This is a genomic window from Pseudomonas sp. BR20 (assembly GCF_050780135.1).
Classification (GTDB): Bacteria; Pseudomonadota; Gammaproteobacteria; order Pseudomonadales; family Pseudomonadaceae; genus Aquipseudomonas.
This window is the reverse complement of record NZ_CP172012.1, coordinates 2,943,609-3,056,126: the sequence shown is the minus strand read 5'-3', so window position 1 is coordinate 3,056,126 and position 112,518 is coordinate 2,943,609. Positions and strand designations below refer to the sequence as shown.

Genomic DNA, 112,518 nt, shown 5'->3' with positions numbered 1-112,518 from the left:
CCGCAAAAACCTGGTCGCTGCTCAGCGTTGGCATGGGTGTCAAGGGCGCGTGCTGACCCTGGTTGGCCATCCACAGCACAGCAGTCACCAGCGCCAAGGTCGCGCCAAGCTTGAGTGCCGGGAACGAGGCAGGCTCGCGTGAGTCCCACTCGCCGTTGCCAGCCGCGGTCGCTTTGGCCGGCGGGCTCTTCGGCGCATGGCGCTGACGTTCGATCAGTGCCTGCATCACCCCTTCCCGCTCCGGACTGACGGGTTCCAGTGCCCCGCCGAGAATCTCGCGCACATCGGTGACCCGCAGCGGCGGCACTGGGTCCAGTACCGGTGCATGGCAGTCGAAGGTATCCAACAGTGTGCAGGCGCTGATATCCAGCCACTGCCCAGGCGCCAGCAACTGCGCATCGCGCAACTGCAAGGCCTGCACCTGGCTGCCACGCACCAGCCACAGGTCGGCAGCCGGCAAGGCCCGCAGCTCCTGCGGGTCGAGCAGCGCGGAGGACAAACCACGGCCCTGGCGCACCAGCGGCCAACCGACCAGGGTTTCGCACAACACCGATTCAGGCCGCGCGAACTGCAACACATCGCCGTCGGCAAAGCGGTAGGCACGGGCGCCGGGCTGCCAATATTCGAGGATCAAGCCGGCGCGCTCGTGCAAATCCAAGCGGTCGCTGGAAAACCACAGCCCATCAATGTGTTGATGCCCCGTCAGCAGCGGGCGCCTGATCAGCATTCCGTCCTGTTCAAGCATGCTCACGCTCATGGGTTAACAACGCGACCTGGTTACACAGCACTTGCAGGCGCATGGCACGCTCGGGCACCGAATACACCAACAGTTCACGGGCACTGGTGATAACGGCGACCAGGCCACTCATAGGGCAGAACGTTGCCCGCGCAATCGCTGCCGAGGTGGTGAACAGCACACGCTGCTGCCCTTCGATATACAAACCGACGGTGTGCTGGTTCGGGCCCAGCAGTACCAGCGCGTGCAGTTCCTGGGGGCCAACCTCATGGTGCAGGCCGATGGCCTTCCAGCCGGGGGCCAGGTCGATCTGGGCTTTTTTCGAGGGGAAGCTGTCGTGGGTGACCACGCGCCAACGTTGGCTGCCAAGATTATCGGTCAGCAGTGCACAGCCGCCAAAGTACTGCCGCCAATAGGCGGTGCCTGCAAACAGCACCTGGCTCACGCCATTGGCCGCACCCACCGCGTAACCACCGGACCTCAGCCCATCGCCCGTAGCCGCATACACGACGACTTGCCCGCCTTCACTGCGGGCGTAGGCCAGGGCCAAGGTGTCGACCTGGGCCAGGCCTATGACATTGTCGGTGATCTCGCAGCCACCACGCCCCGGTGCGCGGAGCACCGCGCCTTGCCAGCAGGCGAGCCGGCCCTTGCTGTCCAGCAGGTAGAGCCGTTCGCTTTTCTGACTGCGCAACCACACCGAGGGCAGGAACGTCGCGGTGCCTGGAGGAAGGTGCAGTCGTTCGGCGGGCGGTTTGTCGATCGGGGCAATGCCGGGTATGTTCCAGAAGCTCAAGGTGTTGTCACTGCTGAGCACCGCGCCCAGGCTGCGGTAGTGAAAGCTCATGCTCAACGCGCGTTGGTGGCCGGACCACAGGCGCCGACGCACCTCAAGGGATTTTTTCTGGTTCCTCGACGGCAGCTTGATCACCACCATTCCGGTTTCATCCAGCATGCGCAGGGCGACATGGCTGCCGGCGCCTGAGATCACCGGCGGCAAGGTCAGGACCACGCGCGGCACCACACCGGTCTTGGTGGCGGGCGGTGCCTTGACCTCGTGATCGAACTGCCCTTTGAGCAATTGCACCGCGTGCTGCGCCTGCGGCATCGGCAGCAACACCCGTCGCGTCTGGCCTGCCTGCAACTCAAACGACAGGCTACGCCCATCCAGGCTGCGCTTGACCTGGACCCGGTGACTGCAATGCCTGGCGTCGGCGACCGGCAAGCGTTGCCCGACCATCCAGCATTCACCCGCAGGACGATCCTGCGCGGCCATCCAGTCGCGCCAGGCATGCCAGTGGCTGTCGCTCACCCCTTCATAGGTGCGGGCGTTAAGCAGACGCTTGATCTGCGCCGCCGAATCCAGTTCATGCAACACCGGCGGGCCTTGCAGCAGCCCCCAACGCAGCTCGGCGCCCGCCTCTTCGGCACGCCGCGCCAACAGCATCAGCAATGCGATATGCACCAGGCGTGCGGCCCCCAACTGCAGGGGACCGGCGTCGAACAGCACCACCATCAGGCGGTTGGCCTCACGGGCACGGTACTGGGGCGCGAGGAACATATGCTCGCCCCCGACCGCGCGGCGGAGAAACTCATCGGGTACCTCCTCTGCCAGCAACCATTCGCTGGAGAGCAGACGCTCATAGGGGCCACGGCGTTGCAGGTCGCCCAGACCATCAGGCTCCGGCACACCGCCTTGTTGCCTGCCGCGCAGTGGGCCGAGCAGCGGGTTGAGGCGGCCCAGCAGATCGGCGAACACCGGCAGATGCTCGGGCGCAAACCATTCCAGCCACTGCCGCCAGGGTTGCAGGGCATCAGGCAGTTGCATCGGGCATCCCCCAATGGGCAGCGATTCGCCGCAAATGATCGGGGCTGACGGGCAGCAAGCGATCCAGCGGCACCACGGCCTGCGGTTCACGCCACAGCAATAACGGCGAACGTTTGAAACGTGCCGCCAGGGCCTGGCCCAGTACATCTACCGCAGCTGTCGGCTCCCAGCTGGTGGGCAACCACAGCCCTGGTGCGACATCTCCCGGTGCGGCGTAGGCCACCCCGTCGACCCAGGGCAGGTCAACACCGGCGCCGGTAACCACCAGCACGTCACCGCTGGCCGTGGCTTGCAGTCGCGCAGCCTGTTCGTCCGGCAGCTGTAACAAGCGCGCGTGCAGAAACCGAGCAGCGTCACCCCAGGCGACAGCGGCCTGCGGCTCGGTCGGTACCTGCCGTGGGCGCCAGGTCCAACGCTGCAACGCTGCACTCATGGCGTGGGCGTCAGCAGTCGAGCCAATTGCCCGCGTACCTGTCGCAACGGCTCAGGCAGGGTCTGGCTGTTGAAGTTGGCGTCAATCTCGCGCAGCAGGCCTTCCAGCGCCGGGCTCGCCGGTGGCTCGGTGCGTGCCAGGTAATCTTCGGCGGTTTCCAACAGGCGATTGAGTCGTGACATCGGCTGCAAGGTGGCTTCCTCCACCGCACTGAACAAGTGACGGTTGCTGGAGGCGGCAAACAGGTCGCGCAGCACTTCACGACCGTGTTGCTGGCTTTCCTGGGTCGGCAGCACGTACAGCAGCGGCCACAGGTCCGCATCGCTGGCTTCCAGACGCCCGCTCAGCAAGGCAGCCGCTGCGATCAGTCGTTGAGACTTGACGATACGCCGGTCCGATAACTGAATGCCGGCTTCACGCAGGCGGCGGATAGCCTGGGCCAGTAACGGACGTACGGGGTTTAGATCGACGCTTTTCAGCGCATGGCCAAGGGTGTCCAACTGGGTCAAACCGAGCAAATGCTGCACCGGCCGCTGTTCCGACTGCCAACCACCCGCGAGCATGGCCTCCAACTGGTTATCCGGCACCGACTCGACAAACAGGTGCAACAGGAAACGATCGCCGAACGCCGCCAGCGCTTCGTCGTCCGGCAGGCCGTTGGCAGCACCGACACACACGCGCAGCGGGCATTGGATCTGGGTGTGTCCACGGCGAAAGCGGCGCTCGTTAAGCACGCCCAGCAGGGTGTTGAGGATGGCGGTCGAACCGAGGAAGACCTCATCGAGAAAGACGATATCGGCTTCCGGCAGCATGCCACTGACGTCGGTTTCGACAGTGCCTTCGCGCAGTTTCTTCAAGTCCACCGCACCGAACAATTCCGAGGGTTCGGTAAAGCGCCCCAGCAGGTACTCGAAATAACGCCCGCCCATGGACTGCGCCACACGCCGCACCACGGCACTCTTGGCGGTGCCAGGTGGCCCGATGACCAGGATGTGCTCCTGGGCCACGGCGGCCAATACAATCAGCTCGGCCAGTTGCTCGCGCCCGACCAGGCCTTCGGTGGCCGCACGCACGGCATGGCGAATTTGCGCGGCAGCGCTGTGCAACTGAGCAATCATGGGTGTCTTCCCTGAAACCAAAGCAAGGAATCTTGCCTGAGGCTAAGGTATTAGCAAAGCGTTGTTACATAAACCCAAGAGGAGTCAGCCCCGATGCAACTTGAGGGATCCTGCCACTGCGGCGCCGTGACGTTCAGCCTCACCAGCGCCCACCCGTACCCTTACCAGCGTTGCTATTGCTCGATCTGCCGCAAGACCCAAGGCGGTGGCGGTTATGCGATCAACCTGGCCGGGGATGCCAACAGCTTGCAGGTGCGTGGGCGCAAACAGATTTCGATCTACCACGCCCGGCTCAAGCCGGAGGGCGCCAGCCGTGCGCATGCGAGTAGCGCCGAGCGGCATTTCTGTTCGCAGTGCGGGAGTGCGCTATGGCTGTTCAGCCCGGAGTGGCCGGAACTGATCCACCCGTTTGCCTCGGCCATCGACACGCCGTTGCCAGTGCCACCGGCGCATACGCACCTGATGCTGGGCTCGAAGGCGCCGTGGGTCGAAGTCAGCGTGCGCAAGGGCGACCTGCAGTTTGATGAATACCCCGAAGAATCCATCGCGCAGTGGCATGAACGCCATGGGCTCAGCCGTTAACAGTCTTTGACAGTTTCCCGACAAAGCTCGCAAAGATTGTTGGACAGCCCTTCCCTAGCATTCGAGCATCCAAACAGCCATTCGGGTGCTCCTCATGTTTCGCAGATTGCGCGGTATTCCGCTGCTGGGTTGCCTGCTGGGCGCGCTCGGTTGCCATGGACAGCCGCCGGCGCCACCGCCCATTCAAAAGGGTGACTACGGCGCGATCATCCGTTACCTGCAAGCCCGCATTCCCCGGGCAATCGCCCAAGAGCAGGTAGCCGGCCTGTCGATTGCCCTGGTCAATGGCCAGGAGCTGATCTGGGCCCACGGCTTCGGCCTAGCCGACAAGGCCCGTGGTGTGCCGGTCACGCCCAACACGGCGTTCCGTGCCGGTGGCATTTCCACGCTGCTCACCGCCACGGCCGCGTTGCAACTGGTGGAACAACAACGGCTGGCACTGGACGCGCCGATCCAGCACACCCTGCGCGAGTTTTACGTGCGCTCGCGCTTTCATGACGATCAGGCCGCCGCCGACCGCGCTATCACCCTGCGTCGTTTACTCAGCCACCAGTCCGGCCTGCCCAGCGAACACCTGCGCGATCTGCGCAGCACCTACGCCATGGGGCAGATGCCGATGCGCGTGTCGGGGGTTTGGCTGAGCAGCCCGCCAGGTTCGCAGGTGGCGTATTCCAACCTCGGTTATGCCCTGGTGGGCGCGGCCATCGAGCGCAGCAGCGGCAAGCGCTTTGAAGCCCAGTTGCAGAACAGCCTGCTCAAGCCGCTGGAAATGAACCAGTCGAGTTTTGTCGGCACCGCTAACCTGCAGGCATTCCGCGCCCTGGGCTATGCGGACGGCGTTGCCAGCACCGATGCCCAGGTGCGCGACCTCGCCGCTGCGGGCCTGTGGGCCAGCCCCAAAGACCTCGGGCATTACGTGCAAATGCTCTTCGCCCAAGGCGTCTACAAAGGCAACCGCGTGCTGGGCAGCGCTTCGATTGACGCGATGTTCACCCAGCAAAACACCGGCAATGCGTTGGACTTCGATTGCCAGATGGGCCTGGGCTGGTTCCTCGCGCCGTGCGGTGACGAGCCCGTCGCTCCCGGTGTACGTACCTACCAGCACAGCGGTGGCGGCGATGATTTTGCCGCGCAGTTGAGCCTGCTGCCCGACCAGCAACTGGCCGTGATCATCATGGCCAATGACAGCAACGCCGAAGACCTGGTTGCCCGCCTGGCCACCGACACCCTGCGCCTGATGCTCCAGGCGCAAACCGGCGACGCGGTCTGCGCCGATGACTGCCAGGCCCCCAGCCATGGCCTGAAACTGCGCCACGTGCCGGCCGCCATCGACCGCAAGCGCCTGGCCGGGTTCTACGCGACCGCCTGGGGCGTGTTCCGGATCAAGGATGACGAGAATCGGTTGGCGGGCGAGTTGGCTGGTTTCAACTTCGAGTTGTTGCGCGACGATGACGGCGGGTTGCGGGCGCAGAAAAAATTCCTCGGCTTCTGGCTCAAGGACCTCGGCGAACTGGGCCGCGTGCAACTGGACGTGATCACCGTGCAAGGCCGTCAGATGCTCACCGCCCGCAGCCACGGCCAGCGCATGGCTATCGGTGAGCGCATCGAGCCGCCGCCCTTGCCCTCGGCCTGGGCCGACACCGTCGGCACCTATCAAGTGCTCAACACCCATGAGCCGGACGCCCCATTAAGCGGCATCAGCGTGCGCCTGGAAGATGGCTTCCTGGTGATCCGCGGCCAACTGCACGACGAGCCGCTGACCGATTACATCCTGCTGCCCATCGACAACGCCCATGCCGTCCTCGCCGGCAACGGCTACGGCCTGGGCGATACGGTGAGCCGCCAGGTCAACGGTCTCAGCGCTTCGGGCTACGCCTTCAAACGCACGCAATCCCCTCATAAACCCTTGGCCTTCTAACCCCATATGGAACCCTTTATGTGCTCAACCCCCCTGTACCTGTCGCTCTCCTCACTCTGCCTGCTGGCCGCTGCCGACCGCGCAATTGCCGAAGACTGGCAATACAGCCTCAAGGCCGGCATGGCCAACGTGCCCCGCTACAGCGGCAGCGATGAACGCATGACCGCGCCGGTGCTGGGCGGCAAAGTCGTCAGCCCCTGGGGGATCTTCCTCGACACCGACAAAGGCCTGGGCTGGGGCTATGAAGGCAACGCCTTGAGCTTCAGCACCTATATCGGTGCCAGCCATTCACGCAAGGACAAGAATCAAAGCCTGCACGCCGGCTCGAAGCGGCTCAAGGGCATGGGCGAGATCAAGGCCCGCCCGCAAGTGGGGGTGAGTGCCGGCTATAACCTGGGGGGTGTGATTGTCGGCGCAACCCTGGAGCACGCACTCAAGGAAGATGACCACAAGGACAGCGGCAAGGCGTTCACCCACCTGGAGCTGAGCCTGGGCACCACGCTCTACGACGGCCGCTACGGATCGGTCGATGCCAGCCTCAACAGTCACTTTGGTGACCGCAATTACCTGCAGACCTGGTACGGCGTGACCACCGGCCAGGCCGCGCAAAGTCGCTTCAAGGCCTACAAGGCCGGTGCGGGCAATATCAGCAATGGCATGAACCTGGTGTGGAGCCTGCCGATCAGCGAGCACACCCAGTTCTCGACCCTGCTGGATGTGCAATACCTGGCGGATGACGCGGGCAAGAGCCCGATTGTGGAGCGGCGCTTGCAGACCTCGTTGATGGGGGTGTTGGAATACACCTTTTGACCGGGTAAGCCCGTCAGCAAATGTGGGAGGGGGATGGCTCCCTCCCACATTTGCCTCCCACTGTTCTCCGGATACCTATTCGGCATACGCCCACGTCATGCGAAACGACGCCCCGCCCCACTCCGAATCCAACACCTGCACTTGCCCGCCATGCCACTGCGACACCCGCTGCACCAGCGCCAGGCCGAGGCCGAAGCCGCCGGTGCGGCGATCGCGGCTGGCATCCAGGCGTATGAAGGGCTGGAAGATCCTCGCCCGGCCTTCCTCGGGCACGCCGGGGCCGTCGTCACACACGCGCACTTCGTAGCCCTCGCCGAACTTGAACAGCGACACCTCGACCCGACGCTCGGCATAACGGATGGCATTGCGCAGCAGGTTGATCACGGCGCGGGCCATAAAGCGCGGTTCGATCTGGATAACGTCGACCTCGCAGCTACGCAGCGTCAGCTGGATACCAGCCGCCTCCGCCTCCAGCGCGACGCTGCCGATCACGCTGTCGAGCCAGCTGTGAGCCTCGATGCGCTCGCGGGTGACCTGGGTGGCGCCGCGCTCCAGACTGGCGTAGGTGAGCAGTTCGGACACCATCTCCTCCAGCTCGCCGAGGTCGGCGTACATATCGGCGATCAATGCGCCCCGCTCGTGCGGATCGGCCTGTTGCTTGAGCTGGTCGAGCTCGAACGATAACCGTGCAATCGGTGTACGCAGCTCGTGGGACACGGCATTGGTGAGTTCGCGCTGGTTGGCGATCAGGCTTTCGATGCGCTCGGCCATCTGGTTGAAGTGCCCGGCCAGCGCACGCACGGTGGAGCTGCGCTGCAGCAGGATGCGCGAGCCGAGGTCGTTGTCGCCAAAACGTTGCGCGGCCAGGCGGATATGTTCCAGGTCGCGCCAATGCGGGCGCACCCAGAAATACAGGACGATGGCCAGGCACAGCCCGAGAAAACCATAGGCCCACAGGTATAACCACTTGGGCTCTTCCGGCAGCTTGATTTCCAGCAGTTGCGAGCCATCGTCGATGGCCGTGAGAAACTCCATGAAGTCGCCGCGCACTACCAGCAGGCCCTGGTCCAGGAGCTTTCGTTCGCGCTCGGTGAGGGCCTGGGTTTCCTTCTGCACCAGCTTCAGCAGCAACCCATAATGAGGCTGCAACTCGGCCAGCCGGGCCTGGCGCTCATCCCCACGCAGCGGACGCAATTGCTCCACCAGCCCATACGCCGGGCCACGCAGGGCTTCGCGGTTATAGGTCTCGTTGGCTTCGGGGAGCAGCTCGTCGAAGGTGTAGTTGACCAGCCAGATCGCTCCTGCAAGGCCGATCGCCAGAATCACATACAGGCGCAGAAACAGGCGCAGCATCTAGACCTCCCACGCAAACGGATTGAATAGATAACCCTTGCCCCAGATGGTCTTGATGCACACCGGCTCACGGGGGTTGTCATTGAGCTTGCCGCGCAGCTTGCTGATGTACACGTCGACGCTGCGGTTAAGGCCATCGAAGGCGATGCCGCGCATGCGGTTGAGGATGTCGTCGCGGGAAAGAATCTTGCCCGCGCTGCTGGCCAGCAACCACAGCAGTTCGAACTCCATGGTGGTGAGGTCGATCTGCTCGTCCCCCAGGCTGACCACCCGGCAACTGCGGTCAATCGCCAAGCGGCCGAACACGAGGGCGCCGCGCACCGTCGGCTCCGGCGCCTGGCGACGTTGCAGGGCGCGCAGGCGGGCCAGGAGTACCGGCGGCTTGATCGGCTTGATCACATAGTCGTCGGCACCGGACTCCAGGCCGAGGATGTGGTCGAGGTCGTCTTCCTTGGCGGTGAGAATCACAATCGGCGTGTCGGACACGTTGCGAATCTCGCGGCACACGTGCAAGCCGCTCTGACCCGGCAGCATCAGGTCGAGCACGACGATCTTCGGTTTGAACGCCAGGAACGCCGCGAACGCTTCATCGCCGCGGTGCAACACGCGCACCTCAAAACCATGCTGTGACAGAAAATGCGCGATCAGCCCTGCCAGCTTCTCGTCGTCCTCAACGAGCAGGACCTTGCCCAGACCCAGGTTTTCCATAAGTTCTCAGTGTGCAGACGCGGATTGAAGAGCGGGCATTATAGGTGGCAAGCTGGGCAACTAAAGCAACTGGCCAGTTGGCGCCGACGAAGCTTCATGCTTTTAAGAGTTTTTAACAAATAGCCTGCAATCTTTAACGCCATTCACAGGGAGTTGTATGCGCAAGGATTACCTGGCGTTCTTCGTTTCACTGTTTCTGTCGCGGCTGGCGGACCAGATTCTGTTGTTTATCGTGCCGCTGATTGTGTTCCAGACCACCCACAGCGTGTCCTGGGCGGGGCTGGCGTTTTTCGTTGAGTCACTGCCGCGCTATCTGGCGTTCCCGGTGTGCGGGGCGTTGTGCGACAAGTATTCGCCGGTGCGCATCCTGCATATCAGCCAGGTTTACCGGGCGTTGGCCTGTGTGGCGGCGGTGGCCTTGTATGGGATGTTCGACGGTATCTACTGGCTGGTGCTGCTGTCGGCGTTGTGCGGGGTGCTGACGACCCAGGGCATCATGGCCCGCGAAGTGTTGATGCCGTATGTCTTCCAGCAGTACAGCTATGCCAAGACCCTCTCCTACTCGCAGATCGCCGACCAGAGTGGCCTGGTGCTCGGGCCGCTGGTGGCCGCGCTGATGCTGGAGGTGTGGGCCTGGCATTGGGTGGTGCTGGGGGTTGCGGGGTTGTTTGTGCTGGCGGACCTGGCGATGCTGGCCTGGCAGCGTAAAACCACGGCGAGCCTGGAAACCCATCAGCAGCACCGGGATATCTGGCTGCAACCGCTGCGCATCGCCTTCGGGCATATCCGTAACCTGGTGGAGCTGAAGCGGATCATTACCCTGGCGGTCGGCGTGAACCTGATCATCGGCGTGACGCTGGCCACCTCCGCCGCCATGGTCACCGGCCTGTACGCCGCCGACAAGGACACCTATGCCCTGCTCCAGGCGGCCGGCGCGGGGGTGACCATCGCGATTCTGTTTTACCTGGCGCGCGCCACCTTGCCCTTGAAAGTGCTGGGCGGGCTGTCTTATTCGATGATCGGCGCCGGCGCGCTGATCATGGCGATCAGCCCCAACCTGTGGGCGTACACCCTGGGTTTCCTGCTGGTCACTGGCTTCGACAAGATGTTCAACGTCTACCTGCGCAGCACCCGTCAGCGGGTCATTCCGGTGCAGGACTTCGGCAAGACCGTGGGCGTGATCACCTTGCTCAACAACCTGCCCCAGCCGCTGGCCGGCCTGGTGATTGCGCTGCTGGCTGCGCCCTTGGGCACGCAAACGGTGATCCTGCTACTGGTCGGGATCACCGCATTGATCGGCGTGGCCGTGGCTTCAGGCTGGCACGCCACTGTGAAAGCGGAACTCGATGTCGGGTGATTCGATCAGCTCCTGCTCCGCCGCCCTCACCCGCTCGATCACCTGGGCGATGTCCTTGGCGTCGCCATACTGGTAGGCCAGCTTCAGGTAACCCTGGAAGTGCCGCGCCTCGCTTTTCAGCAGGCCGAAATAAAACTTGCCGAGTTCTTCGTCCAAATGCGGCACCAGTGCTTCGAAACGCTCGCAACTGCGTGCTTCGATAAACGCGCCGACCACCAGGGTGTCCACCAGCTTGACCGGCTCGTGGCTGCGTACCACCTTGCGCAAACCCGAGGCATAACGCCCGGCATGCAGCTGGCGCAGTTCGACTTTGCGTTTTTTCATCAGGCGCATGACCTGCTCGTGGTGCACCAGTTCTTCCCGGGCCAGGCGCGACATCATATTGATCAGGTCAACGTGGCCGTGGTACTTGGCGATCAGGCTCAGGGCGGTGCTGGCTGCTTTGAATTCGCAGTTCTTGTGGTCGATCAGCAGGGTGTCCTGGTCGGCCAATGCGGCCTGCACCCAGGCATCGGGGGTGGGGCAACCGAGGAATTCGTGGATTTCGGGCAGGTTCATCGGGCTCACGGGCAAAGGATCACAAAAGGCCGCCGATTATACCGACCGCGCCGCAGACCACCAGCCACCGGCCTTGATGTGCATCAACATGACGTCTGGCGGGCAGCAACTATAGTTGTTCCACGCCCACCCTTTTGGAGATCCGACCATGCAAGCCATTCGCAGCATCCTGGTGGTCATCGAGCCCGAGCATTCGGAAAGCCTGGCCCTCAAGCGCGCCAAGCTGATCGCTGGGGTTACCGGCGCGCACCTGCACTTGCTGGTCTGCGACCGGAAACACGAGCACTCGGCGCTGTTGAGCCTGCTCAAGTCCGGTTTGCAGGAGGACGGTTACAGCGTCAGCACGGAGCAGGCGTGGAACGAAAGCCTGCATGACACCATTATCGACGTGCAGCAGGCTGAAGGCTGCGGGCTGGTGATCAAGCAGCACTTTCCCGACAGCCCGCTGAAAAAAGCGCTGCTGACACCGGCGGACTGGAAGCTGCTGCGCTTCTGCCCGACGCCGGTGTTGCTGGTCAAGACGTCCACGCCTTGGGCGGAGAGAGTGATTCTGGCGGCGATTGATGTGGGCAATACCGATGTCGAGCACCGCTCGCTGCATAATTCGATCATCGATCACGGCTTTGATATCGCCAGCCTGGCGAAGGCGCAGTTGCACGTGATCAGCGCCCACCCATCGCCGATGTTGTCGGCGGCGGACCCGACGTTTCAACTCAAGGAAACCATTGAGGCGCGCTATCGCGAGCAGTGCAAGGCGTTCCAGTCGGAATTCGATGTGGATGACGCACACCTGCATATCGAGGAAGGCCCGGCAGATGTGCTGATTCCCTTCGCGGCGCATAAATGGCAGGCGGCCGTGACCATTATCGGCACCGTGGCGCGCACCGGAATTTCCGGGGCGCTGATCGGCAATACGGCGGAGGTGATACTGGATGCGGTGGAAAGTGATGTGCTGGTGCTCAAGCCGCAGACATTGATGGATCACTTGGAAGAACTGGCGACCAAGGCCTGACGCCGATCCCCCAGACAACCGAGTTCCAATGTGGGAGTGGGCTTGCCCCTCCACATTTGGATGTGTGTTTTCAGTCAGCGAGCGCATCTTTCAGGAAAGCCGGGGCGATATAGCGCTGGTAATGCGCCTCGGACAGGATAAAGAACTCACGGTCGATGGCATCGCGCAGTTCCGGCAAGGCCCAGTCGCGAAACTCCGGCAACAGCACCATGCCGTACGCTTCCAGGTTATTGATCACCCGCGCCCCGCGGGCAATCAGCTGGTACGCCCAGCAGTACTCGGACTGGTGCGGCACGAAACGGATCTTGCGCTGCTCCAGTTGGCCGCGCAGGGTCTTGGGGTCGAAAATCTCGAGCTTGCAGGCCATCACCTGCACCAACAGTTGCTCCAGCCGCAGCCAGACCGCGCGCTTTTCCTCTTCGTTATAACCATTCCACTGGATCACTTCGTGGTGGAAGCGCTTGCAGCCACGGCATACAAGATCGCCGTAAACCGTGGAGCACAGGCCGACGCAGGGGGTCTTGATGGTTTGGTTGGACATGGGCAACAACACGCAAATCAGCGAAACAGTGCGCCATGTTAGCCCTTTGTCTAAGGTTGTTCACCCAGCAAACTTGGTGATGCAACTTACCTTTAGAAATTTTTTGCCGTAGAATCATCCGGCCTTGTAAGGCGCCAATAATCCGCTGGAAGCTGTTTTCAAAGCGTCACGAGCACAGTCGTTCCTTCAGAACGGTGTTGGCGATGGTTATCACCCGGTAGGTAATAGCCAGCGCCAACCCTCATCAGTTCCGTTCTGCAGGCGTAAAACTTTGAAAGCAGCTTCTGTAAGGAATGCCGGCAGCGCTGGCTTTGCGGCCCAAAAAGCCCCCGAGCGCATGCGTGCCGTTCATTTCTGGATGAGCGTCCCGTGGGACCACTGATGAGGGTAATAACTGTGCTTGAAGCCTACCGCAAACATATCGAAGAGCGTGCAGCACTGGGTATCGTTCCCCAGCCGCTTAACGCCGAACAAACCGCAGGCCTGGTCGAGCTGCTGAAGAATCCTCCGGCTGGCGAAGAAGAATTCCTCGTTGACCTGATCACCAACCGCATTCCACCAGGTGTTGACGAAGCTGCCTACGTCAAGGCCGGTTTCCTGTCTGCCCTGGCCAAGGGCGAAGCCACTTCCCCCCTGATCGACAAGAAACGCGCTGTTGAACTGCTCGGCACCATGCAGGGCGGCTATAACATCGTAACTTTGGTCGAGCTGCTGGACGACGCCGAGCTGGCGCCTGTCGCGGCCGCCCAACTCAAGCACACCCTGCTGATGTTCGACGCGTTCCACGACGTCGCCGAAAAAGCCCGCAACGGCAACGAGCACGCCAAAGGCGTGATCCAGTCCTGGGCTGACGGCGAGTGGTTCCGCAACCGCCCGACCCTGGCCGACAAGATCAGCCTGCGCGTGTTCAAGGTCACCGGCGAAACCAACACCGACGACCTGTCCCCTGCCCCGGACGCCTGGTCCCGCCCTGACATCCCGCTGCACGCCCTGGCCATGCTGAAAATGGCACGTGAAGGCATCGTGCCGGACGAGCAAGGCAAGACCGGCCCGATGAAGCAGATCGAAGAAATGCGCGGCCAAGGCTTCCCGATCGCCTACGTCGGTGACGTGGTCGGTACCGGTTCTTCGCGTAAATCCGCTACCAACTCGGTACTGTGGTTCTTCGGCGACGACGTTCCTTACGTGCCGAACAAGCGCGCCGGCGGTTTCTGCTTCGGCAGCAAGATCGCTCCAATCTTCTACAACACCATGGAAGATGCCGGCGCACTGCCAATCGAATTCGACGTGACCAACATGAACATGGGCGACGTGATCGACCTGTACCCTCATGCTGGCAAAGTCTGCAAACACGGCACCGACGAAGTCCTGACCACCTTCGAAATGAAGACCCCGGTCCTGTTGGACGAAGTTCGCGCCGGTGGCCGTATCCCGCTGATCATCGGCCGTGGCCTGACCGACAAGGCTCGCGCCGAGCTGGGCCTGGGCCCTACCGACCTGTTCAAGCTGCCAGAAGCACCGGTCGACACCGGCAAGGGTTTCACCCTGGCCCAGAAAATGGTCGGCAAGGCGTGCGGCCTGCCGGAAGGCAAAGGCGTTCGTCCAGGTACGTACTGCGAACCGAAGATGACCACCGTGGGTTCCCAGGACACCACCGGTCCTATGACCCGTGACGAACTGAAAGACCTGGCGTGCCTGGGCTTCTCGACCGACCTGGTGATGCAGTCCTTCTGCCACACCGCGGCGTATCCAAAGCCGATCGACGTGACCACCCACCACACCCTGCCTGACTTCATCATGACCCGTGGCGGTGTATCGCTGCGTCCAGGCGACGGCATCATCCACAGCTGGCTGAACCGTATGCTGCTGCCGGATACCGTCGGCACCGGTGGTGACTCCCACACCCGTTTCCCGATGGGCATCTCGTTCCCGGCCGGATCCGGTCTGGTCGCGTTCGCCGCAGCCACCGGCGTCATGCCGCTGGACATGCCGGAATCGATCCTGGTGCGCTTCAAAGGCAAAATGAAACCTGGCATCACCCTGCGTGACCTGGTTCATGCCATTCCTTACTACGCGATCCAGGCTGGCCTGCTGACCGTAGAGAAGAAAGGCAAGAAAAACGCCTTCTCCGGCCGCATCCTGGAAATCGAAGGCCTGAACGACCTGACGCTGGAACAGGCTTTCGAGCTCTCCGACGCCTCGGCTGAACGTTCGGCTGCCGGTTGCACCATCAAGCTGTCGAAAGATTCCGTCACCGAGTACCTGAACTCCAACATCACCCTGCTGCGCTGGATGATCGGCGAAGGCTACGGCGATGCACGCACCCTGGAACGTCGCGCCCAAGCGATGGAAGCCTGGGTAGCCAACCCGGAACTGATGGAAGCCGATGCCGACGCGGAATACGCCGAAATCATCGAGATCGACCTGGCCGAAATCAACGAGCCGATCCTCTGCGCACCGAACGACCCGGACGACGCCCGTCTGTTGTCCAGCGTTGCCGGCGAGAAGATCGACGAAGTGTTCATCGGTTCGTGCATGACCAACATCGGTCACTTCCGTGCTGCCGGTAAGCTGCTGGAGCAGGTCAAGGGTCAGCTGCCAACCCGTCTGTGGCTGTCGCCGCCGACCAAGATGGACGCTCACCAACTGACCGAAGAAGGCTACTACGGCATCTACGGCAAGGCTGGCGCGCGCATGGAAATGCCGGGCTGCTCGCTGTGCATGGGTAACCAGGCACGTGTAGAGCCGAACTCGACCGTGGTATCGACGTCGACCCGTAACTTCCCGAACCGTCTGGGTGATGGCGCGAACGTCTATCTGGCTTCGGCTGAGCTGGCGGCCGTCGCTTCCACCCTGGGTCGCCTGCCGACCGTCGAAGAGTACATGGGCTACGCAGCGAAACTGGACACCATGGCCAGTGACGTCTACCGCTACCTGAACTTCGACCAGATCGCCGAGTTCCGCAAAATCGCAGCAAGCGCCAACATCCCGGTCATTCAAGCTTAACGGTGTGTTGATGTGAAAGACGCCGCGTATCGCAAGGTACGCGGCGTTTTTTTATGCCTGGAATACAAACACACTCAGTTGCCCCTCCGTCACTGACCCACCGCTATCGGGGGCAATCCCCACGCGTCACGCTTTGCTCACCTCAAGCGCCAGCTGCACCGCGCCATCGACGCTCAAGCCACTGAGCAGCACATGGGGCGCCAATGCTTCAGGCAACCCCTGCAACACCTCACGGGCCTCATGCCGCACGCGGGCCAGCACCAGGCGCTTGCCCTCCCCGTGTACCTGGGCAAAAAACGCCGCCAGCGCTTCGATGCTGGTGCCGTCGAGGTCCGGTGATTCCTCCAGGCTCAACACCACCGCCTCGACCGGCGACTGACGCATCAGGCGCAAGGCCGCGCCCAGAATGCGCTCGGCATTGGCAAAAAACAGCGCTTCGCTGGGCCGTACGATCAATACCCCCGGCACGGCCAGGGCATCGACATGGTGCTGACGGTCGACAAAGTCATGGCTGCCACCCAGGCGGCCCAGCACTTGAATGTCGGCTGACGACATCTGGCGCAGCATCAACATCACACTGATCGCGACCGCGAGCAGCAAACCATCCAGCACACCCAGCACCAGCACCGCCGTCACCGCACAGATCACCAGCACGCGATCGCGGCGCCACAGGAAATAACGCCCCAGCGGCTGCAAGCTCAGGCCTCGCCCCAGGGCATAGATGACGACCGCCGCCAGCACCGGCTCCGGCGTGAGCGCAACGTAGGGCAGCACCGTCAGCACGATCAGCAATATCACCAGCGCCGCGACAATCCCCGCCAGGCGCGAATAGGCGCCGGCCGCCTCATTGGCCGAGGTCGCCGAATACCCGGCACCGGCCGGCATGCCGTGGAACAGACCGGAGACCAGGTTGGCCGCGCCCAGCGCCAGCAGGTCACGGTTGGATGACACGCGGTCGCCATGCTTGAGCGCGAACGAACTGATAGAGCCGTAGGACTCCGCATACAGGATCATCACCAGCGCAAACGCCAATTCCCCGAGGCGCAGCCAGTCGGCAAACGGCAGTACCGGCAAATGCCCCAGCTCCAGGCGCAGGTCGATCATGCCGATCTGCGCCACGCCATAGGCCTGCAGGTCCAGGTACTGCCCGGCAGCGATGCCGAGCACCACGACCACCAGGCCACCGGGCAGGCGCGGGAAGCGTGCGCACAGCCACAACACCAGCAACGCCAGCGCCGCCACCAGTGCCGCAGGCCAGTTCCAGCGCGGTAGCTGCTCCAGCAACTGCGGCAGAAAACGGATCAGGTTGTTATCGGTCAGGTGCACGCCCACTACACTGGCCAATTGTTTAAGGATGATGGTCAGCGCCAGGCCGAAGGCGAAGCCACGTAACACCGGCTTGGCGATAAACGAGGTGACGCCGCCAAGCTTGAACAGGCCGGCCAACAGGAAAAACACCCCGGTCAGCAACACCAGCCCGAAGGCCAGGGACAGCCTCAGTGCCGGATCATCCCCCGCCAGGCTGGCCGTGGCGGCCGCCAACACCGCTGCCGACGACGAGGTGGCCGAGACAATCGCAAAGCGGCTGGTGCCGAACAGGCCGTAGCACACCAACCCGGCAAACAGCGCGATCACCCCGGCCTGGGGCGGCAGCGCGGCAATACTGGAATAGGCAACGGCCTCCGGCAGCAGCAAACCGGCAATGGATAAGCCGGCCAGCACGTCTTGTATACGGTTCGACGGTACGGCAACGGGTGCATCGGTTTCAGTCTTCAATCGGCCCAACCCATCCTGGCAAAAAGCGTGCGTAAGCTTAGCCCTCATTGCACGGCTGCGGTTGAGCCGCGTCAGCTTTTGCGCAGGCAAAAAAAAGCCGATTCGCGCAGTGCGCGAATCGGCTTGCTGGCGTGAGCCCCGGGGTCAGGACAGCAGCGAGTACATCAATGCAGTAATTGCCACCAGGCCCACTGCGGTAACAAACACGTTGGACGCCTGCCCACGGTACTTGGCCATGGCCGGCACCTTGCGGATCGCGTACATCGGCATCAGGAACAGGATCGACGCAATGATCGGCCCGCCCAGGGTCTCGATCATGCCGAGGATGCTCGGATTCAGGGTGGCCACGATCCAGCACACCACCAGCATGAAGGCGGCGGTCATGCGGTCGAGGGTCTTGGCGGCCGGGCGGCGACCGCTTTTGAGCACCAGGCCCTTGAGGCCTTCGCTGGCACCGATGTAGTGGCCCAGGAACGATTTGGCAATCGCCACGAACGCGATCAACGGCGCGGCAAACGCGATGGTCGGGTTGTTGAAGTGGTTGGCCAGGTACGACAGGATCGACAGGTTCTGCGCTTTCGCTTCAGCCAACTGCGCCGGCGACAGGGTCAGCACGCAGCTGAACACGAAGAACAGCACCATCACCACCATCAACAGGTGCGCGCGGGACAGGATCTGCGAACTGCGTTCATCGGCGTGTTCGCCATACTGGCGCTTCTGGTCGACCGCAAACGCCGAGATGATCGGCGAGTGGTTGAACGAGAACACCATCACCGGAATCGCCAGCCACAGGGTATTGAGCAAGGCCGAAGGCGCGGGGACCACACTCGCGGTGCTGAGGATGCCACCGTTCCAATGCGGGATCAGGTACACCGCAAGGAACAGCAAGGCGACGATAAACGGGTACACCATCATGCTCATGGCCTTGACGATCACCTGCTCACCGCAACGCACCACCGCCAGCAGGCCGAGGATCAGCACAAACGCCAGCAGCGCCCGTGGCGGCGGCATGATGTGCAACTGGTGCTCCATAAAGCTGCTGACCGTGTTGGTCAGGGCGACGCTGTAGATCAGCAGGATCGGGAAGATCGCGAAGAAGTACAGCAGCGTGATCAACGCACCGGCCTTGATGCCGAAATGCTCTTCGACCACATCGGTGATGTCGGAACCGGCACGACCGGAGAGTACGAAACGGGTCAGGCCACGGTGGGCAAAGAACGTCATCGGGAACGCCAGCACCGCCAGGATCACCAAGGGCCAGAAGCCGCCCAGGCCGGCGTTGATCGGCAGGAACAAAGTGCCGGCGCCAATGGCGGTGCCGAACAGGCCAAGCATCCAGGTGGTGTCCTGGCGGCTCCAGCTTGTGAGGGTTGCAGGTGTCGTTGCATAGCGTTCGTCGACGCTATTGGCCTGATCATTCATCCGGTCGGATCTCCGCATTTACACGGCCGGGACGAGTCAGAAAAACCTGACAGGCAGCGCCCCGACCATAGAAGGGGCCGGATTGTCCGGGATTCTCGTGAATAAGCAAAGACTTAGCTGAGGAACGGTTGACCGGTGCAGGCGCTCAGGGGCAGCCATAGCCAAGGGTGCCAGGGTGTTGCCGCCGGCTTCTTGAATGGCTGCCAAGAAGCTTCCACGAGATCGACTTGAGCGGCTGATTTTAATGTTCCTCGTACTTTTTAGAGAAACCTCCTACAGCAAAACCAGATAACTTTCATAGCCAATTAAAATTCAAACCCCCAAGCCATTATAATTGTTACACAACCATACATCGCCATTGAGCACACCAGAACCCCGAACTAACATCACGCCGCCTCAATCGAAAAAAACAACAACATGCTATTTAAATAACAAGGATTCGAACATGCGAAGACTCACTGTTGTTTTTACTGGTTTGTTAATCACGGGCCTACTTTTCTCGTCCGAAAGTTACGCCAATCAAGCGGCATCTGAACCTGACATTCACGCACTGGCCTCCTCGCCCCAATGGCTGACCACCAAGGTTTATATCGAAGGCGAGCCGGACACCGACGTCAAGGCCAACTACCCCGGCGTGGTCGGTATATCGATGTGGGACCCGCAGCGCAATCGCTATGAGTTCTTCTACACCGATACAGGCCGCTCGAAATACGCCGATGGCGGCGGCGGTTATTTCCTCGTCACCGGCGACAAGCAGACCCATATCCTGGTCCCTGACGTTGGCCCGACCAGAACCATTGTCAGAAGGCTCGAAAAACTCGACAGCAGCGAATTCACCTATTCTCGCGAAGTGCCGCGCGACATGGTCAGCACTAACCCACCCGTTCGAATTTATGTGGTGCACGCGCCCTACACCGGCCCCATGAAGACAGTCATGTCGAACTAATTAAACATTAATGTTTAGCGATAATATCGACTAACAAGCGAGGCACCTGACAATGAACATGCGCAAACTCTTAATACCTGCACTGCTGGCCGCAACCCTGTTACCCGGTGTAGCGACTGCACAAACGTCAACAAGCCCTCCGGTAAAAAACGCGGCTGCCACGGCGGACAACGCCGTCATGTTGACCGTGTTTCTTAAACACGATCAATCACGCCCGCTGGGCGAGTTGAAAGAACAACTGGCCAAGCAGGCGTTTCACAAAGTATTCCCGCCTGCCGGGGTGGAAGTGGTCAGTTGGAACATCACCATGGGCATCGGGCAAGTCGTCGTGCTGCGCCTGCCGGCATCGCGGCTGGCAGAAGTCAACCTGGCGATTGAAAACACCGCATGGGGTGTCTACACCACGGAATTCTTCCCCACCTACAATTTCATGCCCATCGCACAAGCAGAGCAGGAAAAGGCACGCCAATGAGCTGTCGGATCAGTCCATAGGGGCTGTACGAAACACCCTACTGTCCGTTGACAGCCGCGCGGGTGACGCAGCATGATCGGGGCCATGAACCTGACTCAGCCATTCCTCACCCGCACCACCACCACGACCGCTCCAGGCGGGTCGTGCGGTTGCCGTGGGTGCTTGAACTAAACACTTCACGGATTCACCCCAAGGCCCCGCCAGCAATGGACGGGGCCTTTTTATTGCTCCGTCGCCTGGCACTCACAAGGAGCAACACCATGGCTGACGCCCTATTGATCATCGATATGCAAACCGGCTTGTACGACGCCCCGGACAAACCTTTCGAACGCGAGCGTGTCCTTGCCACCATCAACCAACTGATCGGGCGGGCCCGAGAAGCGAATAGGCCGATCTTCGTCGCCCGCCATACCGGCCCGGAAGGCTCGCCGATAGCAGCAGGCAGCCCGTATTGGCAACTGTGGCACGGGCTGCACGTAGACGAGGCCCGCGACCGCCTTTTCAATAAAACCCGCCCCAGTTGCTTCCTGGGCACCGACCTGGCGCAGCAACTGCGCGCCGTAGAGGTCCATCAGTTGGTCATCGTCGGGATGAAAACCCAGTTCTGCATCGACACTACCTGCCGGGTGGCGGTAGAACTGGGCTTTTCGGTGGTATTGCCTGAAGACGGCCATACCTGCATGGACACCTCGACCCTGAACGCCAAGGCAATTATCGAGCATCACAACGCGACGCTGGCGGGGGCGTTTGCGCGGCGTGTGAAAGCAGCTGACGTCAACTTCTGACAAGGCGATTGACGACAATTCATTTAAATCAGGAACGTTAATCCCAAACCGCCCCACCCAGATAACGCATCTAACTTTGGAGATTTCACCATGACCACTTCCTCCCTGAACCTGTCCAACGCCGGTCAGTTGGTCGACAGCGTATCGTCCTACATTGCCGCTCAAATCGATCCAAAAGAAAAGCCCAAGCCACCGCAGACAGATACGTTCCCGTTCAACGGCAATGAGTATTCCGCCGCGCCCAAACCTCGCAACACCATGATCCCCACACCGCGAATTGGCTAAAGCGCCGTGACTCATCAGGGTGATGGATCCATGCGATGGGTTCATCGCCCCCTCACCGCGCCTTAAAGCCTCTCACGCCACCGTCACGGGAAATGTCGCATACTCTCTCTTCCATCCTGCCCCTTAGGAAGAGCCGCCTCATGCCCGCAACCGTTCTGGTCCTGGTTGAAACCATCAACGACTACCTGCCGATCATCGAGAGCAACGACTTTCATGTGATTCTGGCGCCAACCCCCTCCGAACGCGCCCAAGCCATCAAGACCCATGGCGGGCAAATCAAGGCCGTGCTCACCCGTGGCCCGCTGGGGCTGTACGCCGAGGAAATCGCCGCCCTGCCGCTGCTGGAGATTATCTGCGTGATCGGCGCCGGCTATGAGCATGTCGACCTGCAGGCCGCCAGCAATCGCGGGATCGTCGTCACCAATGGCGCCGGGGTGAATGCGCCGTCGGTGGCCGACCACGCCATGGCGCTGCTGCTGTCGCTGGTGCGCGGCATTCCCCAGACGGACGCGGCGGTACGCCGCAACGAATGGCCCAAGGTGATGCGCCCTTCCCTGGGCGGCAAGCAACTGGGCATCCTCGGGCTGGGCGCGGTGGGCCTGGAGATCGCCAAGCGCGCAGCCCTCGGCTTTGGCATGCAAGTGAGCTATCACAACCGCCAGCCGCGCGATGACGTGGACTACACGTACTGCGCCACCGCCGTGGAACTGGCGCGCGCCTCGGACTTCCTGATCCTGGCCACGCCCGGCGGCGCCGGCACGCGCCACTTGATCGACCGCCACGCCCTGGACGCCCTCGGCCCGAACGGTTACCTGGTGAATATCGGCCGTGGCAGCGTGGTGGTCACCGACGACCTGGTCGCCGCCCTTGAGCAACGCCGTATCGGTGGCGCCGCGCTCGACGTGTTCGACGATGAACCCAAGGTGCCGGATGCCCTCAAGCGCTTGAGCAATACCGTGCTCACGTCCCATGTGGCCGGGCTGTCACCGGAAGCCGCCCACGATACCGTACAGCGTGTGGCCGACAACCTGGTGGAGTACTTTGCCGGCCGTCCGGTGCTCACCCCGGTCGTCCTGCCCCCGCCCGTAAAATGACCAATCAGGCACGCTGATCACCCTTCAACACGCTAACCTATTAAGCCGCCCCGACCTTGTCGCTGGGCGGTGGTGCGCATTAGATTAGGAAATAGTCCGACGCCTTTAGAATAAGCAGAAGGGATAAGCATGGCGCTTAACGACCAATCGACCCAGATTCGCCCAGGCGAAGAACTTGATGCCAACCTGATCGATCCCTACCTCAAGGCCCATATCCCGGGCCTGAGCGGCACGCCCACGATCAGCCAGTTCCCCGGTGGTGCGTCCAACCTCACCTACCTGCTGGAATACCCGGGCCAGGAGTTCGTGCTGCGTCGCCCACCCTTTGGCCACAAGGCCAAGTCCGCCCACGACATGGGCCGCGAATACCGCATTCTCAATCAGCTCAAGGATGGCTTCCCGTATTGCCCCAAGGCCTACGTACACTGCACCGACGAGTCGGTGATCGGCGCCGAGTTCTATGTGATGGAACGGGTCAACGGCATCATCCTGCGTTCCGACCTGCCCGCCGAACTGGACCTGGATGCCACCCAGACCGAGGCGCTGTGCAAAAGCTTTATCGACAAGTTCGTCGAACTGCACCAGGTCGACTACCGCGCATGCGGCCTGGCCGACCTGGGCAAGCCGGAAGGTTATGTGGCACGCCAGATCGGCGGCTGGAGCGATCGCTACGAGAAAGCCCTGACCCCCGACGCGCCCAAATGGGAGGCCGTACGCGCCTGGCTCAACGACAAAATGCCCGCCGACCATCCCACCTCGAGCATCGTGCACAACGACTACCGCTTCGATAACGTGATCCTCGACCCGCACAACCCGATGCAGATCATCGGCGTGCTGGATTGGGAACTGACCACCCTCGGCGACCCGCTGATGGACCTGGGCAACACCCTCGCCTACTGGATCGAAGCCGGCGACCCGGCACCGGTACAACTGATGCGCCGCCAACCGAGCAATGCCCCCGGCATGCTCACCCGCCGCCAGTTCGTGGATTACTACGCCGAGCGCTCGGGCATCCAGATCGACAATTTCGACTTCTACTACACCTACGGCCTGTTCCGCCTGGCCGGCATCGTGCAGCAGATCTACTACCGCTTCTTCCACGGCCAGACCCAGGACAAACGCTTTGCGCAGTTCATCCAGATGAACAAGCTGCTGGAGCAGATGAGCCTGAATGTCATCGGTAAATCAGCCCTCTAAGGAATCGCTAATGTCCAAGACCCACCTGTTCGACCTCGACGGCAAGATTGCCTTTGTGTCCGGCGCCAGCCGTGGCATCGGTGAAGCCATCGCCAAGTTGCTGGCCCAGCAAGGCGCCCATGTGATCGTCTCCAGCCGCAAGCTCGAAGGCTGCCAGCATGTGGCGGATGCCATCATCGCCGACGGCGGCAAGGCCACGGCAATTGCCTGTCATATCGGCGAGATGGAGCAGATCACCCAAGTGTTCGCCGGGATTCGCGAGCAGTTCGGCCGCCTGGACATCCTGGTCAACAATGCCGCGACCAACCCGCAGTTCTGCAACGTACTGGACACCGACCTCGGCGCCTTCCAGAAGACCGTGGACGTGAACATCCGCGGCTACTTCTTCATGTCGGTGGAAGCCGGCAAGCTGATGCGTGAGAACGGCGGCGGCAGCATCATCAACGTGGCGTCGATCAACGGCATTTCGCCGGGTGTGTTCCAGGGCATCTACTCGGTGACCAAGGCCGCCGTGATCAACATGACCAAGGTGTTCGCCAAGGAATGCGCCGAGTTCGGCATTCGTTGCAACGCCCTGCTGCCGGGCCTGACCGACACCAAGTTCGCCTCGGCGCTGGTGAAGAACGACGCGATCCTGAAAATGGCCCTGGCGCAGATCCCGCTCAAGCGCGTGGCCGACCCGAGCGAGATGGCCGGTGCGGTGCTGTACCTGGCCAGCGACGCGTCGAGCTACACCACCGGTGTGTCGCTGAATGTGGATGGCGGCTTCCTGTCCTGAGTGCGCCTGGGTTTCTACAGATCGATTTACGCGTAACCTTGGCGCAGATCGATCTGTCTCAGGATGAAACATGGAACTCCACATCGTCATCAACGGGCGTAAAGACCTGGCTGCCCAGCTTTATCAGCAGTTGCGTGAAGCCATCGCCACCGGGCGTCTCTCGGCGGGTGCGCAACTGCCACCCAGCCGCCTGCTGGCCGAGCAATTAGGTGTATCGCGCAAGACCGTGTCCGACACCTACGCCACGTTGACCTACGAAGGCCTGTTGGTGGGCAAGATTGGCCGTGGCACCTTCGTCAACGCGTGGGCGCCACAGCCGAATCGTGTGCAGACCGCCACCGACGTGGCCTGCGCCGCCAACCTGGCGAAGTGGCAATCGCTGCCCTCACCCATGCGCCATCCCACCCGCGACAGCACGTTGCGCTACGAATTTATCGGCGGCGCAACCAGCCGCAACCAGTTCCCCCAGGATGAATGGCGGCGCTGCACCCAGGACGCGCTGCGGCGCATCGCCCAGAACAGTGGGTTCTACAGCCAGCCCGAAGGGTTGCCGGCACTGCGCAGTGCCATTGCCGGGCATATCGCGTTTTCCCGTGGGGTCAAATGCCGCGACAGCGACATCGTGGTCACCAACGGCGCGCAGCAGGCGTTGGATCTGATCGCCCGTGTGGTGCTGGAACCGGGCAGCATCGTCGCCATGGAAGATCCCGGCTACAGCCCCGCGCGCCAGTTGTTCATGGCGATGGGCGCGCGGGTCATCGGTGTGCCCGTCGATGAGCAAGGCATCCAGGTCGAGCAGGTCCCCGATGGCGCACGGCTGATCTACGTCACGCCCTCCCACCAGTTTCCCCTCGGCATGCCCATGAGCCTGTCACGTCGAGAGGCACTGCTGGCGCGCGCCTTCGAGCTGGGTGCGATCATCATCGAGGACGACTACGACAGCGAGTTCCGCTACGAAGGCCGCCCCACCGATTCCCTGCAAAGCATGGACAGCCGTGGCGTGGTCACTTACGTCGGTACCTTCTCCAAAACCCTGCTGCCCGAGCTGCGTCTGGGCTACGCGGTGCTGCCACCGGCGATTTACGGCGCGGTGCTCAAGGCCAAGCAATTGACCGACCAGCACAGCTCCACGTTGCCGCAATGGGCGCTGGCCAAGTTCATCAGCGAAGGCTATTTGCTCAAGCATATTCGCCGCTGCCACACCGTGTACGCCGGGCGCCGCGAGCGCATTTTGCAGCGCCTGGCGGGCGACCTGTCGCCGTGGTTCGAAGCGGTACCCACCGTGGCCGGGTTCCATATGGCGGCGTTGAGCAAAGTACCGGTGAATATCCCGTTGTTGATGGAACTGGCGCGCCAGGTGGAAGTCGGCCTGTACCCGCTGGATGTGTTCTTCCACGACACGCCGGTGCGCCCAGGCCTGATCATCGGGTTTGGGGCCATCGAGACCCTCGACATCGACCCGGCGCTGGACAAGGTGCGCGATATTCTCCAGCAGATTGGCTAAGGGGTTTTCCGGCGGATTGGTCATTGGTCGCTCGAAAATCCCGGCGTACGGTGGGCAGGTCTCGAACTTCTCGGAAACTTCGCCATGAAACGCCTGCTCGCCACCCCCCTGATGCTCGCCTCGCTCAGCGCCTTTGCCCATGAGCCCGTGTACAACCAGGAATCGATCAAAGTCCTGCAAGAACACGCGCTGACCACTGTGCCCGGCAAGAAAACCCTCATGCTCACCGCCGACTACGCCCCCGGCCAGGCCAGCGTGCCCCATAGCCATACGGGTACGGCCGTGGCCTACGTGCTCGAAGGCGCGATCACTTCGCGGGTCAATGATGAGAAAGCGAAAACCTACAAGGTCGGCGAATCGTTCTACGAGCCGGCCGGCTCGCGGCATTTCGAATCCAGCAATGCCAGCCAGACCCAGCCGGCCAGGTTGCTGGTGGTGATGGTGCTGGATGACAAGGCCGAGGTGCTGACCCCTCTTCCAAAATGATCAACCGAACCACTAATCAGAGGTGTGGGTGGGGTGCTAAATGTGGGAGGGGGCTTGCCCCCGATAGCGGTGAGTCAGCGACTCACGGGCGTTCGAACTGGCGGCGCAGCGCTTCAATCTTTGGGCGGCACGCACACCCTTCAAGGTGATCATTGACCATCCCCATCGCCTGCATCAGCGCATACATCGTGGTCGGCCCGACGAACGTCCAGCCACGTTTCTTCAAGGCCTTGGACAGTCGCACCGAGGCCGGTGAGGTGGGGTTGCCCATCCAGTAAGCCAGGTCCACCACTGCCGGACGCTCCTCGGGGCCGGGTTCGAACGCCCACAACCACTGCGCCAGCGAGCCGGTCTCTTCCACCAGCTCACACGCCCGGCGGGCGTTGTTGATCGTGGAAACGATCTTCGCCCGATTACGCACGATGTCCGGGTCCTGCATGAGCCGCTCGATATCCGCCTCGCCGTACTGCGCCACCCGGCGAAAATCAAACCCTTCGAACGCGGCGCGAAACTGCTCGCGCTTGCGCAGGATGGTGATCCAGGCCATACCGGCCTGAAAACCTTCCAGGCAAATCTTCTCGTACAGCTGAACATCATCCGCCACCGGCACGCCCCACTCGTGGTCGTGATAACGGGGGTATTCCGGCGCAGCCGTGCGCCAGGTGCAGTGGGTCTGCCCGGTTTCGTCGGTGGTCAGTCCTGGTTTATCCATCCATCACCTCATGTGCCAGGCGGCGGATGATAAGCGAAAAAATTTGTGCGCCGCCAACCGCTCAAGCATCAACCTTCGCGACCAACTGGTCAGACCGCAACCTGCCAACCGACGAATTATTACTTGTGATTTCAAAAATACCTGGCCTAGACTGGCCACGCACTGGACTTACCGGTATGACCACAACAATTAAGCCCCGGAACCACCGGGGCACCGAATAGAGATCCCTCCCATGCTCAGATGGTGCTCGCGTTCGATTTTCCTGCAAGTCGTGATTGGCCTGATGCTCGGCATCGTGTGCGGCCTGGCCCTTCCCGAATTCTCCTCGCAACTCAAGCCCCTGGGTGACGGTTTTATCAAGCTGATCAAGATGCTGATCGGCCTGATCGTGTTCTGCGTGGTGGTCAGTGGTATTTCCGGTGCCGGCGACTTGAAGAAGGTCGGGCGCATCGGTCTCAAGTCGGTGATCTACTTTGAAGTGCTCACCACCATCGCCCTGGTGATCGGCCTGATCATGGCCTTCAGCACCGGGATTGGCACCGGCGCCAATATCCATCTGGAACAGCTGTCCTCCGCCGGCCTCAATGAACTGGCCGACAAGGGCCAGCACATCAAGGGCACCAGCCAGTTCCTGATGGACCTGATCCCCAACTCGGTGATCGGCGCCTTTGCCGACAACAATGTGCTGCAAGTGCTGCTGTTTTCGGTGTTGTTCGGCAGCGCGTTGAACCTGGTAGGCGAAGCGGCTTCCGGTATCACTCGGCTGATCAATGAACTGAGCCACGTGATTTTCCGCATCATGGGCATGATCGTGCGCCTGGCGCCCATCGGCGTGTTTGGTGCGATCGCCTTCACCACCAGCACCTACGGGCTGGACTCCCTGCAACACTTGGGGAGCCTGGTGGGCCTGTTCTACCTGACCTGCTTCGCCTTCGTCGCGCTGATCCTCGGCGTAGTGATGCGCGTGTCTGGGCTGCGCATGCTGCCGCTGCTCAAGTACCTGCGTGAAGAGTTGCTGATCGTGATGGGCACCGCCTCCTCCGACGCCGTGCTGCCGCAGGTCATGCGCAAACTCGAACACCTGGGCATTGGCAGCTCCACCGTGGGCCTGGTGATTCCCACCGGGTATTCGTTCAACCTCGACGGTTTCTCGATCTACCTGACCCTGGCCATCGTGTTTATCGCCAACGCCACCGGTACACCGCTGTCGATGACCGACCTGATGACCATCCTGCTGGTGTCGTTGATCACCTCCAAGGGCGCCCATGGGATTCCCGGCTCGGCGCTGGTGATCCTGGCGGCAACGCTCACGGCGATCCCGGCGATTCCGGTGGTCGGTTTGGTGCTGGTATTGGCAGTGGATTGGTTCATGGGCATCGGTCGCGCCTTGACCAACCTGATCGGCAACTGCGTGGCCACCGTGGCCATTGCCCGCTGGGAAAAAGACATCGATATCCAACGCGCCAACAAGGTGCTCGACGGCCAGCAAGGCTATGCCTTCCAGGCCAAGAAGCCGGTAGTGCCGGCGCACCAGGAGTTCTAACGCTGTCTCATGGGCAACACTGGCTAATGTGGGAGGGGGCTTGCCCCCGATGAGGATGGTCAGTTGATCTATCTGTAACTGATCCACCGCCATCGAGGGCAAGCCCCCTCCCACATGACTGTATTAGCAACATTAAGGAAGTATCGACGTGATCAGCACCTCAACCGTCGTCAATTCAGTCGTAGAAAAACTCCGCGCCGCCCTGGCGCGGGGTCAGTGGCGCCGGGGCGAAATGTTGCCCGGCCAGCGCGAACTGGCCGAACAGATGGGCATCAGCCGCCCCAGCCTGCGTGAAGCGGTCATCGTGCTCGAAACCCTCGGCCTGGTGCGCTCCATGCCCGGCAAAGGCGTGGTTGTGCTGGAAACCAGCGTCAGCGAACCGCAATCGAGCGACGCCGTGGCCGACGCCAGTCTCGAAGACATCCTGCAACTGCGCTACACCCTCGAACCCTTTATCGTCGGCCTGGTGGCCCAGTCCATCAGCAGCAAGGAAGTCGGCCAATTGCGCCTGACCCTGATGGACATGCGCGAGGCCCTGGATGCCGGTGACGCCGAAGCCGGCATGAACGCCTACCTCGATTTTCACGAAGAACTGTTCGCGCTCACCTCCAACCCGATCTTCCAGAACGTGGTACAGCAAACCAGCAACGCCCTCAAGCAAAGCGCCCAGGTACTGCGCAACTCCCCCGAGCACCTGGCGGAACGCCTGCAGGAAAATGAAGCGGTGGTCCGCGCCATCCGCAACAAGAACAGCGCCCTGGCCAGCGCCGAGATGCGTCGGCACATCCTCCAGGAAGGCCTGCGCATGGGCATTCACTTGAACATCCCGGACGACCACCTGGGCAGTTGATTTTTTGGAGACCGGCCATGACCGCTCACGCCCTGCAACACGACCCCTTCCTGCCGACCCTGCGCCTGGTGGCCGGTAAAAAGCCTTCGGTGGATGACATCTACCCACGGTTGTTCGACGCGATCCTCGAACAACGCATCGCCCCGTCCAGCCGCTTTACCGAAGAGGGCCTGGGCGAAAGCTTTGGCGTGAGCCGCAGCGTGATCCGGCGGGTGCTGGCCAAGCTGTCCCATCAGCAAGTGGTCATCCTGCGTCCCAACCAGAGGGCCCAGGTGGCGGCGCCGGATGCCCAGCAGGCGCGGCAGATCCTGGAAGCACGGCGCATGACCGAAATCACGGTGGTGCAATTGGCCTGCGCCCAGGCAACATCCGCGCAGATACGCCAGCTGCGCGAGCTGATAGCACGGGAACGCGACTGTATTGAACGCAACCAGCGAGGGCCGGCGATTCGATTGTCAGGGGAGTTTCACCTGCAATTGGCGCAGATGGCGGGCAACGCGCCGTTGGCGCAGTTTCTCAACAGCCTGGTGCCGTTGACGTCGTTGATCATTGCCCAATTCGAAGCAAAAGCCTGCACGTATTGCGCGTGGCAGGAGCATGTGGCGATTGTGGATGCGATTGAACAACGCGACTCAAATACCGCAGTGGCCCTGATGACCCAGCACCTGGATCACCTGGAAAGCAAATTACTCAAACACCACTGACCTTCAGATAAATGAAGATCCAAATGTGGGAGGGGGCTTGCTCCCTCCCACATTGGTTTCACCCAGGCATCAAGCCGGTTGCAGCACCGACTGACCACTCAACGCCAGGTCCAGCAACTCACGGTTGGCCACCGCGTACATGGCGTAGTCCGTGCCGACCGCAGCACGAATTTCCACCATCATTGCGACCCAACGATCAGCCATGTCCTTGTGCTGCTCAAGCCACAGGGCCACGCGGGCTTCCATGTCTTGTGGCGCGTCGGCCATTTGCAGGACGGAAATGGTGATCGCCCGTTGCTGCCAGTCCACATCGTCGCGGAACGCTTCACGAGCCTGGGCCTGCCAGTTGTTGGCCACGGGCAGATCGCTGATCTGCTGCAGGTACCACGGCAGGTCCAGGGCGCTGCCGACGGCGAAGTAGGCCCTGGCCACTTCGGCGGCGTCGTGCCCGGTGACGTCGGCGGCTTCGATGATCGGCAGCAAGGTGTACAGGTGAGTAGTGCCTGCAACCATGCGCGCCAACAACTCCGGTACACCGGCTTCGGTGTAGGCCTGGTAGCGGGTCTGCCAGCCTTCGCGGGTCGGACCTTCCAGCAGTTCGTCGAGCTTGAGGCCCAACGCAGCCAGGTGCGGACCGAAGTGCGCGGTGTCACGGCCGGCGTCCTGCTCGTTGCGACGGCTGCGCAGGAACCAGCGCGTGGCGCGACGGCCCAGGCGCATCAGCTCATCCATCAACTGCAATTGCACGTCAGCGGAGACCTGGTGGTCCAGGGCTTCGATCTGACGGAACCAGTGCGGGAGGTGGAAGATGTCGCGCACGATCACATAAGCGCCGGCCACGTTCGCCGGGCTCATGCCGGTCGACTCCTTGAGTCGCTGAACGAAGGTGATGCCCATGTGGTTGACCAGGTCGTTGGCGATCTGGGTGCTGACGATCTCGCGCTTCAGGCGATGGCGGCGCATGGCCTCGCCGAACTTGGCCACCAGGCTCGGTGGGAACGCAGTCTCCATGTCACGGGTGAGGTATTCGTCATCCGGTACCAGCGACTTGAGCAGCGCTTCCTTGAGGTCGATCTTGCTGTAGGAAATCAGCACCGACAGCTCCGGACGGGTCAGGCCCTTGCCGGTCGCGGCGCGCTCGGTGAGCTGCTCCTCGGTCGGCAGGTACTCGATGGCGCGGTCCAGCTTGCCACGGCCTTCCAGGTCGCTCATCAGGCGCTTGTACTCGGCAGCACGCTCGTAGGCACGTCGTGCAGCCAGGGACAGGGCCTGGGTCTGCTTGTAGTTGTTGCCCAACACCAGGCTGCCGACTTCGTCGGTCATGCTCGCCAGCAACTGGTTGCGTTGCTTGTCGGTCATGTCACCGGCCTGCACCACTTCGTTGAGCAGGATCTTGATGTTCACTTCGTGGTCGGAGCAGTCCACACCACCGGCGTTGTCGATGAAGTCGGTGTTGGAGCCGCCGCCATTGAGGCCGAACTCCACACGACCCAGCTGGGTCATGCCGAGGTTGCCGCCCTCGCCCACTACCTTGCAGCGCAGCTCGTTGCCGTTGACGCGCAGCGCGTCGTTGGCCTTGTCGCCTACATCGGCATGGCTTTCGGTGCTGGCCTTGACGTAGGTGCCGATACCGCCGTTCCACAACAGGTCCACCGGCGCCTTGAGCAAGGCGTTCAGCAGTTCGGTCGGGGTCAGCTTGTCGGCCGAAATGTCGAAGCGTTCCTTCATCTGTGGCGAGATGGCAATGCTCTTCGCGCTGCGCGAGAAGATACCGCCGCCTTCGGACATGATGCTGGTGTCGTAGTCGGTCCAGGCCGAACGCGGCAGCTCGAACATGCGCTGGCGCTCGACGAAGCTGGTGGCCGGGTTCGGGTTCGGGTCGATGAAGATATGCAGGTGGTTGAAGGCCGCGACCAGTTGCAGCTTGTCGGACATGAGCAAGCCATTACCGAACACGTCACCGGCCATATCGCCGACGCCCACCACGGTGATGCTGTCTTCCTGCACGTTGATGCCGCGCTCACGGAAGTGACGCTGCACACCGACCCACGCGCCCTTGGCGGTGATGCCCATTTTCTTGTGGTCGTAACCGGCGGAACCACCGGAGGCGAACGCATCGCCCAGCCAGAAGCCGTAGTCGATGGCGATGCCGTTGGCGATGTCGGAGAAGGTCGCCGTGCCCTTGTCCGCTGCCACCACCAGGTACGGGTCATCGTCGTCATGGCGCACGACGTTGGCCGGCGGCACCAGAGCGCCGTCCTTGAGGTTGTCGGTGATGTCCAACAGGCCGGAAATGAAGATGCGGTAGCAGGCGATGCCCTCGGCCGCGATCTCGTCACGGCTGCCGCCCAGTGGCAGGCGACGCGGCAGGAAGCCGCCCTTGGCGCCTACCGGCACGATCACCGAGTTCTTCACTTGCTGGGCTTTGACCAGGCCGAGCACTTCGGTACGGAAGTCTTCTTCACGGTCGGACCAGCGCAAGCCGCCACGGGCAACGTTGCCAAAGCGCAGGTGCACGCCTTCGACACGCGGCGAGTAGACGAAGATTTCAAACTTCGGCACCGGCTTGGGCAGCTCGGGGATCGCGCGCGGGTCGAACTTGAAGCTGAAGTACGACTTGTTCTGGCCGTTGGCGTCGGTCTGGTAGAAGTTGGTGCGCAGGGTGGCCTTGATCAGGTCCAGGTAGCGACGCAGGATGCGGTCTTCGTTGAGCACCTGGACGTCGTCCAGGGCCGTGAGGATCGCTTGTTCCAGGCGCTGCTGCTTGTCTTCCAGGTCATCGGCGGTGAGCTTGCGCGCCAGGTAGAAGCGGGTCTTGAACAACCGGGTCAATTCGCGGGCGATGTCGGTGTGGTTGTTCAGGGTGCTGGCGATGTAGCCGAGGTCGAAGCCCAGGCGGATCTGCTTCAGGTAACGGGCGTAGGCACGCAGCAGCGCGACGTCGCGCCATGGCAGGCCGGCGGTGAGCACCAGGCGGTTGAACGCATCGTTTTCAGCGTCGCCATGCACGATGTGCACGAACGCGTCCTGCAGGGTGTCGTTGAGCTGCTGGATGTCCAGGTTCACGCCTTCGGCGGCGATGAACGCGAAATCATGGATCCAGAACTCGCGGCCGTTGGCATGGCGCAGGCGGTACGGGAATTCACCCAGCACGCGCAGGCCAAGGTTTTCCAGGATCGGCAGCACGTCGGACAGCGCCAGCGGGGTATCCGCGTGGTAAAGCTTGCAATGCAGCTCACGCTGGCCGGACACCTGGCCCAGCGGCTGATAGAAGCTCATCACCAGCGGGTTGGCTTCGGTGAGGCTGAGCAGGTGCTGCATGTCGACCACGGCCGAATGCGCAGCGAAACGCTCGCGGTAGCCGGCCGGGAAGCCTTTCGGGAAATCCGCCAGCACGTTGGTGCCGTGGGCTTCGCCGAAGCTTTCCACTACCAGGCTGGAGTAGTCGTCCTGCCAACTGCGGCAGGCCTGCACCACTTCTTTTTCCAGTTGCAGCGGGTCGATGTCCAGGCGGTTCTTCGGGTCGACCCGCAGAATCAGCTGCACGCGCGCCAGCACGGATTCGGAGAAGAAGGTCCAGAATTCGCAATCCGAGGCTTTCAGGCGATCCATCAGCACTTGCTGGATCTTCTGGCGCACTTCGGTGGAATAGATGTCACGCGGCACGTAGGCCAGGCAGTAGCAGAAACGACCGTACGGGTCTTTGCGCAGGAACACGCGGATCTTGTTGCGTTCCTGGATCTGCACGATCGACATCACGGTGCTGAACAGCTCGTCGACCGGGGTCTGGAACAGGTCGTCACGGGGCAGCACTTCAACGACCTGGGCAAGCTCCTTGCCCAGGTGCGCCTTGGCCTGGAAGCCCGAACGGCGTTCGATTTCCGCGACTTTGCGGCGGATATAAGGGATGACGCGCACGCTTTCGCCATACACCGAAGAGGTGTAGAGGCCCATGAAGCGGCATTCCTTGATCACCTTGCCGTCGGCATCGATCTGGCGGATCGACACATAGTCCGGGTAAGCCGGGCGGTGGACGCGGCTTGGGTGCGCGGCCTTGGCGAACGACAGCACGGTCGGCTCGCGCAGGTACGACACGGCGTAGTCTTCGATGCGCAGGTCGTCGGCGGTCAGGCCGGCGCGCAGCAGTTTGGTCAGACCGAGGAACGAGCTGGCGTCATATTCGATATGACCGCCTTCCGCCTCGTCACGTACCACAAACTCTTCATAGCCGAGGAAGGTGAAGTGGTTGCCCACCAGCCATTCCAGGAAGTTCTTGATCTCGGCTTTCTCTTCACCGTCGATGCCGAACGGGCTGGCGTCGATACCGTCGAGCAGCTCCTGGACCTTGGCCTTCATCGGTTCGAAATCGGCCACGGCCACGCGCACTTCGCCCAGTACCTGCTCAAGCTCTTTGCTCAGCACGTTGAGTTCGGCAGCGTTGGCACAGCGGTCGATTTCCAGGTACATCAGCGATTCTTGCTGGATGCCTTCGCCCTGGGTGCCCTTGGGCAGGATTTCCAGCAACTCGCCCTTGCTGCCACGGCGCGCGCTGAGCACGGTGGTCTGCAGGGTGTGGATGCTGTAGCCACGGCGGTTCAGCTCGGTGCGTACCGAGTCCACCAGGAATGGCAGGTCGTGGTGCAGCACTTCGACGGCGGTGTGGGTCGATTGCCAGCCATGACGTTCGTAATCGGGGTTGTAGACCCGCACTTGCGGTTGGGTGTGATCAAAGCGCTCAAGCAGGCGCCAGGCAGACAGGGTGCAACCGGCCAGGTCGGAAAGGCGACGCTGGGTCAGTTCATCCAGGGAAATGATGCCGAAGAATTGTTCAGCGAACAGCGCCACTTGTGGCAGTGCCTGTTCACTGATGTGCTGCGCCAGTGCCGCTTGCAGTTGATGCTGGAAGTCGGCCTTGCTGGCTGCGGTGAAGAACGCCATCTGTGGTACTCCGCTTGGGCTTGTTATTGATGGAAGCGTCGCGTGTTATCCCCAGGTGGGGAGACCGTCAGCTCTGTTCGCAGGTAACGAGTTAAGCACCATAAACGAATCAGGGTGACAGGTGGGTGAAGCTGGACAAGACAGTCAGGTCACATACAACGTCCATAAGATGCGCACCTTGCCGGGTGACGGTACGACGGGCAGGTCAGGCGCCTGGCACATGCACATCCGTTGCGCAGCTTAACGAGTGTGGGAAGCCAGCTGCTTGCGATGCTGCGACATATTCGGTCATCGGTACGCAGGGTTGGGGTTGCGACTTGGGCAACCCGGAATTCCCGGTAGAAAAACCGGCTATCTCCCCCGCCACGAGTACCGAAAATGACTGGTATTGCCCGTCAGGTCATGCGTTGGGTCTGACACAGGAAGCAGCACAAAATTCGCCGCAATGGCACAATTGCCTACGCAACGCCCTACCCCAGACAGGATTCCCCATGCTGCAACTGAAAACCGACGCCCTGATGGCCACCCCGTGCGACGACGAAGAAGACAACATGGCCATGCTCTGCTGCCACGGCAAGAACGGCGAGATGTTCATGCTCACCCGTTACCCGGACGAAGATGAGGTTGAACTGACCTGGGACTACGAGCCTTCGACCCTGGACGGCTTGAAAGTCACCCTGGGGGACACAACCCTGCGGGTCGAACTGGCCGCAGGCGATGCCGATGCCCTGGGTGGCAAGGATCATCTGGAGATCAGCCACGCCACAGCGCCGGCTGACATGGCAGAAGTGGAACAAACTCTGCAGAACATTCTCAAGGGCACCGGCACCTACATTCGCGCCTGACTCCCGCCCGCCCACGCGTTTGCAGTCACGACCGACGCCCTTGACCGTTGGTCGGTACTGTTATTTCTAACAGTACCCGCATCGGTGTTTTGAGCCTTAGCTCATCAAAGCAACGGTGACTGCACGGGTGCCACAATGAAATCCACCAGCAAACTCCTGGCTATCGGCCTCTTGGCTGCGGCTTCATCAGCGCTGGCGGCGCCGGCGCCCTCCCCTGACTATTCACACTTGATCCTGCTGCTCAAAGACGACGGATCCAGGTCGCGAACCCTTCAAGACCGTAGCGATCCGTCCAGCACCTTCCAGTACCACGTGCCCAACATCAAACCCCTGGTGGCGCCCGCCAAAGCGCGGACGCTGGAGGAGGTAGACGCCCTGCGCCGGCATCGACTGGACCGCTACTACATCATCGATACCCGCCACTTGACCCAGCAGCAGGCAGAAACACTGGCCCTGCAACTCAAACAAGACCCCGCCATAGAGGCCGTCGACTTTGAACCAAGGGTGGAGGGCATGCACGAGGACCAGGCCGACCCTATCGCCGAAAGTCCGCGCAACAGCATTCCCGACTACACCGCACGCCAAAACTACCTGTTTGGCCGGCAAGCGGTGCGGCCCTACAAGATCGGCGGCGTGAATGCCGTGCAAGCCTGGAAGGTTCCCGGTGGCAAGGGCGAGAACATGCGGGTGATCTCTTCGGAAATCGATCATTGGTCCTACGACCACGTGGACTTGCCCAAACCTTTCCTGGAAGTCGATGCCGGGGCCATCACCGGTTTCCACGACACGGCCAGCGTGGGCACCATCGGTTCCAGGGAAAATGGATTCGGTACCACCGGCATCGTGCCCCTGGTACAGCTGGGCTATTCACAATATGGCACCAGCCGCCTGATGCAAACGGCCGAACTGCTGAGCCCCGGCGATGTGGTGCAATTGGGCGTGCATATCAATTACACGCCCTTTCCAGCAGTAGGTTGCAGCCAGAACTGCTACATGCCCATGGAATACAACAGCACGGTACGCGACATCATCACCTATATGACGATGGAAAAAGGTGTGCATGTAGTACTGGCTGCGGCCAACGGCAATATCAATCTGGATCACCCTTACTTCAACGGTTATTTCGATCGTAATACCTTCGACTCCGGCAGCATTTATGCTGGCGCCGTCGAGCCCACGTCTGGCCTGAGAGCCAGTTTTTCCCAATACGGCAGACGCGTCGATCTGTTCAGTTGGGGCGGCTCCGTCACCACGACGACCTGGAGCACCGCCAATCCGACCACCGGCTACACCCATTCCTACAGTGGCACCTCCTCAGCGAACCCGATCATTGCCGCCACTGTCGCGTCTTTACAGGGTGTCGCGAGGGCTCATGACCTGGGCAACATCCCACCGAAAGCACTGCGTAGCATCCTGGTTGCCACGGGGTACCCGCAGTTCAACGGCAATCGGACCGAGATCGGCGTGCAGCCTGACCTGGACGCGGCCATCAAGAAGCTGCTCGACGATGGCGCCGGCCAACCACCCACAGGCCGGCTGGCCATCCCCGACGAAGCCAAATCGGGAGAGACCTTCAACAGCCATGTCTATGCTGAATCACCCACTCAAAAACCGCTGACTTACCGCTGGAACGCCAACGGCTTTACCCCGCCCTACGGGGATGGGCCGACCTTGACCTTGACCGCCCCGGTCGTGACCGTCGATACCCTCACCTCGATTTCCGTGGCGGTGTCCGACGGCGCGCGCACCCTCAATCTGACCGAAAACATGACCATCAAGGCCCCTGACGCGCCTCCGGTCGGCGACTGCGCCGCCGCTTGGGTCGCGAGCAAGGTGTATGCCTCAGCCGGCGAAAAAGTCTCCTACAGCGGTTACAACTACCAAGTGGCGCACTGGACGCAAAACAATCGCCCCGACTTGAATTTTGTCGAGTCCGGTGCCGCCAAGCCGTGGCTACGCCTGGGCACCTGCGGCAGCGGACTGCCAGTCGCCAGGATAACCGGGCCATCCACGGTTGAAGCCGGCAAAGCCATGCTGCTGTCGGGGGCGTCCTCCACAGGTCAAGGCTTGCGCTTTGCCTGGGCAGCCAATGGCTTTAACCCGGCCTCATCGACGCAGTCGTCCAGCAGCTTCATTGCACCCAATACTGCCGGAGCGCGCAGCGTCACATTGACTGTGACGGATGAACACAGCCGGACGGCAACCGCCAGCCACAACCTCACGGTGATCGCCGGCACCCCGGCCAACCGCCCACCCGTGGGCAGCCTGCAAGGCAGCGATACGGTGGACTCGGGCAAGGCCGTGACCTTCACCGCCAATACCAGCGACCCGGACGGTGACGCGATGACCTACGCCTGGACGCGTCCGGGCGGTTTCACCGGCACCATCGGCAATACCCGCAGCGTCACCCTCACCGCCCCTGCCGTCACCGGCGATACCCGCGCCACAGTCGGCGTCGCCGTGAGTGACGGACGCGGCGGGGTGCTGCGGCTGGACAAACCGCTCACCGTCAAGGCGCCGCCGTCAGGCAGTTGCGGCGATATTGCGGCGTGGTCGGCCACCAAGGTGTATTCGACCTACGCAGAGTCGGTGTCGTACAACGGCATGATCTACAAGCAGAACTTCTACAGCCTCAACAAGCCACCGGATGCCAACTCTGCCGCCTACGGCAAGGAATGGCAGCTCGGGGTGCCCTGCCCTTGAAGCAAGGGCGGTGAGCGGGCATGCCTGCTCACCGCCATTTGTGCCTCTCACACAATTTTCCTACAAGTTTTGCTAAAAATACCCCGCGCGCCGTTAGTCGCCACCCCCTGCCATGCATTAAAGTAGGCGCCCCAGGCTGTCGTTTGTTACATGACGCACAGGCTCATCTCTCCAGGAACCGTCATCGATGGAACATCGTGAAGCGCTGCTCGCGCTGCGAACCTTTCTTTCTACGCAGATTCTCGGCCAGGAAAAACTCATCGATCGCCTGCTGATCGCCCTGCTTGCCGACGGTCATATGCTGGTCGAAGGCGCACCGGGCCTGGCCAAGACCAAGGCGATCAAAGAGCTGGCCGAAGGCATCGAAGCGCAGTTCCATCGTATCCAGTTCACCCCCGACCTGTTGCCCGCCGACATCACCGGCACCGAGATCTATCGCCCGGAAACCGGCAGTTTCGTATTCCAGCAAGGGCCGATCTTCCACAACCTGGTGCTGGCGGACGAAATCAACCGCGCCCCGGCCAAGGTGCAATCAGCCCTGCTGGAGGCCATGGCCGAGCGCCAGGTCAGCGTCGGGCGCAGTACCTACGACCTGTCTCCGCTGTTTCTGGTGATGGCCACGCAGAACCCCATCGAGCAGGAAGGCACCTACCCGCTGCCCGAAGCCCAGCTCGACCGTTTCCTGATGCACGTCAAGATCGGCTTCCCCGACGCAGCCGTCGAACGGCGCATCCTGCAACAGGCGCGTGGCGAAGCCCTCAACGGTGAAACCAAGCCCGAGCGCCGGGTCAGCCAGCAGGCGATCTTCGCCGCGCGCAAGGAAATCCTCGGCCTGTACATGGCCGATGCGGTGGAGGAATACCTGGTGCAACTGGTCATGGCCACGCGCACCCCGGCCAAATTCGATCCCGAGATGGCCGAGTGGATCGCCTACGGCGCCAGCCCGCGTGGCTCCATCGCTCTGGATCGCTGCGCACGCGCCCATGCCTGGCTGGCCGGCCGCGACTTTGTCAGCCCGGAGGATATCCAGGCGGTGCTGTTCGACGTGCTGCGCCATCGCATCATCCTGTCGTTCGAAGCCGAAGCGGCCGGGATTGACCAGGACCGTGTGGTGCAACGCATTCTCGACGTCGTTGCCGTCGCTTGAAGTCGATGAACGCCAGCGATGGGGTGCGCGTCACGCTCAGCGAGCTGATCGAGATGCGCCACCGCGTGCGCGAAGTGCAGCTGTTCTCCACGCCAAGCCAGCGCAGCCCGCTGATCGGCCTGCACCACTCCAAGTTGCGCGGGCGCGGCGTCGACTTCGACCAGGTGCGCGTGTACCAGGCTGGCGACGATGTGCGCACCATCGACTGGCGCGTGACGGCGCGCACCCAGGAGCCGCACACCAAGCTGTTCCACGAAGAGCGCGAACGGCCGATCTTCATTATGGTGGAGCAAAGCTGCCGGCTGTTTTTCGGCTCGGGGCAGATGTTCAAGTCAGTACTCGCCGCTCAAGCCGCAAGCCTGATCGGCTGGGCGGCCCTGGGCCACAACGACCGCGTCGGCGGGCTGGTGTTCGGCGACAACGAGCACTACGAAATCAAGCCGCGACGCAGCAAGCAGAGCCTGCTGCAATTGCTCAACCGTTTGGTGCGCGTCAACCAGAGCCTGGACACCGAAAGCCGCCCGGAGGCCGACGCCCTGGGCATGGCCCTGCGCCGTGGCCGCGAAGTGCTGCGCCCCGGCAGCCTGGTGATTGTGATCTGCGACGAGCGCGCCCTCACCGAAGGTGCCGAGCAACAATTGAGCCTGCTGTCACGCCATTGCGACTTGCTGCTGTTGCCGATCTCCGACCCGCTGGACCACGCCCTGCCCGCCGCCGGGCTGCTGCGCTTTGCCGAACGGGGCGCGCAGCTGGAACTGGACACCCTGAACTTCGACTTGCGCCAGGCCTACAAGGCCCAGGCCGAAGCGCGCATCGCCCGCTGGGAACTGCTCGCGCAGAAACTGCGAATCCTGCTGATGCCCCTGAGCACCCAGAGCGAAATGGTCGAACAACTGCGCGAATACCTCAACCCGCAACGCCCGGTTAAAAAGCAATGAGCAGCCTCGACCAACTGCAACCGCTGATCGCCCCGCCGCCCATTGGCTTCTGGCCCCCTGCGCCGGGCTGGTGGTTGCTGTTGCTGATGATCCCGCTGCTGGGCTGGGGCCTATGGTCGCTGCGCCGTTTGCTGCCGACTCGACGCCCCATGACCCGCGCCGAACAACCGCTGGACCCTTTGCGCATCGCCGCGCTGGCCGAGCTGGCATTGATGCCCAAGCCCTACGACGGCGCCCCCGCCGGGGCCTGGCTGCAACAGCTCAACGGCTTGCTCAAGCGCCTGTGCCGCAACGACTACCCCTATAGCCAAAGCCATACCCTCAACGGCCGCAAATGGCTGGCATTCCTCGACAACCGCTGCCCGGCCGCCGGCCTCACGCGCTGGATGGTATTGGTCGAAGGCGCCTATAAACCCGAATGCAAGCTCGACGACAAAGCTATCGCCGGCCTGACCCAAGCCGTCGATACCTGGATTCGCAAACATGTTTGAGTTCGCCTGGCCGTGGATCTTCGCCCTGTTGCCGCTCCCCTGGTTGATGCGTTTTATCCTCCCGGCGGCCGACAGCGGCGAGCCGGCGCTGAAAGTCAGCTACCTCGGCGACCTCGAAAGCCTTGCGGGCCGCCGTGCACGGGTCAACCTGCCGGGCTGGCGCCAACAGGCGCCCTTCGTGGTGCTGTGGCTGCTGCTGTTGACCGCCGCTGCGCGCCCGGAATGGCTCGGCGAACCGCTGCCGATTGCCGCCAGCGGCCGCGACTTGCTGGTGGCGGTGGACGTGTCCGGCTCCATGGACTTTCCCGATATGCACTGGCAGGGCGAAGACGTGAGTCGCCTGAACCTGGTCAAGCATCTGCTCGGCGACTTCCTTGAAGGCCGCGAAGGCGACCGCGTGGGCCTGATCCTGTTCGGCAGCCAGGCCTACCTGCAAGCGCCACTGACCTTCGACCGGCGCACCGTGCGCACCTGGCTGGATGAAGCGCGCATCGGCATCGCCGGCAAGAACACCGCCATTGGCGATGCCATAGGCCTGGCGCTGAAACGCCTGCGCCAGCGGCCTGCGCAAAGCCGCGTACTGGTGCTGGTCACCGATGGCGCCAACAACGCCGGGCAGATCGACCCGCTGACCGCCGCGCGCCTGGCGGCCGAAGAAGGGGTGAAGATCTACCCCATCGGCATCGGCGCCGACCCTGAACAAACCGGTTCCCTGGGTATCCTGGGCGTCAACCCGAGCCTGGATCTCGACGAGCCGGCACTCAAGGCCATCGCTGAAGCCACCGCAGGCCAATACTTCCGTGCCCGCGATGGCCAAGAGCTGGAAGCGATCAAGCAAACACTGGACAAGCTTGAGCCCGTCGAACAGCAACCCACCCAGGCACGCCCGGCGCAGGCGCTGTACAGCGGACCGTTGGCCCTGGCGCTGATCCTCAGCATGTTGCTGGTGATCCAGGAACGCTGGCCGAACAACGCACTGCAACGCGCGTACAACAAACTGTCGAGCAAGGGGATCTTCCTGCAACAGCATCCGGAATGGCGCCAGCGTCTTAAACGCCTGCGTTTGCGGAGGCGTCGATGATCGCCCTGTGGCCGCACTGGTTCCGCCCCTGGTGGCTGTTGCTGCTGCCGTTGCTCGGCTGGTTGCTGTGGCAACTGTGGCACCGGCAGAAGCGCGCCGGACGCTGGCAAATGATCCTGCCGCCGGCCTTTCACGCCGTGCTGCTCAGCGGCGGCAACGGGCGCGAAAGCAAGTCGCCGTGGGTGTTGCTGGGCCTCGCTTGGCTGCTGGCCGGGCTGGCGTTGCTGGGTCCCAGTTGGCAACGGGTTGAACAAACCAGCCAGAAACCCTCCGACCCATTGGTAGTGCTGCTTGAGCTGACCCCGGAAATGCTCGCCACCGACAGCCCGCCCAACCGCCTCGAACAGGCACGGCGCAAGCTCTTCGACTTGTTGCAGGCGCGCAGCGACGCGCAAACCGCCATCGTCGTGTATGCCGGTAGCGCCCACACCCTCGTGCCGCTGTCGGACGACCTGGCCACCAGCCGCAACCTGCTCGACGCCCTGCGCCCCTCGATCATGCCGGAGTCCGGCCACCGCGCCGACCTCGCCGTGGAGAAAGCCCTGGACCTGCTCAAGCACGGCGGCCTGGGTCAGGGTCGCCTGCTGCTGGTCGGCTCCTCGTTGTCAAAACAGGAACGCCAGGGCATTCGCCTGCTGCTGCAAGGCAACCAGGCGCCGAGCCTGTCGATCCTGGGCATCGGCAGCCGTGAAGGCACACCGGTGACGCAGGAAAGCGGCGAATTCCTCAAGGACGAGCAAGGCGCGATCCTGGTACCCCGCCTCGACAGCCCGACGCTCAAGGCCTTCGCCAGCGAAATGGGCGGCCGTTACCGCGCCGCACGCCTGGACGATAAAGACCTGCGCCAGCTCGGCGTGCTGGACCCGCCCCAAGCCCTGCGCAACGATGGCCAGTTGCTGCACCTCGACACCTGGGCCGACCAGGGTTACTGGCTGCTGCTGCCGCTGTTGCTGCTGGCCGCCTGCGCCGGGCGGCGCGGCTGGTTGTTCTTTTTACCACTGCTGCTCCTGGGCGCGCCGCAACCCAGCTATGCCTTTGAATTCCAGGATTTGTGGCTGCGTGCGGACCAGCAAGGCCAATACCTGCTCAAGAAGAAACGTCCCGCCGAGGCCGCAGAACACTTCCAGGACCCGCAGTGGCAAGGCGTCGCCCTGTATGAGGCCGGCAACTATGCCGAGGCCATCAAGCGGTTCGCCGAGGGCAATGACGCCTATTCCCACTACAATCGCGGCAACGCCCTGGCCAGGTCCGGTGAACTCGAAGCTGCCATCGACGCCTACGAACAAGCCCTGGAAGCCCAGCCCGACCTGCAACCGGCGCTGAAAAACAAGGCCCTGGTAGAAGCCCTGATCCAGGAACAGGCAGAACCCGAGCCTGAGAAGCCTGCAAAAAACGAGGATGACGAAACCACCCAACCCGGCCAAACTGCGCAACCGGGCGCCACTGGGCAAAATGCCACAGGTGGCGAGCAGTCGTCCCAAGGCCAGGGCCAGGGCGAAGCCGGCAGCGGCGATACCCAGGCCGGCACCCCGCCGCACGCCGGCGGCAACGACGTGCCGGGCAGCGAGTTGGGCGATGAGCAAACCACCACCCCGCCGCTGCGTCCCACCGACGCCAACCTCGACGGTGAACACCGCCAGGCTCTGGAGCAATGGCTGCAGGAGATCCCGGACAACCCCGGCGAACTGCTGCGACGCAAATTCTGGTACGAAAAGCAACAGCATCAGGACAAGACTCGATGAGCCGCCGCACCACCCTTCTGCTTCTGCTCGCGTTGTCGGCAGGCCACGCCCAGGCGGCCAGCCTGGTCGCCAGCGTCGACCGCAACCGCCTCAATTCCGGGGAAACGGTGGAACTGACGGTGGAATCCACCGATGTCACCCAGTTCGGCAAGCCCGACCTGTCGCCCCTGGATGCGCAGTTCGAAGTCAGCGGCACACGCCAGCTCAACCAACTTACGACGTTGGGTGGCGATAACCATGCGACCACACGCTGGATCATTACCCTGCTGCCCAAGGAAAACGGCACGGTGGTGATTCCGCCGTTGCAAGTGGGCGAATACACGACCCAGCCGATCAGCCTGCAAGTGCTGGAAACCACCAGCCAGGACACCAACGCCGAGCTGGCGCCGGTGTTTGTCGAAGCCAACCTCGACCAGACCAGCGTCTATGTGCAGGCCCAGGCATTGTTGACCGTGCGCGTGTACCACTCGGTGTCGCTGTACGACGACAGCAGCTTGACGCCGTTGCAGATCCCCGATGCTCGTGTCGAGCAGTTGGGCGAGTCGCGCACCTACGAAAAGGTCATCAACAGCATCCGCCATGGCGTGATCGAAACCCGCTACGCGATCTACCCGCAACACAGCGGCACCCTGGAGATTCCCTCGCAGACGTTCAGCGCCACCCTGGTGGAGTCACGTCCGCCCCAGGAAAATACGCTGCAAGGCACCAAGCCCGGCAAACTGATCCACGTGAGTTCGGCGGCGCTGCCACTGGTGGTCAAGCCCAAGCCGGCGCTGTACCCCGTCGACGCCCCTTGGTTGCCGGCCCGCAGCCTCACCTTGAATGAGAGCTGGAACCCGGAGCCTGAGCATGTACAAGTCGGCGACTCCCTGACCCGCAGCCTGACCGTCAAGGCCGAGGGCCTGTCCAGCGCCCAACTGCCGGCCTTGCCCAGCACCGACATCAACGGCCTGCGTCGCTACCCGGACCAGCCGGTGCTCGCTAACCAGACCAATGACCGTGGCCTGATCGGCAGTCGCGAAGACCGCGAGGCCCTGGTGCCCAACCGTGTCGGCGCCCTGGAAATGCCCGCCGTCGAGGTGGTGTGGTGGAACACCCACGAGGACCATCTGGAACGCACCAGCCTGCCGGCCCGCACCCTGCAAGTGGCCAACAACCCGAGCCTGGCGGTGGACACGCCGGCCACCCCGACCATCATCACCGCGCCGGACGACAGCCGCCTGTGGTTGTGGCAACTCAGTACACTGATCCTGGCCTGCACCACCCTGCTGGGCTTCGGCCTGTGGTGGCGTGCCCGCTGGCAACCGGCGGTACTGCGCGCTGCGCAAACCGGCCCGAGCCCACGCACCTTGCTCGACGACCTCAAGCGCGCCACCCAGGCCAACGACCCCCAGGCCACGCGCCAGGCGCTGGATGCCTGGGCGCGGCAACAGCCGGAAACCCTGGCGGATATGGCGGCGCGGTTTGTGCCGTTGTCGGATGCGTTGGACGGCCTCAATGGCGCGCTGTACAGCGAGAGCGGTCAATACTGGCTGGGCGAAGAGCTGTGGCGCGCGGTCAAAGCCATCCCGATGGCCGAGCGCGAGCAGGACCCGGCGACGGACACCACCAGCTTGCCGCCGCTGTATCCCAAGTAACCCCCGCTGCATCCCTGACACGCCACAGATCAAAATGTGGGAGGGACGGTGCGACGATTCGACAAACCCGCTCGCCACAGGGAGATTTATTGCCGAAGGGGTGTTCGACGATGGATCGCCCGCTAACCATCATCTCAGGATGGGCCAGCCTTCGCTGCTCCATCCGCTCAAAAGCGGCTTCATGAGCATGGCGCGTAAGATAGCGACGGTTCGTTTTGATGCAGCGGCAACAAAATCGTCCGCGACCTGCTGCGCAGCGCAGCTGTGACGGCAGCCCCCAGCGGCAATGACCACCCTATGGCCCGCGCCACCGAGCATTTGAACCCTCGCCGACCGAGCGCTGGACTGCCTGCACACCGCATAACCCCTCTGGGAGGGGCTTGCCCACATTGGATAATGAGTGCCAGTTCAAGCGGTCTGCTTTTCTACCCATTTGCCGTAGGCATCAATAAATGCCTGCAGGAACGGCCTGGTCTTTTCCGACACCTTGCCGGCATCGTCGAACACGCTGCCCGCACCGCCCAGGTAGGCTTCAGGCTGCTGCATGCACGGCACATCGAGGAACACCAGGGACTGACGCAGATGGTGGTTGGCACCAAAACCGCCAATGGCGCCCGGCGATACGCTGATGATCGCCCCCGGCTTGCCGCTCCAGGCGCTTTGACCATAAGGGCGCGAGCCTACGTCAATCGCATTCTTCAACGGTGCGGGTACGGAGCGGTTGTACTCCGGTGTCACAAACAACACCGCGTCGGATGAACGTACTTGCTGACGGAAAGTACTGTAGGCTGCGGGCGGTGATGCCCCGTCGATGTCCTCGTTGTAGAGCGGCAAATCGCCAATTTCCACAATGTTCAACTTCAGGTTGGCAGGTGCCAGTTCGGCCAATGCCAGGGCGACCTTGCGGTTGATCGAGTCTTTTCTCAAGCTGCCAACCAGAACGGCAATTGTGTAGACCTTGCTCATTGGGGTTTCCCGACGTGTGACTAAAGGAGCTTGTAGTTATAGAGGCTTCGCGGCGGGTGCACCAGAAGGTTTTGATAGTCCTCCAGACGTTTGTCGCGCCAGTCGATGCGTAGGAACCGTCTGAAAACATCAGCGAATAGTATTTTTTTTCAATAGGTAAACTCCCTCTCTTTATGACGGTCTACACAACCGCATATCGAGTGTTTATCTCCAGAGGTTCTAAACAGATGGCAGCAGTATTAGTCGGACAGTTTCATGCCAGAGACGCAGAAGGACGCGTGTATTCGGTGCATGAGTTCCAGGAATCCAACCCGGCGCAAGGCGACCTGGCTGGCTCGGCACCCACCACCACCTACAAGCTGGCCATTGGCGACCGTGTAGAAAAACTGGAAGGCGATGAGTTCAAACTGATCCAGTCGGGGACCATTATCGTCCGCGAATCGCAAACCGTCCTCGCCTCATAAGATTGATCGCCCAGGCGTTCCTGCTCAGTCCTGGCCATTGACGGCATTGACTGGGCCGGGCGGTCACGGGCTGCGAATCTCCGTCACTTCAAGCCCTGACTCACCGTCCACTTGCTTGAGCGTCACCATCAACCTGCCCCGCTCGCCTTCCACCTCGTACATCAAGCGTTTATAACCCGGTGCATTGTAGCCAGGGTACGCCACCACCTGCTTGACCAGCGTCATACCCAGCACCGTGCCTATGTGCTCGACTACCTGTTCCTGAGAAAGGATAAACGCTTCGAGTTCGAGGTTTTCCGGGGTTGATTCATCGTGATTGCTGAAGAGATAAGCAGCCACACAGCCTACGGTCACCAGGACCAGCAGTTGCTTGACCGTTACCCCGAGAAATGTCGAGGGCAGAGGCATATGAGACCAGACCTGTTTTTGTTGTATGTGCCGGTAACCGGCATTGGTCGTTGATGATCAGACGAGCCATTCTAGTGAGGTCCTGGCTGAACGCCAGCGACATACACGACCCACACCGTCTTTTTTGCGCACGATGGCCTGCGCCATTGAATCCCCTCCGCGCTGCACATAGACTCCGGCCATGCGTTTACGTCATCTCGAAGTGATTCAGGCCATCCTGCAGACCGGACACCTCGGCACCGCCGCCGAATGGTTGCAACTCCCTGTGGGCGATGTCGACGCGGCCCTCAAGGAGGCCGAGCAACAATTGGGTTTCATGCTGTTTGCCAGTGTGCGCGGGCGTTTGCAGGCGACACGGGAAACCCTGGAGCTGCAGGCAGAAATCGCCCACGTGTACGAAGCCCTGGAACCGGTGCAACGCCTGGCCAGCCGCTTGAAACACCATCACGCCCCCACCTTGCGCGCCTTGTGCACGCCGCCACTGGCCAATCAACTGCTGCCCCAGAGCATTGCGCTGCTGCGCCGACGCTTTCAGGACACACCGTGCAACCTGTCGAGCCAGCCAACCCGGGAAATCGTGCGCAGCCTGCTGCTGCACGAGGCCGACGTGGGCCTGAGCCTGCATGACCCGGAACACCCGCAAATCCACGGCACGGTGCTGGCCCAGGGCAAATTGCAATTGCTGGCGCCCCACGGCTGGCTCAAGCCCAAGCAGAAGTACATTGCGCTGCAAGACCTGGCCGGACAGTCGATGATCGGGCTCGAAGGACACGACCCGCTCAGCCGCCTGCTGGACGCCAAGCTGCAAGCGCTGCGCCCGCTGCCGGTGGTGCAGACGCGGGTGCAGACCTACCAGATGATGCGCAGCATGGTGGAAGCCGGCGAAGGCCTGGCGATTGTCGACCCGTTCACCGCGTTTGGCGCGCGCGAGGCGGGTCTGGATGCGTGCCCGGTGTCACCGCCGATCATGGTCAGCCTGTATGCGCTGACACTCAAGGATGGCGTGACCTCACCTGCGCTGAATGCGCTGCTGGAGATTGTCACGCAAAAGGCCCAAGGCCTGCTGGCGAGTTAAAACCGCTCGGCGTCGGTCTTGAACAACCGATACCAGAAAATCGCCACTTCACGGGTTTGCGGGTCGATGCCGCGATAACGCAGGTGGTCGATTCCGCCCATCACATAGCCGCAACGCTCATACAGACGGCAGGCGCCCAGGTTGTTGTTCTGGGTTTCCAGCATCATGCCCGGCAGGTTTTTCTTGCGGCTCCAGAACTGCGCCACATCCAGCAGCGACTTGGCCACCCCATGCCGACGGGCAGGCAAGGCCACCGCCAGTTCGTCAACGTGAGCGAAGCCATTCCAATTGGTACTGACCACGATATGCCCGACCGCACGATCATCCAGGTACGCCATGAAGATCGCACTGTCCGGCGCATCGCGGAAACTGGCGAACTCTTCCGGGTCGATGCCATAACACTTGCGGTACGGCACGATGCGCTCCACCGGCCATTGATCGACTCGTTTGCCCATCTCCGGCACGCCATAGGCGTTGACCTCAAAGCTGAAATCATTGCCCCACACGTAGGCATCAAAGCCTTCGTCGGCGACCCGCACACTGAGCCCTGGATACTTCGGGTTCATTACAGCTTGCATAAACATCCTTAACCCTTGATGCAATCGACGGTGTAACAACGACCACTGCCGTCATCTTCGTGTTGTAACCCGTGAACATCGGCAACAAAACCGGGAAAACTGCTATCGAACGTCCGGGCAAACGCCAGGTAGTCAATGATCGACCGGGTCGACTCGGTAAAGCGCTCGCCCGGCATGATCAACGGAATGCCCGGCGGATAAGGCACCAGCATCACGGCTGCAATGCGTCCTGGCAAGGCATCAATGGAGACTGCCTCCACTTCGCCCCTTACCAATTGGTCATAGGCGTCGGCCGGTTTCATCGCGATTTCCGGCAACACCGTGTACATGCGCTTGAGGTGCTTGGCGGTGGCGTTGGTGCGGTAACAGCTGTGCAATTGGTCGCACAAGTCGCGCAAACCCAAGCCCTGATAACGGGCCGGGCCCTGGGCAAACACCGATGGCAAACAACTGGCGAGGCTGACATTCGCGTCGTAACTGCGCTTGAACTCCAGCAACTCGGTGAGCAAGGTACTCCATTTGCCCTTGGTGATGCCCATGGAAAACAACACGAGGAACGAATACAGCCCGGTCTTTTCCACCACTAGCCCACGCTCCCAGAGGAATTTGCTGACCACGGCGGCGGGAATCCCGCAATCGCTCAAGGCGCCGCCGGCAGTGAGGCCGGGCATTACCAGGGTCACTTTGATCGGGTCCAGCAGCACGTAGTCTTCGGCTACATCACCGAAGCCGTGCCAGTCATCCTGCGGTTGCAGCAGCCAATCCGCCGTGGCGACGCGGTCGATGCCCGCCACCGACGGCGGCTGCCAGATGGAGAACCACCAGTCTTCGGCGGCAATGTGTTGGCGCAGGTTGGCCAGGGCGCGGCGAAAACTCAGGGCCTCGTCGAACATTTCCTGCAGCAGCGAGCGCCCGGCCGGGCCTTCCATCATCGCCGAGGCCACGTCCAACGAGGCGATGATGCTGTACTGCGGCGAGGTGGAGATATGCATCATGAAGGCTTCGTTGAAACGGTCACGGTCCAGTTGGCGGGCGCCGCCGTCCTGTACATGGATCATCGAAGCCTGGCTGAACGCCGCCAGCAGCTTATGGGTGGAGTGAGTGGTGAACACCAGTGGGCTGTCCGGGGTGCGCGAGGTGCCCATGCCGTAGCGCCCGGCAAAGAACTCGTGGAAGGCCGCGTAGGCGTACCAGGCTTCGTCGAAGTGCAGCACCTCGACACTGTTGCCCAATTGCTGCTTGATCAGCTCGGCGTTGTAGCACAGGCCGTCGTAGGTGGAGTTGGTGACCACGGCCAGCTTTACCTTGGGTGGCCGGCCACGGGTCAAGGGGCTGGCGTCGATCTTGGCGCGGATCGATTCGGGGCTGAATTCGCTCAGGGGAATCGGACCGATGATGCCCAGCTCGTTGCGTTCCGGGCACAGGTACAGCGGGATGGCACCGGTCATGATGATCGAGTGCAACACCGACTTGTGGCAGTTGCGGTCCACCAGCACCAGGTCATCGCGCCCGACCATGGAATGCCAGACGATCTTGTTGGCGGTGGACGTGCCATTGATCACGAAGAAGGTATGGTCAGCCCCGAAGTTACGCGCCGCACGGGCCTCGGCTTCGGCCAGGGGCCCGGTGTGATCGAGCAGCGAACCCAGTTCGGGCACTGAGACCGACAAGTCCGAGCGCAGGGTGTTTTCTCCGAAGAACTGATGAAACGCCTGCCCTACCGGGCTTTTACGATAGGCCACGCCACCGCCGTGTCCGGGGGTGTGCCAGGAATAGTTGGAGTCTGCCGTGTGTTGCACGAGGGCCTTGAAGAATGGCGGCAGCAGACCATCCAGGTAAGTGCGGGCAGCACGGGCCACTTGGCGGGCGAGAAACGGCACGGTGTCTTCGAACAGGTAGAGAATGCCACGCAGTTGGTTGAGTTCACTCATGGCATCGGCCGGCGCGTTCTCCAAGGTGACCTGCTCGCCCAGGGCAAAGATCGGCAGGTTCGGCGCCCGCAGGCGGGCCAGGCGAATCAGCTCGACCATATTTTGCAGCAGGTGGGTGTTCTCACCGGCGCCTTCGGCGGCAATCAGCATGCACGCCAGGCCGTGATGGGTCGAGGCCACCAGCCGGCCTTCGGCGTAGTCCACGGCAGAAAAGATACTGAAGCCCTCTTGTTCCAACTCTCGGGCGATGCCGCGAACCCGGTCACCGGCAACAGTGTCGGCCTTGATGTCGCGGTGCACGATAAGCACGGGAAACTTCAGGTCTTTGTACATGAGTGCTTGTCGTCCTGAGGGCTATGCACTCAAGGGTAGAAGCTCGGGGACGATGACGCGAATGAAGATTTTGAAAGCAATGGAGACCGCCCCCTCCACATTTTTGATCGCGTACAGCCAGGGCTATTGTTGTGTTAGTTGGGTCCACAACGCCGGCGCACCCGCCGACTTGGCAATAGCCTCCAACCGCGCCGCATGCTCGGCCAGATCCTGCTCGCTGGCACGGATGATGGTGGAGGGCTTGCGATCCGCCGGCAGGCGACGGATTTCCGAAGGGCGGTTGCCCGAGCCTTCCGCCGAGCCGGCCCCATCGGAGGCGTTTCCCGCCAGTGACAAGCTGGTCTGCCCGCCAGTCATGGTCAGGTAAACGTCGGCGAGAATCTCGGAGTCGAGCAAGGCGCCGTGGAGTTCACGGCCGGAGTTGTCGACGCCATAACGTTTGCACAAGGCATCGAGGCTGTTGCGCTGGCCCGGGTGACGCTCACGGGCCATCATCAAGGTGTCGAGGATCGAGCAGTGCTGGGAAATGTCCGCGCGATCCATCTGCCCCATCAGGGCAAATTCGTTATTGATGAAGCCGACGTCGAACGCCGCGTTATGGATGATCAACTGGGCGCCGTTGATGAACTCGAAGAACTCATCGGCCACTTCGGCGAAACGCGGCTTGCCCTTGAGGAACTCGTCGGTGATGCCGTGGACGCCGATGGCGCCTTCGTCACTGTCGCGGTCCGGTTGCAGGTAGACGTGGAAGTGACGACCGGTGAGGCGCCGCCCCATGAGTTCGACACAGCCGATTTCAATGATCCGGTGGCCGTCAGTCACCGGCATGCCGGTGGTTTCGGTATCGAGTACAACAGATCGGATGGCCATCAGGGTTCAGCTCTCAACGGTGTGGTGTGCAGTGTGGTGTGAGTCAAGGGGCGCGATGTTAACACGTCAGCCAACATCAGCTCTGCTTGTAGCCCCGCACTTCGTCCACACCTCTATTGGCAAGCTGATCGGCGCGCTCGTTCCCCGGATGGCCGATGTGCCCGCGCACCCATTTCCAGGTGATGTCATGGCGGTTGCATTGCTCATCGAGCAATTGCCATAGGTCGGCATTCTTGACCGGCTCCTTGGCCGCGGTCTTCCAGCCGCGCTTCTTCCAGTTGACCATCCACTCGTTGATGCCTTTCATCACGTATTGCGAGTCGGTGACCAGCAGCACGTTGCAGCGGCGCTTGAGTTCTTCCAGGCCGCGAATGGCGCCCATCAGTTCCATGCGGTTGTTGGTGGTGTTGGCTTCGCCGCCCCACAACTCCTTCTCTACGCCCTTGCACACCAGCAAGGCGCCCCAGCCGCCGGGGCCGGGGTTGCCCTTGCAGGCGCCATCGGTGAAGAGTTCTACGCTATCGGTCATCGGTTACATCCATCAAAACAGGCAGGTCTGAAATCAAAAAGTTCTACGGTTCGCTTTGCTTGCGGTTGACCTTGGCCATCGGCATCGGCACCAGTTTGCCCATGGGCTGGCGCAGCACCTGGCGCACCGGCCGCAGGCCGACCACGATCTTGCGCGCCACCAATAAATAGAAGCCGCCCCCCGACAATTGCCAGGCCCCTGCGCGGCGTTCCCAACCGGCCAGACGGCCTTGCCACTTGGCCGAGGCAAGCGGCGGACGATAGCACCCGAAGCGGCGTTTCTCCAGTGCGAAGCCCAGCAGGTTCAGCCAGTCCCCGACCCGTGAGGGCGAGATGCAGCGCGCCTGGCGCAGGCCATCATGGGCGAACACATGCCGCAGCCCCCAACTGCTCCAAGGGTTGATGCCGACAATCAGCAAATGGCCACCAGGGCGCACACTGCTCGCCGCTTCACGCAACAGACCGTGGGGCGACAGGCAGAAATCCAGGCCATGCTGCAACACCACCACATCGGCGGCGTGCTCGCTCAACGGCCAGGCCTGCTCCTCGCAGACAATCTCCACCCCCGGCAACGGCGCGCCCAGGCGCACATTGCGTTGCACCTGGGGTGCGGCGGGCGGGGTCTGGGCCGACGGGCCGTAATGCACCAGGTAGCCGCCAAAGAAACGGCCCAACTCGTCTTCGAGCATGCGCCGTTCTTCATCCAGCAGAAATTGCCCGATGGGCCCGGACAGCCATTCACGGGCTGCGCCGATCAGGGCCAGCCACTCAGGATCGGCCTGGGCGAACGCTTTATCAGTCATTGCATTCTCCAACTCGCCTAGACGTTCTAAGATGCACCAATGTGTTCAGCTTGGCGAATCGAAGAATGATACAGATCAGTGCCCTGCCCGCCTTCACCGACAACTACATCTGGTTGTTGCAGGACCAGCAAACCCAACGTTGCGCCGTGGTCGATCCCGGCGATGCCGCGCCGGTACTGGCCTGGCTCAAGCAAAACCCGACGTGGACCCTCAGCGACATCCTGATTACCCACCATCACCACGATCATGTCGGGGGTGTCGAGCAACTCAAGCGTGTGACCGACGCCAAGGTGTACGGTCCGGCCAACGAGACGATCCCGGCGCGGGACATCGCCCTGCAGGATAACGACCGCATCAGCGTGCTGGGCTGGGACTTCGACGTCTATGCCGTGCCCGGCCACACCCTGGGCCATATCGCCTTCTACCACCAGGGCGTGCTGTTCTGTGGCGACACCCTGTTCGCCGCCGGCTGTGGCCGCCTGTTCGAGGGCACGCCGGAGCAGATGCACACCTCCCTCGAGCGCCTGGCCGCCCTGCCCGCCGACACCCTGGTGTACTGCACCCACGAATACACACAAAGTAACCTCAAGTTTGCCCAGGCGGTGGAACCGCAGAATGCCGACATCTCCGAACGGGTGGAAAACGTCCGTCAACTGCGGGCCCGGGGCGAGATAACGCTGCCTTCCAACCTGGCCCTGGAAAAGCGTACCAACCCCTTCCTGCGTACCTCTGAAACATCTGTTAAACAAAAAGCGGACGAACGGAATGGCCGTGACAACCGCTCTGGGGCCGAGGTGTTTGCTAGCTTGAGGGCGTGGAAAGATAAGTTCTAAGACGATGCAATCTGATACGTAATTTCTGAATGGTTGACCGAAACCAAAGTGCTTTCTAGAATCGCCCGACATTTTTGCCCGGAACTTACTTCCAGCCAATGTCGTCATCTATTCGTAAATCCAACCATTCAGACGCATTGACCCGCCTGGCTCAAGCTGTGGCGGTGGCTGTGTCCGCCACGCTGGCGGGCTGCCAATCGACCAATTTCGCCGCACAATCCACCGTGCAACCCAAGCCCAACCTTGCCGCCAAGATCAAACAGAAACCCGTCATCTGGCTTTCAGAGAAACCTGCTCCAGAAGTGCCCCAGGACGTCTGGGAACGCATGCGCCGGGGCTTTCAATTGCAGGACAACGTGGGTGTCAACCCGCGCATCGAGCAACAACGCCTGTGGTTCGCCAGCAACCCGTCCTTCCTGGAGAACGCCGGTGAACGCGGCAGCCTCTACATTCATTACATCGTCGAACGCCTTGAAGAACGCAACATGCCCCTGGAGCTGGCGCTGCTGCCAGTGATCGAAAGTGCCTACAACCCGATGGCCTATTCGCGCAGCGATGCCGTCGGCCTGTGGCAGTTCATCCCCTCCACCGGGCGCTACTTCAACCTGCGCCAGACCCGCGCCTACGACGGCCGCCGCGATATCACCGCCTCCACCACCGCCGCCCTCGACTACCTGACCCGTCTGCACGATATGTTCAACGGCGACTGGTTGCTGGCCCTGGCCGCCTATAACGCCGGCGAAGGCACGGTGAGCCGGGCCATCGAGCGCAACGAGAAGCTCGGCCTGCCCACCGACTACTGGAACCTGCCCCTGCCCCAGGAAACCAAGGACTATGTGCCCAAGTTCCTGGCGCTGTCCCAAGTGGTACTGGCACCCGAGGCTTATGGCGTCAACCTGAACCCGATTGCCAACACGCCGTACTTCGAAGTGGTTGAAGTCAAGCAAAGCATGGACCTGTCCCGGGTTGCCGCGCTGGCCGAGATCGACGAAGACGAACTGTTCCAGCTCAACCCCGCCCTCAAGCAACGCACCACCCTGGATGGCCCGCAGCATCTGCTGGTCCCCAGCTCCAAGGCGCAATTGCTCACCAGCACTCTTTCGACGATGAAGCCGGAAGAATTGCTGGCGATGCGCCCGAAAAAACAGGTGTTCGACGAAGTTGAGACCGCACGGGTGGCCGGGCGTACTCGCAGCTACAAGGTGCGCAATGGCGACAATCTCACGCTGATCGCCAAGGCGAACAAGGTCGATGTGCACGACCTGCAGCGCTGGAACAAGCTCAACGGCCAGGCACTCAAGGTCGGCCAGACCCTGGTGATGCAGGACACCCGCAAGCTGGTGGCCAAGGCCGACAGCAAGAAGCCGGTGCAGTACAAGGTCAAGAAGGGCGATTCGCTGTACATCGTCGCCAAGCGCTTCAACGTCGAGATGCAGCATCTCAAGCGTTGGAACCCGCGTACTGGCCAGGCGCTGAAGCCGGGGCAGATGCTGGTGGTTTCCGGGCCGCGCTAAGGTTTTAAGAACACGGTAGAACCAATGTGGGAGGGGGCTCGCCCCCGATAGCAGTGTGTCAGTCAGCCTATGTACCTACTGATACACAGCCATCGGGGGCAAGCCCCCTCCCACATTGGATCTCCAGTGTTCCCAACCGGCTTTTTCCAACCGGAACAAGCTGTTACTGTACCGATCATAAAGCCCAAGCCGCCTGGATCGGATCCCTGACTTGAAGCGTCCCCTCCTTCTACTAATAAGTCTGGCCTTGAGCTTTGGTGCGAACGCGACGATAACCGAGAGCCACGGTTATACGCAGTTCGGCACGCTCAAGTACCCGGCCAAATTCACCCACTTCGATTGGGTAAACCCTGCAGCGCCGAAAGGCGGGACCTTGCGGGTCATGGCATTTGGCACCTTCGATACCCTCAACCCCTATACGTTCAAGGGCTCAAGCCCGGTTTCCACCCCCAACTTCCTGCAATACGGCGTCAATGAGCTGAACGAGCCGTTGATGGTCGGCACCGGTCAGTACGCGCCGTCCGGCGATGAACCGACCTCCAGCTATGGGCTGATTGCCCAGTCGGTGGAATACAGCGAGGACCGCAGTTGGGTGGTGTTCAACCTGCGCCCGGAAGCGCGCTTTCACGATGGCAAGCCGATCACCGCGTATGACGTGGCGTTTTCCTATCGCACCCTGCTGACCGAAGGCCACCCGCAGTACCGCACCAACCTGCAGGAAGTGGCGCGGGTGGACATCCTCAACCGTCATCGCATCCGCTTTGTGTTCAAGCGCGCCGGCAACCCGTTGCTGATCCTGCGCCTGGGCGAGTTGCCGGTATTGCCCCAACACTATTGGAAGAACCGCGACTTCAAGGCGACCACCTTCGAACCGCCCCTGGGCAGCGGGCCGTACCGCATCAGCAAGGTCACCCCTGGACGCCAGTTGGTGTTTGAACGGGTCAAGGATTACTGGGGCAAAGACTTGCCGGTCAACCAGGGCTTCTATAACTACGACAAGGTCGAGGTGGAGTTCTACCGCGACAGCGACGTAGCCTTCGAAGCGTTCAAGGCCGGTGAGTTCGACATTTACATCGAGCACCAGGCCAAGAACTGGGCCAATGGCTACAACTTCCCAGCGATCAACCGTGGCGAGGTGATCAAGGCGCAGATCGCCCACCAGATCCCGACCCAGAGCCAGGGCCTGTTCATGAACACGCGCCGGCCAACCTTCAGTCAGACCAAGGTGCGTGAAGCCCTGGGGCTGATGTTCGACTTCGAGTGGACCAACCGCACCCTGTTCAGCAGCGCCTACAAACGCACGCTCAGCTACTACCCCAACAGCGAATTCGCCGCTACCGGTGTTCCAACCGGCCATGAATGGCTGATGCTCTCCCCCTACCGCGAACAGCTGCCGCCCAACCTGTTTACCCAAGCCTTCAGCCTGCCCCAGACCGATGGGCGCGGCATCCCCCGTGAAACCCTGCGCCGTGCCCTGGCGCTGCTGGGCGAAGCCGGGTGGAAGTTGTCGGGCCAACGCCTGCTCAACAAGGACGGGCAACCGCTGCGCTTCGAGATCCTGCTGGTCAACCCGAACCTGGAGCGCATCCTGCAGCCCTATGTCGAGAACCTGATCAGCATCGGCATCGACGCACGCCTGCGCACCGTCGACCGCGCCCAGTACAAGCAACGCCTGGATCAATTCGACTTCGACATGATCCTGATCACCCTCAACCAGACCTTGAGCCCCGGCCTGGAGCAGTGGCAATACTTCCACTCCAGTCAGGCCGCGATCAAGGGCAGCAAGAACTATGCGGGCATCGCCAACCCCATTGTCGATCACCTGCTGGAACAACTCCTGGCGGCCCAGACCCGCGAAGAACAACTGGCTGCCGGCCGCGCCCTGGACCGGGTGCTGCTGTGGCAGCACTACAGCATTCCCAACTGGTACCTCAACTATCATCGCCTGGCGTACCGCAACCGGTTCGCCTTCGTCGCCACGCCGCCCTACAGCCTGGGCCTGAGCGCGTGGTGGCTGAAAGCTTCGGAGAAAGCCCAATGATGTATTTGCGCAACGTACTGCTCGGCAGCCTGTTGCTGTGCACCACAGCCCATGCCGCCCCGCAACACGCACTGACGCTCTACAACGAGCCGCCGAAATACCCCGCCGACTTCAAGCACTTCGACTACGTCAACCCGGATGCACCCAAGGGCGGCACTTTCCGCGAGTCGAGCATGGGCGGCTTCGACAGCCTCAACCCGTTTATCAGCAAGGGCGTGCCCGCCGACAACGTCAGCCTGATCTACGACACCCTGGCCATGCAGAGCCTGGACGAACCCATCACCGAGTACGGCCTGGTCGCCGGCAAGATCGAAAAAGCCCCGGACAACAGCTGGGTGCGTTTCTACCTGCGCCCCGAAGCGCGTTTCCACGACGGCCACCCGATCCGTGCCGAAGACGTGGTGTTCACCTTCCAGGAACTGATCAAGGAAGGCTCGCCGATCTACCGCACCTACTACGCCGATGTCGATGAAGTGATCGCCGAAGCCCCCCTGCGGGTGCTGTTCAAGTTCAAGCGCACCAACAACCGCGAATTGCCGCTGATCCTCGGGCAACTGCCGGTGCTGCCCAAGCATTGGTGGGCCACGCGGGACTTTGCCAAGGGCAACCTGGAAGTGCCCCTGGGCAGCGGGCCGTACAAGGTGGCCGAGGTCAAGGCCGGGCGCATGATCCGCTACGAGCGGGTCAAGGACTACTGGGCCAAGGACCTGCCGATCACCAAGGGTTTCTACAATTTCGATAACCGCATCACCGACTACTACCGCGACAGCACCGTGTCCCTGGAAGCCTTGAAGGCCGGGCAGTTCGACTACTGGCTGGAATTCAGCGCCAAGAACTGGGCCAACGCCTACAACATTCCGGCCGTGACCGAGGGCCGGTTGATCAAGGAAGAAATTCCCAACGGCAACCCCACCGGCATGCAAGGTTTTGTGTTCAATACACGCAAGCCGATGTTCCAGGACGTGCGTGTGCGCAAGGCCATCAGCCTGTTGCTGGACTTCGAATGGAGCAACAAACAGCTGTTCAACGGCGCCTACACCCGCACCCGCAGTTACTTCGAAAACTCCGAAATGGCCGCCACTGGCCTGCCCGGCCCGGATGAACTGAAAATCCTCGAACCCCTGCGCGACAAAATCCCGGCCGAAGTCTTCACCCAGGCCTTCGAGCCGGCCAGAACCGACGCCAGCGGCATGATCCGCGCCCAGCAACGCGAGGCCTACCAACTGCTGCAGGAGGCCGGCTGGCGCATCGTTGACGACAAGATGGTCGACACCACGGGCAAACCGGTGACCATCGAGTTCCTGCTGGCACAGACCGAGTTCGAGCGCATCCTGCTGCCCTTCAAGCGCAACCTGGCGGACCTGGGCATCGACCTGGTGATCCGCCGGGTGGACGTCTCGCAGTTCGTCAACCGTGTCCGCTCCCGGGACTTCGACATGATGGTGGGCAGCTTCCCGCAGTCCACTTCGCCGGGTAACGAACAACGGGAGTTCTGGAAGTCTTCCAGCGCCGACAAACCTGGCAGCCGCAACTACATGGGCCTCAAGGACCCGGCAGTCGACCAACTGGTGGAAGAACTGATCGACGCCGACTCGCGCAAAAGCCTGATCGCCCATGCCAGGGCCCTGGACCGTGTACTGCAGTTCGGCTACTACGTGATCCCAAATTGGCACATCAAGACCTTCCGCGTGGCGTACTGGGACCACCTCGGCCATCCGAAAACCCCGCCACGCTATGACGTGGGCACCGCCACCTGGTGGGCAAAACCCAACGTAAAACCTGCCGTCACCTCAGACGCGAACACAAACACGAGCGCCGATGCGGCGAGCGGAGGCGATTAAATGCTGGCCTATATTGTTCGCCGCCTGTTGCTGATCATCCCGACGCTGTTCGGGATCCTGCTGATCAACTTCATCATCATCCAGGCCGCCCCCGGTGGCCCGGTGGAGCAGATGATCGCCAAGCTCGAAGGCTTTGAAGGCGCCACCAGCCGTATTGCCGGTGGCGGCGCCGAAGTCTCGGTGGCCGGTTCCAGCAGCTATCGTGGCGCCCAGGGCCTGGACCCGGCGCTGATCAAGGAAATCGAAAAGATGTACGGCTTCGACAAATCGGCGCCGGAACGCTTGTGGATCATGGTCAAGAACTACGCCCGGCTGGATTTCGGCGACAGTTTCTTCCGTGACGCCAAGGTCATCGACCTGATCAAGGAAAAGATGCCGGTATCGATCTCCCTGGGGTTATGGAGCACGCTGATCATGTACCTGGTGTCGATCCCACTGGGGATCGCCAAGGCCACGCGACATGGCAGCCATTTCGATGTGTGGACCAGTTCGGCAATCATCGTCGGTTATGCGATCCCGGCGTTCCTGTTTGCGATCCTGCTGATCGTGGTGTTTGCCGGCGGCAGTTATTTTGACTGGTTCCCTTTGCGCGGGCTCACGTCCAACAACTTCGATGAGTTGAGCTGGGGCGGCAAGGTGCTCGATTACTTCTGGCACCTGGCGTTGCCCATCACCGCGCTGGTGATCGGCAACTTCGCGACCATGACGCTGCTGACAAAGAACAGCTTTCTCGACGAGATCAACAAGCAGTATGTAATCACCGCCAAGGCCAAGGGCCTGACCAACCACCGCGTGCTCTACGGCCATGTGTTCCGTAACGCGATGCTGCTGGTGATCGCCGGGTTCCCGTCGGCGTTCATCGGGATTTTCTTCACCGGCTCGTTGCTGGTGGAAGTGATCTTCTCCCTCGACGGCCTGGGCCTGATGAGCTTTGAAGCGGCGATCAACCGCGACTACCCGGTGGTGTTCGGCACACTGTTCATTTTCACCCTGCTGGGGCTGGTGGTGAAACTGATCGGCGACCTCACCTACACCCTGGTCGATCCGCGTATCGACTTCGCCAGCCGGGAGCATTGAGATGAACCTGTCCCCCCTCAATCGCCGCCGGTTCGAGCGGTTCAAGGCCAACAAGCGTGGCTGGTGGTCGCTGTGGCTGTTCCTGATCCTGTTCGGCCTGAGCCTGGGCGCGGAGTTGATCGCCAACGACAAGCCACTGGCGGTGCACTACGACGGCGACTGGTATTTCCCGGCGCTCAAGCGCTACCCGGAAACCACCTTCGGCGGCGAGTTCCCGCTGGAAGCCAACTACAAAAGCCCGTATATCCAGGAACTGCTCAAGGCCAAGGACGCCTGGACCTTGTGGGCGCCGATCCCGTTCAGCTACCAGAGCATCAATTACGACCTGAAGGTACCGGCCCCCGCGCCGCCTTCGAGCGTCAATCTGCTGGGCACCGACGACCAGGGCCGCGATGTGCTGGCGCGGGTGATCTACGGCTTCCGAGTGTCGGTGCTGTTTGCCCTGACGTTGACCGTGCTCAGCTCGATCATCGGCGTGATCGCCGGGGCCTTGCAGGGCTTCTATGGCGGTTGGGTCGACCTGGCCGGACAGCGCTTCCTGGAAATCTGGTCCGGCTTGCCGGTGCTGTACCTGCTGATCATCCTCGCCAGCTTCGTGCAACCGAACTTCTGGTGGCTGCTGGGGATCATGCTGCTGTTTTCCTGGATGAGCCTGGTGGACGTGGTGCGCGCCGAGTTCCTGCGCGGGCGTAACCTCGAATACGTGCGTGCGGCCCGGGCACTGGGGATGCAGAACGGCGCGATCATGTTCCGCCACATCCTGCCCAATGCCATGGTCTCGACCATGACCTTCATGCCGTTCATCCTCACCGGCGCCATCGGCACCCTGACCGCCCTGGATTTCCTCGGCTTTGGCCTGCCGGCCGGTTCGCCCTCGCTGGGGGAACTGGTGGCCCAGGGCAAATCCAACCTGCAGGCACCTTGGCTGGGCATGAGCGCGTTCGCCGTGCTGGCGATCATGTTGAGCTTGCTGGTGTTTATCGGCGAGTCCGCTCGCGATGCCTTTGACCCGAGGAAATGAGATGAATCAGGACAATCTGATCGAAATCCGCGACCTCTCCGTCGAGTTCGTCACGGGCGAGCATCACCACCGCGTGGTCAACAACGTCAGCTTCGATATCAAGCGCGGCGAAACCCTGGCCCTGGTCGGCGAAAGCGGCTCCGGTAAATCGGTGACCGCCCACTCGATCCTGCGCCTGCTGCCCTACCCGCTGGCCCGGCACCCGTCCGGCACCATCACCTATTCCGGGCAAGACCTGCTGACGCTCAAGGAAAAGACCCTGCGGCATATTCGCGGTAACCGCATCGCGATGATCTTCCAGGAGCCAATGACGTCGTTGAACCCGCTGCACTGCATCGAGAAGCAGATCAACGAAGTGCTCGGCCTGCACAAGGGCCTGACCGGCAAGGTCGCGACCCGGCGCACCTTGGAGTTGCTGGAACTGGTGGGCATCCCCGAGCCGCACAAACGGCTCAAGGCCCTGCCCCACGAACTGTCGGGCGGCCAGCGCCAGCGGGTGATGATCGCCATGGCCCTGGCCAATGAGCCGGAGTTGTTGATCGCGGATGAGCCGACCACGGCCCTCGACGTCACCGTGCAGTTGAAGATCCTGGAGTTGCTCAAGGAGTTGCAGGCACGCCTGGGCATGGCCTTGCTGCTGATCAGCCATGACCTGAACCTGGTGCGACGCATTGCTCACCGCGTCTGCGTGATGCAACAAGGTTGCATCGTCGAGCAGGCCGAGTGCGAGACGCTGTTCCAGTCGCCCCAGCATCCATACACCCAGGAACTGCTGGCCGCGGAACCCAGTGGTGGACCGGCCACCAACGAAGTCGGGCCGCCGTTGCTGGAAGTTGACGATTTGAAAGTCTGGTTCCCGATCAAGAAAGGCTTCTTGCGCAACACCGTCGATTACGTCAAAGCGGTGGATGGGATCAACTTCAGCCTGCCCCAGGGCCAGACCCTGGGCATCGTCGGCGAAAGCGGCTCGGGCAAATCCACCCTGGGCCTGGCGATCCTGCGCTTGATTGCCAGCAAGGGCGGGATTCGTTTCGAAGGCCAGCAGCTGGACACGCTGACCCAGCAACAGGTGCGCCCGTTGCGCCGGGAAATGCAGGTGGTGTTCCAGGACCCGTTCGGCAGCCTGAGCCCACGCATGTGCGTCAGCGAGATCGTCGGCGAAGGCCTGCGCATTCACAAGATGGGCACGCCAGCCGAGCAGGAAGCAGCGATTATCGCAGCGCTCAAGGAGGTCGGCCTGGACCCTGAATCCCGTCATCGCTACCCCCATGAGTTCTCCGGCGGCCAACGCCAACGTATCGCCATCGCCCGTGCGTTGGTGCTCAAGCCACGCCTGATCCTGCTGGACGAACCGACCTCGGCGCTCGACCGCACGGTACAACGTCAGGTCGTGGAATTGCTGCGCAGCCTGCAGACCAAGTACAACCTGACCTACCTGTTTATCAGCCATGACCTGGCGGTGGTGAAGGCGCTGAGTCACCAACTGATGGTGGTCAAGCAGGGGCAGGTGGTGGAACAGGGCGATGCGCGGACGATCTTTGCCGATCCTCAGCATGCGTATACACGCCAACTGCTGGAAGCTGCCTTTCTGGTGCCGTGCCCAGAGCCCCTCTGAGCGATCTGCACGCCCACGTCCCGCGTGGGTGTGCCGCACAATCGGATCACTGCGTGCCCCCCTGCCAAGCCAACGGCTACACAAACGCCAGGGTCTGTGCAACGATCCGTTACTGATCTTGATTGCCCTGGAGTCGTGCCCATGACGCTGACCGCCCCCTGCCCCGCCGCGCCGCGCTTCTGGCGCGACGAGCGCCTGCCGTTCATCGAAGCGCGCACCATCGCCGACGGGCGCAAGGTCACTTATACCCGTCACGCCCATGAGCATTTTTCCATCGGCGCGATCACCACTGGGCGCAGCTATTACCATTACGGCGCCGATACATTCCAGATCAGCGCCGGCACCGTGGTACTGATGAACCCGGGCGATGTGCATGCGTGCAACCCTATCCACGACCAGCCATGGTCCTATCATATGCTCTACCTCGACACGCCCTGGCTGACCGAATTGCAGTACCAATTGGGTTTCAGCACCGACCAGGGTTATCGCGCTTTCAATACGCCGCATACCCGTGACCCGCTGCTGTACAGCGGCTTGCTGGCGTTGTACCGGATGCTGGTGAATGAGCAGGCCGAGCTCCTGCAAAAGCAAAGCGCGTTGGTGAGTTACTTCAGCGAAGTCCAGCAGCGCCTGAACCCGTCACCCACACCGATGCGCGAGGTCAACCAAAAGCTGGAGCGGGCCGCCGAGTACATCCGTGTGCACTGCACCGAGGCGTTGAAACTCGAAGATATCTGCCTGGCGGCCGAACTGTCGCCGTCGTACCTGATCCGCGCCTTCAAGCAGTACTACGGGCTGACGCCCCATGCGTTCCTGGTCAACCAGCGCATCCAGTTTGCCCGCACCCGGCTGCGCAATGGCGAGTTGATCGCCGATGTGGCCCTCGCTGCGGGATTTGCCGACCAGGCGCACTTCCAACGCACTTTCAAACAGCATTTTGCCGCCACCCCAGGGCAATACCGCGAGGTGCTCAAGCCATCAGCAAATAACCCACACTGGCCACCAGCAACGCGGCCATTGAGCGGTTGAACAGGCGCACGCCGTGGGGATTGTCCAAGTAGCGGCGCAGAAAGGTCCCGGCATAGGCCCAGCACGCCACCGACAGGTAGCAGATCACCAGGTAGAGGCTGGCAAACAACCAGACCTGCGCCGCGTCGCCGTCGGCCACAAACAAGCCCATCCCCGCCACGCAGGCCAGCCAGGCCTTGGGGTTGAGCCACTGCATGATCGCGCCGTAGAGCATCGACGGGGCGGTCGCGCCGCCCTCCGCGTCAAGCCGGCCGTCATCCACCGCCAGTTTCCAGGCCATGTACAGCAGGAAAGCCACCCCACCCCACTGGATCAGCTGGGTCAGGATGGGCCAGCGCAGCAGCACCTCGTGCAAACCCAGGCCGATCAGTACCAACAGCAAGGTAAAGCCAACGGCGGCACCGAACACATGCTTCTGGCTGGCGACAAAACCGAAGCGCGCGCCTGAACTCAGGGCGACCACATTGACCGGTCCCGGCGTGATGGACGTGGCCAGGGCGAAGGCGGCCATGGAAATGATCAAGCTCATTGCGGTTCCCTTTTTATGATGAGGCGTAAACAGGGCTCCACGGTATAAGGCCCGCGCACAGCGGTATTGAACAAAATCACCCTGGGGCGTGGATCACACCGTCTTCGACGCCACACACCCGCCCATCCTCAGCCGGGATCTCGACCTAGTGCAGTGGCTTGGGCAAAGGTGTGTGGATGCCGGCGTTCAACGCTGCATGGGGATGCGAATTTCGCCATCACGGCATTGAGTTTTCACACTGCGCGGGCAACCGGCGAAGGCCAGGTCTTTAGTCAGGCACACACGCACCTCCGACAGCACCTTGCCTTTGCAGATCACCGCCAGCCCATGGTTGCCCATGCGCGGGTTGCTCTCGCGAAACAGCGCCTCTATCTCGCGGGCCGGCAACGACGGCGGCGTGTTGAACGGTTGCAGTTGCGCAGGGATAGCGACTACGCCCAGCGCCGCATCGGTTTTCTCCAGGTACGCCGACGGTTCCAGCCCGCTGCAGGTGCCGTGCTTGGACCATTCGTGCGTGAGCAGCGCACGCGTCGGGAACAGCGCCGCGCCCTTGTCCATCTCTTCGCGGCTCAACCGTGATTGCGGCGCGCAAGAGGCCGGCCACCCTCCCCGCGCGTATTGCGGCCACAAGCCGTGCAGCACAAAGCCGTAGCCCTTGCCCGAACACTGTTCGTTGTCCGGGTGCGTCAGGCAGAAGGTCGGCGACCATGACAACGACAACACATAAAAATCAAATTCCCCAGGCGTTCCTTGGTTACGCGGGGCTGCCATTGCCGTTGTAGCAAGTGCCAGCCACAGGACCATCCAGTATTTCATTCAGCGATTCCTTGAAACATCATCCAGGCAGATTGGGATTACGTTGCAGCACCTTGTCCAGGATCCGATCGGTCTTCAATGCCTCGATCGCCAGCGACGGGTGCTCGGCTTCGCCGCGAATATGCGCGTTCATGGCAAGTACGTGGTGCCATTGGATATGTGCGTGGCACGGGACTTCCAGCACCTCATGCGTTTCGCCCTCCAGGCGCAGCGGTTGGTCTTCGAACACCGAGAACTGAATACGTCCCCGGCTGCCGATCAACTCCACTCGATCCTCACGGCGATCAGCGACAAAGTTCCAGCAACCCATGCCCAGTGCGCCAGAACTGAATGTCCAGCAGGCCGTCACGGCGTCCTCGGCCGCATAGTGCCCGGCCTGTCGCGCAGTAAAGCCCGAGACCTCGACAATATCCCCGGCCAGGTATTGGAACAGGTCAAAACCGTGGCTGGCCAGGTCGGCAAAGTAGCCGCCACCGGCAATGGCCGGGTCGGTGCGCCAGTTGGCGGCGCTGGCATCTTCGGCGGCCGGCGGCTTGCACAGGGTCCACGTCAGGTGGCGTAACGTGCCGATGCGCCCTTCCTGCAGCCACGCGCGCACTTGCTGGAAGCGCGGCAGAGAGCGCCGGTAGTAGGAAACAAACAGGTGCAGCCCGGCACGTTCGAAGGTGCGCTGCATCAGCGCGCTCTGTTCGGCGTTCAGCGACATCGGCTTCTCGACGCAGCAATGCTTGCCGGCCGCCGCCACCATCAGGCTGTATTCCAGGTGGCTGTCGGGCGGCGTGGCAATGTACACCGCGTCCACTTCGGGGTCGTTGATCAACGCCTGGGCGTTGGTGTAGTAACGGGCAATTCCATGACGTGACGCATAATCGCGCACAGCGTCCTCGCGCCGCCCCATCACGGCCACCAGCGCCGAACCTGGCGCTTTGTAGAAAGCGGGTCCACTCTTCAACTCAGTGACACTGCCACACCCGATCATGCCCCAACGTACGCTGCTCATCTGTTTTCCTCGTCCGTTTTCATCAATCGAGCAGTATCCACATCCCCACCGCAGCGCGCCATAACCACTTAGCATGACAATTGCATTACACTTTTATGACACTCATCCCGCTGCGGGGCACAGACGATGAAAATACGCGCAACGGTCATTTGCGAACACGAGGGGCATATCCTCTTCGTGCGCAAGGCCAGATCAAAATGGGCCTTGCCGGGTGGCAAGGTCGAACGCGACGAGCGCCCGGTCGGTGCGGCCGAACGGGAGCTGGAAGAGGAAACCGGGTTGAACGTGGACGGGTTGCTGTACTTGCAGGAGCTTAAAGCCCGCGACACCGTGCACCATGTGTTTGAAGCCTCGGTGGTGAATATCGCGGATGCACGGCCTTTGAACGAGATTGTCGATTGCCAGTGGCACCCCTATGGCGCCGTGGACGATATGGACACTACCGACGCCACACGTCATATCGTCAAATCCTTTCTACGCCGCCTGTAAATACGCACTCGACCTGCTGTCGATTAATCCTTGTTTACCAAGCCCGCTTTGCAGTCTTTCAAACCAGGCGCTGGGGGCGCTTCGCACCCCAACGGGAGCAAGCTCCCTCGCCACAGGGACAGTGCTCGTCCTTAACCGAACGACTTCAGGTCTCGCAGCTCACGACCGAGGTTTGTTGCCTGCCGACTTTGCCTGCCCGCGCATGTACAAGGCCTCCACCAGCTTCTGCCGTTCATCCTGGGGCAAGGTATTGGCGAACTGCGCCAGGGTGCTGTCCACCAACGCCCGAAGCGCCATATCGGCCTCCCGTGCCTTGGCCAGCTCTGCAACCAGTGCTTCACGGTCCAGGCTCGGCGCTTCCAATTGCTTGATCACCCCCAACCGCGCTTCACGCCCGGCCATGATCAGCGGCTGGCTGTCGTCGCGATTGTGACGCAGCAGTTGGCGCAGCTCCCTGCGTCGCTCCGGCGGCAACTTGACCATCGCCTGGCGCAGGCCATGCGGGTTGACCAACACTTCGGCGGGCGGGGTGTTGGCCATCCAATGGTAGAGGCCACCACCGACGCCGCCGATCAAAAACACGTTGAGCAGTACCGAAACGAGCAACCACGGCTTGAGGGATCTGGCTGTCATTGTTCGGTTTCCTCGGCGTTGACGCTGAAGACGACTTCCGCGTCGCCTTGATCGAAGACGCTGGGCAGCACTTCGGAGGACAACATCGGCAGCGGCACGCTCATGGACGCCACCAGCATCCCGGTGACGATGCCGGCAATGCCCACGCCGACAAGGCCAGCGGGCGATAACCAGTTGGCATAGCGTGACCAGAATGAGCGTGGGGCGGATTGGCGTATCTGCCGGACCAGCGCCGGGTCGGGGAATGCAAGTTGATGGCTGTCCAACTGGCTGTCGAGCCAACGTGCCTGCTGCAAGGCTACGCGGGCATGTAGATTGCCACTGCGGAGCAATGCCTGGGCCGTTGCCTGTTCAGCATTCGGCCAGCGACGCAGGTCCGCCCCATAGACGTCGGCCAGATAAACAAAGCGTTCGGGTGTCATGGTTTTCCCCTTCCTGGGCGGGCAAGCCCGGGTGTGTCGGCAAGTTGGCTGCGCAACTGGCGTCGGGCCCGCGACAGCAGGCTCTCCAGTGCCTCGACGCTGATATTCATCAGGGCCGCGGCGTCGATGTTCGACAGCTCCTGGTAGTACTGCAACACGATGGCTTCGCGCTGGCGTTCGGGCAAGGCCGCCAATGCGGCGGCCATGCGTGCACTGCGGTCCTGGGTCTCCAGCTGCTCTTCAGGCGATGGCGAGCTGTCTGCCACTTCCAACGCCTGCGCGTCGCTTAACGGGCGCTCCTTGCGCCGCCGCAAGCGGTCGTGGCACAGGTTCAGCGCGACCCGGTGCAGCCAGGTGTCGAAACGCGCCTCACCACTGCGCCAGTGGGCGGCCTGGCGCCAGATGCGCAGGAAGCTTTCCTGGGCCACGTCCTTGGCCTCGTCGGCGTCTCCCAGGAGACGACCGGCGAGCGCCAGCAAACGCGGGAGTTTGCGCGTCACCATTTCGTTGACGGCGGCAGGTTCGTTATTGCCGATACGCGCCAGCAGCTCAACGTCCGGATCAGTGTCGTTCAATCGGGCAGTTCTCAGGGCCAAGGGGCAGGGTTCAGCGGATCCAATGCCCCTCGCGCCAGTACCAGTTCGGGCCATGGGCTTCCCAGTGACCCGGCTCCCAGCGCGCGTGACGCATCACGGGCTGCCAGTGGCCCGGCACCCAACCATAACCACGCCCCTCCCAACGCCAGTGGCCAGGATCCCAGGCATAGCCGGGGCGCTGGGCCGGGATCATTTCCACGCGCTGCGGCGGCGGCGCCTGCTGGATAATGATTTCGGTCTGGGCAAAAGTCGGGGTGCTGACAAACGCGGCGAGGGCCAGCGGAGCAAGCAAGGCAAAACGCAATGTGGCCAGGGGTCTCATGGCAACTCCTTCATGCAACACGCGAAAGTGCAGGTTGCTGATGGGTTGAACGGCGCATGCGCAAAAATCCGTCGCGGGCTGCGCAGATTTTTCAGCAGGGGTCGAGACCAGTATTGCTCAGAGGCTGGCGGGGCTTGATGAAATGTTTGAAAGGATTGCGACGGATTTTCGCAGGTCGCCGCGTTGAAGGATTAACCCCGGTCAATCCAAGAGGAAACACAATGTACCGTCGACTTACCCTGCTGGTTGCCGCTTTGCTGATCGTCAGCCTCAGCGGCTGCGTGATCGTGCCGGAGCACCGTCATTGCTGCTGGCGTTACTACGGCGCACTGGATACACCAAGCCATGCTGTCAATAGCTAGCGGGCCGCCACAATGCCCGCCCCTCGACCTCTCGTCTGCTGCCTCGGCAAGCACTTGACTCCCACCGTTGATCACACGACGCTTTGGGCAATTAGCCACCATCCGAGCCGCCCACCATGAGCATTGCCCCTCCGAGCCAGCCAGACAGCGACGTATACCGGACACTGCTGGAGTCAACCAAGGCCATACCCTGGCGTATCGATTGGCAGAGCATGACCTTCAGCTATATCGGCCCGCAGATCGAAGCGCTGCTGGGCTGGACCCCGCAAAGCTGGGTCAGCGTTGACGACTGGGTCTCGCGCATGCACCCGGACGACCGCGAATACGTGGTGAATTTCTGCGTGTCGCAATCCCGTGCCGGGGTGGACCATGAGGCGGATTACCGGGCGCTGACGGTGAACGGCGACTATGTCTGGATTCGCGACGTGGTGCACGTGGTGCGCAAGGACGGCGAAGTCGAGGCGCTGATTGGCTTTATGTTCGACATCAGTGAACGCAAGAAGACCGAAGAACACTTGGTGCGCCTGCAAAAGCAACTCGAGGAATATTCCTATCAGGACGGCCTCACCGGCATCGCCAACCGGCGCATGTTCGACACCATGCTCGAGCGCGAATGGGCCAGCGCCCAGCGCAGCCAGTTGCCGCTGTCGTTGATCATCCTGGATATCGATTTTTTCAAGCAGTACAACGACCACTATGGCCACATCAAGGGCGACGAGTGCCTGCGCCAGGTCGCGCGTACCCTGTCACTGGCCGCCAACCGGCCCCGGGACTTCATCGCACGTATCGGTGGTGAGGAGTTTGTGTGGTTGCTGCCGGAAACCGATGCGGCGTCGGCCAGACAGGTGGCACAGCGCTGCCTGCACCTGATCTGCCAGCAACAGATCGAACATGGCTGTTCAGCGGTATCGAACCTGCTGACCCTGAGCCTGGGCGTGGGTACGCGCATCGTCAAACCCGACAGCTCGATGCTGGGTTTTGTCGAAGATGTCGACAGGCTGCTTTACCAGGCCAAACGCAATGGGCGGATGCGTGCGGAGTATGCAGAAGGTGAAGTTTGACGCAGGGGGTTAAATCCCAGGCAAAAAAAATCCCAAGTAGCTGATGGAAACTTGGGATTTAAAAATGCATAAACCGTGGGAGGTGAACGCCCGGCTATAGTAACGAGTGTGAAAAGCTGTAACAAGAAAATTTTATATCCTTTCGTCGGATTAAAAGCGGTGTAAGTCCTTCAATAACCACATGTTTTTTAAGGTGGCGACGTATATAAATGCCACTTTTTGGTGCAACTACCGTCGATATTTCCACTTATTAAAAAGGGTTATTAGTTAAGGCGGCATGACACTCTTCGACCCGTTCGCTCTCAATTGCTTGCAGGTATCGCGAAGTTCGAGGCCACCGGATGTGGCCACACTGGCGACTCGCTCAATCTGCTGGCAAAGTGCCAAACGCTCGGCCGCTTCTTCGCGCTGGCGATCCGCCTTGGCGTTGAGTTGCACGAAATAGCCCCCCAGCACCACCGCGACGAGCAGCACGCCGACCGCGAGGACGCGCAAGCTGGTGGGCGATGGGTGTTCTGCCGGGCTCATCGGCTTACCCTGCCCTGCTCTTCTGGTAGCGAACGTCGTCACCCTCGACCCGCTCCACCACCGACCAGCCCAAGTGCCGGTAAAAACCGTTGGCGCGGATCTCGTCACGACCGTCTGTGATCAGAAACAGCGTGTCGTGGTGTTCAAACAATGCGGCCTCTGCCACCGCCATCAGTTGCCGGCCCAGGCCCAGATTTTCATGAGAGGGCAGTACGAACATCGCAAATACCCCGCCCTCGGCCAGATCGACCATGGCAAAGGCTGCACGCACACCGTCCACTTCGGCGACCCACGCGCAGGGTGCTTCACGGATGCTGTCGGCCAGCATCTGGGGCGTAATGCCCAGGTCCGCCATCTGCACAACACTCAAATGGTTTTGCACCACCGAAGTGCGGATGGCAAACAACGCGTCGATATCGTCCAGCGTCGCAAGGCGAATAACCGTGTGCATACAAGCCTCCTCTATCAGGAGCGCAATTGTATGCAAATGGAAACATGCGTTTGTCGTGGATTTGTAAGCCGGCGCCGGCGAGTAGGGTTTTACTTGCGTGCCACTTTGTAACGCACGCAATCCTGGTAGAAACTCTGGCGAATCGCTTCGGGCTTGAGCCGTGAACGACTGTCATACGTCTGCTCGGTGATGCCCATGGCCATCATGCGCATCCAGGATTTATTGAACTTGATGGTCTGGATCTTCTGCCGCGCAGCGTACAGCGACACCCCCGACAGCTTGAGCTCCTGGGCCCTGGCGGCCGTGCCGGCGCCCCAACTGCACATGTACTTGTCACCCTCGCGCAGCTCCCGTGCCTGCACGGCAGCCGCGCCGCCGGCCAGGGAGCAGGCGATCAGCATGATTCCAACAGTGCGCATTTGCTTCCCCACCTAACCACCTGAAAATAAAAGCGATTCTGGCGAGAATTTTGTTACAAAGGGGCCATTAAATTGCCTTATCGGCGTGCCATCACCACTGGTAGTTCGCGCTGAAGCCGTGTGGCGCGGTACCGCGTAGGTGGTGATGCCCTCGGCGCTAATGGCCGGGCTTACGCCGATGTCGCTGATGGGGCGTAACGCACGATGTTATTCGACTTGCTGATGCGGTTATCCAGGTAAGCATAGGCCGCCGTGTTGTCGTTGAGGCTGGCCTTGCCTTCCAGCTCAAAACCACGGGATTGCACTTCGCCGTCCTGGCTCTGGCAGCGATCGCTGCCGCACAGGTGGGTGGGGTCCGGGTCGGTGGTGAGGACGTCGGTCTGGCGCAGGTCGAAGATCGCCGCCGTGATGAAGCTGTTGCTGCCCTGCGGCTGATACTTGATGCCGATTTCATACTGCTCGTCTTCGATGCTGCGCCCGGTCGGACGAGCCCCAGGCCGGCACCGAACCCTAGAACGGGCCCTTGGGATACTTCTGGAAATGCCCGAGCAAGGTCAGCGAGGTGTCTTCGTCCGGCCGCCAGGTGAACGCGCTGGACAACGACTGGCGACGGGTTTCGGTGTGTTCGACCTGTCCATCGGCATCGTCAAAAAGCCCCGCCACCCGTTAGGAATACACGCCTTGATCGTCAATCGGCCCGCTCAAATCGACGGCTCGATGGCACACGCAGGCCGTCTAGGTGAGTCGCCGGGGCAAACCGCGGGTGGTCAATTGGTCGAGACGCGAAGCCGTGGCGCCGCGGGTTTCCGGGAGGACTGCGGCGCTGTAGCGCAGGATCTGGGTGAGGCTCTCGGCATTCTGCGCACGCATCTGTTCTTTGGTGACGAGGGAGATCATTAATTTTTTATCAGCTACCGCCCTTATTATATTTAAGAAGGCAAAAATCATTATATGCAACTAACATTAGATTTTTCCGACAACTAATATATCGGAAAAGTTGAATCATTCGAACTATTGGCCGAGTGACCGAAAACATAGGGAAGTGTTATGCCTATCTACTTTACTGCGTTGCGTGAGGACAACTTTGTTTTCTTGCATCCCGACTCAATACTATTTGATCAGGACGTAAACCCCTCACCCCCACGCCACCACCAACAGCCCCACCCCCAACACCAAACACAACGGCGAATAAAACCACGTATCCAACCGCGCAAACCGTGACCCGCCGACCTTCTTGAAAAACCCCACCAACTCCGAATCCCCAATCGCCCTGGCAAACATCAGCAGGGCAATCGCGCTGATGCCCCATTGCAACGCCGCATGGGATACCGCCGAAAAGTACAGCCCGGCCCGCAGGCACACCAGCAGCGCAATGCCTACCAAGCCCATCGCCACCAGAAAGGTACCCAGCGCCGAGGGCTTGAACGCAGGGCGAGGCCCGCTGGCGAACTCGCCGGGCAGTTGGGGGATGGCGGCGAGGCTGCCGAGTTTGCCGCCGGCAGCCCAATACAGGTGCACCATGCTGATGCAAGTAAAAACGCCGACGATCCATCGTGCGATGACAAAACTCATGGCGGGTTCTCCCTGAAAGGTGCGAAACAGGATAGTCGCCCTGAGATTTCCTGCAGGTATTTCGTCGGCGGCTGATAGTAAAGTGCCACCCCATAAAACTCGCCCGTGCCGACCGCTCGCTCATTGCCTGGATGCTCTATTGCTGCGTCCTGTTCAATGTGTTCGCCTGCAGTATCGGCCACGGGCAGAGGGTTCGCTTGAGCTGGCGGTGCAAACCAGATGCTAAAGCGGCAATGCAAACAAAATGTGGAAGGAGCACCGCCCCTCCCACATTTCTGGATCTCCGCTCGGTAAGTAAGCTTCGTGCTTACTTCAAGCTCGCCTCAACCTTCTGCGCCACATCCTCGGTCAACCACGCTTTCCACACCTCTGGATGTTCCTTGAGAAACGCCTGGGCCACCTCCCGGGGCGCGGTGTGGTTCTCGCTCATGGTCGCCAAGGCTTTATTCAGCGGCTCAATCGGCAACTCAACCTTCTCGAAAAACTTGGCAATCTGCGGATGCTCCTTCTGGAACGGCGTGGACACGCCAATACTCAGCTTGGATGCCAACGACCGCGTTGGCTTCGGATCAGGGTTATCCGCATCCGTTAGGGTCTTCCAGGCCTCGGCATCGAACGGTGGTTCTTCCAGCTGGATCAACTTGTAGCGCCCCATCAACGGCGTCGGTGACCAGTAGTAGAACAACACCGGTTTGCCGCGACGGATCGACGAGGCGATTTCGGCATCCAGTGCAGCTCCCGAACCGCTGCGGAAGTTCACGTAGCTGTCATCCAGGCCGTAGGCCTTGAGCTTCTGTTTGTTGACCACTTCCGAGGTCCAGCCGATGGGGCTGTTGAGGAAACGCCCCTTGCCTGGGGATTCCGGGTCCTTGAACACGTCCTTGTAACGCGCCAGGTCCTTCACGCTCTTGAGGTCCGGCGCCAGGGGTTTGATGCCTTTGGCCGGGTCACCCTTGACCACATACTCCGGCACCCACCAACCCTCGGTGGCGCCTTTGACCGTATCGCCCAGGCCCACCACCTTGCCTTCGGCCTCGGCCTTGACCCACACCGGGCTGCGGCCGGCCCACTCTTCACCAATGACCTGGATGTCGTTCTTGGCCAGGGCGGTTTCCAGGGTGATGGTGGTACCGGGCAAGGTGTCGGTGGGCAAATCGTAGCCCTTCTCGACGATGACCCGCAGTATTTCGGTGATCAGGCTGCCGCTTTCCCAGTTCAGATCGGCAAAGTGCACCGGCGCCTGCGCGGCCGAAACTGGCAGCGAAGTCACGGATAAACTCAGGGTCGTCAGCGATGCAGCCAACAGCGTTCTCAATCCTTTCATGCCCTTGCACCTCGCGATGTCGCAGCAAACAACGAACGGCTTTGCTGTCTATGCGCGAAGCCTCTGAATAGTTAAGTCAACTCAACTGTAGTAGAGGTTCCGGGAGATAGGAGATGTTCGCAGTATTTACCGATTATTCACTGGCCTTGAACGTCACCAGCTCACCCTTGCGCCATTTGGCGGCCTTGCCGGTCACGGCCTTGAGGGTTTTGGTCAAGCCTTCCTGCAGTTGTTCATTGGCTGCAAACACCAGCATCACACTGTGGCCTTCCTTGAAGACGATGCCCTGGCCCTCGGTCGAAGACACAAAGGCGTAGTCGCCCAAGCCATACACCGTCAACTTGATATCGCGGAACTTGAGTTCGAACTTGCCACCTTCGCGACTGGGCAATACCGCAGCACGGAAATGGTCACCCACTTTGAGCTCCAGACGGGGCTTGTCATCCACCACCATGGCCGCTTCGGTATCGATTTCGGCGATGTAGATGCCTTCCGGCGTCTGCTCAGTGATGTAAACAAAACGGGATTGAAACTGCTTGACCAACTTTGCGCGCAAATCACCCAGCACGAACAACGCGTGCATATCCAGATTACTGACTGCCAAGGAAACGCCCCCATATGGAAAAAAGCACTGTCCGCCAGAGCGGGCAGCACAAAGAAACGGCCATCTCGGCACGATCACACAACACATTCATTGAAAAACTGAAGAAGACCCCGTTGCTGCGCCCAAAGCCCCGGACGGGCATGCACGATGGGCTTAGCGCAGGGACATCAGGCATCGCAGGAGATCACAGGTTCAATAACCAGAGAATACCGGTCGACCCGCTTCAGAGAATAACACTATAAAAAACGCAGTTTCCGACAGCTCATACAAACAAAAACATCTCGGCGCGGAACCAGACACGGGCTGCCGACGACAATACTAAAACAGCAACACGGGTCAACACCACCTGTAACGCTGCTGGTAGGTCAACAAGATCGATCGACAGGAGCTGACCATGCAACGACGCCCATACGACGCTACGTCTTCCCGCACTCGCTCATCATGTCAGGACGAACGACAATACTACTGCTTGCGCAGTCCCAACGGGTACCCCAATCCCGTTCTTTACCAAGTTGTACCCGCCGGAAGAAACTTCTTCCATATCCGCGAAGTTACCAGTGGCAGAATCAAAGGCTTTCGCAGCGACCACATCGAGGCCTGTGAACTGGCCAAGCGGCTGGAAGCCTCACTGCACGACGGGATCGTTTCGTCACCCGGATGACTTTACTGCGCCGCAGCCCTTCAACAACTGCCATACTGGCCTGTCCATTGGAATTTGCCCCCGCACGGGCCAGGTTTCATCAGTGCAGTTGGTTACCTCGAAGGGAAGGCTTACGTGACGGAATTTGATATTGGCGAATTTTTCATCCATGGCGACGCAAGGGAAGTAGACGGTGAGTTTCAAGCAGTGATCGTGATGCGCGCCAAGCCACCGTTGACTACCGTCACTACGCACCAGGTCGAAAAAGACCGTTGGTTCAAGACCCTCGATACCGCCGCCAGCGCCGGAAAAGAATCCGCGCAGGCACTCAAGGCTGCAGTGGATTCAGGGGCACTGACCTCCTGACAATCCGATCGAACTCTACCGCGCCACAAGCCTCCCATGCATAACGATCCTGAAACCCGCACGGAGACTGACATGGACGCGCCAATACCTACACTCGAAACGTTATTTGAACAACTGGGCCTGGACTCAACACCCGAAGCGATCGATGCCTTCATCGTCGCGCACCCGCTGAGTGACGACGTGAAGTTGATCGACGCGCCCTTCTGGACGCCGCAACAGGCTCAGTTCCTCAAGGAAGAACTGCGTGAAGACGCCGATTGGGCCATGGCGGTGGATGAGCTGAACCAGCGCCTGCATCAACCGCAGTAATCCACTCAATGCCGGCTGCCTGACCGAAACGGGCGCAATAGCGCTTGCCAGGCAGCCTGTATTTCCCCGCTGCTTCCCGACTGGCGAAGCACAGGCAGCAACAATCCCTAGCGCACAGCCTTCGCCCCCTCCGGCTTATACCCCAGGCGCAAGCCACCCCAATGCCGCCCCCGGACCATGATCGGCACCGACAAGTCGTGCATCAACTCGCCGGTATCGCGGGTGTAGGTCTGCAATAACACCGCTTGCTGGTGGCTGCCGCAGCGGATCCCGGTGCGGTCATCGAACTTGCGCTTGGTGCGGTTCTGCACCGCGTCGACCTGGGCATCACCGGTCAGCGCCTGGGAAAACGCCTTGTTGTGCGTCGGCACATACCCCTGGGGCGTGCAGGCAATGGCAAACACCAAGCCTTCATGGCGTGGCAACAGCGCTTCCTGGATGGCCGGCAGCACCTGATCGGTGTAGCCATCGAACCGGCTGTGGTACTTGCTCGGGCTGGTGTTGGGGATCAAGGTGTAGCTGCGGTCGAACAAATCATCCAGGCTGATGCGGTTCTGCTGTACATCGGCTTCGAATTGCGCGGCAATCCGGCTCGCGCCTTCGCACGCCAGGTCGTAGATGCGCTGGTGATAGTCATCCAGCCCGACTTCCGCCAGGCGCTCACTGATCGTTTCGGCCTGCCCTTCCATCTGCACAGCGGCCTCGGCCAACTGGCGGGTTTGCTGGTCGCTGACGATAAGGTCGCTGCGCATTTGCTCCACGGCGTGGAAGAGGCTGTCGAGTTGAACGCGGTTGTTGTCGGTGCCCTGGGCGATTTCATTGACCTGGCCTTCCACACCCGCCGCCAGGCCGGCAATGTTCTCCAGGTGCTCGCCGGCGTGCTCCACCTGCTCGACACCGGTGTGCAAGTCTGCCGAGAGCTGGCGAATCTGCTCAACCACCTGGGCAGTGCGTTGCTGGATATCCGCCACCATCACCCCGACTTCATCGGTGGCCGTGGCAGTGCGGCCCGCCAGCCCACGCACTTCATCCGCCACCACGGCGAACCCGCGACCGTGCTCACCGGCCCGCGCCGCTTCAATCGCGGCGTTGAGCGCCAGCAGGTTGGTCTGGCTGGCGATGGACTGAATCACCAAGGTCACCCGCTGGATTTCTTCACTGCGTTGGCTCAGGGCTTCAATCAACTCTCGACTGGCATTGGCACGCTGGCTGAGCTGATGCATACGAATGATCGACTGGGCCAGCACTTCACGGCCTTCAGTGCTGCGTTGATGGGCCTGGCTGGCCGCCTGCAGGGCCTCGCGACTGAGTTGAGAGGTGACCTTTTCGGTACTGATCATCACCTCGGCACTGCTGACGATCTGCTTGGCCGCGCCCAATTGCGATTGCACACGAGCCGCCAGTTGCTTGACCGAGTAGGCTACGCCGGCAGCGGAAAGTGCGTTATGGCTGGTGGTATAGGACAGATCACGGGTCAGCTCACCAATAGCATCGGTAGTGTCGGGCGGTGCCGTGCGGGATGTGCGGTTCATAAGGCTTGGCAGCCAGATCACCAGCAAGGCAATGGGTAGGCAGAGATATATCGGCAGGCTGGCAAACGCCAGGCCCAGCAGTACCAGCACCATTGCGGCGCTCTGCAAGAGCGGCATCAACCAGCCGGGCAACCCACGCACCACCGGTTGCGGTAGCACTGCTGCGCCCATCAGAGATCCGTCTCCAGCCATCTTCGTCACCCCACCGCTTGTCATTATTGTCCCTGCATTAAACGCCACTATCGAGCCATTATCCATGGGCCTTTAGTGGGGTAGCTTGCAGCAGATCAATAGACGAGGGCGTAACGGGTCTTTCTCCGGGGGACCGCGCAGGCGATCCCCCAGCTTCAGCGCATCAGGCTTGGCGCTGGTGCTTGTCGATCTGCTCGTGACGCTCTTGCGCTTCGATGCAGTATTTGGTGGTAGGACTGATCAGCAGGCGTTTGAGGCCAATAGGTTCACCGCTGTCATCGCACCAGCCGAAGGAGTCTTCCTTGATGCGTTCCAGTGCACGCTCAAGCTGCGGCAGCATGCGCTGGTCGCGGTCGATGGCGTTGACCAGCCAGGTGCGCTCTTCTTCAACGGAAGCGGCGTCGGCCGGGTCGGCCGGGGTGTCCAGGCTTTCAATGGCGATGCGGTTCTGCTCAATGCGCTCGTGGTGCTCCACCTTCATGTCTTGCAGCAACTTCTCGAAAAAAGCGTGCTGTTCGGCATTCATGTAGTCATCCGCCGGCATGGCCAGCAACTTTTCCTTTGTCATTGATTTCTCTATAAAAAATACGTGCATTAAGGCGAATAAGGGAGCGTTCCGGTCGACCTCTGCAGGTCTCGGAAAGGCGCCATCCATTCCAAGCGCCACCCGGCACTCAATTTACGAGGGGCGGCAGTCTAAGGCCGACTTGAGGGCACAGCAACTGAAATGACAGGCATTTTTACCGATATAACCCCCAAAGGCACCAGGACGGGCTTGGCGAATGGTCATCGGAGTGCGTTTATAGCAAGAAATTCAGTGTTGTGGAGCTATATAGAAGACAAACGGTTGAAACAGACTGTTGATGATTAAATGTGGGAGGGGCGGTGCGACGATTCGACTTGCCTCCTCCCACATTTTGTACTGCGTCAGCGTTTAAGCTTGCGCTTATTGCGATATTGGTCGATCACCACCGCCACCACGATGATCAGGCCCTTGATGATGTCCTGGATATACGCATCCACGCCGACAAAGGTAAACCCGCTGGCCATCACCCCGAGGATCAGCGCGCCGATCACAGTACCGGTGATACGCCCTACCCCGCCCGCCAGGCTGGTGCCGCCGATCACCGCGGCGGCAATCGCATCCAGCTCATACGACATGCCCATGCCCGCCTGCCCGGTGGCAGCGCGTGCCGAGGCCACCACACCCGCCAGACCTGCCAGGAGGCCGGCAATGCTGTAGACGATGATCAGGTGCCGCTTGACGTTGATCCCCGACGTCCGCGCCGCCTGCATATTGCCGCCGATGGCGTAGGTGTACTTGCCGTACTTGGTGTAGCGCAGGGCGATATGGAAAATCACCGCCACCACCAGGAAGATGATCACCGGCATCGCGCCATGGCCGATAGCCGTGTACGAATCCGAGAGCATGCTCACCGGCTGGCCTTCGGTGTAGTAGCGCGCCAGCCCACGGGCCGAGACCATCATGCCCAGGGTCGCGATAAACGGCGGAATACCCGTGACGGCGATAATGCTGCCGTTGATCGCCCCCGCCAGCAGCCCCACACCCAAGCCCATCGCCACCGGAATCCACACCGGCAAGTCCGTCAGCGAAGGAAACACCGCCCGGGAAAAGTCGGAGGTTTGCGCCAAACTGGCGGCGATCATCGCCGACAGCGCCAGCACCGACCCCGACGACAGGTCGATCCCCGTGGTGATGATCACCTGCGTCACCCCGATCGCCAGCAGGCCGATGATCGACACTTGCAGGATCATCAGCACCAGGCGCTGGGAGTTCATCAGGAAGCTCTGGTCCCGTACGATCCAGCCAAACAGCTCAAACACCAGGCCGATGCCGATCAGCACCAGGAAGATGCTCAGCTCGGTGGGCAAGCGCCGACGGTGCTTGACCGGTGCCGTGGCAGGCTTGTTGTCTGTTATTGCGTTCATAGCCAATCACCTTCTTATTCTATGGCACGGGCCAACCGCAGGCCCGCGCGGCTGTTCGTCAGTGGACCGCGGTCATACCGGAGGCCAGCTGCATGACTTTTTCCTGGGTCGCATCCGCACGGTCCAGGGTGCCCATCAGTTCGCCTTCGTGCATTACCATCACCCGGTCGCTCATGCCCAGCACTTCAGGCAGCTCGGAGGAAATCATGATCACCGCCATGCCTTCGCTGGCGAGGAAGGCGATCAAGCGATAGATCTCGGCCTTGGCCCCCACGTCGATACCCCGGGTCGGCTCATCGAGGATCAGCAAGCGTGGGTTGGTCATCAGCCAGCGCGCCAGCAAGGCTTTCTGCTGGTTGCCGCCGGACAAGGTGTCGATGCACTGCTCCAGGGACGGCGTCTTCACCCGCAGCTTCTTGCACATGTCCTCGCACAGGGCGCGCAGGGCTTTCTGCTGGATAAAACCGTTGCCCGAATAGTGCGGCAGCACGGCCATTTCCATGTTTTCCAGCACCGACAGGCAGGGGAACAGGCCACTGAGCTTGCGGTCCTCGGTCAACAGCGCAAAGCCTTTTTCGATGGCCATGTGCGGGTCGCTGATGCGCACCGCCTCGCCATCCAGGGTGATCTGCCCACCGCTGCTGGGGGTGATGCCGAAAATGGTTTCCGCCACATTGGTGCGCCCCGAGCCCATCAAGCCGGCGATGCCGAGGATCTCACCGGCATGCAGGTCGAACGACACGCCCTGGAACACCCCGTCCAGGCGCAGGTCGCGCACCGACAGCAGCAGTTCGCCGATGGGCGTCTCGCGCACCGGGAACAACTGGCTCAGCTCACGCCCCACCATCATCGAGATCAGGCTGTCGCTGTTCATGCTGTCGGCGCGTTGCAGGCCGATGTACTGGCCGTCGCGGAACACCGCCACTTCATCGGCAATGGCGAACACTTCGTTCATTTTGTGCGTGATGTAGACGATGCCTTTGCCCTGGGCCTTGAGGTCGGCAATGATCGAAAACAGGTGGGCCACTTCCTTGTCGGTAATGGCCGAAGTCGGTTCATCCATGATCAGGATGTCGGAGTCGTAGGACACGGCCTTGGCAATCTCGACCATCTGCCGCTCGGCGATGCTCAGGTTACCCACGTGTTCCTCGGGGTCCAGGTTGATGCGCAGGCGCGCCAGCAACTCGGCGGTGCAGCGGTGCATTTCGCGGTGGTTGACCATGTGCAGGCTGTTGAGCTGCTCACGGCCGATCCAGATATTCTCGGCGATGCTCATGTGCGGCATCAGGTTGAGTTCCTGGTGGATCATCGCGATCCCGGCCTTCTGCGCCGCGAGCGGCGTGTCAAACACGATGGGCTTGCCGCGCAGGCGGATTTCACCGGCGTCAGGCTGGTAGATGCCGGCGATGATTTTCATCAAGGTCGACTTGCCCGCACCGTTCTCGCCCATCAGTGCCAGCACCGTGCCGGGGCGCACACGCAGTTGTACATCGGCCAGGGCCACGACGCCGGGAAAGCCTTTGCTGATGTTGACGATTTCCAACAGGTAAGGTTCGTCCAGCGGCAACGGCTGGATACCGGGAGTCTGCGAGACAGCGGCTTGAGCGAGCATAAGACGGTACTCCATCAGCAGGGCGGGCACGACCGCCCTGCCGGTTCATTGTTGTTATGTCAGGGCTACTTGAACTTGGCGACGTTTTCCGGGGTGATCAGCTGGAACGGGATGATCACGTTCTGCTCGACCGGCTCGTTCCTGGCCATCTTGCGCGCCGCTTCCACCGAGCCCACTGCCTGGCCCTTGGCATCCTGGAACGCGGAGGCGGCCATGTCACCCTTGGTGATCGCATTCAAGCCGTCCGGCGTACCGTCGACCCCCGCGATCAGCACACTGCCCTTTTCCTTGCCGGCCGATTTCAGTGCCATGGACGCGCCGATCGCCATCTCATCGTTGTTGGCCAACACCGCATTGAACTCGCGGCCTTGGGTCAGCCAATCGTTGACCAGGGTCATGCCCTTGTCCCGCAGCCAGATACCGGTCTGTTCCTGTTCGATCTTGATGTCCGGGTACTTGGCCAACACTTCCTTCACGCCCTTGGTGCGGTTGGTGGTGGAGTTGTTCGCCAGGTCGCCCAGCAGGATCACGATCTTGCCCTTGCCGCCGAGTTTCTCAGCGATGTACTGCATTTGCAGCTTGCCGGCCTCGACGTCATCGGAGGTCACGGCCACGACGTCCTTGGGCAAGTCCTTCTGGTCGGGACGGCGGTTGACGAACACCAGCGGGATGCCCGCCTTGGTCGCGGCATTGATGATGTTCTTGGTGGAAGCAGTGTCGACTGGGTTGACGATGATGGCGTCGACTTTCTGGCTGATAAAGTTCTCGACCTGGCTCAGTTGCTTGACCACATCGGCGCGGGCGTCTTCGAACTGCAGCTGCACGCCGTCGCCCTTGGGATAGGACTTGGCTTGCTTGTCCATGTCTTCGCGCAGGTAAGTGAGGAAGGTGTCATCGAACGCGGACATGCTCACGCCGACCTTGATGTCGGCGGCGCTGGCAAAACCGCTGGCCAGCATCATGGATAAAGCCAGCGCGGTAAAACGGATCGGGGTCTTCATGAACGGTCTGTCTCCACTTTCTTGTTGGTTTTTTGGACGTTGCGTTTATCAGAGCTCGGCGGGCAGTCGTACGACCGGTGCGCCTGGAATGCAGCAGACCAGCGCGCCTTTGTTTTCGACGCACAGCATATTAAGGAAGGAGAAGTAGAACGGCCGGGCGCGCGGCAGGCCGCGGGGCGTGTGGGCAGGGCGTAAAACTCGCAGTACAGCGTTGAAGATTTTCATCTGACGGTACCTGGTTGTTTTTGATCTTGTTTTTGTTGAGTCGCCCGAATCGAGTCCGAACGTACTTTATGCAACCTGGAAAAGACTTTATTGGAAAATAATTTCCATATCAACCTGTTTTAGAATTTTATTCTATTTTTGTTGAAACCACCTGCTGGCGCTCGGCGCTGAGACGTGCAGCGTCCAATATACGGGTGGTTTCCAGCGCGTCATACGCATCCACGGGCAACGGGCCCTGCCCTTGCACCGCCGCTTGCAACTGGCGATAGAACTCGGTCCAGCAACCCTTCTCCGACGGCACTCGCTCACGTTCCGGGCCTTGCTCGAACCAGCCCCAGCGGCGATGTTCTTCTGCACCCCAGTGTTCGCCTTCGGTTTTCGGCGACTTGCCGGCCATCAGCGCTTCTTCCTGGCCATCCAGTCCGTCCACGGTGTAGCAACCCAAGGTGCCACTGACGCGAAAACGCGGAGCCTGGCTGTTCTGCAAGGCGTTGCCCCACAAATGGGAAACCACCCCGTTGGCGTGGGTCAGGGAGACGAAGAAACCATGGTCGAGGTTCGGGTATTCAGGGCTGAACTGTAACTGCGCAAAGACCCGGTCCACCGGGCCGAACAGCTGCAGCGCCTGGTCCACCAGGTGGCTGCCCAGGTCCCGCAACCAGCCGCCGCCGCTGGCATTGCCCAAGGCTTGCGGGCTGTAGCGCTCGACGCGGGATTCGAAGCGGGTGATCTCACCCAAGGCGCCGGCGTCGATCAATTTGCGCAGGGTCAGGTAGTCCGAGTCCCAGCGCCGGTTCTGGTAGACGCTGAGTAACACCTCATGGCGCTCGGCGGCAGTGATCAGCGCCTGGGCCTGTTCGGCGTTGGCGGCAAAGGGTTTGTCGCTCACCACCGCCACACCGTGTTCGATGGCTTCCAGCACCAGCGCCGGGCGGCCCTTGAGGGTGGTGGAAATGACCAGGGCATCGACACCGGCTTCGACGATCTGGCCGATGCTGTCAAAGGCCTGGACGCCGGGGTGGTCGGTTGCCAGTTGCTGGCGACGTTCGGGTGAGCGGGTGACGACACCGACAAACGTAGCGCCGGGCAGAGTCGCAATCAGCGGCGCATGAAAGAAGCGCCCTCCGTGGCCATAGCCGACAAGTCCGATTCGCATGATCAACTCCTGAATTGAATTGGAAACCAATCAACTGTGGGAGGGGGCTTGCCCCCGATAGCGGTGGGTCAGATAACAACTGGTTGACTGACACACTGCCATCGGGGGCAAGCACCCTCCCACATTTTTAACAGAGTTCCTTCAGTGATTTAGCCGTAGAAGTGCGGACGATCCGGCAAGCTCACCTTCACAATCTGCTCACTGCCCTGCGCTTCAATACACGCATCCGCCGCCACCGCCGCCGCAAACCCATCCCACGCCGACGGCCCACCGACCTGCCCGGCGCGCACGCTATCAATGAAAGCCTGCAACTCCACGTCATAGGCGCCGATAAAACGGTCCTTCCAATCCATCAGGATCGCATTCGACAGCTTGGCCCCACTGCGCAACTGCACCTGGGACGGTTCCGGCAATTTGGCGATGCCGGTCTCCCCCACCACTTCGCACTGGATGTCGTAGCCGTACTGGCAGTTCACAAACACTTCCACATCGATACGGGTGCCCTTGGCGGTTTCCAGCAGCACGATCTGAGGGTCACGCAGATGGGCCAGGGCCTTGCTGGTCTTGCGCGGGAACACCACCTGCACCGACACGTAGTCGTCGTTGAGCAGCCAGCGCAGGACATCCAGTTCGTGGATCAGGGTGTCGGTGATCGCCATGTCGGTCTTGTAGTTCTCGCCTACCGTCGGGTTGCGGTGCGCGCAGTGCAGCATCAACGGCTCGCCGATCTGGCCGCTGTCGATCACCGCCTTGAGGGCGCGATAACCTTCGTCATACGGGCGCATAAAGCCGACTTGCACCAGGCGCTTGCCGTAGGCCACTTCGGCGTCGACGATCTTGCGGCAGCCTTCGGCCGTCACCGCCAGGGGCTTCTCACAGAACACCGGTTTGCCGGCGGCGATGGCGGCGAGCACGAATTCCTCGTGGCTCGGGCCCCAGGACGTGACCAGAATCGCCTCGACCTGCGGCGAGTGGATCAGCGCATGGCCGTCCGGGTACACCTCGGCGTCCAGCTTCAACTCCGCGACCACCTTGGCGGCCTGCTCAAGGTTGATGTCAGTCACCGCCACCACCTGGCTGTTGAGCAGGGTCTGGCTGCAACGACGAATATGATCGCGGCCGATGGCGCCGGTACCGATTACACCAAGCTTCAAAGACATACAAACGCTCCTCTTGTTATTAGTACTGCCGGGCCTTGGCCAGGTGTTCATTGAGTTTTTTCGCGGCGGCGTTGGTACGTTCGCTGGTGGACACCTGCGCCACCCCCACCCGCCACCACGAGAGGTAGCCGTGGACCATGGTCTTGGGCAGGACCTTGATGTCGATCAGGGTCGAGACGCTTTGCGTGCGCGCATCGGCCAGGGCCGCTTCCAGCTGTTCCACGCTGCTGACCTTGTAGGTCTTGCAGCCGTAAGCCGCGGCGCTCATGGCGAAATCCACCGGCACCAGGCCACCGTCGAGCTTGCCGCTCTCGGGGTTGCGGTAACGGAACTCGGTGCCGAAGCTGTCCATGCCATTGCCGATCTGCAAATTGTTGATGCAGCCGAAGGCCATGTTGTCGAGCAGCACCACGTTGATCTTGCGGCGCTCCTGGATCGAGGTGGCCAGCTCCGAGTGCAGCATCATGTAGGAACCATCGCCGACCAGGGCATAGACCTCCTTGGTCGGCTCGGCGAGCTTCACGCCGAGGGCGGCGTTGATCTCATAGCCCATGCACGAATAGCCGTACTCGACGTGGTAGGTGTTGACGCCCTTGCTGCGCCAGGCACGCTGCAAGTCGCCGGGCAGGCTGCCGGCCGCAGCGACGATGATCGCGTCGTCGGCCAGGCGCTCGTTGAGCACGCCGAGCACCCGGCTCTGGGTCAGGCACGAGCCGGTCAGTTCGATAAATTCACGCAGCACGGCGCGGTCGAGGTGGTCGTCGACTTCCGGCACAAAATCATCGCCGTGGTATTCGACCTGATGGACACGGTCCACTTCGGCGTCCAGTTGCGCCTTGGCGTCGGCGATCTGCTCGCCCCAGCCGGAACGGTAATCACCGAGGGCATCGGCCAACGCGTCGAGGGCGACCCTGGCGTCGGCCAGTACCTGCACACCGTCGAGTTTCAAGGCATCGCAGGGGCTGATATTGAGGTTGAGAAACTTCACCTCGGCATGCTTGAACAGCGATTTCGACGAGGTGGTGAAGTCGGTATAGCGGGTGCCGATGCCGATGATCAGGTCGGCCTCGGGCGCCAGCAGGTTGGCGGCCAGGCAGCCGGTTTCACCGATGCCGCCCACATTCAGCGGATGGCTGGAGACCACGGCACTCTTGCCTGCCTGGGTTTCGGCGAAGGGAATATCAAAACGCTCGGCAAAGGCTTGCAGCGCGGCATTCGCACCGGAGTACTTCACGCCACCACCGCAGATGATCAGCGGTTTGCGCTTGCCTCGGAAAGCCGCCAACGCATCGCCGATCATCGCGGCGGTGGCCGGGCGGCGGTCGATACGGTGTACACGTTTTTGCAGGAAGTAGTCCGGGTAATCCCAAGCCTCGCCCTGCACATCCTGTGGCAGCGCCAGGGTCACCGCGCCGGTTTCGGCAGGGTCGGTGAGCACGCGCATGGCGTGAATCGCCGCCGTCATCAGCTGCTCAGGGCGGTTGATACGGTCCCAGTATTTGCTCACGGAACGGAAGGCATCGTTGGTGCTGATGCTCAGGTCGTGGAACTGCTCGATCTGTTGCAGCACAGGGTCGGGCTGGCGGCTGGCGTAGACATCGCCGGGCAGCAACAGCAACGGGATACGGTTGGCGGTGGCGGTCGCCGCCGCGGTGAGCATATTCGCAGCACCTGGGCCGACGGAGGCGGTGCAGGCGTAGATCTTGCGGCGCAGGTGCTGCTTGGCAAAACCGATGGCGGCATGGGCCATGCCCTGCTCGTTACGGCCCTGATGCACCACGAGGTCGCCGCTGTCCTGTTCCAGGGCCTGGCCCAGACCCAGCACATTGCCGTGGCCGAAAATGGTGAACACGCCGGCGACGAACTTGCTCTGCACGCCATCGACTTCGATGTACTGGTTATCCAAAAACTTCACCAGGGCCTGGGCCATGGTCAATCGGGTAGTGGTCATGTCGCGCCCCTTATCGTTTCTGCAGGTGGGCGATGCTTGCCCCCAAGGCCTGCTGGATATCCGCCAGCTCGTGCACGCTTGTCGCAAACGGTTCGAACGACAGGTAGCCGCTGTAACCGCTGCTGAGCAAGGTGTCGATCTGCGCGGCATTGCCGAGGATATCGCCCTCGCCCACCAGCACGCGGTGGCCGTCGCGGATCGAATTGAGCGGCGCCTGGACATCTTCCACGCCGGAGATATGCACCAGCCCGGTCAGTTCCGGGAAGAACTCATGCTCGCTGGCAAGGTGGTGATGGAAGGTGTCGTGCACCAGGCGGAACACATCCAGGCCGCCGATGGACTGGATCGCGTTCACCGCCACGCGCTTGCGGCGCATGGCGCACTCTTCGAAGCCCAGGGGCTCGATAAACCCGAGAATCCCGTACTCGCGCAGGATCGGCGCCAGCTCGCTCAACGCGGTGCGCAAACCGGCGGCGCGCTGGGCTTCGTTGCGGGTGTCGCCGGGTTCATTGAACGGGCACATCACCAAGCCTTGCGCACCGCATTCGCGGGCATAGGTGGCGAGCGCTATCGCCTGGGCGCGGCGCTCGTCATTCCACACATCGAAGGGGTACAGCGCGTTGATCGACAGCACCGTGATGCCCTGAGCGGCGCACAATTCACGCACGCGGCTGGACGGGGTGCCGTATTCGATCTGACGATCCTTGAGGTCGTTGCGAATCTCGATGGCATCGCATTTCAAGGCCACGGCCAGTTGGATGAAATCCGGCAGGGACAGGTTGGGCGCGACCATACGGTTAAGGGCAAAGCGTAGAGGCGACTTCATTGTTGTTGTTCTCCGTCCAACACCGTTTACAGGTCCAGCAGCCAGCTGTGCTGCGGGTCATTGTGGAAATGCCAGGCACGCTTGGGGCCGGCCATCACGTTCAGGTAGTAAGACTCGTAGCCATACGGCACGCTGACCGGGTGATACCCCTTTGGCACCACCACCAGGTCGCTGTTTTCCACGGCCATGGCCTGGTCGATGCTGCGGTCGTCGGTGTACACGCGCTGGAACACAAAGCCCTGGGGCGGGTTGATCTGGTGGTAGTAGGTCTCTTCAAGAAAGCTCTGGTGCGGCAGGTCGTCGGTGTCGTGCTTGTGCGGTGGGTAGCTCGACGAATGCCCGGATGGTGTGCGCACTTCCACCACCAGCAGCGAATGGGCCGGATCGGTGTCCGGCAGGATGTCGCACACGTAGCGGGTGTTGGCGCCTTTGCCGCGTACGCTGCGCTTGCAGTGCTCGGGGCGAATCAGGCGTGGCTCGAAACCCGGCGCACCGGGCGCCGCGCACACGGCAATCTGTACGTCGCTCAACGCGGTGACCTGGGCATCGGTACCCGGCGGCAGATAGGCGGCGAACGGCGACTTGTCCTCGAACACCGACTGGCGATCACCGAGGTTCTGCCAGTTGAAGCCCTCGCCTTCGATAGTCACCCGGCCGCTGAGCAGCACCAGGCACAGCTCTTTATCGCCGGCAGTCACCGGCAATGTTTCGCCAAGGCTCAGGCGGTAGGCGGCAAAGCCTACGTATTCCAGGCGGCCCTCTTCCAGGGCGACCATGGTTTGCCCGCGTTTACTGCTCTTTACCAGCAAGCTCATGGTTTGGTCCTCTCGTTGAGAAGCGCACGCAACGTGTCATAACCCTTTTTTGCATAGACATAGCTGGGCGCCACGGCCGGATCCTGCTCGGCTTCCACCACCAGCCAGCCCGCGTATTTCGCGGCCAGCAGCACATCGAGTAACTCGGCAAAACCGATATCGCCGTCACCAGGCACGGTGAAAGTGCCGTTAACGATGCAATCGGGGAAGCTCCACATCTGGTTGCGCGCCAGTTGCACCACGGCTTTGCGCACGTCCTTGAAATGCACATGGCAGACGCGGTCGATATGCTTGCGCAGCACCTCGATGGGTTCGCCGCCGCCCATGTAGCAGTGACCCGAATCGAACAGCAGGCCGACTTCCGGCCCGGTACGGCGCATCAACTCGTCGATGTCCTGCGGGGATTCGACGTACGCGCCCATATGGTGGTGGTACGCCAGGCGCACGCCCTGGGACAGGGTGAAACGCGCCAGCTCGGTGAGTTTGTCGGCGTAGTCCTGCCAGGCCTGTTCACTGTGGAAACGCGGGCGTTCGATCAGGCGAATGCGCGAGCCCTGGATTGAATCGGCCACCTCGCCGTACACCAACACCGTGGCGCCGTTTTGTTTCAACAGTTCGACGTGGCCGGCGATGGCCTCGATTTCCTCAGCCACCGAGCGACGGGCCAGGCGGCTGGAGTACCAGCCGGAGACCAGCGCCAGGTCATAGGGGCGCAGGACGTCGCCGACGCCCTTGGCGTCCTTGGGGAATTTGCCATTGAGCTCAAAACCTTCGTAGCCGATTTCCTTGCCTTCGCTCAGGGCGGTGCTCAGCGGAGTTTCACCGCCGAGGGCCGGAAGGTCGTCGTTGCTCCAGGAGATCGGGTTGATGCCAATTCGGATTGCGGGCATGGCTGCACCTTTATTATTTTCAGGTATCACTGAGATCTGCTTTATGTGGGAGGGGGCTTGCCCCCGATAGCGATAGTTCAGTTACAGAAGTGTTGTCTGACACTCACCCATCGGGGGCAAGCCCCTCTCACATTGGATTGCATTTCAAATTAAGAACTGGGTTTAGCCTCGGGCACTGCGCCAGGCGTTGATCAACTGCTCAAAGGTCGCCTGGACCTGCTGGATCAACGTCTCATCATCGATCTCCCCCGCCATCCACAAACGGCTCGGTTCCTGGAAGATCGTACGGCCCACGGCAAACCCACGGCAGGTGCTGCTCTGGCTGGCTTGCTGGAAGCCGGCGGCCAGGCATTCGGCCGACGCGTTCAGGCCCAGCAACACCACGCCACGGCAGTACGGGTCGCGTTCCTGGATCAGTTCGTCGAGCTTTGTCCAGTCCTCGGCCGACTGTGCCTCGATTTTCCACCACGCCGGGTAGATACCCAGGTTGTACAGGCGCTTGAGGCTGCGATAGAGCACGTCCGGGTAAGTGGACGGATGGTCCTTGGGCGGGATGACTTCCAGCAGCAGCTCATGGCCGCTGGTCACCGAAGCCTCGTACACCGCCTTGAGCTGCGCTTCCTGTTCCAGGCGCAGCATGGGCTCATCGTCGGGGTGGTATTGCACCAGGCACTTGATGATCTGCTCCTGGGGCCAGGCAATCAGGTTGCTGCCGATCGAGCGACCATGTTCGAACGCCAGTGGCCGCGAGTTCTGCACTTCCACCGGGCGGGCGATCCACCAGCCACGACCGCTGGCGGCATTGAGCGCGTCCTGGCCGAAGCGCTGATCGGCCAACAGGCCCACATCGGCCTCGACGCCCTGCTCGGCGAGCTTTTTCTCCACGCGTTGGATGGCCTGGATAAACAGCTGCTTGATCTCGCTGATGCGGGTCAGGTCCTGGCCGCCGCGTTGCGCCAGATCCACCAGTTGCCAGCGGTGATCGAAGGCAAAGATGAACAGCTGTTTCCAGGCCTTGCGCGGCACGGTGACGCGGTGCAGGCGTTGCAGGGTCGCGTCCTGGTCAGGCCGGGTAATCGGCACCGGGCTGCTGAACAGGTAATCCAGCTCGGCCGGCGTCGGCATGGCCGGCGCACAGGCGTGGCGCGAGACGACGAGACCGCCACAGGCATTGGCCAACTGGCTGCAACGCTCATCGCTGGCGTCATTGATCCAGCCGCTGAGGAAGCCCGACATAAAGGCATCGCCGGCGCCCAGCACATTGAGCACTTCAACCCGCACGCCCGGGTAGATGGCGCCATCTTCCAGCCGCGCCGGAATCGCATCGTGGATCACCGTGCAGCCTTGCGGGCCGAGCTTGACCACCAGGGTCGCCGGGGTCAGTTCACGCACGGTGCGCAAGGCGGTGAGCAGATCTTCGCTGCCGCCGGCGATCAGGAATTCTTCTTCGGTGCCGACGATCAGGTCGAAACGCGGCAGGATTTTCTGCACATGCTGGCTGACATTCTGGTCGGCGACAAAACGGGTTTCGCCGTCAGCCTTACCCGCCAGGCCCCACAACACCGGGCGGTAGTCGATATCCAGCACGCGCTTGACGTTGTGCTTGGCCGCATAGTCCAGGGCCTGGATGCTGGCCTTGTACACGCCGTCGGTGGAGAAATGCGTGCCGGTGATCAGCAAGGCTTTGCTCGAGGCAATAAAGGCCTCGTTGACGTCCTCGGCGCGCAGGGCCATGTCGGCGCAGTTTTCGCGGTAGAACACCAGCGGGAAGGTTTCGCGGTCCTTGAGGCCCAGCAGCACCATGGCGGTGAGGCGTTCCGAGTCGACCTTGATACCACTGACGTCGCAGCCTTCGCGGGCCAGGGATTCCACCAGGAAACGCCCCATATGGTCGTCCCCCACCCGACTCAACATCGCCGACTTGAGCCCCAGCCTGGCAGTGCCGAAAGCGATATTGGCGGAGGAACCGCCGAGGTATTTGGCGAAGCTGGACACGTCCTCAAGCCGCGCACCTACTTGCTGTGCGTAGAGGTCGACGCCCAGGCGCCCGAGGCAAATCAGATCCAATTGACGCCCACTGGCAAAACGAGTCTGGCCCATGCTGGCTCCTGTTATTTTTATCAGCCTGCGTTGTGCCGCCGTCGCGACGGCAAACGCTCTTTGTGGGAGCAGACTAAAACGTCCGGCGGCGGCAATCAATATTTATTCCATAATTATTTTTAGTGGAATATTTTTTCCAATACGTCAGCATAGGGGCACGCCAGCCGCCGTGCATCGTTTCAGCAGGCCACGCGGGCCGTGATGCCGGGGTATTTTTTTGCGCCTACCCTGTAGACTTGCGCCACCCATCAGCGCATCAGAAGAACACGCCAGAAGGATTGCCCATGTCCCGCACCGATCCCGAGACCACCCTGGAAGACACTATCGCCAGCCCTCCGATCAATGCCGAACGTCTGTTGCAGCTGATCACCGACGAATACGAAAGCCTGCCGCGCCAGCTCAAGCGCATCGCCAGTTACATGAGCCAGCAGAGCGACCGGATCATGGTCGACCGCATCAGCGACATCGCCCGCGAATGCGAAGTGCACCCCTCGGCGATCGTGCGGTTTTCCCAGCGATTCGGCTTCAGTGGGTTCAGTGAGATGCAGGCGCTGTTTCGCGAGGCCTACACCCACAAGACCACGCCGGTGCAGAACTACCAGCAGCGCATTCGCAGCATGATCGCCAACAAGTCGCAGAAAGCCAGCGGCGGCGACCTGGCCCGCGAGTGCGTCAACGCGACCCTGTCGGGTATCGAGCGCCTGGGGCTGGAGCTGGATGATGTGGCGTTTGAAAAAGCCGTCGACCTGGTGGTCAACGCCGACAATATCTACGTGGTCGGCGTGCGCCGTTCGTTTGCGGTGGCCGACTACCTGGTCTACAACCTGCAGCACACCAATAAGCGCATCCACCTGATCTCAGGCCTGGGCGGCAGCTATCGCGAGCAGATGCGCAGCGTGCGTGCCAATGACCTGGTGATCGCCATCAGCTTCACGCCCTACGGCAAAGAGACCCAGCACTGCCTGCGGATCGCCCAGCACCATCAGGCCAAGACCCTGATCATCACCGACAGCAACCTGTCGCCCCTGGCCAAGCGGGCCAACGCGGTGCTGTTGGTGAATGAAGGCTCGTCGTTTGCCTTCCGCTCATTGAGCGCCACCTTGTGCCTGTGCCAGGCGCTGTTTATTGCAGTGGCGTATCGGTTGGAGTTGAAGGTGGACGAAATTCACGAGCAGGTCGGGTTTGATGACTGACCAGCAGTAATTGGGCTAGCGCACGCCCGTGAAAGCGGATCTGCGCCAGGGTCAACGCGGTGTAGCCGATGATGACCGCCGGCGGCAGGATCGCCTCGACGCAGAACTTGCCCAGTGGCTGCAACGTCAGCCCGGCTTGCGCGGCACGCGCACAGAATTCGCCTTCCTCCACACCGGTCGGTAACCACAACACAAAATGCAATCCGGCCTGCTGCCCGCTGATCGTACAGTGGGGCCCAAGGCACTCGAGCAACACATCGCGCCGCGCCTGATACGCCTGGCGCGAAGCCCGCAAGTGGCGCACGAAAGCGCCGCTGCCGAGAAACTCCAGCAACCCCAACTGATCACTGGCCCCCACCGAATGCCCGGTGAATTGCAGGGTGCGCAACAACGTCGGGCGCAGTGCCTTGGGCACCACCATGAAGCCGACGCGCAAACCGGGGAACAGGTTTTTGTTGAAGCTGCCGCAGTAGATCACCCGGTCATTGGCATCCAGGGATTTGAGCGCCGCCAGCGGTGCGCTGTGGTAGTTGTATTCGCTGTCGTAGTCGTCTTCCACCACCCAGGCCTCGGCGCGGGCAGCCCAGTCCAGCAGCGCCAGGCGTCGCGACACCGACAGGGTCATGCCCAACGGTGCCTGGTGGGCCGGGGTGACGTAGGCGAGGCGCGCCGTGTCGGGGAGTTGAGCGGTATCGAGCCCCTCGGCCGTGACCGCAATCGCCTGGACCTCTGCACCCGCCAGCCCGAACAAGCGTCGTGCCGGTGGATAGCCAGGGTCTTCGACGCAGGCCGTGTCACCGGGCTTGAGCAGCGTACGCGCGATCAGGTCAAGGGCGTGGCGAATGCCGGTGGTGACGATCACTTCATCCGCCTCACAGTGCATGCCGCGATAGCTGCGCAGGTAGTCGGCGATCTGTGCGCGCAGTTCCGGCAGCCCGGCGGGATGGCCTGCTTCGAGCGCACCCGGCCCCGCCGATAGCAGTCCCCGGGAAATACAGCGTGCCCAGGCCTTCATGTCAAACAGGCTGGCGTCCGGTCGCCGAGCGACAAAAGGCACATGGCTCTGCACCCCGGACTCGGGGCGATCAACCGCCACCTCGCGACGAGGCATCGCGCGGGGTGCAGGTGCCGCAATGAATTGCTCGGGGATCACCGCACACACCCGCGTACCGGAGCCGGCCACGCGCTGTACATAGCCTTCGCTGTGCAGGCGGTCGAACGCCGCCTCCAGCGTGCCACGGGATACCCGCCAGCGTTCGGCGAGGCTGCGGGTGGACGGCAAACGGCTGCCCGCCGGCACCTGTCGGTTCAGGATCGCTGCGCGCAAGGCCTCGTAAGCACCCTGCTGCTTTCCCACCTCCAGGCTGTCGGGACGCGGCAGGTCCAGGGCGGATGGGGTTTTTCCTCGGCTCATAGTGGTCCAATCATGTTCATCATAAGCGGCCCTGAGGATTAAACCACAATGCCGCTAGAGTGCGGGCTCTCCTCCTCGTGAAGACACCGTCCATGACTCAACGCGCCCTCTCCCCGTGGTTCTGGCTGATACTGCTGACCGTGCTGATCGGCCTGCCACGCATCACCCTGGACATGCACCTGCCCGCCCTGCCCGCCATGGCTGATTACTTCCAGACCAGCGACAGCCAGTTGCAGTTGACCCTCACGCTGTACACCTTCGGTTCGGCGATCTCCCTGCTGATCAGCGGCCCGCTGACCGACCGTTTCGGCCGCCGTCCCGTATTGCTGGCGGGACTGTTTCTGTACGTGCTGGCTACCGTGGCCTGCGCCCTGGCCGACAGCATCGGTGTGCTGATCATCGCCCGCCTGTTCCAGGCCCTGGGCGGGTGCTGCACCACGGTGATCGGTCGGGTGATCGTGCGCGACTATTTCGACCGGGATGAACAGGCGCGCCTGCTGGGCCTGATTTCCATGGCCATGGCCGTGTCACCGATGGCCGCTCCGGTGCTTGGCAGCCTGATGCTGCCCTTCATCGACTGGCGCGGCCTGTTTGTGCTGCTCGGCGTGATCGGCGCAGTGCTCTACGTGGTGGTGTATCGCCGCCTGCCCGAAACCCGCCCTGCCGATGTCGCCGCCGCGCCGCCGAGCAACCTGCTGCGCCTCTACGGTCAGTTACTGCGCGACCGCTATTTCCTGCGCTATTCCCTGGCGATCGGCTGCGTGTACAGCACCTATTTCCCGTTTATCAGTGAGTCTTCGGCGCTGCTGCAACGGGGCTTTCATTTGTCTGCCACGGCGTATGCGCTGGTGTTCGCGGCGACGATCAGCGGCTACATGCTCGGCGCGAACCTGTTCCGCAGGCTGGTGCGGCGCTTCGAGCCGGACCGGTTGATCAATGCAGCCATTGGCTTGAACGTGCTGGGCAGCGTGATGCTCGCGGTTGCCACCACCGCCATGCCGGGGGAATGGCTGGCGATCGTGCTGCCGATGCTGGTGATCATGGTGTCAGTGGGGATGGTGATTCCGGCGTGCCAACTGTCGGTGTTGCAGCCGTACGGCGCGATTGCAGGAACCGCGTCGGGGTTGTTCTTCTTTACCCAGATGTTCCTCACTGCCGTGAGCAGTTGGGCCACCGGGCTGCTGTCCGACGGTACGTCGCAGCCGCTGGTGATCATGACCGCCGTCGCCAGCGCACTGTTGGTAGCAACCTGGCTGACACTCCGCAAACCCAAATGTGGGAGGGAACCTGTCCCCTCCCACATCGGGCCGAGCTGAGCCCGGGATCAGTGCATGAAAATTGCGATCAGGATGATGACCGGGATCGGCACGCCGAGGAACCACAGAAGTAATGAGCGCATGGTGTTCTCCTTGAATTAACGAACGTAGGTTTCGGTTTCGACGTACACCACGGCATCGCGGCGACGGCCACCAAAGGTCGCAGCGAAGCTGGCAAAGAAAGCGCCGATCAACAGTGCGACAAAGGTCCACAGCGAGGTATAGGCAGCGACTTTGGCGGCGGTATCAGCGGCTTGCTTGGCTTTGAGCTTGGCGTCTTCGACGGCTTTACGCGCATCGCCGTAGACTTTGTCGATACGCGCTTCGGCATCGGCCTGGCTGAGGTTGGTGCGCTGGCTGATCAACTGGGCCAGGTAGGCACGGTCTTCAGCGGCGAGTTGGCCGTCGTTGCTCAGGGTGCGGGTGAAGATACGTGCAACCACGCCATGGGCAGCGTCATCACTGACTGCGACCGGGCGATCATCACGAAACAGGCTGTCGACGTAGTAGTCAAAGTCGCCGCCGTTGACGCCTTTGGCTGCACTGCCTGCGGCTTGAGTGACACCGCTGGCCGCGCCCGCTGCCACGCTGGCACCGGCTTTCACACCGCCGCTCACGACACTGCTGACCGAACCGACCACCAGCACTGCGGTGATCAGCGTGGCAACCGCCCAGGCCAGGAAACCATGGGCGGTGTCGCGAAAGTACACCTCATCGCCATGCATATTGGCCCACTTCACCCGCAACCGGCCGGCGATATAACCGCCCAGGCCCGAGGCAACGATCTGGGTAAACGCCAGCCAGATAATCGTGGAAATGCCAAGCCCCTTGGCGCTGATACCGCTGTCGGCCCACGGCGACACCGCCGAAAAACCCAGGCCGAAGCCCAGCAATACCAGAATCAGGGATAACGCAGCCGCCGCAGCGGCCCCGGCAAAGATAGCCCCCCAGGAAACCCCGGAGCGCGCGCTCGACTCTTGCAGCATGGATGACGATGTGATCATTGTTGTTGTGCTCCCGGCAGGAAAAATAGTGTTACAAGTCTCAAAAGGGACAGTGCAGGCAGCATGCCAGTCGCGCCAAGAATTAAACTCCTTATATTTCAATACGTTAAGTAAATTGAACTTGCCTGAACCATGCAACTTGCAAGAAATGGCTGTGGCAGGCGGGCGTAATGCATTCCCTGTGGGAGACGGATCGTCCGCGGCGGGTACCCGCCATGAAACTTGTGTCAGTTTTGCCAACATGAAGTTTTATTTAGGAAGCGTTCAGCCATTTCTTGGCAAAATGCCCCCACTTCTAGTGTCAATCGCTCACCAGGTAATCCTATGACCCGTATTTTGACCATCGAGGATGATGCCGTAACGGCCCGCGAGATCGTCGCCGAGCTGAGTAGCCATGGACTGGACGTAGATTGGGTGGACAACGGCCGCGAAGGCCTGGTCCGCGCCGTGAGTGGTGATTACGATCTGATCACCCTCGACCGCATGCTGCCGGAACTCGATGGCCTGGCCATCGTCACCACCCTGCGCACCATCGGGGTATCGACGCCGATCCTGATGATCAGCGCCCTCTCCGACGTCGACGAGCGCGTGCGCGGCCTGCGCGCCGGGGGTGATGACTACCTGACCAAGCCCTTCGCCTCCGACGAAATGGCCGCCCGCGTCGAAGTGCTGCTGCGCCGCAAAAGCACGGTCAAGGAATTCGAGACTGCCCTGCGCGTGGCCGACCTGGAATTGAACCTGATCAGCCGCGAAGCCAGCCGCGCCGAGCAGCCGCTGAGCCTGCTGCCCACCGAATACAAACTGCTAGAATTCCTGATGCGCAACACCGGGCAGATCCTGTCGCGGATGATGATCTTCGAGGAAGTCTGGGGCTATCACTTCGACCCGGGCACCAACCTGATCGACGTGCACATCGGCCGCCTGCGCAAGAAAATCGATCCACCGGGCCTCCCGCCGCTGATCCGCACGGTACGAGGTTCCGGTTATGTCATTGCTGAACCCCTCTAAAGGCTGGCGTTCTTCCAGCAGCCGCTTGCTGGCGCTGTACAGTTCGTTGTTCGTGGCCTGGAGCTGCATCCTCATGGGGGTGCTGTATTACGAGGTGTCGGGTTACCTGGGCGACCTGTCGCGCCATTCCCTGATGCAACGCCAGCATCTGTTCCAACGCTTCGACGGCGAAGAACTGTTGGAAGCGTTGACCACCAGCATGACCTTCGACATGAAGGGCGTGGACGCCTACGGCCTGTTCGATGAGCAGTTCCGTCCCTTGAGCGGACCGATCCGCGCGATTCCGCCCGACCTGCCGCTGGACGGCAAGATCCACGCCCTGGCCAACTGCGTCGACTCCGACGACCCCAAACTGCCCAAGGACAGCTGCGACGCCGTCGCCAGCCACACCGACGACGGCCGCTGGCTGGTGCTGGTGCGCGCCAATGGCTCGCTGTTCGGTGTGACGCGGATCATCTGGCATGCCCTGCTGTGGGCGCTGTCCCTGACCATTATCCCCGGCGCCGCCGGCTGGCATCTGTTACGCCGCCGCCCGCTGCGCCGGATCCGCGGGATCCAGGCCAGCGCCGAAGCCATCGTCGCCGGCGACCTCACCCACCGTTTGCCGCTGTCCAACCGGCGTGACGAACTGGACATGCTCGCCGCCATCGTCAACGCCATGCTCGACCGCATCGAAAAGCTGATGAACGAGGTCAAGGGCGTCTGCGACAACATCGCCCACGACCTGCGCACCCCGCTGACCCGCCTGCGTGCTCAGCTCTACCGCATCCGGCAGGAGGCCGAGCAGGACTCAGGCTACGCGGTGAAACTGGACGACGCCATCGCCGAGACCGACACCTTGATGGCGCGCTTTCGCGGGCTGCTGCGTATCTCCGAGCTGGAAGACCACCAGCGCCGTTCCGGCTTCCTGGTCATGGACCCGCTGCCGCTGCTGCGCGAGTTGCATGATTTCTACCTGCCCCTGGCGGAGGAAGGCGAATTGCAGCTGCGACTCGAAGTCCCCGAGTCCCTGCCATGGATCACCGGCGACCGCGCCCTGTTGTTCGAAGCCCTGGCCAACCTGCTGAGCAACTCCATCAAGTTCTCCCCACCGGGCGGCGAAGTGATCCTGCGCGGGCTCAACGATGCCGGCAGCACGCGCATCGAAGTGCACGACTCCGGACCGGGCATACCGGCAGCCGAGCGCGATGCGGTGTTCCAGCGCTTTTATCGGGTGGATGAAGGCGACCAGCAAGGCGGGTTCGGGTTGGGTTTGTCGATTGTGGCGGCGATCATCAACTTGCATGGGTTCAAGTTGGAAGTCGGCACCAGCGAGCAAGGCGGTGCGCGCCTGATCCTGGAGTGCCGCCAGCAACTGATGCCCGAAGCCTGATCCATCAGCCAGTGAGGTCAAACGGTGGGAGGCGGCAAGTCGAATCGTCGCACCGCCCCTCCCACATTAGTCTTGCATTGCCCGGTAGATCGGATCAGGCCGGGAAGTTCGCGCGCAACGCTTCCAGGCCGCCGCTGTATATACCGGCAAACAGCTCTTCCACCGCCGCCTCCGTCGTACCCGCCGCCGGGGTAAACACACCAGACCACGTCACCTTCGCCGACGACTCAGTCAACGCCTCAACCCGCAACGTTGCCAGGTACGCGCTCACCGGAAATGGCGACTCTTCAATGGTGTAGCTGTAAGTACGCCCGACGTTATCGAAGGTCTGCAAACGCTCGACGATCACACCACCGTCGGCGGTCGTCAGATGGCGCACGCGGCCACCTTCACCGGGCTCGCTCTTGGCGATAAACGCAAGCCAATCCGGCAGGCTGTTGAAGCCGCCGGCCAATTGCCAGACCTGATCGGCCGATACAGGGATTTCAATTACGCAAGAGGCAGTTGCCACGATAAATACTCCACACAATAAAAAAGAATTCAGATCGCCATGCTGTCGACGACACCGCCATCGACCCGCAACGCGGCACCGGTGGTGGCCGAAGACAAGGGTGAAGCAATGTACGCCACCAGGTTCGCCACTTCATCCACATTCGCCGCACGCTGGATGATCGACGTGGGCCGCGCATTGCGTACAAACACGTCGGCCTCATCCCGCGCGCTGCGTCCGGACTGGGCCGTGGCGTCCTTGAGCATCTGCTCCAGGCCGTCGGTAAACGTCGGGCCTGGCAGCACAGCGTTCACCGTCACCCCCGTACCCGCAAGGCGCTTGGCCAGGCCATGGGACACCGCCAGGTTGGCGCTTTTGGTCACGCCGTAATTGATCATGTCCGCCGGTGTCGCCACGCCGGACTCCGATGACAGGAAAATCACTCGGCCCCAACCCTGCCCGACCATGCCCGGCACGTAATGCCGCGCCAGGCGCACGCCGGAGATCACATTGACCTCATAGAAGCGCGTCCACTCGCTGTCCGGGGCGTCGAAGAAATCCACAGCGTTGAAGATGCCCAGGTTGTTGACCAGGATGTCGGCACGAGGTTCGGCGGCGAACAGCTTTTCGGCGCCTTCGGCCGTGCCAAGATCCGCCACCAGCCCGCGCAGGTCCGCGCCCGGCACCGCCTGGCGAATGCTCGCCAGCGCATCGTCGACCTTGCCGGCTTCACGCCCGATCACCACCACGGTGGCGCCGGACTGCGCGAGGGCCTGGCTGATACCCAGGCCGATGCCGGCGGTGCTGCCGGTGACGATGGCTACTTTTCCACTTACATCAATTTTCATCATGAACTCCTGGATTCAACGTGGCAGTGGTGCACGGTCCGAAATCAAGCGGGCATCGCGCAGGGCCTGCCAGAAGGCAGTGGGGATTTTTTCTGGCAATGCCGCGACGTCTTCGGCAATCCGCCCCGGGCGACTGGCTCCCGGAATTACAGCAGCCACGGCGGGATGTGCCAGGGAAAATTGCAATGCCGCCGCTTTTACGCTCACGCCAAATGCCTGGGCAATCGCTCTGATCTGCTCGACCTTGCTGATGATCGCCGGGCTGGCTTGCTGGTATTCGAAGTGCGCGCCACCGGCCAGGACGCCCGAACTGTAAGGGCCACCGACGACGATCTCGACGTTCTGCGCCTGGGCTGCGTCCATCAGCCGTTGCAAGGCGCGCTCATGGTCCAGCAAGGTGTAGCGGCCGGCCAGCAGGAAACCATCGGGTTGCGCCTCGCTCAGGTCCAGGGTCAGCTCACACGGCTCGACGCGGTTCACGCCCAGGCCCCAGGCCTTGATCACACCCTCTTCACGCAGGCGGGTGAGCACTTTGAACGCGCCGGTACGCGCCTGGTTGAAGTATTCCAGCCATTGGTCGCCGTAGAAGTCCTGGGCAATGTCGTGAATCCACACGATGTCCAGGCGATCGGTTTGCAGGCGGTTCAGGCTGTCTTCAATGGAGCGCAGGGTGGCGTCGGCGCTGTAGTCGTTGAGCATCTTGTTCGGGCGACCGTGTTCGAACACGCCGCTTTTCTCGCCAAGGTCGCGGGCGCTGTCTTCAACTTCGTCGAGGATCAGCCGGCCGACCTTGGTGCTCAACACGTAGTCATCGCGGTTATAGGTCGACAGGGCCTGGCCCAGGCGAATTTCCGCGAGACCCGAGCCGTAGAACGGCGCGGTGTCGAAGTAACGCACGCCGTGGTTCCAGGCAGCCGCTACGGTGGCCTGGGCTTCCTCCTCGGGAATGGCGCGGAACATATTGCCCAGTGGCGCGGTGCCAAAGCCCAGTTGGCCGGGCAGTTTGTCTTTCAGGCTCATGATGGATCCTCAATCGGGTTCAGGGTCGCTGTGACCGTTGAGCAGATCCTAGATTGCATAGATCAGACCGTCCAAGACATACTGCGACGAACTTGAGTCCTTGAAGGTCTTACATGATCGATCTACGCCAACTGCGCTACTTCGAAGTGGTCGCCGAAGAAGAACACGTCGGCCGCGCCGCCGAGCGCCTGCACATTTCCCAGTCGCCCCTGAGCCGGCAGATCGCCCAACTCGAAGAGCGCCTGGGCCTGACCCTGTTCGAGCGCAGCCAGCAACGCATCCGCCTGACCCGCGACGGCCAGACTTTTCTCGCCGAAACCAAGGCCCTGCTGACCCACGCCAATCGCCTGGAATCCCTGGGCAAACGCCTGGGTCGGGGTGAAGAAGGCGGCCTGTGCATCGGTTACATCGAGAACGCCATGCATGCCGGCGTATTGCCCAATGCGCTGCGCGTCCTGCGCGATGACCGGCCCGGCGTCCACATCAAGCTCTACAACCTGCCGTCCCTGGAACAGCTCGAAGGGTTGCGCCAACGCAGCCTTGACGTCGCCCTGGTCGGTGAGCCGCCCGCTGTCGATGACCCGGACCTGACCGCGCGGCAAGTGTTGGACGATCCGATGCTGCTGGCCTTGCCCGAGCATCATCCTCTGGCGCATCAACACGAACTGCTGCCCGCCCATCTCGCCGAGCAGCAATGGATCGGCGTGCAACGCAAACCCGGCGCCGGCCCGGCCGATGACTTCGTTGCCGCGTGCATCCGTGCCGGGTTCAACCCGCAGATCCCCATGGAAGCCAGCGAGCCGTTTACCGCACTGGGCCTGGTCGCCTCCGGGCTGGGGGTGGCGATGGTGCAAAAAGGCCTGAGCCGCAATGCACCGCCCGGCGTGGTCCTGCGCGAACTGCCGTGGCTGACCTACACCACACCGCTGTGGGCGGCATGGCACCGGATCAACCTGCGGCCGTTGGTGGAAACCTTTCGCAAGGTACTCACTGAACCTGAGGGCTGATGACTGCAACCGGATGCCGATCAGCTAAACAAACTCCCTCAGGCGGTACCACAACATCCCCAACGCCAGCAGCGGCGAGCGCAACGCCTTGCCGCCGGGAAAGGTCATGTGCGGCACCTGGCTGAACACATCCAGGCCCTGGCTGTGGCCCGCGTGTATGCCTTCGGCCAACAGCCGCGCGCACCAGTGGGTCACGTTAAGCCCATGCCCGGAATAGCCCTGGGCGTAGAACACGTTCGGGTACTGCTTCAAGCGCCCGACCTGGGGAAAACGGTTGGCGGTGATGCCGATCTTGCCGCCCCACTGGAACGCGATGGCGGTGTCGGCCAGTTGCGGAAACACCTTGAGCATCTTCGGTTGCATATAGGCGGCGATGTCTTTGGGATCGCGCCCGGAGTAATGGCAGGCGCCGCCGAACAGCAGGCGGCGGTCGGCGGACAGCCGGTAGTAATCCAGGCCGACTTTCTGGTCACACAGGGCCAGGTTTTGCGGGATCAACGCGTGGGCGACGTCTTCAGGCAGCGGCTCGGTGGCGATGATGTAACTGCCCGCCGGGAGCACCTTGCCGCTCAGGCGCGGTTCCAATTCTTCCAGATGGGCATTGCAGGCCAGTACCAGACTGGCGGCGCGTACCGTGCCGCCAGCGCAACGCACCTGCACCGTGTCACCGTGAACCAGCGCCAGCACCTCGGTGTGTTCAAAGATCCGCACCCCCAGGGACTCGGCCACCTGTGCCTCGCCGAGCACCAGGTTCAGCGGGTGCAAATGCCCGGAGCCCATGTCCACCAAAGCGCCGGCATACTGCGTCGAATCCACCACTTCGCAGATAGCCTGCGGGCCCACCAGACGGGTCTCATGGGCATACCCAAGGCGCGCCAGGCTGTCCTGCTCGCCCTTGAAGGCGGCGAACTGCGCCGGGGTATTGGCCAGCTCGGCAAACCCCCAGCGCAAGTCGCAGTCGATCCGGTGCTCGCGAATGCGCTCGCCCACCAGCGCCACCGAGTCGATACCGGCGCGCTCCAGGTAACGCACGCCCTCCTCGCCCACATACTTGGCGAACCCCGACACATCGTGGCCGATGCCACGAATCAACTGCCCACCGTTGCGCCCACTGGCGCCCCAGCCGATACGCCGGGCCTCCAGCAGGATCACCGAGAGCCCGCGCTGGGCCAGTTCGATAGCGGTATTGACGCCGGTAAAACCACCGCCGATCACACAGACATCGGCGCTCAGGTCGGCGCCCAGTGACGGGCGCTCCGGCATGGCATTCGCGGACGCGAGGTAATAGGAACGCGCGTGGTCACTGGCTTGGATCATTTGTTGGTCTTCACTTTGCTCCAGGCGCGCGTCATCAGGCGCATGGTCGCCGGGGTCGGCGTGGTGGAAATATAGAGTTTGTCGAGCACGGCCTGGGACGGGTACACCTCAGGGTTGTTCACCAGTTCCGGGTCCATGAACGCCTTGGCCGCCGGGTTGGCGTTGGCGTAACCGACCGAGGCGCTGACCTTGGCGATCACTTCAGGGTCGAGCAGGTAATTGATAAAGGCATGGGCCTCTTTCGGGTTACTCGCATCGGCCGGAATGGCCAGCAGGTCGAACCACAGGTTGGAGCCTTCCTTGGGAATCGAGTAAGCGATATTCACGCCGTTCTTGGCTTCCTTGGCGCGGTTGGCCGCTTGGAATACGTCACCTGAATAGCCGAACGCCACGCAGATATCACCGTTGGCCAGGTCTGAAATGTACTTGGAGGAATGGAAGTAGGTGATGTACGGCCGCAGCGTCAACAGCTTGGCCTCGGCCTGCTTGTAGTCCTCGGCATTCTCGCTGCGCGGGTCCTTGCCCATGTAGTTGAGGATCGCCGGGAACAGCTCATCCGCCGAGTCGAGGAAGGCCACGCCGCACTGGTTGAGCTTCTTGATGTTCTCCGGTTCGAACAGCACCGCCCATGAATCGATATGGTCGATGCCCAACACCTGCTTGACCTTGTCGACGTTATAACCGATGCCGTTGGTACCCCATAGGTACGGCACCGAGTGCGCATTGCCCGGGTCGTTTTTCTCCAGCAGCTTGAGCAGCTTGGGGTCGAGGTTCTTGAAGTTGGGCAACTGCGAACGGTCGAGCTTGAGGAACGCGCCGGCCTTTACCTGTCGCGCCAGGAAGTGATTGGACGGCACCACCACGTCATAACCGGTGCGGCCCGCGAGCAACTTGCCCTCCAGGGTTTCGTTGGAGTCGAATACGTCGTAGATCACCTTGATCCCGGTCTTGGCCTGGAAATCCGCCAAGGTGGTCTCACCGATGTAGTCGGTCCAGTTGTAGACGCTCACCGTCGGCGCGGCCTGGCCGGCACTGCTGAACGCGGCCACCAGGGCCAGCGGAAGAAGCTTGTTCACAAGACGCATATCGACACCCCTTTTGGTTTTTTAGACGCTCAACAGCAGCAACACACGCTCCGGCAGACGGGTTGGCTTGCGCCGGCTTGTACTCGCGGCGCATTGAGGTCTATCTTGGGCCAGCCTTCACGGGCCATCTATCCACTTTGCACGCAGCACAACGCACCAATAGAGTGCGCACGGATCACCCATGACACAGGCAACCGCTTTGCGCGTACAGGCCTTCACCACCGGTGACGTCGCCGCCCAATGCAGTGCGACACCCGGTTGGGTGCAGCAGTACCAGCAGATGTCCCCCGGGCATTTTGCCGGGCGCATCCGCTACCTCGACCTGCAAGGTGTCGAGGTCTACGAAGAGAGCATGAACACCCGCGTGGAGCAGCACTTCAACGCACCACCGGGCGCGCTGGCGTTCTGTTTCGATGGCAGCGACAACGCGCTGTACCTGCTCAATGGCGAAAGCCGCAACACCTGGATCACCCCGGAAAACTACCGCGAAGTGGCGGTAGTGTTCGGCCCACAATTCGTGCAGCGCCACGGCCTGGATGTGGACACGCTGGAAGGCCTGTTCATGGCGCCGCTGACCTGTCAGCAAAACGCGCTGTTCAGCCGCTGGCTGAGTGGCACGCTGACGCGCTTGTCCACCTTGACCGACCCGATCAGCCGCGACGCCCTCACCCAGCAATTGCTCGACGACTGCCTGTTCATCCTCGACAACGCCTGCGTGTGCCTGGACCGCAGTTCATTGCAGCGGCGCAGCGAAGAGCGCCAGTTGATGGCACGCATAGGCGAGTGGGCGGCGGATGCGCCGGACGAAACCGTCAATCTGTTGGAACTGGCCCGGATCGCCGGCGTGCCGCTGCGCCAGTTGCAGCAAGGGTTCAAGACCTACACCGGGATGAGCCCGGCGCAGTGGTTGCGCTTGCGCCGGTTGAATGGGGCACGGAGGGAGTTACTGAGCAGTCCCGGAACGACCGTGGCCGAGGTGGCGATGAACTGGTCGTTCTGGCATTTGGGGCGGTTCTCTAACAGCTATCGAGCATTGTTCAAGGAACTACCCAGCGAAACTCTAAAGCACTCACTTTGAAATGCATCTGAAAATGTGGGAGGGGCTTGCCCCCTCCCACATTGGATTGCATTTCAAGGCTGGGATTTTAGGAAGGTTGAGATTAGCTGGTTAACCCGCTCCGCCGCTTCCAACTGCACCATATGCCCCTGCCCCGGCAATACCTCCACCTGGGCCTCCAACCCCTGGGCATGGCCGGCCGGGATGATTGCATCGTCACTGCCCCAGATCACCAGGCTCGGTTGCTCCCCCACTACGCTGCGCAAATCCAGGCGCTGGCGCCCCCCCTCAAACAACTGGGTATTGAGCTGACGAAGCGCCTGGTCCACGCCTTCCAAGCGCTTGAACTTGAGCATGTCCTCCAGCATCTGCCGCGTCACCAGCGTCGGGTCGCTGAACAGTTGCACCAGTTGCGGCTTGAGCGCGTTCCGGTTATTGGCCTCGGTGAACCCTTGCAGGTAATCGCCATTAATATCCGCCCCCAGCCCGGCGCTGGCGATCAGGGTCAGCGAGGCAACGCGCGCCGGAGCCTGACGGGCGACCGTCAGGCTGACCAACCCGCCCATGGAGTGCCCGGCCAGGTGCACGCGGTCGAGCTTGAGGTGATTGAGCAAGGCCAGCACGGCCTGGCTCAGTTCCTCGGCGTCACCCGCTTGCAGATGCTTGCCCGACTCGCCATGCCCTGGCAGGTCCAGGGCGATCACCCGGCGCTCGGCGGCCAGGGCCGGTTGGTTGAACAGCCAGTTGTTCAAGTCGCCGCCAAAGCCATGCACCAGCACCAGCGGCGTACCGCCCTCACCCAGGTCGAGATAGCGCAACAAGCGCCCGCCCACCTCGATCTTCTGCGCACTCGGCCCGGTGGCTTCGGCTTCGGCGCTGCTTGAGACGAACCCGGCGTTGAAGCTTTCGATCACCGCATCGATCTCGGCCTCACTGGCCTCACCTTCCACCACGACCCCCAGCAGCGCGCCCACCGGCAAGGTCTCGTCGCTCAGCGCCAGCACGCGGCGCAACACACCGCTGAACGGCGCCTCGACACTGCTGGAGATCTTGTCGGTCTCGACGTCCAGCACTTCTTCGCCCTTTTCCACCCGGTCGCCGGGCTGCTTGAGCCAGACATCGATGCGACCTTCGGTCATCGACAGCCCCCACTTGGGCATGGTCAAGGTATGGATCATGCGGCGTTCCTCTTGTCGGCGATCTTCAGCACGGCGGCCTCGATCTTCGCGGCGTTGGGGATGTACAGGTCTTCCAGCGCATCGGAAAACGGCACCGGGGTGTGCGGCGCGGTGACCATCTCGATCGGCGCGCGAAGGAACGAGAAGCCCTGCTGGGCCACCAACGCACTGATGTCGGTGGCGATGGAACAACGCGGGTTGGACTCGTCGATCACCACCAGGCGCCCGGTTTTCTCCACGCTCTCAAGGATGCTGTCTTCGTCCAGCGGGCTGGTGGTGCGCAGGTCCAGCACCTCACAGTCGATGCCCTGGCGCGCCAGGTTGGCGGCGGCTTCCAGGGCGATATGTACCATGCGCCCGTAGGTCACCAAGGTCACGTCGCGGCCTTCGCGCACAAAGTTGGCTTCGCCGAACGGCACGGTGTACAGCTCTTCCGGCACCTCACCCTGCAGGCTGTAGAGCATCTTATGTTCGAGGAAGATCACCGGGTCATTGTCGCGAATCGCCTGGATCAGCATGCCCTTGGCGTCATACGGCGTGGCCGGGCACACCACCTTGAGGCCGGGAATGTGCGTCCACATCGACGTCAGCATCTGCGAATGCTGGGCGGCGGCGCGCAGGCCGGCGCCATACATGGCGCGCACCACCAGCGGCGTGGTGGTCTTGCCGCCGAACATGTAGCGAAACTTGGCGGCCTGGTTGAGCAACTGGTCGAGGCAGCAGCCGATAAAGTCGACGAACATCAATTCGCACACCGGGCGCATGCCGCGGGTGGCGGCGCCGACGGCCATGCCGACGTAGCCGACTTCAGACAACGGCGCATCGAGTACCCGGTCTGGAAACTCCGGGTACAGGCCCTTGGTCACGCCGAGCACACCGCCCCAGGCGTCCTGCTCGCCGGGGGAGCCGGTGCCGCCGGAGACGTCCTGGCCAATGATGAACACACTCTGGTCCCGGCGCATTTCCTGGGCCAGGGCTTCGTTGATTGCCTGCTGATAGCTGATTTTGCGAGCCATGAGATTCTCTCCGAGTCTTGTTGTTATTAGCGGTAGGCGACGTAGACATCGCTGAGCAGGTCGGCGGCCTGGGGCTTGGGATCGGACTTGGCCAGGCGCACGGCGTCGTCGATCAACTGCGCGACCTCGCCGTCGATACGTTCGAACTGGGCCGCGTCAAGCCAGCCTTCGGCACTGCAGCGCTGGCGGAACAGTGCGAGGCAGTCGTGGGATTCGCGCAGGTTCTTCACTTCATCCGGGCCACGGTAGGTTTGTGCATCGCCTTCGAAGTGGCCGTAGAAGCGACTCAGCTTGACCTCCACCAAGGTCGGCCCCTCGCCTTTGCGCGCACGCTCCACGGCCACGCCCAGCGCCGCGTGCACGGCGAAGAAGTCATTGCCATCGACGATCACCCCCGGCATGCCAAAGCCCACCGCCCGTTCGGCAATGTCCTTGCACGCCACCGACCAGCCGGAACCGGTGGCCTCGGCATAGCCGTTGTTCTCGGCGACGAACAGGCACGGCAGTTTCATGATCGACGCCAGGTTCATCGCCTCGAACACCGCGCCCTCGTTGGAACCGCCGTCGCCGAAGAACGCCACGGCCACGCCCTGGCTGCCCTTGAGTTTGGAAGCCAGGGCAGCGCCTGCCGCCAACGGCGCACCGGCACCGACAATGCCGTTGGCGCCGAGCATGCCCTTCTCCTGGTCGGCGATGTGCATGGAGCCCCCCTTGCCGCCGCACACGCCGGTTTTCTTGCCGTAGATCTCGGCCATCATGCCGAACACATCCACGCCCTTGGCGATGCAATGGCCGTGGCCACGGTGGTTGGAGGCGATGCAATCTTCATCGTTGAGGTGGGCCATGACCCCCGCGGCGCTGGCTTCCTGGCCGGCATACAGGTGCACGAAACCGGGGATCTCGCCGGTGGCGAATTCCACATGCAGGCGTTCTTCGAAATCACGGATGGTGCGCATCACGGTGTAGGCATGCAGCAATTGATCGGTGGACAGGTGAGTGGACATCTTGTTGTTCTCCAGGTTGTCTCGACACACAAAAGGCTGGCTGCGGCCAGCTGTAAGCGGTTCAGCACAGGCTGTGCCAAGGCGTACAAAAACCTGGCAAAGCCTTGACCCAGAGCAGTGCCGCACGGTTGTGCCGCTGCGCGATGCCAGCGCAGAATGAGACCCGGCATTGCAACGTGCAGGCCGCGTCTCAGGCGAATTGAGACGCTGCGTCTCAGCCTCGGCAGTTGGTCAGGCCAGCCTTGTCCGTCGACGCCCATAAGCGCTTAATGGCGGGCATAACAACAAAGATCGAGAACCGGAGGCCTTATGTTCGCCGCGAACTCCAGGGAACACGTCGACTGTGTCAGTCGCGTGGTCCGCAATGCCGATCGGCTGCCCCAGGCGCCGGTGCCGTCGCTGATTTTCGATTCATGGCGGCGCTCCATGGAGCAACACCACCTCGACCCCGGCTCACTGCAGGGGCCCCGCATCCTCACCGAACCCTTGCTCAAGGAATGCCGCGAGCGCGCCGAACTGTTCATGCGCATCGCCAGCGAAGAAGTCGGGCAACTGCACCACCGGGTGCGCCACGCCGACTACTGCGTGATGCTGACCGACGCCCAGGGCCAGACCATCGACCACCGCGTCGACACCGCCATTCGCAGCGACTGCCGCAAAGCCGGCCTGTACCTCGGCACCTGCTGGTCGGAAGCCGAGGAAGGCACCTGCGGCGTGGCCACGGTGCTGACCAGCAAGGCCGCAGTGACTGTGCACAAGCGCGACCACTTCCGTGCCGCCTTTATCAGCCTGACCTGCTCCGCCGCGCCGATCTTCGACCCCCAGGGCAACCTGCTGGGCGTGATGGACGCCTCGGCGCTCAAATCCCCGGATGATCGGCGCAGCCAGCACCTGGTGCGGCAGATGGTGGCGCAGAGTGCCCAAGCCATCGAGAACGCCTTCTTCATGCACAGCGCCCGCGAGCACTGGGTGCTCCAGGCCCACAGCACGCCGGGCTATGTGGACAGCCAGCCCGACCTGCTGCTGGCCTGGGACCAGGATGGACGCCTGCACGCGCTGAACAGCAAGGCGCGCCAGGCACTGCGTCGGCGTTTCGGCCAGGTGCCGGAGCATATCGGTGAAGTGTTCGACCTGGATGCGTTGCGCTCGGTCACCGATCAATCAACCCAACACCTGCAATGGCTGGGCGAGCCTGGCGTCTTGCACGTACGGGTCAACACCCCGCGACGCAAACCGGCGCGGCCCGTTGCGCACACTCAGGTCGACCCACGGGTGGAAGAACACCTGCGCCTGGCCGTGCGCGTCAAGGACCGCAACCTGCCGGTACTGGTGCAGGGTGAAACCGGTGCAGGAAAGGAAGTTTTCGCCCGCCAACTGCACGAACGCAGCGCCCGGCGAACAGGGCCCTTTGTCGCGGTGAACTGCGCGGCGATCCCCGAGAACCTGATTGAAAGCGAGCTGTTCGGCTACGTGGCCGGGGCCTTTACCGGTGCGTCCAGCAAAGGCATGCCGGGGCTGTTGGTGCAGGCCGATGGCGGCACGTTGTTCCTCGATGAAATCGGCGATATGCCGCTGGCGTTACAGACGCGCCTGTTGCGGGTGATGGCCGAGGGTGAAGTCGCGCCCCTGGGCGGGGCCAAAACCCGCACGGTGGACATCCAGGTGATCTGCGCCAGCCACCGCGACCTGGCCGTGCTGGTAAACGAAGGACGCTTTCGCGAAGACCTGTACTTCCGCCTCGGCTGCGCCCGCTTCTGCCTGCCACCGCTGCGCGAGCGCAGTGACAAACTGGCATTGATCAACCGGCTGGTGGAGCAGCAAGCGCGCGGCAGCGGCGTCTCGGTGGGCATCGGCCAGGCCGCGCTGGAACGGTTGCTGGGCTACGCCTGGCCGGGCAATGTGCGCCAACTGCACCATGCGCTGGCGTATGCCTGTGCGGTGTGTGAAGGCGGGACCATCCAGTTGGCGGACTTGCCGGTGGAAGTGCGCGGCGAACAGGTCGAGGCGCTGACCGAGCACAGCGTCAGCCCGGAGCGGCAGGTGGTGCTGGATGCATTGATCCGGCATCGCTGGAAGCCGTTGCCGACGGCACAGGCGTTGGGCATTTCCCGAGCCACCCTATACCGCCGAGTCAACCAACTGGGCATCGACATGCCCGGCAAGCACTGACACAACGGGGTCAAACATGTGGGAGGGGGCCAGCCCCCGACTCATGACACTGGCCGGTGCTTTTTTCTCAAACCGCGCGGGAACCTCTGCCCACACCGCTTTCGTCACCGTGACTGGCGTTTTGGGAGATTTATCAAAGACCTTGAAAGGGCTGGCTGTAAGAGCGGAACCCTAAGTGGCCGTTACCGCAGCAACGGATATGTA

The 112,518-nt window shown here is 61.8% G+C and carries 103 protein-coding genes and 2 pseudogenes (1 of these 105 cut by a window edge); 49 read left to right on the top strand and 56 right to left on the bottom strand.

Going from position 1 to position 112,518, the window contains the following annotated elements; all coding sequences use genetic code 11:
* The 4 genes in view from ACHPFG_RS14130 to ACHPFG_RS14115 are tightly spaced (each overlapping or abutting the next) and all read right to left on the bottom strand, a layout consistent with a single transcriptional unit that may run on beyond the window.
* On the bottom strand, window positions 1-745 hold the 5' end (the start) of the coding sequence (locus ACHPFG_RS14130) for a bpX6 domain-containing protein (protein ID WP_431703146.1). The gene continues 2,147 nt to the left of window position 1, outside the view; the window shows 745 of its 2,892 coding nt (coding positions 1-745); it begins with the start codon at window positions 743-745; its stop codon lies off the left edge, out of view.
* Window positions 738-2,564: a hypothetical protein gene (locus ACHPFG_RS14125; RefSeq protein ID WP_431703144.1), complete on the bottom strand. Its 1,827-nt coding sequence runs from the start codon at window positions 2,562-2,564 to the stop codon at window positions 738-740. Before ACHPFG_RS14125 ends, ACHPFG_RS14130 begins: the two co-directional genes overlap by 8 nt.
* Window positions 2,551-2,997 carry a hypothetical protein gene (locus ACHPFG_RS14120; RefSeq protein WP_431703143.1) on the bottom strand — a complete coding sequence of 149 codons (447 nt, stop codon included), beginning with the start codon at window positions 2,995-2,997 and terminating at the stop codon, window positions 2,551-2,553. Before ACHPFG_RS14120 ends, ACHPFG_RS14125 begins: the two co-directional genes overlap by 14 nt.
* Window positions 2,994-4,115, bottom strand: a complete 1,122-nt coding sequence (locus ACHPFG_RS14115) for an AAA family ATPase (RefSeq protein WP_431703142.1) — start codon at window positions 4,113-4,115, stop codon at window positions 2,994-2,996. The genes ACHPFG_RS14120 and ACHPFG_RS14115 overlap by 4 nt, the downstream gene beginning before the upstream one ends.
* A 93-nt stretch (window positions 4,116-4,208) precedes the next feature.
* On the opposite strand from ACHPFG_RS14115, the gene ACHPFG_RS14110 reads away from it, so the two are divergent.
* The 3 genes from ACHPFG_RS14110 to ACHPFG_RS14100 all read left to right on the top strand — a co-directional run bounded on the left by ACHPFG_RS14110 (window position 4,209) and on the right by ACHPFG_RS14100 (window position 7,425).
* Window positions 4,209-4,697: a GFA family protein gene (locus ACHPFG_RS14110; protein WP_065928012.1), complete on the top strand. Its 489-nt coding sequence runs from the start codon at window positions 4,209-4,211 to the stop codon at window positions 4,695-4,697.
* A gap of 94 nt (window positions 4,698-4,791) precedes the next feature.
* Window positions 4,792-6,615, top strand: a complete 1,824-nt coding sequence (locus ACHPFG_RS14105; RefSeq protein WP_431703141.1) for a serine hydrolase domain-containing protein — start codon at window positions 4,792-4,794, stop codon at window positions 6,613-6,615.
* A gap of 18 nt (window positions 6,616-6,633) precedes the next feature.
* A complete protein-coding gene (locus tag ACHPFG_RS14100; protein WP_431703140.1) occupies window positions 6,634-7,425 on the top strand; it encodes a MipA/OmpV family protein in 792 nt (263 codons plus the stop codon).
* A 75-nt stretch (window positions 7,426-7,500) separates the two neighbouring features.
* On the opposite strand, the gene ACHPFG_RS14095 is transcribed toward ACHPFG_RS14100, so the two are convergent.
* Window positions 7,501-8,778 carry an ATP-binding protein gene (locus tag ACHPFG_RS14095; protein WP_431703139.1) on the bottom strand — a complete coding sequence of 426 codons (1,278 nt, stop codon included), beginning with the start codon at window positions 8,776-8,778 and terminating at the stop codon, window positions 7,501-7,503.
* On the bottom strand, window positions 8,779-9,486 hold the full coding sequence (locus ACHPFG_RS14090) for a winged helix-turn-helix domain-containing protein (RefSeq protein ID WP_431703138.1): 708 nt from the start codon (window positions 9,484-9,486) through the stop codon (window positions 8,779-8,781).
* Between the two features lie 157 nt (window positions 9,487-9,643).
* Between ACHPFG_RS14090 and ACHPFG_RS14085 the strand changes: the two genes are divergently transcribed.
* Entirely contained in the window at window positions 9,644-10,843 is a 1,200-nt protein-coding gene (locus ACHPFG_RS14085; RefSeq protein ID WP_431703137.1) for an MFS transporter, read from the top strand.
* Here ACHPFG_RS14085 and ACHPFG_RS14080 read toward each other — a convergent pair.
* Window positions 10,799-11,401 carry a tRNA-(ms[2]io[6]A)-hydroxylase gene (locus ACHPFG_RS14080; RefSeq protein ID WP_090403510.1) on the bottom strand — a complete coding sequence of 201 codons (603 nt, stop codon included), beginning with the start codon at window positions 11,399-11,401 and terminating at the stop codon, window positions 10,799-10,801. The two genes, ACHPFG_RS14085 and ACHPFG_RS14080, sit on opposite strands and share 45 nt — an antisense overlap.
* Window positions 11,402-11,549: 148 nt before the next feature.
* Between ACHPFG_RS14080 and ACHPFG_RS14075 the strand changes: the two genes are divergently transcribed.
* Complete coding sequence (locus ACHPFG_RS14075) at window positions 11,550-12,413, top strand: universal stress protein (protein ID WP_431703136.1); 864 nt, start codon at window positions 11,550-11,552, stop codon at window positions 12,411-12,413.
* Between the two features lie 70 nt (window positions 12,414-12,483).
* Here ACHPFG_RS14075 and ACHPFG_RS14070 read toward each other — a convergent pair whose 3' ends face one another.
* Complete coding sequence (locus tag ACHPFG_RS14070; RefSeq protein WP_431703135.1) at window positions 12,484-12,954, bottom strand: DUF1289 domain-containing protein; 471 nt, start codon at window positions 12,952-12,954, stop codon at window positions 12,484-12,486.
* A 396-nt stretch (window positions 12,955-13,350) separates the two neighbouring features.
* Between ACHPFG_RS14070 and acnB the strand changes: the two genes are divergently transcribed.
* Window positions 13,351-15,960, top strand: a complete 2,610-nt coding sequence (acnB, locus tag ACHPFG_RS14065) for a bifunctional aconitate hydratase 2/2-methylisocitrate dehydratase (protein WP_131696636.1) — start codon at window positions 13,351-13,353, stop codon at window positions 15,958-15,960.
* A gap of 126 nt (window positions 15,961-16,086) precedes the next feature.
* On the opposite strand, the gene ACHPFG_RS14060 is transcribed toward acnB, so the two are convergent.
* Entirely contained in the window at window positions 16,087-17,736 is a 1,650-nt protein-coding gene (locus tag ACHPFG_RS14060; RefSeq protein ID WP_431703134.1) for a SulP family inorganic anion transporter, read from the bottom strand.
* A gap of 144 nt (window positions 17,737-17,880) precedes the next feature.
* Entirely contained in the window at window positions 17,881-19,158 is a 1,278-nt protein-coding gene (locus ACHPFG_RS14055) for a serine/threonine transporter (protein ID WP_431703133.1), read from the bottom strand.
* Window positions 19,159-19,603: 445 nt separating this feature from the next.
* Here ACHPFG_RS14055 and ACHPFG_RS14050 point away from each other — a divergent pair, with 445 nt between their 5' ends.
* From ACHPFG_RS14050 to ACHPFG_RS14010, 9 genes are all read left to right on the top strand, one after another.
* The gene (locus ACHPFG_RS14050; RefSeq protein WP_431703132.1) at window positions 19,604-20,104 is read left to right on the top strand and encodes a DUF4822 domain-containing protein; all 501 of its coding nucleotides are present in this window, start codon (window positions 19,604-19,606) and stop codon (window positions 20,102-20,104) included.
* Between the two features lie 52 nt (window positions 20,105-20,156).
* Window positions 20,157-20,576, top strand: coding sequence for a hypothetical protein (locus ACHPFG_RS14045; RefSeq protein ID WP_431703131.1), 420 nt, complete (start codon window positions 20,157-20,159; stop codon window positions 20,574-20,576).
* Between the two features lie 260 nt (window positions 20,577-20,836).
* Window positions 20,837-21,361: a cysteine hydrolase family protein gene (locus ACHPFG_RS14040; protein ID WP_431703130.1), complete on the top strand. Its 525-nt coding sequence runs from the start codon at window positions 20,837-20,839 to the stop codon at window positions 21,359-21,361.
* Between the two features lie 90 nt (window positions 21,362-21,451).
* Window positions 21,452-21,646, top strand: coding sequence for a hypothetical protein (locus ACHPFG_RS14035; protein WP_431703129.1), 195 nt, complete (start codon window positions 21,452-21,454; stop codon window positions 21,644-21,646).
* Window positions 21,647-21,786: 140 nt separating this feature from the next.
* Window positions 21,787-22,740 (top strand): 2-hydroxyacid dehydrogenase, encoded by a 954-nt coding sequence (locus ACHPFG_RS14030; RefSeq protein WP_431703128.1) that lies wholly within the window; start codon window positions 21,787-21,789, stop codon window positions 22,738-22,740.
* 129 nt (window positions 22,741-22,869) lie between these two features.
* A complete protein-coding gene (locus ACHPFG_RS14025) occupies window positions 22,870-23,937 on the top strand; it encodes a phosphotransferase family protein (RefSeq protein ID WP_184742494.1) in 1,068 nt (355 codons plus the stop codon).
* A gap of 10 nt (window positions 23,938-23,947) precedes the next feature.
* Window positions 23,948-24,715 carry an SDR family oxidoreductase gene (locus ACHPFG_RS14020; protein WP_027608558.1) on the top strand — a complete coding sequence of 256 codons (768 nt, stop codon included), beginning with the start codon at window positions 23,948-23,950 and terminating at the stop codon, window positions 24,713-24,715.
* A gap of 70 nt (window positions 24,716-24,785) precedes the next feature.
* Window positions 24,786-26,219 carry a PLP-dependent aminotransferase family protein gene (locus ACHPFG_RS14015; protein WP_167655835.1) on the top strand — a complete coding sequence of 478 codons (1,434 nt, stop codon included), beginning with the start codon at window positions 24,786-24,788 and terminating at the stop codon, window positions 26,217-26,219.
* A gap of 84 nt (window positions 26,220-26,303) precedes the next feature.
* Window positions 26,304-26,705 carry a cupin domain-containing protein gene (locus ACHPFG_RS14010; protein ID WP_431703127.1) on the top strand — a complete coding sequence of 134 codons (402 nt, stop codon included), beginning with the start codon at window positions 26,304-26,306 and terminating at the stop codon, window positions 26,703-26,705.
* An 82-nt stretch (window positions 26,706-26,787) separates the two neighbouring features.
* On the opposite strand, the gene ACHPFG_RS14005 is transcribed toward ACHPFG_RS14010, so the two are convergent.
* On the bottom strand, window positions 26,788-27,417 hold the full coding sequence (locus ACHPFG_RS14005) for a DNA-3-methyladenine glycosylase I (RefSeq protein WP_431703126.1): 630 nt from the start codon (window positions 27,415-27,417) through the stop codon (window positions 26,788-26,790).
* A 217-nt stretch (window positions 27,418-27,634) separates the two neighbouring features.
* Between ACHPFG_RS14005 and ACHPFG_RS14000 the strand changes: the two genes are divergently transcribed.
* The 3 genes from ACHPFG_RS14000 to ACHPFG_RS13990 all read left to right on the top strand — a co-directional run bounded on the left by ACHPFG_RS14000 (window position 27,635) and on the right by ACHPFG_RS13990 (window position 30,514).
* Window positions 27,635-28,960 carry a C4-dicarboxylate transporter DctA gene (locus ACHPFG_RS14000; RefSeq protein ID WP_431703472.1) on the top strand — a complete coding sequence of 442 codons (1,326 nt, stop codon included), beginning with the start codon at window positions 27,635-27,637 and terminating at the stop codon, window positions 28,958-28,960.
* 148 nt (window positions 28,961-29,108) lie between these two features.
* Complete coding sequence (locus tag ACHPFG_RS13995; protein WP_131700587.1) at window positions 29,109-29,810, top strand: FadR/GntR family transcriptional regulator; 702 nt, start codon at window positions 29,109-29,111, stop codon at window positions 29,808-29,810.
* 17 nt (window positions 29,811-29,827) lie between these two features.
* Window positions 29,828-30,514, top strand: a complete 687-nt coding sequence (locus tag ACHPFG_RS13990) for a GntR family transcriptional regulator (RefSeq protein ID WP_431703125.1) — start codon at window positions 29,828-29,830, stop codon at window positions 30,512-30,514.
* 69 nt (window positions 30,515-30,583) lie between these two features.
* Here the strand turns inward: ACHPFG_RS13990 and ACHPFG_RS13985 are convergent, their stop codons facing one another.
* On the bottom strand, window positions 30,584-35,452 hold the full coding sequence (locus ACHPFG_RS13985) for an NAD-glutamate dehydrogenase (protein ID WP_431703124.1): 4,869 nt from the start codon (window positions 35,450-35,452) through the stop codon (window positions 30,584-30,586).
* A gap of 491 nt (window positions 35,453-35,943) precedes the next feature.
* On the opposite strand from ACHPFG_RS13985, the gene ACHPFG_RS13980 reads away from it, so the two are divergent.
* The 8 genes from ACHPFG_RS13980 to ACHPFG_RS13945 all read left to right on the top strand — a co-directional run bounded on the left by ACHPFG_RS13980 (window position 35,944) and on the right by ACHPFG_RS13945 (window position 46,036).
* The gene (locus tag ACHPFG_RS13980) at window positions 35,944-36,297 is read left to right on the top strand and encodes a hypothetical protein (RefSeq protein ID WP_431703122.1); all 354 of its coding nucleotides are present in this window, start codon (window positions 35,944-35,946) and stop codon (window positions 36,295-36,297) included.
* Window positions 36,298-36,432: 135 nt separating this feature from the next.
* Window positions 36,433-39,000, top strand: coding sequence for a S8 family serine peptidase (locus ACHPFG_RS13975; RefSeq protein WP_431703121.1), 2,568 nt, complete (start codon window positions 36,433-36,435; stop codon window positions 38,998-39,000).
* Between the two features lie 187 nt (window positions 39,001-39,187).
* The gene (locus ACHPFG_RS13970) at window positions 39,188-40,147 is read left to right on the top strand and encodes an AAA family ATPase (RefSeq protein WP_003174327.1); all 960 of its coding nucleotides are present in this window, start codon (window positions 39,188-39,190) and stop codon (window positions 40,145-40,147) included.
* Window positions 40,148-40,152: 5 nt separating this feature from the next.
* Window positions 40,153-41,085, top strand: coding sequence for a DUF58 domain-containing protein (locus ACHPFG_RS13965; RefSeq protein WP_131700583.1), 933 nt, complete (start codon window positions 40,153-40,155; stop codon window positions 41,083-41,085).
* Complete coding sequence (locus tag ACHPFG_RS13960; protein ID WP_131700582.1) at window positions 41,082-41,576, top strand: DUF4381 domain-containing protein; 495 nt, start codon at window positions 41,082-41,084, stop codon at window positions 41,574-41,576. Before ACHPFG_RS13965 ends, ACHPFG_RS13960 begins: the two co-directional genes overlap by 4 nt.
* Entirely contained in the window at window positions 41,569-42,657 is a 1,089-nt protein-coding gene (locus ACHPFG_RS13955; RefSeq protein ID WP_131700581.1) for a vWA domain-containing protein, read from the top strand. The genes ACHPFG_RS13960 and ACHPFG_RS13955 overlap by 8 nt, the downstream gene beginning before the upstream one ends.
* A complete protein-coding gene (locus ACHPFG_RS13950) occupies window positions 42,654-44,399 on the top strand; it encodes a tetratricopeptide repeat protein (protein ID WP_431703120.1) in 1,746 nt (581 codons plus the stop codon). Before ACHPFG_RS13955 ends, ACHPFG_RS13950 begins: the two co-directional genes overlap by 4 nt.
* On the top strand, window positions 44,396-46,036 hold the full coding sequence (locus ACHPFG_RS13945; protein ID WP_431703118.1) for a BatD family protein: 1,641 nt from the start codon (window positions 44,396-44,398) through the stop codon (window positions 46,034-46,036). Before ACHPFG_RS13950 ends, ACHPFG_RS13945 begins: the two co-directional genes overlap by 4 nt.
* 408 nt (window positions 46,037-46,444) lie before the next feature.
* Here ACHPFG_RS13945 and ACHPFG_RS13940 read toward each other — a convergent pair whose 3' ends face one another.
* The gene (locus ACHPFG_RS13940; RefSeq protein WP_431703116.1) at window positions 46,445-47,002 is read right to left on the bottom strand and encodes an NADPH-dependent FMN reductase; all 558 of its coding nucleotides are present in this window, start codon (window positions 47,000-47,002) and stop codon (window positions 46,445-46,447) included.
* Between the two features lie 227 nt (window positions 47,003-47,229).
* Between ACHPFG_RS13940 and ACHPFG_RS13935 the strand changes: the two genes are divergently transcribed.
* The gene (locus tag ACHPFG_RS13935) at window positions 47,230-47,466 is read left to right on the top strand and encodes a hypothetical protein (RefSeq protein ID WP_065927911.1); all 237 of its coding nucleotides are present in this window, start codon (window positions 47,230-47,232) and stop codon (window positions 47,464-47,466) included.
* Window positions 47,467-47,529: 63 nt separating this feature from the next.
* Here the strand turns inward: ACHPFG_RS13935 and ACHPFG_RS13930 are convergent, their stop codons facing one another.
* Window positions 47,530-47,874, bottom strand: a complete 345-nt coding sequence (locus ACHPFG_RS13930) for a hypothetical protein (RefSeq protein ID WP_431703114.1) — start codon at window positions 47,872-47,874, stop codon at window positions 47,530-47,532.
* Window positions 47,875-48,055: 181 nt separating this feature from the next.
* Here ACHPFG_RS13930 and ACHPFG_RS13925 point away from each other — a divergent pair, with 181 nt between their 5' ends.
* Window positions 48,056-48,949: a LysR substrate-binding domain-containing protein gene (locus ACHPFG_RS13925; protein WP_431703112.1), complete on the top strand. Its 894-nt coding sequence runs from the start codon at window positions 48,056-48,058 to the stop codon at window positions 48,947-48,949.
* Here the strand turns inward: ACHPFG_RS13925 and ACHPFG_RS13920 are convergent.
* The 5 genes from ACHPFG_RS13920 to ACHPFG_RS13900 form a co-directional block, all read right to left on the bottom strand.
* Window positions 48,946-49,527: a GNAT family N-acetyltransferase gene (locus ACHPFG_RS13920; protein ID WP_431703110.1), complete on the bottom strand. Its 582-nt coding sequence runs from the start codon at window positions 49,525-49,527 to the stop codon at window positions 48,946-48,948. The genes ACHPFG_RS13925 and ACHPFG_RS13920 overlap by 4 nt on opposite strands.
* A gap of 8 nt (window positions 49,528-49,535) precedes the next feature.
* A complete protein-coding gene (locus ACHPFG_RS13915; protein WP_431703108.1) occupies window positions 49,536-51,791 on the bottom strand; it encodes an Orn/Lys/Arg decarboxylase N-terminal domain-containing protein in 2,256 nt (751 codons plus the stop codon).
* 123 nt (window positions 51,792-51,914) lie between these two features.
* Window positions 51,915-52,655: a DNA polymerase III subunit epsilon gene (dnaQ, locus tag ACHPFG_RS13910; protein ID WP_431703471.1), complete on the bottom strand. Its 741-nt coding sequence runs from the start codon at window positions 52,653-52,655 to the stop codon at window positions 51,915-51,917.
* Between the two features lie 82 nt (window positions 52,656-52,737).
* Window positions 52,738-53,190 carry a ribonuclease HI gene (rnhA, locus tag ACHPFG_RS13905; protein ID WP_003173571.1) on the bottom strand — a complete coding sequence of 151 codons (453 nt, stop codon included), beginning with the start codon at window positions 53,188-53,190 and terminating at the stop codon, window positions 52,738-52,740.
* Window positions 53,191-53,233: 43 nt separating this feature from the next.
* Window positions 53,234-53,992: a class I SAM-dependent methyltransferase gene (locus ACHPFG_RS13900; RefSeq protein WP_115486254.1), complete on the bottom strand. Its 759-nt coding sequence runs from the start codon at window positions 53,990-53,992 to the stop codon at window positions 53,234-53,236.
* Window positions 53,993-54,057: 65 nt separating this feature from the next.
* Between ACHPFG_RS13900 and gloB the strand changes: the two genes are divergently transcribed.
* The 8 genes from gloB to ACHPFG_RS13860 all read left to right on the top strand — a co-directional run bounded on the left by gloB (window position 54,058) and on the right by ACHPFG_RS13860 (window position 64,963).
* A complete protein-coding gene (gloB, locus tag ACHPFG_RS13895; RefSeq protein ID WP_431703105.1) occupies window positions 54,058-54,825 on the top strand; it encodes a hydroxyacylglutathione hydrolase in 768 nt (255 codons plus the stop codon).
* Between the two features lie 98 nt (window positions 54,826-54,923).
* On the top strand, window positions 54,924-56,339 hold the full coding sequence (locus tag ACHPFG_RS13890; RefSeq protein ID WP_053134930.1) for a lytic transglycosylase domain-containing protein: 1,416 nt from the start codon (window positions 54,924-54,926) through the stop codon (window positions 56,337-56,339).
* 211 nt (window positions 56,340-56,550) lie between these two features.
* Window positions 56,551-58,380, top strand: coding sequence for an extracellular solute-binding protein (locus ACHPFG_RS13885; protein ID WP_167655456.1), 1,830 nt, complete (start codon window positions 56,551-56,553; stop codon window positions 58,378-58,380).
* Complete coding sequence (locus ACHPFG_RS13880) at window positions 58,377-60,221, top strand: extracellular solute-binding protein (RefSeq protein ID WP_431703102.1); 1,845 nt, start codon at window positions 58,377-58,379, stop codon at window positions 60,219-60,221. Before ACHPFG_RS13885 ends, ACHPFG_RS13880 begins: the two co-directional genes overlap by 4 nt.
* The gene (locus ACHPFG_RS13875; protein ID WP_027606500.1) at window positions 60,222-61,298 is read left to right on the top strand and encodes a microcin C ABC transporter permease YejB; all 1,077 of its coding nucleotides are present in this window, start codon (window positions 60,222-60,224) and stop codon (window positions 61,296-61,298) included.
* Between the two features lies 1 nt (window position 61,299).
* The gene (locus tag ACHPFG_RS13870) at window positions 61,300-62,319 is read left to right on the top strand and encodes an ABC transporter permease (RefSeq protein WP_053134921.1); all 1,020 of its coding nucleotides are present in this window, start codon (window positions 61,300-61,302) and stop codon (window positions 62,317-62,319) included.
* A gap of 1 nt (window position 62,320) precedes the next feature.
* A complete protein-coding gene (locus ACHPFG_RS13865; RefSeq protein ID WP_431703099.1) occupies window positions 62,321-63,934 on the top strand; it encodes an ABC transporter ATP-binding protein in 1,614 nt (537 codons plus the stop codon).
* 141 nt (window positions 63,935-64,075) lie between these two features.
* Window positions 64,076-64,963 (top strand): AraC family transcriptional regulator, encoded by an 888-nt coding sequence (locus ACHPFG_RS13860; protein WP_131700641.1) that lies wholly within the window; start codon window positions 64,076-64,078, stop codon window positions 64,961-64,963.
* Here the strand turns inward: ACHPFG_RS13860 and ACHPFG_RS13855 are convergent.
* The 3 genes from ACHPFG_RS13855 to ACHPFG_RS13845 all read right to left on the bottom strand — a co-directional run bounded on the left by ACHPFG_RS13855 (window position 64,905) and on the right by ACHPFG_RS13845 (window position 67,308).
* Complete coding sequence (locus tag ACHPFG_RS13855; protein ID WP_131700640.1) at window positions 64,905-65,492, bottom strand: LysE family translocator; 588 nt, start codon at window positions 65,490-65,492, stop codon at window positions 64,905-64,907. The two genes, ACHPFG_RS13860 and ACHPFG_RS13855, sit on opposite strands and share 59 nt — an antisense overlap.
* A gap of 186 nt (window positions 65,493-65,678) precedes the next feature.
* Window positions 65,679-66,308 (bottom strand): ribonuclease T2 family protein, encoded by a 630-nt coding sequence (locus ACHPFG_RS13850; protein ID WP_431703096.1) that lies wholly within the window; start codon window positions 66,306-66,308, stop codon window positions 65,679-65,681.
* 19 nt (window positions 66,309-66,327) lie between these two features.
* Complete coding sequence (locus ACHPFG_RS13845) at window positions 66,328-67,308, bottom strand: Gfo/Idh/MocA family protein (protein ID WP_131700637.1); 981 nt, start codon at window positions 67,306-67,308, stop codon at window positions 66,328-66,330.
* A 126-nt stretch (window positions 67,309-67,434) separates the two neighbouring features.
* Here ACHPFG_RS13845 and ACHPFG_RS13840 point away from each other — a divergent pair, with 126 nt between their 5' ends.
* Window positions 67,435-67,797 carry an NUDIX hydrolase gene (locus ACHPFG_RS13840; protein WP_431703094.1) on the top strand — a complete coding sequence of 121 codons (363 nt, stop codon included), beginning with the start codon at window positions 67,435-67,437 and terminating at the stop codon, window positions 67,795-67,797.
* A gap of 159 nt (window positions 67,798-67,956) precedes the next feature.
* Here ACHPFG_RS13840 and ACHPFG_RS13835 read toward each other — a convergent pair whose 3' ends face one another.
* From ACHPFG_RS13835 to ACHPFG_RS13820, 4 genes are read right to left on the bottom strand one after another with little or no spacing between them, the layout of a single operon-like run.
* Entirely contained in the window at window positions 67,957-68,430 is a 474-nt protein-coding gene (locus ACHPFG_RS13835; RefSeq protein ID WP_431703092.1) for a periplasmic heavy metal sensor, read from the bottom strand.
* Window positions 68,427-68,852: a hypothetical protein gene (locus ACHPFG_RS13830; RefSeq protein ID WP_431703090.1), complete on the bottom strand. Its 426-nt coding sequence runs from the start codon at window positions 68,850-68,852 to the stop codon at window positions 68,427-68,429. The genes ACHPFG_RS13835 and ACHPFG_RS13830 overlap by 4 nt, the downstream gene beginning before the upstream one ends.
* The gene (locus ACHPFG_RS13825) at window positions 68,849-69,427 is read right to left on the bottom strand and encodes an RNA polymerase sigma factor (RefSeq protein ID WP_431703088.1); all 579 of its coding nucleotides are present in this window, start codon (window positions 69,425-69,427) and stop codon (window positions 68,849-68,851) included. Before ACHPFG_RS13825 ends, ACHPFG_RS13830 begins: the two co-directional genes overlap by 4 nt.
* Before the next feature lie 31 nt (window positions 69,428-69,458).
* Window positions 69,459-69,770: a YXWGXW repeat-containing protein gene (locus ACHPFG_RS13820; RefSeq protein ID WP_131700632.1), complete on the bottom strand. Its 312-nt coding sequence runs from the start codon at window positions 69,768-69,770 to the stop codon at window positions 69,459-69,461.
* 221 nt (window positions 69,771-69,991) lie between these two features.
* Here ACHPFG_RS13820 and ACHPFG_RS13815 point away from each other — a divergent pair, with 221 nt between their 5' ends.
* Window positions 69,992-70,132: a hypothetical protein gene (locus ACHPFG_RS13815; RefSeq protein ID WP_431703086.1), complete on the top strand. Its 141-nt coding sequence runs from the start codon at window positions 69,992-69,994 to the stop codon at window positions 70,130-70,132.
* A gap of 116 nt (window positions 70,133-70,248) precedes the next feature.
* Window positions 70,249-71,193, top strand: coding sequence for a GGDEF domain-containing protein (locus tag ACHPFG_RS13810; RefSeq protein ID WP_431703084.1), 945 nt, complete (start codon window positions 70,249-70,251; stop codon window positions 71,191-71,193).
* Between the two features lie 267 nt (window positions 71,194-71,460).
* On the opposite strand, the gene ACHPFG_RS13805 is transcribed toward ACHPFG_RS13810, so the two are convergent.
* From ACHPFG_RS13805 to ACHPFG_RS13785, 5 genes and pseudogenes are all read right to left on the bottom strand, one after another.
* Entirely contained in the window at window positions 71,461-71,721 is a 261-nt protein-coding gene (locus tag ACHPFG_RS13805; protein ID WP_431703082.1) for a hypothetical protein, read from the bottom strand.
* Between the two features lie 4 nt (window positions 71,722-71,725).
* Complete coding sequence (locus ACHPFG_RS13800; RefSeq protein ID WP_431703080.1) at window positions 71,726-72,172, bottom strand: GNAT family N-acetyltransferase; 447 nt, start codon at window positions 72,170-72,172, stop codon at window positions 71,726-71,728.
* Window positions 72,173-72,261: 89 nt separating this feature from the next.
* Window positions 72,262-72,591 (bottom strand): hypothetical protein, encoded by a 330-nt coding sequence (locus ACHPFG_RS13795; protein ID WP_026136677.1) that lies wholly within the window; start codon window positions 72,589-72,591, stop codon window positions 72,262-72,264.
* 108 nt (window positions 72,592-72,699) lie between these two features.
* A pseudogene (locus tag ACHPFG_RS13790) lies at window positions 72,700-73,509 on the bottom strand (TonB-dependent receptor domain-containing protein); the annotation flags it as partial.
* 216 nt (window positions 73,510-73,725) lie between these two features.
* Window positions 73,726-74,163, bottom strand: coding sequence for a DUF3995 domain-containing protein (locus tag ACHPFG_RS13785; RefSeq protein ID WP_131700628.1), 438 nt, complete (start codon window positions 74,161-74,163; stop codon window positions 73,726-73,728).
* Window positions 74,164-74,255: 92 nt separating this feature from the next.
* Between ACHPFG_RS13785 and ACHPFG_RS13780 the strand changes: the two are divergent.
* A pseudogene (locus ACHPFG_RS13780) lies at window positions 74,256-74,357 on the top strand (DUF2946 domain-containing protein); the annotation flags it as partial.
* 113 nt (window positions 74,358-74,470) lie between these two features.
* Here ACHPFG_RS13780 and ACHPFG_RS13775 read toward each other — a convergent pair.
* A complete protein-coding gene (locus ACHPFG_RS13775) occupies window positions 74,471-75,487 on the bottom strand; it encodes an ABC transporter substrate-binding protein (RefSeq protein ID WP_431703077.1) in 1,017 nt (338 codons plus the stop codon).
* A 133-nt stretch (window positions 75,488-75,620) separates the two neighbouring features.
* Complete coding sequence (locus tag ACHPFG_RS13770) at window positions 75,621-76,070, bottom strand: hypothetical protein (RefSeq protein WP_177409513.1); 450 nt, start codon at window positions 76,068-76,070, stop codon at window positions 75,621-75,623.
* 796 nt (window positions 76,071-76,866) lie between these two features.
* Here ACHPFG_RS13770 and ACHPFG_RS13765 point away from each other — a divergent pair.
* Together ACHPFG_RS13765 and ACHPFG_RS13760 are read left to right on the top strand one after the other, a co-directional pair.
* Window positions 76,867-77,097 carry a hypothetical protein gene (locus ACHPFG_RS13765; RefSeq protein WP_065927941.1) on the top strand — a complete coding sequence of 77 codons (231 nt, stop codon included), beginning with the start codon at window positions 76,867-76,869 and terminating at the stop codon, window positions 77,095-77,097.
* 72 nt (window positions 77,098-77,169) lie between these two features.
* Window positions 77,170-77,406, top strand: a complete 237-nt coding sequence (locus ACHPFG_RS13760) for a DUF2789 domain-containing protein (RefSeq protein WP_027606523.1) — start codon at window positions 77,170-77,172, stop codon at window positions 77,404-77,406.
* Between the two features lie 107 nt (window positions 77,407-77,513).
* Here the strand turns inward: ACHPFG_RS13760 and ACHPFG_RS13755 are convergent, their stop codons facing one another.
* The 13 genes from ACHPFG_RS13755 to ACHPFG_RS13695 form a co-directional block, all read right to left on the bottom strand.
* Window positions 77,514-78,746 carry a methyl-accepting chemotaxis protein gene (locus ACHPFG_RS13755; protein WP_431703470.1) on the bottom strand — a complete coding sequence of 411 codons (1,233 nt, stop codon included), beginning with the start codon at window positions 78,744-78,746 and terminating at the stop codon, window positions 77,514-77,516.
* 547 nt (window positions 78,747-79,293) lie between these two features.
* Window positions 79,294-79,698, bottom strand: coding sequence for a TraR/DksA family transcriptional regulator (locus ACHPFG_RS13750; protein ID WP_003191666.1), 405 nt, complete (start codon window positions 79,696-79,698; stop codon window positions 79,294-79,296).
* A gap of 359 nt (window positions 79,699-80,057) precedes the next feature.
* The gene (locus ACHPFG_RS13745) at window positions 80,058-81,080 is read right to left on the bottom strand and encodes an ABC transporter permease (RefSeq protein ID WP_024076018.1); all 1,023 of its coding nucleotides are present in this window, start codon (window positions 81,078-81,080) and stop codon (window positions 80,058-80,060) included.
* 58 nt (window positions 81,081-81,138) lie between these two features.
* A complete protein-coding gene (locus ACHPFG_RS13740; RefSeq protein ID WP_431703074.1) occupies window positions 81,139-82,692 on the bottom strand; it encodes a sugar ABC transporter ATP-binding protein in 1,554 nt (517 codons plus the stop codon).
* A 65-nt stretch (window positions 82,693-82,757) separates the two neighbouring features.
* The gene (locus tag ACHPFG_RS13735) at window positions 82,758-83,693 is read right to left on the bottom strand and encodes a sugar ABC transporter substrate-binding protein (protein WP_090405442.1); all 936 of its coding nucleotides are present in this window, start codon (window positions 83,691-83,693) and stop codon (window positions 82,758-82,760) included.
* Between the two features lie 48 nt (window positions 83,694-83,741).
* Window positions 83,742-83,918 (bottom strand): hypothetical protein, encoded by a 177-nt coding sequence (locus ACHPFG_RS13730; RefSeq protein ID WP_431703071.1) that lies wholly within the window; start codon window positions 83,916-83,918, stop codon window positions 83,742-83,744.
* A 127-nt stretch (window positions 83,919-84,045) separates the two neighbouring features.
* Window positions 84,046-85,074 (bottom strand): Gfo/Idh/MocA family protein, encoded by a 1,029-nt coding sequence (locus tag ACHPFG_RS13725; RefSeq protein WP_431703069.1) that lies wholly within the window; start codon window positions 85,072-85,074, stop codon window positions 84,046-84,048.
* A 149-nt stretch (window positions 85,075-85,223) separates the two neighbouring features.
* The gene (locus ACHPFG_RS13720; protein WP_339453145.1) at window positions 85,224-86,234 is read right to left on the bottom strand and encodes a Gfo/Idh/MocA family protein; all 1,011 of its coding nucleotides are present in this window, start codon (window positions 86,232-86,234) and stop codon (window positions 85,224-85,226) included.
* A 19-nt stretch (window positions 86,235-86,253) separates the two neighbouring features.
* Entirely contained in the window at window positions 86,254-88,185 is a 1,932-nt protein-coding gene (gene iolD, locus ACHPFG_RS13715; RefSeq protein WP_145337259.1) for a 3D-(3,5/4)-trihydroxycyclohexane-1,2-dione acylhydrolase (decyclizing), read from the bottom strand.
* Between the two features lie 10 nt (window positions 88,186-88,195).
* Entirely contained in the window at window positions 88,196-89,011 is an 816-nt protein-coding gene (locus tag ACHPFG_RS13710) for a TIM barrel protein (protein WP_431703066.1), read from the bottom strand.
* A gap of 26 nt (window positions 89,012-89,037) precedes the next feature.
* Complete coding sequence (gene iolB, locus ACHPFG_RS13705) at window positions 89,038-89,826, bottom strand: 5-deoxy-glucuronate isomerase (RefSeq protein WP_131700210.1); 789 nt, start codon at window positions 89,824-89,826, stop codon at window positions 89,038-89,040.
* Window positions 89,823-90,716: a myo-inosose-2 dehydratase gene (iolE, locus tag ACHPFG_RS13700; RefSeq protein ID WP_431703064.1), complete on the bottom strand. Its 894-nt coding sequence runs from the start codon at window positions 90,714-90,716 to the stop codon at window positions 89,823-89,825. The genes iolB and iolE overlap by 4 nt, the downstream gene beginning before the upstream one ends.
* 162 nt (window positions 90,717-90,878) lie before the next feature.
* A complete protein-coding gene (locus tag ACHPFG_RS13695; protein ID WP_431703062.1) occupies window positions 90,879-92,816 on the bottom strand; it encodes a bifunctional 5-dehydro-2-deoxygluconokinase/5-dehydro-2-deoxyphosphogluconate aldolase in 1,938 nt (645 codons plus the stop codon).
* A gap of 284 nt (window positions 92,817-93,100) precedes the next feature.
* Between ACHPFG_RS13695 and ACHPFG_RS13690 the strand changes: the two genes are divergently transcribed.
* Complete coding sequence (locus ACHPFG_RS13690) at window positions 93,101-94,009, top strand: MurR/RpiR family transcriptional regulator (protein ID WP_017136418.1); 909 nt, start codon at window positions 93,101-93,103, stop codon at window positions 94,007-94,009.
* Here the strand turns inward: ACHPFG_RS13690 and ACHPFG_RS13685 are convergent.
* Window positions 93,939-95,423, bottom strand: a complete 1,485-nt coding sequence (locus tag ACHPFG_RS13685; RefSeq protein ID WP_431703059.1) for a PLP-dependent aminotransferase family protein — start codon at window positions 95,421-95,423, stop codon at window positions 93,939-93,941. The two genes, ACHPFG_RS13690 and ACHPFG_RS13685, sit on opposite strands and share 71 nt — an antisense overlap.
* A 92-nt stretch (window positions 95,424-95,515) precedes the next feature.
* On the opposite strand from ACHPFG_RS13685, the gene ACHPFG_RS13680 reads away from it, so the two are divergent.
* Window positions 95,516-96,739, top strand: a complete 1,224-nt coding sequence (locus ACHPFG_RS13680) for a multidrug effflux MFS transporter (protein ID WP_431703057.1) — start codon at window positions 95,516-95,518, stop codon at window positions 96,737-96,739.
* Between the two features lie 98 nt (window positions 96,740-96,837).
* On the opposite strand, the gene ACHPFG_RS13675 is transcribed toward ACHPFG_RS13680, so the two are convergent.
* Window positions 96,838-97,743 (bottom strand): hypothetical protein, encoded by a 906-nt coding sequence (locus tag ACHPFG_RS13675; protein WP_167655442.1) that lies wholly within the window; start codon window positions 97,741-97,743, stop codon window positions 96,838-96,840.
* A gap of 324 nt (window positions 97,744-98,067) precedes the next feature.
* On the opposite strand from ACHPFG_RS13675, the gene ACHPFG_RS13670 reads away from it, so the two are divergent.
* Together ACHPFG_RS13670 and ACHPFG_RS13665 are read left to right on the top strand one after the other, a co-directional pair.
* Window positions 98,068-98,751: a response regulator transcription factor gene (locus ACHPFG_RS13670; RefSeq protein ID WP_122539638.1), complete on the top strand. Its 684-nt coding sequence runs from the start codon at window positions 98,068-98,070 to the stop codon at window positions 98,749-98,751.
* The gene (locus tag ACHPFG_RS13665) at window positions 98,729-100,123 is read left to right on the top strand and encodes a sensor histidine kinase (protein WP_431703054.1); all 1,395 of its coding nucleotides are present in this window, start codon (window positions 98,729-98,731) and stop codon (window positions 100,121-100,123) included. The genes ACHPFG_RS13670 and ACHPFG_RS13665 overlap by 23 nt, the downstream gene beginning before the upstream one ends.
* A gap of 94 nt (window positions 100,124-100,217) precedes the next feature.
* Here ACHPFG_RS13665 and ACHPFG_RS13660 read toward each other — a convergent pair whose 3' ends face one another.
* From ACHPFG_RS13660 to ACHPFG_RS13650, 3 genes are read right to left on the bottom strand one after another with little or no spacing between them, the layout of a single operon-like run.
* Window positions 100,218-100,634 carry an SRPBCC family protein gene (locus ACHPFG_RS13660; RefSeq protein WP_431703052.1) on the bottom strand — a complete coding sequence of 139 codons (417 nt, stop codon included), beginning with the start codon at window positions 100,632-100,634 and terminating at the stop codon, window positions 100,218-100,220.
* Window positions 100,635-100,663: 29 nt separating this feature from the next.
* A complete protein-coding gene (locus tag ACHPFG_RS13655) occupies window positions 100,664-101,461 on the bottom strand; it encodes an SDR family NAD(P)-dependent oxidoreductase (RefSeq protein ID WP_145337251.1) in 798 nt (265 codons plus the stop codon).
* Window positions 101,462-101,476: 15 nt separating this feature from the next.
* Entirely contained in the window at window positions 101,477-102,481 is a 1,005-nt protein-coding gene (locus ACHPFG_RS13650) for an aldo/keto reductase (protein ID WP_431703050.1), read from the bottom strand.
* 113 nt (window positions 102,482-102,594) lie between these two features.
* On the opposite strand from ACHPFG_RS13650, the gene ACHPFG_RS13645 reads away from it, so the two are divergent.
* Window positions 102,595-103,488, top strand: coding sequence for a LysR substrate-binding domain-containing protein (locus tag ACHPFG_RS13645; protein WP_431703048.1), 894 nt, complete (start codon window positions 102,595-102,597; stop codon window positions 103,486-103,488).
* Between the two features lie 24 nt (window positions 103,489-103,512).
* Here the strand turns inward: ACHPFG_RS13645 and ACHPFG_RS13640 are convergent, their stop codons facing one another.
* Together ACHPFG_RS13640 and ACHPFG_RS13635 are read right to left on the bottom strand one after the other, a co-directional pair.
* On the bottom strand, window positions 103,513-104,805 hold the full coding sequence (locus ACHPFG_RS13640; RefSeq protein WP_431703046.1) for an NAD(P)/FAD-dependent oxidoreductase: 1,293 nt from the start codon (window positions 104,803-104,805) through the stop codon (window positions 103,513-103,515).
* Window positions 104,802-105,890: a polyamine ABC transporter substrate-binding protein gene (locus tag ACHPFG_RS13635; protein WP_339453154.1), complete on the bottom strand. Its 1,089-nt coding sequence runs from the start codon at window positions 105,888-105,890 to the stop codon at window positions 104,802-104,804. The genes ACHPFG_RS13640 and ACHPFG_RS13635 overlap by 4 nt, the downstream gene beginning before the upstream one ends.
* A gap of 181 nt (window positions 105,891-106,071) precedes the next feature.
* On the opposite strand from ACHPFG_RS13635, the gene ACHPFG_RS13630 reads away from it, so the two are divergent.
* Window positions 106,072-106,968, top strand: coding sequence for a helix-turn-helix domain-containing protein (locus tag ACHPFG_RS13630; protein ID WP_431703044.1), 897 nt, complete (start codon window positions 106,072-106,074; stop codon window positions 106,966-106,968).
* A 53-nt stretch (window positions 106,969-107,021) separates the two neighbouring features.
* On the opposite strand, the gene ACHPFG_RS13625 is transcribed toward ACHPFG_RS13630, so the two are convergent.
* From ACHPFG_RS13625 to ACHPFG_RS13615, 3 genes are read right to left on the bottom strand one after another with little or no spacing between them, the layout of a single operon-like run.
* Window positions 107,022-108,125 (bottom strand): acetoin dehydrogenase dihydrolipoyllysine-residue acetyltransferase subunit, encoded by a 1,104-nt coding sequence (locus ACHPFG_RS13625; protein WP_431703042.1) that lies wholly within the window; start codon window positions 108,123-108,125, stop codon window positions 107,022-107,024.
* Window positions 108,122-109,141, bottom strand: coding sequence for an alpha-ketoacid dehydrogenase subunit beta (locus ACHPFG_RS13620; protein WP_027606544.1), 1,020 nt, complete (start codon window positions 109,139-109,141; stop codon window positions 108,122-108,124). The genes ACHPFG_RS13625 and ACHPFG_RS13620 overlap by 4 nt, the downstream gene beginning before the upstream one ends.
* A gap of 26 nt (window positions 109,142-109,167) precedes the next feature.
* Window positions 109,168-110,145, bottom strand: coding sequence for a thiamine pyrophosphate-dependent dehydrogenase E1 component subunit alpha (locus tag ACHPFG_RS13615; RefSeq protein WP_131700192.1), 978 nt, complete (start codon window positions 110,143-110,145; stop codon window positions 109,168-109,170).
* 309 nt (window positions 110,146-110,454) lie between these two features.
* Here ACHPFG_RS13615 and ACHPFG_RS13610 point away from each other — a divergent pair, with 309 nt between their 5' ends.
* Complete coding sequence (locus tag ACHPFG_RS13610) at window positions 110,455-112,314, top strand: sigma-54-dependent Fis family transcriptional regulator (protein ID WP_431703039.1); 1,860 nt, start codon at window positions 110,455-110,457, stop codon at window positions 112,312-112,314.
* Window positions 112,315-112,518 lie beyond the last annotated feature (204 nt).

Excerpts from the sequence above, each read along its gene's own strand:
- ACHPFG_RS13965 (WP_131700583.1), top strand. The coding sequence starts at position 40,153 with ATGAACGCCAGCGATGGGGTGCGCGTCACGCTCAGCGAGCTGATCGAG.
- ACHPFG_RS14050 (WP_431703132.1), top strand. The coding sequence starts at position 19,604 with ATGCGAAGACTCACTGTTGTTTTTACTGGTTTGTTAATCACGGGCCTA.
- ACHPFG_RS13610 (WP_431703039.1), top strand. The coding sequence starts at position 110,455 with ATGTTCGCCGCGAACTCCAGGGAACACGTCGACTGTGTCAGTCGCGTG.
- ACHPFG_RS13800 (WP_431703080.1), bottom strand. The coding sequence starts at position 72,172 with ATGCACACGGTTATTCGCCTTGCGACGCTGGACGATATCGACGCGTTG.
- ACHPFG_RS13795 (WP_026136677.1), bottom strand. The coding sequence starts at position 72,591 with ATGCGCACTGTTGGAATCATGCTGATCGCCTGCTCCCTGGCCGGCGGC.
- ACHPFG_RS13945 (WP_431703118.1), top strand. The coding sequence starts at position 44,396 with ATGAGCCGCCGCACCACCCTTCTGCTTCTGCTCGCGTTGTCGGCAGGC.
- ACHPFG_RS13665 (WP_431703054.1), top strand. The coding sequence starts at position 98,729 with ATGTCATTGCTGAACCCCTCTAAAGGCTGGCGTTCTTCCAGCAGCCGC.
- ACHPFG_RS13820 (WP_131700632.1), bottom strand. The coding sequence starts at position 69,770 with ATGAGACCCCTGGCCACATTGCGTTTTGCCTTGCTTGCTCCGCTGGCC.
- ACHPFG_RS13845 (WP_131700637.1), bottom strand. The coding sequence starts at position 67,308 with ATGAGCAGCGTACGTTGGGGCATGATCGGGTGTGGCAGTGTCACTGAG.
- ACHPFG_RS14115 (WP_431703142.1), bottom strand. The coding sequence starts at position 4,115 with ATGATTGCTCAGTTGCACAGCGCTGCCGCGCAAATTCGCCATGCCGTG.
- ACHPFG_RS13860 (WP_131700641.1), top strand. The coding sequence starts at position 64,076 with ATGACGCTGACCGCCCCCTGCCCCGCCGCGCCGCGCTTCTGGCGCGAC.
- ACHPFG_RS13695 (WP_431703062.1), bottom strand. The coding sequence starts at position 92,816 with ATGGGCCAGACTCGTTTTGCCAGTGGGCGTCAATTGGATCTGATTTGC.
- ACHPFG_RS14090 (WP_431703138.1), bottom strand. The coding sequence starts at position 9,486 with ATGGAAAACCTGGGTCTGGGCAAGGTCCTGCTCGTTGAGGACGACGAG.
- ACHPFG_RS13980 (WP_431703122.1), top strand. The coding sequence starts at position 35,944 with ATGCTGCAACTGAAAACCGACGCCCTGATGGCCACCCCGTGCGACGAC.
- ACHPFG_RS14080 (WP_090403510.1), bottom strand. The coding sequence starts at position 11,401 with ATGAACCTGCCCGAAATCCACGAATTCCTCGGTTGCCCCACCCCCGAT.
- ACHPFG_RS13985 (WP_431703124.1), bottom strand. The coding sequence starts at position 35,452 with ATGGCGTTCTTCACCGCAGCCAGCAAGGCCGACTTCCAGCATCAACTG.
- ACHPFG_RS13835 (WP_431703092.1), bottom strand. The coding sequence starts at position 68,430 with ATGACAGCCAGATCCCTCAAGCCGTGGTTGCTCGTTTCGGTACTGCTC.
- ACHPFG_RS13630 (WP_431703044.1), top strand. The coding sequence starts at position 106,072 with ATGACACAGGCAACCGCTTTGCGCGTACAGGCCTTCACCACCGGTGAC.
- ACHPFG_RS13805 (WP_431703082.1), bottom strand. The coding sequence starts at position 71,721 with ATGAGCCCGGCAGAACACCCATCGCCCACCAGCTTGCGCGTCCTCGCG.
- ACHPFG_RS13840 (WP_431703094.1), top strand. The coding sequence starts at position 67,435 with ATGAAAATACGCGCAACGGTCATTTGCGAACACGAGGGGCATATCCTC.
- ACHPFG_RS13975 (WP_431703121.1), top strand. The coding sequence starts at position 36,433 with ATGAAATCCACCAGCAAACTCCTGGCTATCGGCCTCTTGGCTGCGGCT.
- ACHPFG_RS13720 (WP_339453145.1), bottom strand. The coding sequence starts at position 86,234 with ATGTCTTTGAAGCTTGGTGTAATCGGTACCGGCGCCATCGGCCGCGAT.
- ACHPFG_RS13735 (WP_090405442.1), bottom strand. The coding sequence starts at position 83,693 with ATGAAGACCCCGATCCGTTTTACCGCGCTGGCTTTATCCATGATGCTG.
- ACHPFG_RS14110 (WP_065928012.1), top strand. The coding sequence starts at position 4,209 with ATGCAACTTGAGGGATCCTGCCACTGCGGCGCCGTGACGTTCAGCCTC.
- ACHPFG_RS13675 (WP_167655442.1), bottom strand. The coding sequence starts at position 97,743 with ATGATCACATCGTCATCCATGCTGCAAGAGTCGAGCGCGCGCTCCGGG.
- ACHPFG_RS14030 (WP_431703128.1), top strand. The coding sequence starts at position 21,787 with ATGCCCGCAACCGTTCTGGTCCTGGTTGAAACCATCAACGACTACCTG.
- iolD (WP_145337259.1), bottom strand. The coding sequence starts at position 88,185 with ATGACCACTACCCGATTGACCATGGCCCAGGCCCTGGTGAAGTTTTTG.
- ACHPFG_RS13940 (WP_431703116.1), bottom strand. The coding sequence starts at position 47,002 with ATGAGCAAGGTCTACACAATTGCCGTTCTGGTTGGCAGCTTGAGAAAA.
- ACHPFG_RS14055 (WP_431703133.1), bottom strand. The coding sequence starts at position 19,158 with ATGAATGATCAGGCCAATAGCGTCGACGAACGCTATGCAACGACACCT.
- ACHPFG_RS13620 (WP_027606544.1), bottom strand. The coding sequence starts at position 109,141 with ATGGCTCGCAAAATCAGCTATCAGCAGGCAATCAACGAAGCCCTGGCC.
- ACHPFG_RS13950 (WP_431703120.1), top strand. The coding sequence starts at position 42,654 with ATGATCGCCCTGTGGCCGCACTGGTTCCGCCCCTGGTGGCTGTTGCTG.
- iolB (WP_131700210.1), bottom strand. The coding sequence starts at position 89,826 with ATGAGCTTGCTGGTAAAGAGCAGTAAACGCGGGCAAACCATGGTCGCC.
- ACHPFG_RS13970 (WP_003174327.1), top strand. The coding sequence starts at position 39,188 with ATGGAACATCGTGAAGCGCTGCTCGCGCTGCGAACCTTTCTTTCTACG.
- ACHPFG_RS13865 (WP_431703099.1), top strand. The coding sequence starts at position 62,321 with ATGAATCAGGACAATCTGATCGAAATCCGCGACCTCTCCGTCGAGTTC.
- ACHPFG_RS14125 (WP_431703144.1), bottom strand. The coding sequence starts at position 2,564 with ATGCAACTGCCTGATGCCCTGCAACCCTGGCGGCAGTGGCTGGAATGG.
- ACHPFG_RS14120 (WP_431703143.1), bottom strand. The coding sequence starts at position 2,997 with ATGAGTGCAGCGTTGCAGCGTTGGACCTGGCGCCCACGGCAGGTACCG.
- ACHPFG_RS14010 (WP_431703127.1), top strand. The coding sequence starts at position 26,304 with ATGAAACGCCTGCTCGCCACCCCCCTGATGCTCGCCTCGCTCAGCGCC.
- ACHPFG_RS14005 (WP_431703126.1), bottom strand. The coding sequence starts at position 27,417 with ATGGATAAACCAGGACTGACCACCGACGAAACCGGGCAGACCCACTGC.
- ACHPFG_RS13690 (WP_017136418.1), top strand. The coding sequence starts at position 93,101 with ATGTCCCGCACCGATCCCGAGACCACCCTGGAAGACACTATCGCCAGC.
- ACHPFG_RS14035 (WP_431703129.1), top strand. The coding sequence starts at position 21,452 with ATGACCACTTCCTCCCTGAACCTGTCCAACGCCGGTCAGTTGGTCGAC.
- ACHPFG_RS14100 (WP_431703140.1), top strand. The coding sequence starts at position 6,634 with ATGTGCTCAACCCCCCTGTACCTGTCGCTCTCCTCACTCTGCCTGCTG.
- ACHPFG_RS13710 (WP_431703066.1), bottom strand. The coding sequence starts at position 89,011 with ATGAAGTCGCCTCTACGCTTTGCCCTTAACCGTATGGTCGCGCCCAAC.
- ACHPFG_RS13955 (WP_131700581.1), top strand. The coding sequence starts at position 41,569 with ATGTTTGAGTTCGCCTGGCCGTGGATCTTCGCCCTGTTGCCGCTCCCC.
- ACHPFG_RS14040 (WP_431703130.1), top strand. The coding sequence starts at position 20,837 with ATGGCTGACGCCCTATTGATCATCGATATGCAAACCGGCTTGTACGAC.
- ACHPFG_RS13625 (WP_431703042.1), bottom strand. The coding sequence starts at position 108,125 with ATGATCCATACCTTGACCATGCCCAAGTGGGGGCTGTCGATGACCGAA.
- ACHPFG_RS13640 (WP_431703046.1), bottom strand. The coding sequence starts at position 104,805 with ATGATCCAAGCCAGTGACCACGCGCGTTCCTATTACCTCGCGTCCGCG.
- ACHPFG_RS13740 (WP_431703074.1), bottom strand. The coding sequence starts at position 82,692 with ATGCTCGCTCAAGCCGCTGTCTCGCAGACTCCCGGTATCCAGCCGTTG.
- gloB (WP_431703105.1), top strand. The coding sequence starts at position 54,058 with ATGATACAGATCAGTGCCCTGCCCGCCTTCACCGACAACTACATCTGG.
- ACHPFG_RS13725 (WP_431703069.1), bottom strand. The coding sequence starts at position 85,074 with ATGCGAATCGGACTTGTCGGCTATGGCCACGGAGGGCGCTTCTTTCAT.
- ACHPFG_RS13680 (WP_431703057.1), top strand. The coding sequence starts at position 95,516 with ATGACTCAACGCGCCCTCTCCCCGTGGTTCTGGCTGATACTGCTGACC.
- ACHPFG_RS13830 (WP_431703090.1), bottom strand. The coding sequence starts at position 68,852 with ATGACACCCGAACGCTTTGTTTATCTGGCCGACGTCTATGGGGCGGAC.
- ACHPFG_RS14020 (WP_027608558.1), top strand. The coding sequence starts at position 23,948 with ATGTCCAAGACCCACCTGTTCGACCTCGACGGCAAGATTGCCTTTGTG.
- ACHPFG_RS13890 (WP_053134930.1), top strand. The coding sequence starts at position 54,924 with ATGTCGTCATCTATTCGTAAATCCAACCATTCAGACGCATTGACCCGC.
- ACHPFG_RS13770 (WP_177409513.1), bottom strand. The coding sequence starts at position 76,070 with ATGCACGCGTTGTTCGTGCTGGGTGATTTGCGCGCAAAGTTGGTCAAG.
- ACHPFG_RS13875 (WP_027606500.1), top strand. The coding sequence starts at position 60,222 with ATGCTGGCCTATATTGTTCGCCGCCTGTTGCTGATCATCCCGACGCTG.
- ACHPFG_RS14095 (WP_431703139.1), bottom strand. The coding sequence starts at position 8,778 with ATGCTGCGCCTGTTTCTGCGCCTGTATGTGATTCTGGCGATCGGCCTT.
- ACHPFG_RS13745 (WP_024076018.1), bottom strand. The coding sequence starts at position 81,080 with ATGAACGCAATAACAGACAACAAGCCTGCCACGGCACCGGTCAAGCAC.
- ACHPFG_RS13650 (WP_431703050.1), bottom strand. The coding sequence starts at position 102,481 with ATGAGCCTGAAAGACAAACTGCCCGGCCAACTGGGCTTTGGCACCGCG.
- ACHPFG_RS13935 (WP_065927911.1), top strand. The coding sequence starts at position 47,230 with ATGGCAGCAGTATTAGTCGGACAGTTTCATGCCAGAGACGCAGAAGGA.
- ACHPFG_RS13755 (WP_431703470.1), bottom strand. The coding sequence starts at position 78,746 with ATGATCAGTACCGAAAAGGTCACCTCTCAACTCAGTCGCGAGGCCCTG.
- ACHPFG_RS13870 (WP_053134921.1), top strand. The coding sequence starts at position 61,300 with ATGAACCTGTCCCCCCTCAATCGCCGCCGGTTCGAGCGGTTCAAGGCC.
- ACHPFG_RS13900 (WP_115486254.1), bottom strand. The coding sequence starts at position 53,992 with ATGACTGATAAAGCGTTCGCCCAGGCCGATCCTGAGTGGCTGGCCCTG.
- ACHPFG_RS13785 (WP_131700628.1), bottom strand. The coding sequence starts at position 74,163 with ATGAGTTTTGTCATCGCACGATGGATCGTCGGCGTTTTTACTTGCATC.
- ACHPFG_RS13810 (WP_431703084.1), top strand. The coding sequence starts at position 70,249 with ATGAGCATTGCCCCTCCGAGCCAGCCAGACAGCGACGTATACCGGACA.
- ACHPFG_RS13880 (WP_431703102.1), top strand. The coding sequence starts at position 58,377 with ATGATGTATTTGCGCAACGTACTGCTCGGCAGCCTGTTGCTGTGCACC.
- ACHPFG_RS13670 (WP_122539638.1), top strand. The coding sequence starts at position 98,068 with ATGACCCGTATTTTGACCATCGAGGATGATGCCGTAACGGCCCGCGAG.
- ACHPFG_RS13750 (WP_003191666.1), bottom strand. The coding sequence starts at position 79,698 with ATGACAAAGGAAAAGTTGCTGGCCATGCCGGCGGATGACTACATGAAT.
- ACHPFG_RS14105 (WP_431703141.1), top strand. The coding sequence starts at position 4,792 with ATGTTTCGCAGATTGCGCGGTATTCCGCTGCTGGGTTGCCTGCTGGGC.
- ACHPFG_RS14015 (WP_167655835.1), top strand. The coding sequence starts at position 24,786 with ATGGAACTCCACATCGTCATCAACGGGCGTAAAGACCTGGCTGCCCAG.
- ACHPFG_RS14075 (WP_431703136.1), top strand. The coding sequence starts at position 11,550 with ATGCAAGCCATTCGCAGCATCCTGGTGGTCATCGAGCCCGAGCATTCG.
- ACHPFG_RS13655 (WP_145337251.1), bottom strand. The coding sequence starts at position 101,461 with ATGAAAATTGATGTAAGTGGAAAAGTAGCCATCGTCACCGGCAGCACC.
- ACHPFG_RS13850 (WP_431703096.1), bottom strand. The coding sequence starts at position 66,308 with ATGAAATACTGGATGGTCCTGTGGCTGGCACTTGCTACAACGGCAATG.
- ACHPFG_RS14025 (WP_184742494.1), top strand. The coding sequence starts at position 22,870 with ATGGCGCTTAACGACCAATCGACCCAGATTCGCCCAGGCGAAGAACTT.
- ACHPFG_RS13920 (WP_431703110.1), bottom strand. The coding sequence starts at position 49,527 with ATGCAAGCTGTAATGAACCCGAAGTATCCAGGGCTCAGTGTGCGGGTC.
- ACHPFG_RS13990 (WP_431703125.1), top strand. The coding sequence starts at position 29,828 with ATGACCGCTCACGCCCTGCAACACGACCCCTTCCTGCCGACCCTGCGC.
- ACHPFG_RS13730 (WP_431703071.1), bottom strand. The coding sequence starts at position 83,918 with ATGAAAATCTTCAACGCTGTACTGCGAGTTTTACGCCCTGCCCACACG.
- ACHPFG_RS13615 (WP_131700192.1), bottom strand. The coding sequence starts at position 110,145 with ATGTCCACTCACCTGTCCACCGATCAATTGCTGCATGCCTACACCGTG.
- ACHPFG_RS13815 (WP_431703086.1), top strand. The coding sequence starts at position 69,992 with ATGTACCGTCGACTTACCCTGCTGGTTGCCGCTTTGCTGATCGTCAGC.
- rnhA (WP_003173571.1), bottom strand. The coding sequence starts at position 53,190 with ATGACCGATAGCGTAGAACTCTTCACCGATGGCGCCTGCAAGGGCAAC.
- ACHPFG_RS13760 (WP_027606523.1), top strand. The coding sequence starts at position 77,170 with ATGGACGCGCCAATACCTACACTCGAAACGTTATTTGAACAACTGGGC.
- iolE (WP_431703064.1), bottom strand. The coding sequence starts at position 90,716 with ATGCCCGCAATCCGAATTGGCATCAACCCGATCTCCTGGAGCAACGAC.
- ACHPFG_RS13960 (WP_131700582.1), top strand. The coding sequence starts at position 41,082 with ATGAGCAGCCTCGACCAACTGCAACCGCTGATCGCCCCGCCGCCCATT.
- ACHPFG_RS14070 (WP_431703135.1), bottom strand. The coding sequence starts at position 12,954 with ATGTCCAACCAAACCATCAAGACCCCCTGCGTCGGCCTGTGCTCCACG.
- ACHPFG_RS14085 (WP_431703137.1), top strand. The coding sequence starts at position 9,644 with ATGCGCAAGGATTACCTGGCGTTCTTCGTTTCACTGTTTCTGTCGCGG.
- ACHPFG_RS14045 (WP_431703131.1), top strand. The coding sequence starts at position 20,157 with ATGAACATGCGCAAACTCTTAATACCTGCACTGCTGGCCGCAACCCTG.
- ACHPFG_RS13915 (WP_431703108.1), bottom strand. The coding sequence starts at position 51,791 with ATGTACAAAGACCTGAAGTTTCCCGTGCTTATCGTGCACCGCGACATC.
- ACHPFG_RS13685 (WP_431703059.1), bottom strand. The coding sequence starts at position 95,423 with ATGAGCCGAGGAAAAACCCCATCCGCCCTGGACCTGCCGCGTCCCGAC.
- ACHPFG_RS13925 (WP_431703112.1), top strand. The coding sequence starts at position 48,056 with ATGCGTTTACGTCATCTCGAAGTGATTCAGGCCATCCTGCAGACCGGA.
- ACHPFG_RS13930 (WP_431703114.1), bottom strand. The coding sequence starts at position 47,874 with ATGCCTCTGCCCTCGACATTTCTCGGGGTAACGGTCAAGCAACTGCTG.
- ACHPFG_RS13855 (WP_131700640.1), bottom strand. The coding sequence starts at position 65,492 with ATGAGCTTGATCATTTCCATGGCCGCCTTCGCCCTGGCCACGTCCATC.
- ACHPFG_RS13775 (WP_431703077.1), bottom strand. The coding sequence starts at position 75,487 with ATGAAAGGATTGAGAACGCTGTTGGCTGCATCGCTGACGACCCTGAGT.
- ACHPFG_RS13635 (WP_339453154.1), bottom strand. The coding sequence starts at position 105,890 with ATGCGTCTTGTGAACAAGCTTCTTCCGCTGGCCCTGGTGGCCGCGTTC.
- ACHPFG_RS13645 (WP_431703048.1), top strand. The coding sequence starts at position 102,595 with ATGATCGATCTACGCCAACTGCGCTACTTCGAAGTGGTCGCCGAAGAA.